The sequence below is a fragment of the Myxococcus sp. CA033 genome (genome assembly GCF_013336625.1).
In the GTDB taxonomy this organism is placed as follows: Bacteria; Myxococcota; Myxococcia; order Myxococcales; family Myxococcaceae; genus Myxococcus; species Myxococcus llanfairpwllgwyngyllgogerychwyrndrobwllllantysiliogogogochensis.
This window is the reverse complement of record NZ_JABUMU010000014.1, coordinates 1-115,343: the sequence shown is the minus strand read 5'-3', so window position 1 is coordinate 115,343 and position 115,343 is coordinate 1. Positions and strand designations below refer to the sequence as shown.

General features: G+C 68.1%; 80 protein-coding genes and 1 pseudogene (1 of these 81 running past the window's edge). 48 read left to right on the top strand and 33 right to left on the bottom strand.

The genetic code is table 11. The features are described from left to right. The 4 genes from HUA78_RS28150 to HUA78_RS28135 all read left to right on the top strand — a co-directional run. Positions 1-920, top strand: partial view of a UvrB/UvrC motif-containing protein gene (locus HUA78_RS28150; RefSeq protein WP_174457660.1) — the 3' portion only. The gene continues 145 nt to the left of window position 1, outside the view; only the last 920 of its 1,065 coding nucleotides appear in the window; its start codon lies beyond the left edge, outside the window; its stop codon occupies positions 918-920. 150 nt (positions 921-1,070) lie between these two features. Beyond that, a complete protein-coding gene (locus HUA78_RS28145; protein ID WP_174457661.1) occupies positions 1,071-1,355 on the top strand; it encodes a hypothetical protein in 285 nt (94 codons plus the stop codon). A gap of 150 nt (positions 1,356-1,505) precedes the next feature. Then, positions 1,506-2,900: an ammonium transporter gene (locus tag HUA78_RS28140; RefSeq protein ID WP_174463147.1), complete on the top strand. Its 1,395-nt coding sequence runs from the start codon at positions 1,506-1,508 to the stop codon at positions 2,898-2,900. A 205-nt stretch (positions 2,901-3,105) separates the two neighbouring features. Beyond that, complete coding sequence (locus HUA78_RS28135; RefSeq protein ID WP_174477554.1) at positions 3,106-5,646, top strand: hypothetical protein; 2,541 nt, start codon at positions 3,106-3,108, stop codon at positions 5,644-5,646. A gap of 5 nt (positions 5,647-5,651) precedes the next feature. Here HUA78_RS28135 and HUA78_RS28130 read toward each other — a convergent pair whose 3' ends face one another. Beyond that, positions 5,652-7,100: a hypothetical protein gene (locus HUA78_RS28130; RefSeq protein WP_174477553.1), complete on the bottom strand. Its 1,449-nt coding sequence runs from the start codon at positions 7,098-7,100 to the stop codon at positions 5,652-5,654. A 160-nt stretch (positions 7,101-7,260) separates the two neighbouring features. Here HUA78_RS28130 and HUA78_RS28125 point away from each other — a divergent pair, with 160 nt between their 5' ends. Then, on the top strand, positions 7,261-8,295 hold the full coding sequence (locus HUA78_RS28125; RefSeq protein ID WP_174466234.1) for a hypothetical protein: 1,035 nt from the start codon (positions 7,261-7,263) through the stop codon (positions 8,293-8,295). Between the two features lies 1 nt (position 8,296). On the opposite strand, the gene HUA78_RS28120 is transcribed toward HUA78_RS28125, so the two are convergent. Next, the gene (locus HUA78_RS28120; RefSeq protein WP_141646738.1) at positions 8,297-8,974 is read right to left on the bottom strand and encodes a GNAT family N-acetyltransferase; all 678 of its coding nucleotides are present in this window, start codon (positions 8,972-8,974) and stop codon (positions 8,297-8,299) included. Between the two features lie 162 nt (positions 8,975-9,136). Between HUA78_RS28120 and HUA78_RS28115 the strand changes: the two genes are divergently transcribed. The 8 genes from HUA78_RS28115 to HUA78_RS28080 all read left to right on the top strand — a co-directional run bounded on the left by HUA78_RS28115 (position 9,137) and on the right by HUA78_RS28080 (position 19,675). Then, positions 9,137-11,155, top strand: a complete 2,019-nt coding sequence (locus tag HUA78_RS28115; RefSeq protein ID WP_174477552.1) for a serine/threonine-protein kinase — start codon at positions 9,137-9,139, stop codon at positions 11,153-11,155. Between the two features lie 42 nt (positions 11,156-11,197). Further along, entirely contained in the window at positions 11,198-12,019 is an 822-nt protein-coding gene (locus tag HUA78_RS28110) for a hypothetical protein (protein ID WP_371745675.1), read from the top strand. 16 nt (positions 12,020-12,035) lie between these two features. Beyond that, positions 12,036-12,857, top strand: coding sequence for a hypothetical protein (locus tag HUA78_RS28105; RefSeq protein WP_174457668.1), 822 nt, complete (start codon positions 12,036-12,038; stop codon positions 12,855-12,857). Positions 12,858-13,008: 151 nt separating this feature from the next. Beyond that, positions 13,009-13,476, top strand: a complete 468-nt coding sequence (locus HUA78_RS28100; protein WP_174477550.1) for a nucleoside deaminase — start codon at positions 13,009-13,011, stop codon at positions 13,474-13,476. A gap of 60 nt (positions 13,477-13,536) precedes the next feature. Beyond that, complete coding sequence (locus HUA78_RS28095; protein WP_174477549.1) at positions 13,537-14,853, top strand: hypothetical protein; 1,317 nt, start codon at positions 13,537-13,539, stop codon at positions 14,851-14,853. A gap of 73 nt (positions 14,854-14,926) precedes the next feature. After that, the gene (locus tag HUA78_RS28090; RefSeq protein WP_174477548.1) at positions 14,927-15,862 is read left to right on the top strand and encodes a vWA domain-containing protein; all 936 of its coding nucleotides are present in this window, start codon (positions 14,927-14,929) and stop codon (positions 15,860-15,862) included. Beyond that, positions 15,862-16,830, top strand: a complete 969-nt coding sequence (locus tag HUA78_RS28085) for a vWA domain-containing protein (RefSeq protein WP_174477547.1) — start codon at positions 15,862-15,864, stop codon at positions 16,828-16,830. Before HUA78_RS28090 ends, HUA78_RS28085 begins: the two co-directional genes overlap by 1 nt. Positions 16,831-16,855: 25 nt before the next feature. Next, positions 16,856-19,675 (top strand): heavy metal translocating P-type ATPase, encoded by a 2,820-nt coding sequence (locus tag HUA78_RS28080; protein WP_174477546.1) that lies wholly within the window; start codon positions 16,856-16,858, stop codon positions 19,673-19,675. 866 nt (positions 19,676-20,541) lie between these two features. Here HUA78_RS28080 and HUA78_RS28075 read toward each other — a convergent pair. From HUA78_RS28075 to HUA78_RS28065, 4 genes and pseudogenes are all read right to left on the bottom strand, one after another. Beyond that, positions 20,542-27,795 (bottom strand): RHS repeat-associated core domain-containing protein, encoded by a 7,254-nt coding sequence (locus HUA78_RS28075; protein WP_174477545.1) that lies wholly within the window; start codon positions 27,793-27,795, stop codon positions 20,542-20,544. Beyond that, entirely contained in the window at positions 27,792-28,052 is a 261-nt protein-coding gene (locus HUA78_RS45985) for a hypothetical protein (RefSeq protein WP_217442622.1), read from the bottom strand. Before HUA78_RS45985 ends, HUA78_RS28075 begins: the two co-directional genes overlap by 4 nt. Before the next feature lie 1,510 nt (positions 28,053-29,562). After that, a pseudogene (locus HUA78_RS28070) lies at positions 29,563-29,730 on the bottom strand (transposase domain-containing protein); the annotation flags it as partial. After that, positions 29,669-30,262: an Ig-like domain-containing protein gene (locus HUA78_RS28065; protein ID WP_217442636.1), complete on the bottom strand. Its 594-nt coding sequence runs from the start codon at positions 30,260-30,262 to the stop codon at positions 29,669-29,671. The gene HUA78_RS28065 and the pseudogene HUA78_RS28070, both read right to left, overlap by 62 nt. Before the next feature lie 944 nt (positions 30,263-31,206). Here HUA78_RS28065 and HUA78_RS28060 point away from each other — a divergent pair. Together HUA78_RS28060 and HUA78_RS28055 are read left to right on the top strand one after the other, a co-directional pair. Then, positions 31,207-32,820, top strand: a complete 1,614-nt coding sequence (locus HUA78_RS28060; protein ID WP_174477544.1) for a DUF4041 domain-containing protein — start codon at positions 31,207-31,209, stop codon at positions 32,818-32,820. A 292-nt stretch (positions 32,821-33,112) separates the two neighbouring features. Then, the gene (locus tag HUA78_RS28055) at positions 33,113-34,525 is read left to right on the top strand and encodes an L-serine ammonia-lyase (RefSeq protein WP_141641385.1); all 1,413 of its coding nucleotides are present in this window, start codon (positions 33,113-33,115) and stop codon (positions 34,523-34,525) included. Between the two features lie 78 nt (positions 34,526-34,603). Here the strand turns inward: HUA78_RS28055 and HUA78_RS28050 are convergent, their stop codons facing one another. Next, complete coding sequence (locus HUA78_RS28050) at positions 34,604-35,614, bottom strand: class I SAM-dependent methyltransferase (RefSeq protein ID WP_174477543.1); 1,011 nt, start codon at positions 35,612-35,614, stop codon at positions 34,604-34,606. A 195-nt stretch (positions 35,615-35,809) separates the two neighbouring features. On the opposite strand from HUA78_RS28050, the gene HUA78_RS28045 reads away from it, so the two are divergent. The 5 genes from HUA78_RS28045 (at position 35,810) to HUA78_RS28025 (ending at position 40,726) form a co-directional block, all read left to right on the top strand. Then, a complete protein-coding gene (locus HUA78_RS28045; protein WP_174477542.1) occupies positions 35,810-37,021 on the top strand; it encodes a tetratricopeptide repeat protein in 1,212 nt (403 codons plus the stop codon). A 61-nt stretch (positions 37,022-37,082) separates the two neighbouring features. After that, positions 37,083-38,207 (top strand): HupE/UreJ family protein, encoded by a 1,125-nt coding sequence (locus HUA78_RS28040; RefSeq protein ID WP_174477541.1) that lies wholly within the window; start codon positions 37,083-37,085, stop codon positions 38,205-38,207. Positions 38,208-38,310: 103 nt separating this feature from the next. Then, positions 38,311-39,837 carry a DUF4331 domain-containing protein gene (locus HUA78_RS28035; RefSeq protein ID WP_174477540.1) on the top strand — a complete coding sequence of 509 codons (1,527 nt, stop codon included), beginning with the start codon at positions 38,311-38,313 and terminating at the stop codon, positions 39,835-39,837. Positions 39,838-39,841: 4 nt separating this feature from the next. Beyond that, positions 39,842-40,144 (top strand): hypothetical protein, encoded by a 303-nt coding sequence (locus HUA78_RS28030; protein WP_174477505.1) that lies wholly within the window; start codon positions 39,842-39,844, stop codon positions 40,142-40,144. Positions 40,145-40,297: 153 nt separating this feature from the next. Beyond that, the gene (locus tag HUA78_RS28025; RefSeq protein WP_254623937.1) at positions 40,298-40,726 is read left to right on the top strand and encodes a carbonic anhydrase family protein; all 429 of its coding nucleotides are present in this window, start codon (positions 40,298-40,300) and stop codon (positions 40,724-40,726) included. A 67-nt stretch (positions 40,727-40,793) separates the two neighbouring features. Here HUA78_RS28025 and HUA78_RS28020 read toward each other — a convergent pair whose 3' ends face one another. Next, positions 40,794-42,308, bottom strand: a complete 1,515-nt coding sequence (locus HUA78_RS28020) for a TcdA/TcdB catalytic glycosyltransferase domain-containing protein (RefSeq protein ID WP_174464030.1) — start codon at positions 42,306-42,308, stop codon at positions 40,794-40,796. Positions 42,309-43,103: 795 nt separating this feature from the next. Between HUA78_RS28020 and HUA78_RS28015 the strand changes: the two genes are divergently transcribed. From HUA78_RS28015 to HUA78_RS28000, 4 genes are all read left to right on the top strand, one after another. Beyond that, positions 43,104-43,430 carry a hypothetical protein gene (locus HUA78_RS28015; protein WP_174464029.1) on the top strand — a complete coding sequence of 109 codons (327 nt, stop codon included), beginning with the start codon at positions 43,104-43,106 and terminating at the stop codon, positions 43,428-43,430. Positions 43,431-43,615: 185 nt separating this feature from the next. Beyond that, positions 43,616-47,002, top strand: a complete 3,387-nt coding sequence (locus tag HUA78_RS28010) for a DUF4082 domain-containing protein (protein ID WP_174477539.1) — start codon at positions 43,616-43,618, stop codon at positions 47,000-47,002. A 206-nt stretch (positions 47,003-47,208) separates the two neighbouring features. After that, positions 47,209-47,877 carry an SRPBCC family protein gene (locus tag HUA78_RS28005; RefSeq protein WP_174477538.1) on the top strand — a complete coding sequence of 223 codons (669 nt, stop codon included), beginning with the start codon at positions 47,209-47,211 and terminating at the stop codon, positions 47,875-47,877. A 245-nt stretch (positions 47,878-48,122) separates the two neighbouring features. Next, entirely contained in the window at positions 48,123-50,261 is a 2,139-nt protein-coding gene (locus HUA78_RS28000) for a catalase (protein WP_174477537.1), read from the top strand. A gap of 2 nt (positions 50,262-50,263) precedes the next feature. On the opposite strand, the gene HUA78_RS46705 is transcribed toward HUA78_RS28000, so the two are convergent. The 8 genes from HUA78_RS46705 to HUA78_RS27960 form a co-directional block, all read right to left on the bottom strand. After that, on the bottom strand, positions 50,264-51,862 hold the full coding sequence (locus HUA78_RS46705) for a hypothetical protein (protein ID WP_254623936.1): 1,599 nt from the start codon (positions 51,860-51,862) through the stop codon (positions 50,264-50,266). A gap of 47 nt (positions 51,863-51,909) precedes the next feature. Beyond that, positions 51,910-54,222 (bottom strand): penicillin-binding protein 1C, encoded by a 2,313-nt coding sequence (gene pbpC / locus HUA78_RS27990; RefSeq protein WP_217442621.1) that lies wholly within the window; start codon positions 54,220-54,222, stop codon positions 51,910-51,912. Continuing rightward, the gene (locus HUA78_RS27985; RefSeq protein ID WP_174477536.1) at positions 54,219-60,182 is read right to left on the bottom strand and encodes an alpha-2-macroglobulin; all 5,964 of its coding nucleotides are present in this window, start codon (positions 60,180-60,182) and stop codon (positions 54,219-54,221) included. The genes pbpC and HUA78_RS27985 overlap by 4 nt, the downstream gene beginning before the upstream one ends. A 240-nt stretch (positions 60,183-60,422) precedes the next feature. Continuing rightward, positions 60,423-61,790, bottom strand: a complete 1,368-nt coding sequence (locus tag HUA78_RS27980) for a serine/threonine-protein kinase (protein WP_174477535.1) — start codon at positions 61,788-61,790, stop codon at positions 60,423-60,425. 75 nt (positions 61,791-61,865) lie between these two features. Continuing rightward, a complete protein-coding gene (locus HUA78_RS27975; RefSeq protein WP_141641400.1) occupies positions 61,866-62,348 on the bottom strand; it encodes a GNAT family N-acetyltransferase in 483 nt (160 codons plus the stop codon). A gap of 59 nt (positions 62,349-62,407) precedes the next feature. Beyond that, positions 62,408-63,367: a hypothetical protein gene (locus HUA78_RS27970; protein ID WP_174477534.1), complete on the bottom strand. Its 960-nt coding sequence runs from the start codon at positions 63,365-63,367 to the stop codon at positions 62,408-62,410. Between the two features lie 21 nt (positions 63,368-63,388). Further along, positions 63,389-67,360 (bottom strand): annexin, encoded by a 3,972-nt coding sequence (locus HUA78_RS27965; RefSeq protein ID WP_174477533.1) that lies wholly within the window; start codon positions 67,358-67,360, stop codon positions 63,389-63,391. A gap of 164 nt (positions 67,361-67,524) precedes the next feature. Continuing rightward, positions 67,525-68,343 (bottom strand): hypothetical protein, encoded by an 819-nt coding sequence (locus HUA78_RS27960; RefSeq protein ID WP_174477532.1) that lies wholly within the window; start codon positions 68,341-68,343, stop codon positions 67,525-67,527. 284 nt (positions 68,344-68,627) lie between these two features. Between HUA78_RS27960 and HUA78_RS27955 the strand changes: the two genes are divergently transcribed. From HUA78_RS27955 to HUA78_RS27940, 4 genes are all read left to right on the top strand, one after another. Continuing rightward, positions 68,628-70,889 carry a family 2 encapsulin nanocompartment cargo protein terpene cyclase gene (locus HUA78_RS27955; protein WP_174477531.1) on the top strand — a complete coding sequence of 754 codons (2,262 nt, stop codon included), beginning with the start codon at positions 68,628-68,630 and terminating at the stop codon, positions 70,887-70,889. A gap of 59 nt (positions 70,890-70,948) precedes the next feature. Beyond that, entirely contained in the window at positions 70,949-72,358 is a 1,410-nt protein-coding gene (locus tag HUA78_RS27950; protein WP_141641405.1) for a family 2B encapsulin nanocompartment shell protein, read from the top strand. Positions 72,359-72,373: 15 nt separating this feature from the next. After that, positions 72,374-73,777, top strand: a complete 1,404-nt coding sequence (locus HUA78_RS27945; protein ID WP_174477530.1) for a family 2B encapsulin nanocompartment shell protein — start codon at positions 72,374-72,376, stop codon at positions 73,775-73,777. 443 nt (positions 73,778-74,220) lie between these two features. Further along, the gene (locus HUA78_RS27940) at positions 74,221-75,936 is read left to right on the top strand and encodes an alpha/beta fold hydrolase (protein ID WP_174477529.1); all 1,716 of its coding nucleotides are present in this window, start codon (positions 74,221-74,223) and stop codon (positions 75,934-75,936) included. Between the two features lie 81 nt (positions 75,937-76,017). Here the strand turns inward: HUA78_RS27940 and HUA78_RS27935 are convergent, their stop codons facing one another. The 3 genes from HUA78_RS27935 to HUA78_RS45980 all read right to left on the bottom strand — a co-directional run bounded on the left by HUA78_RS27935 (position 76,018) and on the right by HUA78_RS45980 (position 77,703). Further along, on the bottom strand, positions 76,018-76,902 hold the full coding sequence (locus HUA78_RS27935) for an SRPBCC domain-containing protein (protein WP_174464018.1): 885 nt from the start codon (positions 76,900-76,902) through the stop codon (positions 76,018-76,020). Next, entirely contained in the window at positions 76,899-77,333 is a 435-nt protein-coding gene (locus HUA78_RS27930) for a helix-turn-helix transcriptional regulator (RefSeq protein ID WP_174464017.1), read from the bottom strand. The genes HUA78_RS27935 and HUA78_RS27930 overlap by 4 nt, the downstream gene beginning before the upstream one ends. Before the next feature lie 136 nt (positions 77,334-77,469). Further along, a complete protein-coding gene (locus HUA78_RS45980; protein ID WP_217442620.1) occupies positions 77,470-77,703 on the bottom strand; it encodes a hypothetical protein in 234 nt (77 codons plus the stop codon). Between the two features lie 296 nt (positions 77,704-77,999). Here HUA78_RS45980 and HUA78_RS27920 point away from each other — a divergent pair, with 296 nt between their 5' ends. Next, entirely contained in the window at positions 78,000-78,929 is a 930-nt protein-coding gene (locus HUA78_RS27920; protein WP_174477528.1) for a VCBS repeat-containing protein, read from the top strand. Between the two features lie 143 nt (positions 78,930-79,072). Here HUA78_RS27920 and HUA78_RS27915 read toward each other — a convergent pair whose 3' ends face one another. The 3 genes from HUA78_RS27915 to HUA78_RS27905 are packed head-to-tail and all read right to left on the bottom strand — an operon-like array spanning position 79,073 to position 83,435. Then, a complete protein-coding gene (locus HUA78_RS27915; protein WP_174477527.1) occupies positions 79,073-80,785 on the bottom strand; it encodes a sodium:solute symporter in 1,713 nt (570 codons plus the stop codon). Next, complete coding sequence (locus HUA78_RS27910) at positions 80,782-80,940, bottom strand: hypothetical protein (RefSeq protein ID WP_174457688.1); 159 nt, start codon at positions 80,938-80,940, stop codon at positions 80,782-80,784. The genes HUA78_RS27915 and HUA78_RS27910 overlap by 4 nt, the downstream gene beginning before the upstream one ends. 8 nt (positions 80,941-80,948) lie before the next feature. Then, the gene (locus HUA78_RS27905; RefSeq protein WP_174464494.1) at positions 80,949-83,435 is read right to left on the bottom strand and encodes a PIG-L family deacetylase; all 2,487 of its coding nucleotides are present in this window, start codon (positions 83,433-83,435) and stop codon (positions 80,949-80,951) included. 144 nt (positions 83,436-83,579) lie between these two features. Here HUA78_RS27905 and bshC point away from each other — a divergent pair, with 144 nt between their 5' ends. From bshC to bshA, 3 genes are read left to right on the top strand one after another with little or no spacing between them, the layout of a single operon-like run. After that, positions 83,580-85,205 carry a bacillithiol biosynthesis cysteine-adding enzyme BshC gene (gene bshC, locus HUA78_RS27900; RefSeq protein WP_174477526.1) on the top strand — a complete coding sequence of 542 codons (1,626 nt, stop codon included), beginning with the start codon at positions 83,580-83,582 and terminating at the stop codon, positions 85,203-85,205. Further along, positions 85,202-86,008 carry a bacillithiol biosynthesis deacetylase BshB1 gene (gene bshB1, locus HUA78_RS27895; RefSeq protein WP_174457717.1) on the top strand — a complete coding sequence of 269 codons (807 nt, stop codon included), beginning with the start codon at positions 85,202-85,204 and terminating at the stop codon, positions 86,006-86,008. Before bshC ends, bshB1 begins: the two co-directional genes overlap by 4 nt. Continuing rightward, entirely contained in the window at positions 86,005-87,168 is a 1,164-nt protein-coding gene (gene bshA / locus HUA78_RS27890; RefSeq protein ID WP_174477525.1) for an N-acetyl-alpha-D-glucosaminyl L-malate synthase BshA, read from the top strand. The genes bshB1 and bshA overlap by 4 nt, the downstream gene beginning before the upstream one ends. Positions 87,169-87,193: 25 nt before the next feature. Here bshA and HUA78_RS27885 read toward each other — a convergent pair whose 3' ends face one another. Continuing rightward, positions 87,194-88,039 (bottom strand): DUF2911 domain-containing protein, encoded by an 846-nt coding sequence (locus tag HUA78_RS27885; protein WP_174457719.1) that lies wholly within the window; start codon positions 88,037-88,039, stop codon positions 87,194-87,196. A 170-nt stretch (positions 88,040-88,209) separates the two neighbouring features. Here HUA78_RS27885 and HUA78_RS27880 point away from each other — a divergent pair, with 170 nt between their 5' ends. From HUA78_RS27880 to HUA78_RS27870, 3 genes are all read left to right on the top strand, one after another. Further along, a complete protein-coding gene (locus tag HUA78_RS27880) occupies positions 88,210-89,499 on the top strand; it encodes an AAA family ATPase (RefSeq protein WP_174477524.1) in 1,290 nt (429 codons plus the stop codon). Between the two features lie 170 nt (positions 89,500-89,669). Continuing rightward, the gene (locus HUA78_RS27875; protein ID WP_174477523.1) at positions 89,670-90,389 is read left to right on the top strand and encodes a DUF1775 domain-containing protein; all 720 of its coding nucleotides are present in this window, start codon (positions 89,670-89,672) and stop codon (positions 90,387-90,389) included. Between the two features lie 16 nt (positions 90,390-90,405). Beyond that, positions 90,406-90,600 carry a hypothetical protein gene (locus HUA78_RS27870; RefSeq protein ID WP_141641419.1) on the top strand — a complete coding sequence of 65 codons (195 nt, stop codon included), beginning with the start codon at positions 90,406-90,408 and terminating at the stop codon, positions 90,598-90,600. A gap of 79 nt (positions 90,601-90,679) precedes the next feature. Here the strand turns inward: HUA78_RS27870 and HUA78_RS27865 are convergent, their stop codons facing one another. Together HUA78_RS27865 and HUA78_RS27860 are read right to left on the bottom strand one after the other, a co-directional pair. Next, positions 90,680-91,339, bottom strand: a complete 660-nt coding sequence (locus HUA78_RS27865; protein ID WP_174477522.1) for an SCO family protein — start codon at positions 91,337-91,339, stop codon at positions 90,680-90,682. Between the two features lies 1 nt (position 91,340). Beyond that, entirely contained in the window at positions 91,341-92,102 is a 762-nt protein-coding gene (locus HUA78_RS27860) for a hypothetical protein (protein ID WP_174477521.1), read from the bottom strand. Between the two features lie 114 nt (positions 92,103-92,216). Between HUA78_RS27860 and HUA78_RS27855 the strand changes: the two genes are divergently transcribed. Then, positions 92,217-92,645: a hypothetical protein gene (locus HUA78_RS27855; protein WP_174477520.1), complete on the top strand. Its 429-nt coding sequence runs from the start codon at positions 92,217-92,219 to the stop codon at positions 92,643-92,645. Between the two features lie 26 nt (positions 92,646-92,671). On the opposite strand, the gene HUA78_RS27850 is transcribed toward HUA78_RS27855, so the two are convergent. After that, positions 92,672-93,829, bottom strand: a complete 1,158-nt coding sequence (locus HUA78_RS27850; RefSeq protein WP_174457725.1) for an NAD(P)/FAD-dependent oxidoreductase — start codon at positions 93,827-93,829, stop codon at positions 92,672-92,674. 30 nt (positions 93,830-93,859) lie between these two features. On the opposite strand from HUA78_RS27850, the gene HUA78_RS27845 reads away from it, so the two are divergent. Further along, entirely contained in the window at positions 93,860-94,315 is a 456-nt protein-coding gene (locus tag HUA78_RS27845; RefSeq protein WP_174477519.1) for a MarR family winged helix-turn-helix transcriptional regulator, read from the top strand. Positions 94,316-94,393: 78 nt separating this feature from the next. On the opposite strand, the gene HUA78_RS27840 is transcribed toward HUA78_RS27845, so the two are convergent. Beyond that, positions 94,394-95,341, bottom strand: coding sequence for a hypothetical protein (locus HUA78_RS27840; RefSeq protein WP_141641425.1), 948 nt, complete (start codon positions 95,339-95,341; stop codon positions 94,394-94,396). A gap of 139 nt (positions 95,342-95,480) precedes the next feature. Here HUA78_RS27840 and HUA78_RS27835 point away from each other — a divergent pair, with 139 nt between their 5' ends. The 3 genes from HUA78_RS27835 (at position 95,481) to HUA78_RS27825 (ending at position 99,217) form a co-directional block, all read left to right on the top strand. Next, positions 95,481-96,827 carry a thioredoxin family protein gene (locus HUA78_RS27835; protein WP_174477518.1) on the top strand — a complete coding sequence of 449 codons (1,347 nt, stop codon included), beginning with the start codon at positions 95,481-95,483 and terminating at the stop codon, positions 96,825-96,827. Between the two features lie 221 nt (positions 96,828-97,048). Further along, on the top strand, positions 97,049-98,044 hold the full coding sequence (locus HUA78_RS27830) for a bifunctional helix-turn-helix transcriptional regulator/GNAT family N-acetyltransferase (protein ID WP_174477517.1): 996 nt from the start codon (positions 97,049-97,051) through the stop codon (positions 98,042-98,044). A 138-nt stretch (positions 98,045-98,182) separates the two neighbouring features. Continuing rightward, positions 98,183-99,217 carry a hypothetical protein gene (locus HUA78_RS27825; RefSeq protein WP_217442619.1) on the top strand — a complete coding sequence of 345 codons (1,035 nt, stop codon included), beginning with the start codon at positions 98,183-98,185 and terminating at the stop codon, positions 99,215-99,217. Between the two features lie 134 nt (positions 99,218-99,351). Here HUA78_RS27825 and HUA78_RS27820 read toward each other — a convergent pair whose 3' ends face one another. Next, complete coding sequence (locus HUA78_RS27820) at positions 99,352-100,695, bottom strand: sigma 54-interacting transcriptional regulator (RefSeq protein ID WP_174464005.1); 1,344 nt, start codon at positions 100,693-100,695, stop codon at positions 99,352-99,354. A gap of 142 nt (positions 100,696-100,837) precedes the next feature. Between HUA78_RS27820 and HUA78_RS27815 the strand changes: the two genes are divergently transcribed. From HUA78_RS27815 to HUA78_RS27805, 3 genes are all read left to right on the top strand, one after another. Beyond that, a complete protein-coding gene (locus tag HUA78_RS27815; RefSeq protein ID WP_174464505.1) occupies positions 100,838-102,760 on the top strand; it encodes an SPFH domain-containing protein in 1,923 nt (640 codons plus the stop codon). A 7-nt stretch (positions 102,761-102,767) separates the two neighbouring features. Continuing rightward, entirely contained in the window at positions 102,768-103,625 is an 858-nt protein-coding gene (locus HUA78_RS27810; RefSeq protein WP_174477516.1) for a hypothetical protein, read from the top strand. A 122-nt stretch (positions 103,626-103,747) separates the two neighbouring features. Then, positions 103,748-104,260: a hypothetical protein gene (locus HUA78_RS27805; protein ID WP_217442618.1), complete on the top strand. Its 513-nt coding sequence runs from the start codon at positions 103,748-103,750 to the stop codon at positions 104,258-104,260. 72 nt (positions 104,261-104,332) lie between these two features. Here HUA78_RS27805 and HUA78_RS27800 read toward each other — a convergent pair whose 3' ends face one another. Continuing rightward, entirely contained in the window at positions 104,333-105,976 is a 1,644-nt protein-coding gene (locus tag HUA78_RS27800) for an LVIVD repeat-containing protein (RefSeq protein ID WP_174477515.1), read from the bottom strand. A gap of 196 nt (positions 105,977-106,172) precedes the next feature. Then, positions 106,173-106,667, bottom strand: coding sequence for a hypothetical protein (locus HUA78_RS27795; RefSeq protein ID WP_174477514.1), 495 nt, complete (start codon positions 106,665-106,667; stop codon positions 106,173-106,175). A 571-nt stretch (positions 106,668-107,238) separates the two neighbouring features. Between HUA78_RS27795 and HUA78_RS27790 the strand changes: the two genes are divergently transcribed. From HUA78_RS27790 to HUA78_RS27770, 5 genes are all read left to right on the top strand, one after another. Then, entirely contained in the window at positions 107,239-107,583 is a 345-nt protein-coding gene (locus HUA78_RS27790) for a hypothetical protein (RefSeq protein ID WP_174477513.1), read from the top strand. A 139-nt stretch (positions 107,584-107,722) separates the two neighbouring features. Then, positions 107,723-109,588, top strand: coding sequence for an Ig-like domain-containing protein (locus tag HUA78_RS27785; RefSeq protein ID WP_174477512.1), 1,866 nt, complete (start codon positions 107,723-107,725; stop codon positions 109,586-109,588). A 145-nt stretch (positions 109,589-109,733) separates the two neighbouring features. Continuing rightward, on the top strand, positions 109,734-109,898 hold the full coding sequence (locus HUA78_RS27780) for a hypothetical protein (protein WP_174477511.1): 165 nt from the start codon (positions 109,734-109,736) through the stop codon (positions 109,896-109,898). Positions 109,899-110,719: 821 nt separating this feature from the next. Further along, entirely contained in the window at positions 110,720-112,168 is a 1,449-nt protein-coding gene (locus tag HUA78_RS47570; RefSeq protein WP_174477510.1) for a M57 family metalloprotease, read from the top strand. Between the two features lie 375 nt (positions 112,169-112,543). Then, the gene (locus HUA78_RS27770) at positions 112,544-113,017 is read left to right on the top strand and encodes an Imm52 family immunity protein (RefSeq protein WP_371745674.1); all 474 of its coding nucleotides are present in this window, start codon (positions 112,544-112,546) and stop codon (positions 113,015-113,017) included. Positions 113,018-113,038: 21 nt separating this feature from the next. On the opposite strand, the gene HUA78_RS27765 is transcribed toward HUA78_RS27770, so the two are convergent. From HUA78_RS27765 to HUA78_RS27755, 3 genes are all read right to left on the bottom strand, one after another. Beyond that, positions 113,039-113,488, bottom strand: coding sequence for a YfhO family protein (locus HUA78_RS27765; RefSeq protein ID WP_174477508.1), 450 nt, complete (start codon positions 113,486-113,488; stop codon positions 113,039-113,041). Between the two features lie 15 nt (positions 113,489-113,503). After that, positions 113,504-114,544: an IS630 family transposase gene (locus HUA78_RS27760; RefSeq protein ID WP_254623934.1), complete on the bottom strand. Its 1,041-nt coding sequence runs from the start codon at positions 114,542-114,544 to the stop codon at positions 113,504-113,506. A 40-nt stretch (positions 114,545-114,584) separates the two neighbouring features. After that, on the bottom strand, positions 114,585-115,343 hold a 759-nt coding region (locus HUA78_RS27755), incomplete at its 5' end, for a hypothetical protein (RefSeq protein WP_174477507.1).

Genomic DNA, 115,343 nt, shown 5'->3' with positions numbered 1-115,343 from the left:
TTCGCGCGGAGCCCGGCGACAAGGCGGCGGACATCATCGCCCACGCGCATCAGGTGGAGTGGGAGCACACGCCCAGCGAGTTCGCCGCGCTGCTGCGCGAGCTGCGCCTCATCAAGTTCCACCGCCCCCTCTACAACGTGGAGCACAAGCGAGACCGGGGACACTGTTTCCTCCACCTCACCAAGGAGGCCGTGCCCCGCCTGCACGTCGTGGGGCGCGTCACCGGCGCGAGCGGCGACTACTACGGCCCCTTCCAGGGCCAGGGCGCGGTCTCCGACGTGGTGCGCGCGGTGAATGACCTGCTCGAGCTGAGAGACTGCGCGGCGGACACACCGATGCGACTGGCCAACCAGGGCCAGCTCTTCCCGCTGAAGCAGGAGCCCCTGTGCATGCGCGGCCAGCTCTCCCGCTGCCTCGCGCCCTGTGCCGGCGGCTGCACCCATGCCGAGTACGACGCCCGCATCGCCCAGGCCCGGGCCTTCCTGGAAGGCACCTCCGACGTCCCGCTCACCCTGCTGCACGAGCGCATGGCCCTGGCCGCCCGACGTCTGCAGTTCGAGTACGCCGCGGAGCTGAGAGACCGCGCGGAGCGCCTGAAGAACCTCCGCGAGTGGATGGTCTCCCTGGGCCGGACGATGAAGCGGCTGTCCTTCGTGTACACGGTGCCGGGCCACGCCGGAGAGGACCGCGTCTACGTCCTGCGCCGGGGCAGCGTGCGCGACGAGCGGCCCGCGCCGCGAACCCCCGAGGAGCGCGAAGCCCTGGAGGCCCGCGTCCGGGAAATCTTCGAGCGCCCCGAGCCCGAGACGCTCGGCCTGCGCGCCCACGAAGCCCAGGAGGTGATGCTCATCGCCCGCTGGTTCCACCTCCACCCCGACGAGTTCGACCAGGCCACCGAGGCGCCACCGACGCACACGTGAGCCAGGCGCGCGCGCCCGGTTCGTATGTCTGCGTAGGACTCCACGCGGGGACGAGGCCAGCCGCCTCGGCGGGTATGTCTCACCTCGAGTGACGAGCGCGCGTCAGGGCCAACGGGTATGACTGCGCCACTTCCTTCAAAGGGGGAGACAATGAAAGCCAGGCTCTCGATAGCCACCCTCGTGGCCGGCCTGCTGGCGTCGTCGGCCGCATGGGCCGCCGTCACCGTGCGCTATTACAACCGCGACTCGCGCGACTACACCTGGACGGCGGTGTGCAGCGGCGTGAAGACCTCCGTCTCGTTCGGCAAGAGCCAGACGGCCTCCGTCACCATCCAGGGCTCGAGGCCCTGCACCATCCAGACAGACGGGGGCAACGTCGTCCTCAAGGGCGGCGAGGACCTGGACATCAAGGGTGGCCGCATCATCGTGAAGTAGATGACCCTACATCCCGCCCAGATTCATGAATTTTAAGCCCAATTCTATCGATTTTTAGCTGTATCCGACGGGATTTAAGACTCCGGTCCGTTGAATCTGGCCCACGCCGGCCTCATACTGCATTGCGTCAGTCTTCCTTGGGGTGACGCGATGAAGAAGTGGTTGGCACTGGCCCTGCTGGTGGGAGTGGGCGTGGCGGGCATGTTGGTGACGCCGGCGGCGCAGGTGAAGCAAGGGGGGCCCATCAACCCAGCGGACACGGCGTGGATTCTCACCGCGACGGCGCTGGTGCTGTTGATGACGCCGGGCCTGTCCTTCTTCTACGGCGGCATGGTGCGGCTGAAGAACGTCGTGTCCACGCTGCTGCAGAGCTACATCGCCATGGCGGTCATCAGCCTGCTCTGGGTGGTGGTGGGCTTCAGCCTCTGCTTCGGCGACAGCATCCACGGCATCATCGGCGACCCGCGCACCTTCTTCATGTTCAGCGGCGTCGGTGGAGAGACGCACCCGGACCTGGCGCCCACGATTCCCCTGATGCTGTTCGCGCTGTTCCAGCTCAAGTTCGCCATCATCACCCCGGCGCTCATCACTGGCGCCTTCGCGGAGCGGGTGCGCTTCAAGGCGTACGTGCTCTTCATGGTGCTCTTCACGCTGGTCATCTACGCGCCGCTGGCGCACTGGACGTGGCACCCGAAGGGCTTCCTGCGTGAGTGGGGAGTGCTGGACTTCGCGGGCGGCACGGTGGTGCACATGTCCGCGGGCTTCGCGGCGCTGGCGGGCGCGCTGGTGCTGGGCCGCCGGCAGGTCCATCTGGAGAACGCGTCGCACACGCCGGCGAATCTGCCCTTCGTGATGTTGGGCACGGGCATGTTGTGGTTCGGCTGGTTCGGCTTCAACGCGGGCTCGGCGCTGTCGGCCTCGTCGCTGGCGACGCTGGCCTTCGCCACCACGAACACGGCGTCCGCGGCGGCGATGCTGGGCTGGATTGCCTTCGACTGGCTGCGCGGCCGCAAGCCGAGCGCCATGGGCGCGTGCGTGGGCGCGGTGGTGGGCCTGGTCGCGGTGACGCCTGCCGCAGGCTTCATCACCGTGGGGCAGAGCATCATGGTGGGCCTGGTCGCAAGCTTCGTGAGCAACGCGGCGGTGCACCTCAAGAGCCGCACGTCCATCGACGACACGCTGGACGTCTTCCCCTGTCACGGCCTGGGTGGCGTGGTGGGCATGGTGCTCACCGGCGTGCTGGCCAAGGATGTGGGGCTGCTCTACGGCGAGACGAAGACGTTCTTCATGCACATGCTGGCGCTCGCGCTGGTGTCTGCCTTCTCCTTCATCGGCTCCTACCTGCTCTACAAGCTGGTGGACCGCATCGTGCCCCTGCGCGTCACCCGCGAGGCGGAGGAGCAGGGCCTGGATTTGAGCCAGCACGGCGAGACGATGGGCGAGTCGACCATCGCCCCCGCGCCGCGCGCCGCCCCGAGCGAAGCGCCGTCCGCGCCTCCGGCGACCGCGACGACGCAGGGCTCCACGGAGCCGCTGCCCGCTTGAGCGGAGCAAGCGCGCGAGCCCGCGCGCCGCGACTGTTGACCACCGGGTGCGTGGGGGTGAGTGCCTCCCCTTCGCACCCGGGTATCCGTACGGTGTCCGACGCTCCCGGCACATCCCCGGGGATTGCGCGCGGGCGCGCCTCCTAGGCTCCCCTCATCGCGAGCGCCCACGTGAGGCACTGCGCCGCGAGTCCCGGGGGGACACCATGCGCCACGGTATCGCGGTCCATGCCGCACAGGCCCTGCTGCTCGTGGGTCTGCTGACGCATCCGAGCGACGCTCGGGCCTCCGGGCCGCCGACGCGCGAGGAGTACTTCCGCTACGTGCCCCTGGCCTACCCGCGCATCGTCCGGCAGACGACGGCCAGCGAGGCGCTCTCGCTCTACGGCGACACGGCGGACCCGTCCTACCGCGACGAGACGCCGCGCGACGGCATGGACGACAACCGGTTCCGGGTGCTGCAGGCGCTGGCGGTGCGCTTCGCGCCCATCCTGGTGAAGAACACGTACACCTTTCCCATGGACCACAAGGCCTTCCGAGATTTGCCCGGCGGCCTGTTGTTGAACCTGGACACGTGGGATTTGGCGAAGCCGGGCTCGGTGTTGATGCGCAGCGACTCCATCAACTTCTCCTCACTCGGCCATCCCTGTCCCGAGGACGGCGCACCCGAAGTCGCGCTCCAGACGGAGCAGTCCGGACGGGATGCGCGCGACGACTGCCGCCTCATCGCGCTGCTGCGGGAGTTCCACCCGGACCACCCCACCATTCCCCGCCTGCGACAGGACGCGGTGGCCGCCGAGCAGGCGCCCTTCACCGTGATGTACTTCGACTTCCCGGGCTTCAACCCCTCGACGTGGCATGAGGCGTACGCGAGCCCCACGCCGGATGAGATTGCGCGCCGCTACCAGGGCACGGAGAAGGTCTACGCGCATCCGTTCCTCTCGGAGGTGCGCGACGCGAAGCACGGCCTGCGCGGCTACGAGCTGCTCATCCAGTACTGGTTCTTCTATCCCTTCAACGCCGGGGGCAACAATCACGAGGGCGACTGGGAGCACGTGAGCGCCGTCATCTCGCCGCTGTCCGCCGTGGAGCGCCCGCTCACCGAGGACGAAATGCGGCGCATCCTCGCGGGCGGCTGGGCCGCCGACGGCCCGGACCCCCTGGTCCTCAAGCGCACTGAGTACTTCTTCCACCGCAACTCCATGGTCTTCGACTTCGCGAGCCCCAACGCGTACCTGCCGCGCAAGCAGTGGGAGGAGCTGGTGGACCTGCGGGGCGAGGACCGACCCGGCGAGAAGAAGCTGCTGGCGCGGGTGCGCAGCTACGTCTGGGCGGACGAGAAGGAGACCCGCATCAACACGCACCCCATCGGGTACATCGGCGCGGACTCGAAGGGCCTGGAGCAGTTGCTCGCCTCCCCCGGCCCGCACGCTCGCGAGTCACACGCCACGTATCCGCTGCCCGGCGTCTTCAAGGACGTAGGCCCCGCGGGTTCCACGGAAGCGGTGCCCAAGCACTTCGACCACCAGGAGTACCTGTCGGACCCGAAGCGGCCGCTGCCCGAGGATGTGGTGCGCTACGACATGGCGGAGCGCATCGACCTGGTGCCGGACTGGGAGCGCGTCTACGACCTGGCCATCGACGACCCGTCGGTGCGCCGCGAGTGGTCCTGGCTCATCCTGCCGCTGCGCTGGGGCTACCCCTCCGCCGCCTCGCCACTGGCGGGCATCGTCGCGCACTCGGACATGGGCAACCTGTCCATCACCGGCCCCGCCTTCAGCGAGGGTTGGAACCGGCCCGCGCCCAACGCGGGCTTCATCCGCTACGCGCCCGGAGAGCTGCCCTGGTTCTTCCCCCTGGACGTGCAGGACAACTTCTCCAACAACCTGGGCTTCCTCAACGGCCCGGTGGCCATCCTCATCAGCCTGCCGCCGTTCGACTTCCTCTACCGGGTGGTGGGCCTGCCCATCCGCGCGCTGGTGGAGAAACACGAGCCCGTCTACACGCCACAGAAACAACTGCCCCGGCGACGCGCGAGCGTGGAGGCGGGCATCAGCATCGGGCTGCTCGACGAGGACTTCGCCGCGCTGCTGCTCAATGACCGGCAGCTCGCCGAGTGGGGGCCGCAGTTGCTCGCGCTGGACCCGACCATCAGTGAGCAGCCGTCCCGGTTCATCCAGCCGGTGGTGGACACGGCCATCTCCCCCACGCTGAAGGTGAGCTTCTATCTGGGGGACCGCTTCACGTCGGAGAACACGCTGCTGCACTCGCGCAGCGACGTGGGCATCGACGTGCCACTCGCGGGTGAGGAGACCCTGTTCCGGCTCCGCGCGAAGCTGAACCTGTGGGAGTACGCGGGCAGCATCCGCTACAACATCCTGCCCGGCGGCTTCCAGCCGTACGTCAAGGTCGGCTACGGACTGACGTGGTATCGGCTGGAGGAAGGCAACATCAACGGCGTGGGGATGGCCAATCCCAACTCGTACTGGATTCGCCTGCCCGGCTTCTTCCGCAACCTGTGGCCCAACACGCTGCACCTGGGCACGGGTCTGGACGTCATCCTCGTGAGGGGCTTCTTCCCCGGGCTGCGCGGCCTCGATGGCGGCCTGCGCGCCGGCTACGTGCTCTCCCGTCACGAGCTGGGCATCCGGGACCTCACCACGCCAGGCTCACTGGAGGGCGCGGTCAGCGAGCCCGTACACGTCTACCGCAACACCTTCGAGCTGCTCGGCACGCTGAGCTTCTGACGGCGCTACCGGGCCCCGCCCTCGTCCACCATGGGCACCTCCAGGTCCGACCTGGGTCGCGCCTCGTCCTCTTCCCGCTCACCACCGCCGAGGCCCAGGGTGAGGCCGACGACGAGCGTGGCGTGGAAGACGTGAATCGCCTGCGACTCGCTCGGAGGCGGCAGGCCCGTCAGCGCGAGCAGGTCGGAGAAGCGCCGCGTCGTCTGACGGCCCCACGCCAGGTCCGTGCCCACGGTGACGCGCGAGTGCCGCACGGGGAAGTAGACGCCTGTGGCCACGTGGTACAGGTCGCTCGTCCCCAGCAGCGTGCTGGTGTTGGGCAGGTCGATGGCGGCGCTGAAGTCCGTGTGGACGCTCAGGTAGACGCGCAGCTTGTCGCCCACGCGGTGCTCCGCGCCCAGCGCCGCGTTGACCACCGGCTCCAGGCCATAGAAGACGTCGCTGCTCAGCACGCGCTCGGGGCCCTCCACGGGGATGGGGTCGCTGTCGAGGATGCGGAACACCGGCACGCGCGCGAAGACCTCCACCGCCGCATGCAAGGTGGTGCCACCGAGCACCCGACTGCCGCCGAGCCCCACGGACAGCGGACTGCGAAAGCGCGCGGGCGTGCCTGGTTGGAAGTTGGAGACCCGCGCGGGCCCCTCCAGGGGCAGGCCCTGCTGACTCAGCGCGCGCTCGAGCCCGACCTCACCGGTGCCGTAGATGCCGAGACTGGGCGTCGTCACCGTCAGGCCCATCGCCCACCGCTCCTCCTGGTAGCTCACGCCGATTTTCGCCAGCAGGCGCAGGTGCTGGAGTCGATAGGTTCGGCTCACCGTCGCGAGCAGCTCGCGCCCGTCATCGCCGGACCCCTGGGAGATGGCCAGGAAGTCCGCGTGCTGCTGCCGGCCCGCGAGGAACGGGGTGATGCCCACGCCCAGGGACTTGCTCAGCGGATACGCCCAGCTCACGCCGGCCCACAGCTCCTTCACGCCGTGCTCCAGCCGCACGTCGGAGGACAACTGCGAGAGGCCTTGAACTCCGACGAGGTCGGTGCCGGTGAAGTCCTCCCGCCGCGTCAGCAGCGTCTCGAAGCCCTGCCGGGTGAGGAGCGCATAACCCATGCGCGCGCGGCCCAGCCCGTGGAAGCGCAGCGGGCCCGCGATGAAGGCGGGCAGCGCGTCGAAGCGCGAAGTCGTCAGGTCCTTCCCCGGCCCCAGGCCGTTGACGAGCGACAGGCGTGAGAACTCGAAGACGCTGCCCGTCAGCTCCAGCTCCAGCGTGCCCACCAGCACGAGGGCGCCGGGGTTGTAATAGACGGCGCTGATGTCCGCGGGGTCTCCGAGCAGCGCGCCGCCAAGCAGCCACGCCCGGTTGCCGAACTGACGCGTCCAGTAGTGCGCATCCTGGGCCCACGCGCTCCCCGCGACGAGCCAGGCCACGAGCAGCAGCCATCCGCGCCACGGCGTCCTCATCAGCCCTTGTCCCGGTCCACCCCCGAAGGGGGGCAAGGGGCGCGAGCATGAGGTCCACACCCCGTCCGTCCCATGCGACTCCAGTCGCAACCCCGTGTCGTCCAGCCCCCTTCGCCCTGGGGCCGTGCAATCGAATGCCGGCTCGGACGAAAAGAGGGCCATGAAGACTTCTGGACGACCTGGCACCGCGCTTCCCAGGGCCTTCGCGCTCGCCACCCTGCTCGTGGCGGCCTCCGCCTCCGCGTCCATCATCCGAGGCGTGGGCTACCGTGAGCTCGCCATGAAGGACCCGGTGAACGGCGGGCCCCTGCGGGGCGTGGTGCTCTATCCCTCCACGAAAGCCTCCAAGCCCTTCCCGGTGGACCTGCTCCAGCTCGACGCGGGCAAGGACCTGCCGCCCATCCCCGGACGTCATCCGCTGGTGCTCATCTCGCACGGCCACATGGGCACGCGCTGGGGACACAGCGACCTGGCCTCGGCGCTCGCGCGCAAGGGCTTCGTCGTCGCGTCACTGGACCACGCGGGCAACACGCACAACGACGGCGCCCGCTCGGGCACGGACGAGGTGTTCCTGGGACGCGCGTTGCAGGTGCGCACGCTCCTGGACTCGGTGCTCACGGACGCGGTGATGGGCCCGCTCGTGGACCCATCACGCGTGGGCGCCATGGGCTTCTCGCTGGGCGGCTACACCGTGCTCCTGCTCGGGGGCGCGTCACCGGACTTCGGCAAGCTTGGGCCCTATTGCGAAGACGCCGCGCACGCCAGGAGTGTCCTGTGCACCGAGATGAAGGCGGTGCGCGCGGTCCGCCCCGAGCTGCGCGGCGGCACGCGGGAGCCTCGCATCCGCTCCCTCTTCGTCATGGCGCCCGTGGGCGTCTTCTTCGACGAGGCCGGACTCAAGGACGTGAAGGTGCCCGTCCGGTTGTACGCGGCGGAGCAGGACGAGGTGCTCGACGGGGTCGCCCAGGCCCTCCGCGTTCGCGACGCGCTGCCCCAGCAGCCCGAGTACACACAGGTGCCCAAGGCCGGGCACTTCGTGTTCCTCGCGCCGTGCCGGGCGGAGATGGCGAAGCACACCCCGGAGATTTGCGTGGACCCTCCGGGGGTGGACCGCGTGAAGCTGCACCGCGAACTCAGCCAGGACGCCGTGCGCTTCTTCAGTCGCACGCTGACGCCCCCCGCGAAGTCGCCGTGACTCAGCTTCCCTTCTTCGCCGCGGGAGCGCGGCCCTTGCGCGCGCCACCTCGCGCCGCGGGGGTCTCCGGCATGGGGCCGGTGTTCGGAGAGGTGGCCTCGCCCTCGGTCGCCTTCGGCCGGCGCTTGATGCGACGCGGCGGCAGCAGCTCCGGCTCTCCCGGCACCTTCTGCGCGAGGAAGATGGCGGCGTCGAGCTTGTAGAACGTCCTCGCCCGGTACCACGCCAGCGCGGCCTCGTTGTTCTCCGCCACCTCCAGCACCAGGTGGGTACAGCCGCGCGTGCGGGCCAGATGCTGGAGCTGATCCAGCATGAAGCTGCCCACTCCGCGCCCCTGGTATTCCGGGTGCACCGCGAGCTCCTCCACGAAGAGGGGCCGCATGCCGCGCTTCTCGAACCAGCGGGGGTTCACCCAGTTGTCGTCGCCCGTGGCCTCGAAGGCGCACTCGGAATAGCCGACGATTTCGCCGTCGACCTCATAGAGCAGCTGCTCTATCCACTCGGAGGTGTAGACCTCCATGAAGCGGCGCTTGGAGCGGGGGCGCTGGTATTCCACCGTCTCGCGGTTGACGTCGCGGAAGACGAGCTTGAGGAACTCCCAGGTCCGGTTGAGGTCCCGGCGATGGATGCGGCGGACGCGGACCTCGAGCAAGTCCTTGGGGGGCGCGACTTTCGTCATACAGGCTGCTTCCTTAGCAGGCTGGCGGAAAGCCACCAGGGGTTCTCACCGCTCAAGACAGCCTCCGTCCGGAATCCCGCCTCGGAAAGGTTGCCTCATGGTGGGGTGGGAGGATGGAATGGGGTGGAACACCCCTGAGAATCCCGTGCGAGCCACAGCCCCATGAATCGACCGTCCGACGGTGACCTTTCCATCGATACGGTCCTGCGCAACACCTACAAGGTCCTGTCCATCCTGGGGCGCGGAGGAATGGGCTCGGTGTACCTGGCCCAGCACCTGCGCCTTCCGGGCAAACAGGTCGCGGTGAAGGTGCTGCGCGGTGGAGACCACCTCACCGCCGAAATCTTCGCGCGCTTCCGTCGCGAGGCGGAGATCGCCTCCCGGCTGGGCCACCCCAACATCGTCGAGGTGCTCGACTACGACACGCTGGAGGACGGCACGCCGTTCCTGGTGCTGGAGTTCCTGCGCGGAGAGAGTCTCCAGTCGCGGCTTGAGCGCGGGCGGCTGCCGCTGCACGACGTCTACTCCTTCACGCGGCAGATGGGCTCCGCGCTCCAGGCCGCGCACGGGGCGGGCATCGTCCACCGCGACTTGAAGCCCGCCAACGTCTTCCTCGTGCCCACCGACTCCGGGGGCGTGGTGGGCGAGCGGCTCAAGCTGCTCGACTTCGGCATCTCCAAGGTCCTCGACTCCGGCACGGTGCAGACGCAGGAGGCGATGCTCATCGGCACGCCGCAGTACATGTCGCCCGAGCAGGCTCAGGGCCGCAACCGCGAGATTGACGCCCGCACGGACATCTTCGCGATGGGCTGCATCGTCTACGAGATGATGACCGGCACGCCCGCCTTCGGCGCGGGGGGCATCGCGCAGATGATCTTCCGCGTCGTCTACGAGCCGGCGGCCCCGCTCGCCCCGTTGTGTCCGGAGGCCCCCGCCCACGCCATCGCCGCGGTGGACAAGGCCCTGTCCAAGCGCATCGAGGACCGCTACCCGGACATCGCCTCGTTCGTGGAGGACCTCACCGGCAGCCCCCTGCACACGCTCAGCCCGGCCGCGGGCTCCCACGCCTCGCAGCCCCGTCCCACCGGCTCACCGTCCGGCATCGCCCTGCCCTCCGAGGGCCCGCCGTCGCTGTCCAACACGCTGGCGCCTGGCAGCGTCCGCAAGGGCCCCGACACGGGCCGCATGGGCTTCGAGGACACGATGGCGCCGGGCAGCTCCGGGAGCAGGGGCGTCGTCCAGCCCGCCGCGCCCGCGGGAGCCTTCGCCTCGGGAGGCACCGGGCAGATGGGCATCGTCCATGCCTCGGCGCCGGCGGGGGCCTTCGCCTCGGGAGGCACCGGGCAGATGGGCATCGTCCATGCCTCCGCGCCTCAGGCCGCGCCCTTGATGGACCCTCCGGGGTTGGACCCCACGCTCATCTCCCAGCAGGCGCCGTCCGTGCCGCCGCCCGTCGCGCCCCAGAGCTACATCACGCCGTCCCCCACCGTGCAGCCCGGCTCCGTGCAGCCCACGAGCGCCGCCGTGGTCCACTCCGTGGCCGCGCAGTCCTCGCCGGCGCCAAAGAGCCGTGCGCCGGTGGCCGCGCTCATCGTCGCCGCGCTCGTCGCCGTGGCCGGAGGCGGCTGGTGGTTGACCCGGCCCCAGGTGCCCACGCCGACCGGAGGCACCACGCCTCCGCCAGTGCAGCCCGTCGCCACGGGCACCCAGGCCGCCACGGGGACCCAGGCAGCCACCCCGCCTGTCGTCGCCACGGGCACGCAGGGCACCACGGGCACCCCAGTGGCCCCTCCGCCCAACGGGACGCAGACGGGCACGCCGTCGCCGCAAAACCCTCCTCCGGACGACCCGGCCGGTGTGGCGACGAAGAATCCGCCCCCCTCCACGCGTCCTTCCACCCGACCCGAGCCTTCCGAAAAGCTGTCTGACGAGCTGCGGCAGCTTTTGGCGGATGGGGAGCGTGCTTTAAACGGGGGAGACACCGCGGAGGCCATTCGTCTGGCACGAAGCAGCCAGCGGAGGGAACCCAAGGTCATCCCACTGGCGTCCTACTCGCTGCTCACCCGGGCCTTCTGCCGTCAGGGAGATTTGAGCAACGCCAAGGCCCAGTGGCCCAAGGTCTCCCGGCCGGAGCAGCCCCGGGTCCGGAAGTTTTGCAAGCAGCACGACATCGAGTTCTGACACATGGCGCCGTCCGGATGGGACGGGCCCCTGCCTCATGAGGTGAATCGCTTGAGAAACCTGGTCGCGGTATTCGTCACCACGCTGTTGCTGGGGGCTTCCGCAAGCCTCGCGGCGGCCCCCGTCGAGGCCGGCAAGGTCTATTCCGGCGCCGAGGGCGAGGAAGTGGCCGTCGTCCCCCTCACCCCGCGCTCGTCCAAGAAGTTCATCCTGCGCGTGCAGGGCACGGGCTCCGATATCGACGGCAAGGTGCTGCCCTTCGAGCTCAAGGACTGGAGCACCAACAGCAGCGAGCAGCACAACTACACCACCCAGTGGCGCGGCCGGGGCTACACGGTGCTGTACATGCGCAACTCGAACTACGAGCTGTACGTGCCGGGGCGCGGCAAGGAGATTCGCGTCTCCTTCGACGAGAAGCGCACCAAGGCCCTCAAGTCCGAGGAGGTCTACAAGCAGCACCAGAAGCAGCAGGAGGACGGCACGCTGGAGAAGCTGATGGCGTTCGACCGCAAGGGCGAGATGGCGCGCCACGACAAGGACTACGGCGCCGTGCTCCAGGACATGAACAAGGCCTGCGGCACCTCCGTGGCGGCGAACATCGACTGGAGCACCATCACCGACGACCAGCTCAAGGAGCTGAGCATCAGCGGCTACTGTGAGCCCTCGCTCAGCGTCCTGAAGGAGCTGTGTGACGTCTCCAACGTCGCGAAGCAGACCGTGAAGGAGAAGGTGAAGCAGGTGAGCTGCCGCCTGGGGGCGAGCCTGGAGCCGAAGTTCGACGCCCAGCGCCTCATCTGGACCACCTCGAAGGACGCCTCCAATCAGGAGACGTTCGCCAAGAAGTTCTACAAGACGAACCTTTAGTCCAAGAGACCCTGCGATGAACTTCCAGCGTATCGCCGCCGTGGCGGTGTCCTTCGCCTGTAGCGCGTCCCTGGCATCCGAGACCCTCCAGCCCCCCTGGGGCAAGGAGGAGAACCTGGGCCAGAAGATGATCATGGAGTCCACTTCCATCTGCACCGATGGCAAGGGGCACTACGTCGTCGTGGCTCCCGAGGAGGAGCGCGGCGGAGACCAGCTCTACTACGGTGACGGGAAGACCTTCTTCCTGGTGCCGTCCCTGCCGTTCACCTCCGGGACGAGCTTCCTGGAGCCCCGCTTCTTCAACAAGTCGGCCAACCCCAGCTTCCGTGGCCAGGACTGGCGCGTGGTCTCCGAGGTGGAGCTCGACCGCAAGGCGAAGACGTGCGCCGTGCGGTGCGGCGAGAAGAACATTCCCCTCAACCTCATGGAGGCGGTCCCGGGCGCGGAAATCCTGCGCAAGGCCGCCTACGCCCCCAACCCGCAGCAGTTCGCGCCGTACGCGCTCCTGCGCGACACGAAGGGCAACTACTACTTCGTGGACAAGGGCGCGCGCACCACGGACCAGAAGAACTACCGCGTCTTCATCGGCCCGCGTGGCGCGCTCAAGCCGCAGAAGATGACCAACGTCATCTCCGACTCGGAGGGCGAAATCTTCTCCACCAAGAAGGGCGACCTCCGGCTGGTGCTGGACAAGGCGAAGACGTCCGTCTGGATTGAGAACACGAAGAAGTCGCTCGAGCTGCGCCAGGTGCCCGTCGAGGAGAACCTGCCGCTCATCTACAACGACCTGGGTGTGTACGAGGGCATTCGCCTGGGCACTCCCTGCGACGACCAGTAGTCGCTGAACGTGCCCCGGGGGCTGGATTCGCCTCCAGCTTCCCGGGGACACACGGCGCGGGTCGAGGAGCCGACGTCCGTCCTCCCCGTGGAACCGTGGCGAGGTCCCGGGTGCGTCGTTAGGTTGCCGGCCCCGAACCGGAGGCTGGCCCATGCGTCCCGAAGAAACCCGATTCCTTCAGCAGTCCATCGAAGCGGCACGCCGTGCGAGGGCGCGCGGGGACCAGCCCTTCGGCGCGGTGCTGGTGGACGCCCAGGGCCAGGTGCTGCTGGAGGGCGAGAACACGGTGGCGACGCAGCGGGACTGCACGGGCCACGCGGAGTCCAACCTGATGCGGGACGCCACCAGGCGCTTCACGCCAGAGGTCCTCGCGGGTTGCACGATGTACGCGAGCACGGAGCCGTGTGCCATGTGCGCGGGCGCCATCTTCTGGGGCGGCGTGCGACGGGTGGTGTTCTCCCTGTCGTCCGCGGAGTTCGCGAAGCTGGTGGGCACATCCCGAGGCGGGCTCGCCATGTCGTGCCGGGAGGTCTTCGAGCGGGGCAGCAGCCCCACCGAGGTGGAGGGCCCCATCCCCCTGAAGGAAGCGCGCGACGTCCACGCGGGCGCCTGGGACTGACTCGGGGCCCGTGCCGAGCTTGCGTGGTCCGCGCGGTTGCGGGAGCCTGACGCCGCCGCCGTGAACCTGCCCCGCTACTTCATCCCCCACGCCGCCACGCCGCCGGAGCCCGTCCAGTCGGACGCCTCCGAAATCGCGCACGTGGTGGACGCCTTCCGACTGGACTCGAACCACGCCCTGGAGCCGGAGTGGCTGGTGGGCCTGGACGCGCTGGGCGGGGTACACGTCGTTCCCGCGAGCGAGCGAGGCCGCCTGCCCGCTTCCGCGCTCGCGCAGCTCACGCACCACGAAGTCGCCTCCGGACGCACGCCTCGGCGCATCGCCGCGCCGGAGCTGTTCTTCTTCTCCGTGGAGCTCGTCGAGCACCCCGCCGACGCCGAGGGCTTCAACGACCCCGTGTACCTCTACGGGCACCTGTCCGGCCCGTGGCCGGGCACATCACCCCAGCGAGTGCCGGGACAGCTCACGGTGACTCGAGGAGACGTGCTCGCGGGGCTGACGCAGGGCGCGGCCGACGCGTTCCACTACGCGCAGACGATGGAGAGCGCCGCCGCGCCGCGCGGCTACGTGGCGCTCCTGCCGGGAGACCGGCCGGACGTCATCGCCCAGGGCCAGGGGCTGGTGCTCGCGTGGCCCTCGGTGCCTCCGGAGCTCCAGATGGGCAATGCCTCCAACGGCCCCATGGTGGCGCGAATGCTTCACGATGTTCTCACCCAGCTTCAGGAAGATGCCGGAGCGAATCGTGGACCGGAGGCGCTGGCCCGGATGGAGCTGCCCGTGCCCAGCCGCGCCATGGCCATCGCCGAGCTGGAGCTGCGCGGCTACGAGGTGAAGGGTGACGTGGCCATCCTGCGCCGTCAGCACCCGGGCCTGCTCACGCGCATGGCGGAGTGGCTGCGCGCGGAGAAGGTGAAGATTCCGCTGGAGGCCGCGACACCCGCGTTCCTGGAGCTGGCCCGTCAGGCCCTGGCCGCGCTGCCAGGCTGGCCCACGGAAGCGGAGCGCGCGCTTCGCTCACGGGTCCGCTCGGGAGGTGGCTCGCCCCCGGTGTCGGCGCCGCGAGTGACGAGCCCCGTGCCCCAGCGTCCCCTGCCCCCGCGCGCGCCGCCCAAGCCCCCGCGCCCGAGCGACTGGATGCAGGACTTCCTGAACGCGCACGCGGCGGCGCATCCGGAGGCGGCGAAGCCTCGACTCACGCAGGCGAAGCCAGCGGCGCCTCCGCCTGCCGCGAAGCCGGGCACGCCCTCCTGGATGGAGGACTTTGGAGCGAAGCCACGCCCGGCGGCTCCCTCTCCTGGCACTCGGCGTGAGCCGTCCGCCCCCTCGGCGTCCGTGCCCTCGAAGAAGCCCGACTGGATGTCCGACTTCGAGGACTGAGGGCGCCTCGCGCGAGGGCGTGGAACCCCGCCGGAAGGTGATAGCCTCGGCCCCCAACCTGGCAGGGGGAACGATGGGTCACGAGAAGCCGGTCGAGCCGTTTTCGGATCTTCACGTCGAGGAGGGGAAGGTACGTGCGGTGTTGCTGCACGACCCCACCGTCGAGGGCCTGGACGTCGCCATCTACATGGACGCGTCCGGCAGCATGCAGGAGGAGTACAAGTACGAACGTCCCAACCGCTCCTTCCTGGAGTGGCTGCGCGGCGCGCCCCTGAAGGACCCCGCCAACCAGGTGGAGCCGCAGGTGCAGTGGATGCTGGAGTACCTGGCCACCAAGGACCGCAACGGCATGCTCCGCGTCGCCTACTGGGCCAGCGGCGCTTCCGGCAAGGACGTCGAGGTGGTGGGCGAGCTCAAGGGCGTGGACGTCAAGCAGTACAGGTTCCCCGGCGCGAAGAAGCTGGGCAGCCACACCTTCCTGGCTCCGGCGCTGAAGGACTACGTGCGCTACCTCAAGGAGCAGGTGCCGCAGGGCGCTCGCCGCGGCTGCGCGGTCATCGTCACCGACGGACAACTGCATGACGCCGACGAGGTGGAGGCGTTCTCCGCGAGGGTGGCGAAGGACATCGCGGCGGGACGGCTGCCCCGGCTGAACTTCGTGCTCGTCGGCGTGGGTGATGCCATCGACGAGGAGCAGCTCGAGAAGATTGCCCACATGGAGTACCCGGGCGTGGGGCACCTGTGGTGCCACCGCATCGCGAAGGAAATCAACCAGGTCGCTGAGTTGGTGGCGGTGCTGGTGGACGAGAACATGACGGTGGCCGCCGGTGGCACCATCTACGACGACAAGGGCAAGGTGCTGAAGACGTACGAGGGCCGCCTGCCCGCGGTGCTGGAGTTCGACGTGCCCGAGGGCGCGGAGAGCTTCACCCTGGAGGTGAACGGCCAGCGCTTCACCCAGCCGCTGCCGGATGAGGACCACCACGAGGAAGACGAGGACCATCACTGATGGCTGGCCACGAAGTCATCGTGCGTCCGTTCTCGGACGTACATCGGATGGGGAACAAGGTGGTGGCCACGCTGCTGCATGACCCCACGGTGGAGGGGCTGGACGTGGCCCTCTACATGGATGGCTCGGCGAGCATGGAGGACGAGTACGGTCCTCGCGGTGTGCTGGCCAAGCTGGCGCCGGTGAAGAACCTGGTCGAGCCGCAGATGCGGTGGATGCTGGAGTACCTGGCCAGCAAGGACCGCGACGGGCAGGTGCGCGTGGCGTACTGGGCCACCGGGGATGGCAGCCAGTTGGAGGAAGTAGGGCTGCTGTCGGCGGTGCAGGCCAAGGACTTCCGCTTCCCGGGACCGAGGGCCTACGGCAAGGCCACGGTGATGCTGCCGGTGCTGCGCGACTTCGTGGCGCACATGAAGCAGCAGGTGCAGACGGGCGCGCGGCGCGGGCTGGCGGTCATCATCACCGACTCGCAGTTGTCGGACGGCAACGACGTGCGGGCCTACGCGACGCAGGTGGCGAAGGAAATCGCGGCGGGCCGGCTGCCTCGGATGAGCTTCGTCTTCGTCGGCGTGGGCGACCAGGTGGACGAGGAGCAGATGGAGGAGATCTCCCACGAGACGTATCCGGGCGTGGGCCACCTGTGGTGCCACCGCATCGCCGACCGCATGGAGGAGATGGCGGAGCTGGTGGCGGTGCTGGTGGACGAGACGATGACGGTGGCCGCCGGTGGCACTGTCTACGACGAGCAGGGAAAGACGCTGAAGTCGTACGAGGGTCGGCTCCCCGCGGTGCTGGAGTTCGACGTTCCTCCGGAGTGCAAGGCGTTCACCCTGGAAGTCGCCGGGCAGCGCTTCACGCAGCCGATTCCCGAGGAGCATGAGGACGAGGACCACCACGAGGAGGAGGCCGAGCCCGTGCGTGCTCCGACTCCCGCTCCCGCCCGCAAGCACGGCGGACACCGCCACTAGGTTTCAGCTTCAGGAAGAAGACGCCATGTCCGAGCAGAAGAAGACCGATGCCCAGGCCGACCACGTCCACGGACCGGACTGCAAGCATGACCACGGACATGGCCACGGGCCGTCCCTCGCGGCGATGAAGCCGGCCGCCGCGAAGCCCGTGCTGAAGGGATTGAAGATCATCGGCCCCAAGCGCGAGGAGAAGCACGTCCACGGGCCGGGGTGTACGCATGACCACGCCGCGCACGGTGGCGACGCGCATCAGCACGGGAATGACCACACGCACGGTGCCGATGCGCATCAGCACGGTCCAGGGTGCTCACACGACCACGGTCAGGCCGCCGCGCATGAGCACGGAGCCGGGTGCGACCACGACCACGGCGACCACGGGCATCACCACCACCACCCAAAGCCGAAGCGAGTACGACCACCGGGCTACCGCTCGGCGGAAGGCGGAGGAGTCGCGCTCCAGCTCGACCTGGAGGACGCGCTACCGGGCGAGACGGATGACGCGGGCCGCTTCCAGAAGTTGGAAGCCGCGCTCGAGGCGCACCACGGCGTCATCGACGTGCACCTGCGCCGGGACCAGGGCTACGCGGAGGTCTGCCTCCACTACAACCCCGGACTGGTGAACGCGGCGGCGCTGCTCGCGACGGTGAAGCGCACGGGTGAGCAGGTGGCGAAGCGGTACAAGAGCCACACGTGGTTCGTGCGAGGGATGAGTTCAGCCGACTCGGCGACGGCCATCGAGCACGGGCTCGGAAAGTTCCCGGGCGTGCTGTCCGCGAACGTGGCGTATGCCAGTGAGCGACTCGTCGTGGAGTACGACAGCGAGGACATCTCGCTGAAGGGCATCGAGACCGGGGCGAAGAAGCTCGGATACACGCTGGAGGTGCCGAGCCACGGCCATGCGTGTTCGCACCATGCGCACGGAGGCGGCCTGGCGCCGCTCCTGGAGATGCCGCTGGTGGTGGCCTCGGGGGTGCTGCTCGTCGCGGGGTGGCTGATGGAGCGCTTCGCGCCCGTGCCCGCATTGGTACCCACCATCGTGTGGGCGCTGTCCATCCTGAGTGGCGGGTTCTTCGCCATCCGGGGTTCGGTGAAGTCGCTGCTCCAACTGCGCATCGACATCGAGACGATGATGGTGGTGGCCGCGCTGGGAGCGGCGGTGCTGGGTTCCTGGTTCGAGGGAGCATTCCTCCTCTTCCTGTTCAGCGCGGGTCACGCGCTGGAGCACAGGGCAATGGACCGTGCGAGGCGCTCCATCGAGTCGCTCGGTGCGCTGCGGCCCGAGGTGGCCCGGGTGCGCCGGGGTGGCGAGCTGGTGGAAGTGCCCGTCGCGCAGGTGCTCCGTGGCGACCGCGTGGTCGTCCGTCCGGGAGACCGCGTTCCGCTGGACGGCATCATCCGCGAGGGAAAGAGTTCGCTGGAGCAGGCCGCCATCACTGGCGAGTCCATGCCCGTCCCGAAGAAGCCGGGCGACGAGGTGTTCTCCGGAACGGTCAACTGCGAGGCGCTGCTGGAGGTGGAAGTCACGCGACTCTCCTCTGAGTCAGTGCTCGCGCGCGTGGTGGACATGGTGGCCGAGGCCGAGGCCCAGAAGGGTCCGAACCAGCGCTTCGCGCAGCGGCTGGAGCGCACGTTCGCGCCATTGGTGATGATTGGCGCGGTGGTGTTCCCCGTGGTGCTCGTGTTGATGGGGATGCCGCTCAAGGAGGCGATTCTGCGCGCGGTGTCCCTGCTCGTTGCCGCGTCTCCGTGTGCGCTGGCCATCTCCACGCCGTCGGCCGTGTTGTCCGCCGTGGCGGCGGCGGCGCGAGGTGGAGTGCTCATCAAGGGCGGCATCTACCTGGAGCTGCTCGGGAAGGTAAATGCCATGGCCTTCGACAAGACGGGCACGCTCACGGTGGGCAAGCCGAAGCTGCTGAGCACGGCGCCGGTGCAGGGCGTGACGGACGAAGAGTTGCTCGGGACGGCGGCGGCGGTGGAAGCGCTCTCGGCGCATCCGTTGGCGCACGCCGTGGTGGAGGCCGCGTCAGCGAGGGGCATCCAGGCCCCGGCCGGAAGCGACATGGAAGCCATCCACGGCAAGGGTCTGCGCGCGAAGGTAGGTGACGCGCTGGTGGACGTGGGCAGCCTGGCGTTGTTCGAAGGAGACACTGTTCCCGCCGACATCAAGGCGCAGGTGGACCGGCTGGAGGAGGCGGGACAGACGACGATGGTGGTGCGCAAGGCAGGGCGCTACCTCGGAGTGCTTGGGGTTGCGGACACCGTGCGCGCGGGAGCACGGCATGTCATCGAGACGCTCAAGCAGCAGGGCATCACCCGGACGGTGATGCTGTCTGGAGACAATGCGCGGGTGGCGAAGTCCATCGCCGCGCAGGTGGGGCTCGACGAAGCGCGAGCGCCGATGATGCCCGCTGACAAGGTGACAGCGGTCCGGGAGATGGGGCGGCAGGGCTCGGTGGCCATGGTGGGCGACGGAGTCAACGACGCGCCCGCGCTGGCGGCAGCGGCGGTGGGCGTGGCGATGGGTGGAGCGGGCTCGGACGCGGCGCTGGAGACGGCGGATGTGGTGCTGATGAGCGATGACCTGTCCCGTCTGCCCTTCGCATTGGGACTGGCGCGTCAAGCCACGGCGGTGATGAAGCAGAACCTGGTCATCGCGCTGGGCATTAGCGCCGTGCTCATCATCGCGACCCTCTTCGGCTTGACGCAGATCAGCCACGCGGTGGTGTTGCACGAAGGAAGCACGCTGCTCGTCGTCGCCAACGGCCTGCGACTGCTCGCCGTCAGGCCCAAGGTGATGGGCTCAACGCCCTTGCCTTCGATGGGAATCCAGCCCGCGCCCCAGTGAGCCAAAGGAGGCTGGACCCTATCCAGCCTCCTCCGTTCACGATGGCAGTGACTGAAAGCGACCCGCAGGACTCCGGCGATACGGAGCAACAGGCGCACATCCACTACGGAGAGCAACTGCACGGCTTCTTGTTCCTCAGGTACTCAAGGTACTCGTCGCCAGCCTCTCGGATATCCGGATCGTTGTGCGCAGCCGCTTTTGTTGCCAGGTCCGACGTCATGTCTCGGGAACTGGGCTTGAACCACCTCGGTGGCAACTTCACCACATCTCGGACGCCCGAGGATGCGGGTGACGCTCACTCAGCGGTGCTCGGATGCAACCTGGCATGTAGAGACTGCCACGGGCGGCACCCGCTGGGGACGGGGCCGCCCCAGGCGGAACGTGAGCATGCATCCCGTGGCGGGGCAATTCACCACGGGACGCAGTTGGCGCGAGGTGGCCCAGGTTCTACATGTGCCAAGGCTGATACCTGGGCACGGTGAGTTGGAAGGACTCCGCAACGCAGAGTCCGACCTTCTCCTATCGAGCAAACTCCTCTGGAAGCTCCCAAGCAAAAACAGCAACACACTCGGCTTCGCGACTCATCATCACGCGATACCTGCCTTCAGGAAACTCTGCGACATCCCCAGCGGCGAGCTGGGCGACCTGCGTGCCGAATTCAATCTGGCAGTGCCCAGCCAACACGTAGCACGTACCGGCCCGCATTGCGCCAGCGAAATCCTCCCCCGGCGAATACCGATCAACGCTCACCCGATACTTCCTCGCGGGCAAGTGCAGAGCACGCACACTCTCTTCCGAGAGTGGTTTGCTCGAGAGTTCGGACCAGCGTCGCACCGTGAGCTGTTTGGGTTCCATCATGCACCTCATTACGGTTGCGGGAAGGTGATGCCAATCTTGGCGAACGCAGCCCGAGCATACGCCACGCTCTCCTCAGTCGGCATGAAATGGCCGCTTTGGCCGTTGATTCTGAGGCCAAAGTACGTGCGGCCCACAACGGCAATTTCAACCTCGCCTGCGGTAAGAACCGCGCGCCCACCGGAGAGCACTGCGTGCTTGATCTCCACTCCCCGGTAGGTGTGAGGAGCGACGATGAGCTGACCAGACTCCAGCACTACGAACTTTAGCCTCTCATTACTGGCGACAAGCGCTTTGAATCCCCGAGCGCCCGCCTCCATGATGGGGGCCTTCACACGCGCCGCTTCTGCCAACTCCCCCGCGAGTCTATCGGGCATCGTATTTGGGAACAGTCGTCTCGCAATCGACGAGATGTTGTGAACCCACGCGGTGGACTCGCCCACGAAATACGTGTGAGCGTCTTCCACCTCGAAGTTGAAGACCGGCTTGCGCTCCGCGGAGGTCGCGATGGAGACCACGCGCATGCGCTCTCCCATGGCGGATTCAACCTCATCCCCCCACCTGAGCGACTGCGCCTCCGTCCAGCCTCGCCCCACGACGCCGAATGAATGTTCCGCCGTCACCCCGAACTCTTCACGGGTTCCATCGGGTGATTCCAGCGTGACTTCGAGCACGACCATCGCGGGCTTGATGAAGGTTTTCGACACCCGGTGCCAGCCTGGCACCTTCGTCTCCTCATCCCAGGCCCACACCCAGTCTCCCACCGCCACGTCCTCGATGGGCACCAACCCCTTCGCAGCAAGGACCGGTGTGCCCGCGATGAAGCAACCTCCCCGCACGAGGCTCGCGGCGATGCCCGCTTCCGCTTTGACCAGCAGAGGGCGTGTCGCGGCCACGACGACAGGTGCCACCCCCTTGATGACGCCACCTATCACCTTCCCCGCGACAAAGGAGAGCCCCACCTGGGCCACGTCGCTGGCCAGGTCGTCCGTCTTGCCGCGCATCAACGACAGCATCACGTTGAGCGTCGACGTGGCGAGCCCCAAGACAGGTACGTAGGCCCACTTCGTCTCACGCGCCCAGCCCTGCAGGTCGTCCATCTGCTTGTCGCTGAAGGCAAACAAGCCTCGTCCATCCCCCACACAGAACCGGCAGGAGGACTGCACGACACCCGGAGCGACTCCTCCATTCATGTCTGCGCCACCTGCGATGGCTGTGGGGCTGCTGTCTCCGCCATCGGAGCTGTTGCCAACTTCCGTCGCCGCACCGTTTACCGCGCCCGCCGTCGGAGAGATGCAGTCCGACGGATTGGGAGAACCGCAGATGGCCGTCACCTCACCGCCGTCGACGGGGGCCGTCCACATGACGCTCGAGATGGCATCCTCTCCCGAGAAGCCCGACGGGTCGACGTACCGCAGCGGGTTGTTGAAGACGTAGCTGTACCGGTTGAGGCCCTGGCTCGAGAACGGCGCCTGCACCACCGGGTCCGGCGTCAAGAAGCGCCCCACCCTCGGGTCATAGAGCCGGCCCCTCATGTTGACGAGCCCCGCCTCTTCGTCCCACTCATGACTCGTGAAGCCCAGCCGCACGACGCTGGAGGTCGTGGCCGGAGCCAGCGTCGGGTCATCCACGCGGCCCCGCGCGCCGAAGGGCTGGTACTTGCGCTGCTCCAACACAGTGCCGGCCGCGTCCGTCACCGTCTCCACCGAGCCCAGATAGTCATTCAGCAGGTACGAGGTGACGGGCGTGGCTCCACTGCTCGAGGCCAGCGTCACCTGCGCCACCGCACGCCCCTCCGCCAGCACCAGGAAGACGTGCGAGTCCACGCCCGCCTCCCGCCGCTTCTCGTAGACACCTCCCAGGTAGAGGGTGGAGTCCCCGTTGCTGTTCTGCTTCAGCGTCCGGCGCTGGGAGGCGTCATAGGTGAAGCTCAGCGTGCCCTGCTGCGTCTGCAGCGTCGCGGGCAGGTTGAAGGACGTGTAACTGATGTTGCGGAAGCGCCCTGTCCCCGCCTCCGCCGCGTTGGTCTGGTTGCCCGCCGCGTCGTAGGTGAAGCTCTCCGACAACGTGCTGAAGTTCGCCGTTGTGCTCACTCCCGTGAGTGCGTGCCGCGGCGCCGTCTGCGCGCCGTACTGGAAGTACAGTTGCTCCGTCTGCGTGCCGTTGCGCACCACCTTCCGGGAGGTGAGGTTGCCCAGGAGGTCGTAGTCGTAGTCGGTGACGGTGTTGTCGCACCGGGCCTGCACCGTCCAACGCTTCAGCCGGTCCAAGCCATCATACTGGAAGGACTCCGACACCTGCTTCAGCGTGTCATGGCGGCTGCGCAGGCTGTTGTTGATGTTGTAGCTGTAGGACAACGACTGGAGGGGGCTGCCCGCCGTCGTCGCGCCCACCCGGGACTCGATGAAGCGCAACCGTCCCCGGTTGTCATACCGGTTCCACGTCGTCAGGACGTTCGCCCCGCGCGCCTCGCTGAGCAGCCGCCCCACCGCGTCGCGCTCCTTCGCGCGCCAGTACTCGGCGCCAGTGGACGCGTCCTTCACCGCCAGGGGGTAACCCGTCGCCGTGTACTCCTGCTTCGCCGTCAGCCGGGTGCCTCCAGGGCCCGCCGGGTACCAGAGGGTGTCCGGGCGGCCGACGCTGTCGTAGCTCTGGTCCAGGAGGTACGTCGCACCGCCCAGGGTGAGCGACTCCTGGATGGGTCGGCTCAGCGAGTCATACGTATACGCCGACACCACGTCATCCGCCGTCGTCGTCGCGCTGCGCTCATTCACCGCCTGCGCCAGTCCGCCAATGCCATACGGCGTGGTGTCCCAGACGAAGCGCGTCTGCCCATCCGCGTTGCTGACGAGCACCTCCCGGCCGAGCCTGTCGTACCCGAACGTCGTCAGCCGGGCTCCCGCGTCCGTCTCCTCGCGCACGTCGCCGAAGGCATTGTACGCCGTGACGAGCGGCCCAAGCTTGGGCTCCATCAGCCTCGTGCGGCGCCCCAGGACGTCGTACTCCATGGAGGTGACGCCGCCACTGTCGTCCCGCACCGACTCCAGCAGTCCGAACGGGCCATAAGAGTAGAAGGTCGACACCATCGTGGCGGTGGCCCGAGACTCTTGATCCACCACCACCAGCGGCTGGCCCAACGGTGAGTAGAGGATGGCCCACCAGTTACTCAACTCGTCGAAGTGGTACATCCCGCGACCCTGGTAGGTCCACTCCTCGAAAGAGCCGTCCGGCCCGGTCGCCTTCAGCGGTCGTCCCAGGTTGTCGTAGGTGAAGGTGGTGACCTTCGCAGGCTCGCCTTCAAAGCGCGGTTGCGTGGTGCGGGCAGGGCGACCGAAGAAGTCGTACTCCGTGGTGGCGTACGTCCAACGTCCGTCTGCCGCCTGGGTGCTGACGGAAATCGGTCGCTCCCACCTGTCCAGCCGCTGGACGACGGTGGGGCTTCCAGCGCGCTGCACCGTCACGAGGGTGTCCAACCCCACGAGAGCATAACCCACCAACACGGATGGGCCAGCCGAAGCCCCGCCTTCACGATAGGGCGCCGCCTCGATGCGCAGCCGGCCGAAGCCGTCATAAGCGCGGCGCGTCCTCACACCATTGGCATCCTCGGTGAGCGCCACCACCCCCAGCGCCGGGTGATAGGCCGTGTCGCTCCGGTGGCCCTCCGCGTTGATTACCACGGTGGGGAAGAGCTTCTCGAAGTTGTCGTAGGAGACGCTCTCCTGGCGCGAGGGTGCGGTGCCCCCATGCGTGGCCTCCGCGGACGTCACCTGGCCGGTGGCGTCTCTCGCGTAGGTGACGACGAGTCGCGTGTCCACGCTGCCCTCCGGCTCTGTGATGGTACGCCAGACGAGGTTCGATTCCGGGCAGGGCTCGCTGGCGCAGTACTGGTACGTCCTCGTGCGAGTAGCCTGTTGGCCGTTGGGGAAAAGGTCCGTTGCCGGCGACGTCGACGTGTCCGTTACCCTCCGGGGCAGGCCCAGCACCCAGGTGCTGGGATGGTTCTCCAGCTGGAGGGTGCGTTGCAGCCGCGTGCCCATCGTGTCGGTGGCGCTGACGCGCACGAAGGTGTCCTGCGACGCCACGTTGCCGTAGGTGTCACACTGCTGGTCCAACACCGAGAAGGAGACGGCGCCATAGACGCTGTCCGTCTCGGACACCGTCGTCTTCACCGGACACAAGAAGCGCGTGACGCCCTCGGGCGCGGTGCGTGCTTCCCGAAGGAAGGTGGTGACGCGGCTGTGTGTCCCTAGTTCAAGGGGGGTGCTGACGGTCTCGGACTTGGGCGAGCCGGCATGCAGGTAGAGCGTCCCGGTGCGAGTGACGTTGTCATACACCGTCGTCGTCGTCGCATTCGTCGATGTGTCCGTGACGACGCGACGGCCGAAGCCCAGCCAGCCCCGGCCTCGCAGGTCCGTCCTTCCCTCCGCATAGCTGACGTCGTACCGACGGGTAGACGGTCCAGGCCCGTTGTCCTGTCCGCTGTCAGTCACGTACGAACCGACGACCCACATTCCGCGCGTGCCGCAGTACTGCGGATAGGTGCAGGTGCCGGGCGTGTACCGCCCCGCGTCCTGCAGCGCACGCAGCGGGGCGTGCTCGAAGCGGACGAACTTGCCATTCCCGTCGACGACCTCGTGCAGCAGGTCCGGCTTGCCTCCCTGCCGCAGATGCACCACCAGGTTCGAGGTGCTGGGCTCGACCTGGACGATGTCCTGCAACCCATCGCCGTTGATGTCGCCGACTCGCGTCAGCTTCTGTCCCCAACCCGAGCCCTCCGCTCCTGCACCGGCGCCTGAAGGTGACTGGGTTCCGTTCCCCGTGTCCCGGCCCACTGCAATGTCGGAGAGAGTCTTGGTCGTGAAGCCCGTGCCCGTCGACAGCAGCACCGTGAGGTGCGCGCGTAAGGTCCCCCGGTCGAGGTAGTACTCGGTGAGCAGCAGGTCCTGCCGCCCATCCATGTTGAAGTCGAGCACGCGCAGGCCGTTGTCGATGAGTCGGCCCATCTCATGCCACTGAGACGGCCCCGGCATGCTGCCAGCGGGGAGGTCGAGAGTCTGGGGCGGCAAGAAGCCATTGCCGGTGTTCACCGCCAGTTTGAGCAGGCGGGGAGCGTCTGCACGTGGTTGTGCCTCCCGGTGCAACGTCAGGGCATCCGCAAGACCGTCACCCGTCACGTCCACCATCCAGAGGTTGAGGTAGTGGTAGGGCTGCGCCAACACGTGGTCCCAGGGCAGAGCGGACAGCGTCGTCGCCACTTCACGCACACTGCCGTCTGAGTTGATGCCCACAGCCGTGTAGTAGTTGGCGAAATAGTCGGGAGTGTTGGACTGGGGCTTGCGCAGCAACAACTCCGACGCACCATCGCCATCCACGTCCACCACGAGGCCCGCGTGCTCCAGTCCAGCGCGGATGCCGAGCGGGGTGTAGGCGGGGAAATTCAACGTGCCAGTAGTGCCCAGCGGGTTGAGACGCCAGGCCCACTCCGCGGGCGTGACCTCGGTTGCGTTGACGTGACGCCAGGAGCGGATGAGGTCCGGCAGGCCATCGGCGTTGAGGTCCGCGGTCTGCAGGCCCGAGGGACGGCGGTTCGCCAGAGTCGTATCGCAGACAGCGTAGGTCTCACTCCCATCGTTGATGGTGGGAATGAAATCGGTGCCGTTGAACCGGTAGAGCTGGTTGTGGCCGCTGATGTTCATGTCGCAGTGGGTGCGTTTGATGGCCAGGATGTCCGTCTTGCCATCCATGTCCATGTCCACGGGGGCCAAATCATCCAGCGTATCGCCCACCCTCGCGGTGGGGAGGTTGACGACCATGGACTCGCCGAACCCCGAGCCGGTGCTTAGCCGCAGGCGCCACTCCGGCTCCGGAAAACCGCCCGAGGGGCCAAAGACAGTGTACCGATAGAGAAGGTCGTCCTTGCCGTCTCCGTTGACGTCCACGAGCTGTATCGTCCAGTAATCGCGGGCAACATAGGGGTGCAAACTGTCGAGCCTGGCGTCATTGTGGATGATGTCCGGGACACCCGTGTTGATAGTCGTAAAGGACTCGGAGCCCATCCCCCAGTGGAAGGTGGTGGGGGACTTGCACACGTTGCGACCGTCGCACTCCGTCAGAGTCTTGAGCAGGCTCCTGCCGGAAACACTCCTCTCACTGCCTTCGCGGTACTTCAATGAATAGGAGCGCCAGCTGACGACGGCGCCCATCTGTGTCTGGGACACGGGCACGTCCGGCGCGAACATCTCGATGCGCTCCAGACGCTTGGAGGTGCGCAGCTTGAATCCCGCGACATAGGACTCATCCACGTCGCCCGGCTCGTAGTTGAACACCACGCTGCGCTGCGGTTGGGCTACGGAAGCATCGGTATGGGAGCCGGTGTAGTCGATGCGCGTCAGCAGGTGCTCGAAGCCCGTCGTATGGGTGCCCTCCTGGGAGTACAGCAGGCGCATGTAGTTACCCTGCCGGTCCTTCACCTCGGAGAGGGCCCAGGCGAAGCGAACCGTTTCGAGGGTGCTGGTGTTGACGCCCGTGGGCGGCGCCTGCTGGGGAATGACGCGAGCACCTTCCAGCCTCGCGGCATACGTGAGGATGCGTCCATTCTTCTGGCGAACCTCGAAGGAGTCCGGAGGGCCGTTGGCGATGATGGAGGAGAGCTTCACCTTGGCGAAAGTGTCGACCTCGGTGCGGTACTCGCTGCCGTTCGCGCCGTACCCCGCCACGCCGGGATTGGTGTGGATGAGTCGGGCGCCATCCAGGCAGAACGCATCCGACGTGGTGAACCTCACCTGCCCCACCACGCCGTCCTGCGCCACCGACTTGCGACACCGGGTGATGCGCGACAGCGTCCCGCTCAGCGTGAAGCCCACGCCCGCCAGGCCCGCGCCCGAACGGCTGTTGTAGCTGAGAGCGAGCTCCGGCTGCATGCCGGCGCGCCCCGGGGGCACCCACAACGGCAGGCTGTAGGAGGCCGCGCCGTCGGCCGTCAGGGAGTAGCTGCCCTCCGTCGCGCCCGGTGTGACGCCGACCTGGGCGTTGGTATCCACCACCGTCCCAGCCGGGGCGATGAGGCGCTCGGTGCCACTGAGCCGGTTGGCCGAGAAGCCCGCCAGCGCTTCTTTTCCGTCTGGGCCCACGGTGGGGCCACATGAGCTGAGGAGATTGACGCCGTACAGGCCGAGGACGAGCAACGAGAGGACACGCTTCATCTGGATGCTCTTTCCGAAGGATTGACTGTCACGAGAGGTGGAGGGCTTCGACAGGCGAGTCATCGCGAGGCCTCCTCGGACTTCAGCTCGTCAAGGTCCCCACCCACGCATTCGCCGGCCCGGCAGTAGGCGCCCCCAAAGCAGGTTCCGCAGCTCATCGACCCACCACAGCCATTGTCGACGTTTCCGCACTCCCTGCCGTCGCAGGCGTTTGCGTCCGCCGAGCAACCGCAGACGTTGGACGTGCCGCCGCCGCCGCAGGTGTTGTAGCCCGTGCAGGTACCGCCGCAGCTATAGGTGCCACCGCAGCCGTTGGACACCAGGCCGCAGTTCTTTCCACTGCAGGCCGTCGCCTGTGCGATGGGGGTGCAACCGCAGACGTTGGGAGTGCCGCCACCGCCGCAGCTCTGGGGACTGGCGCAGCCACCGCAGTTCCACGTGTCACCGCAACCGTTGGGGACCAGGCCGCACTTGCCTTGACAGACGGTTACCTGGGGAGTGGGCGCGCAGGCGCACACGTTGGGGACGCCGCCGGTGCCGCAGGCCTGGCCACTCGGGCAGGCACCACAGTTTATCGTGGCTCCGCAGCCGTCGGACATGAGGCCACAATTCTTGCCTTGCGCCTGACACGTCGTCGGCTCGCAGCACACCTGAGCCACATTCACCTGGCACGCGTCTCCTTCCACGCCCGAGGCGCTCTCGTCGATGGCGCCATCGCAGTCATCGTCCCGTCCATTGCAAATCTCGGCGGCCCCCGAGGCCCCATCCGCGATGCCGTCGTGGTTGTCATCACAACCGTTGCACTCGATTTCGCTTCTCGGGGCTGTGGGCCGACACAGGCCGATGGAGCCATCTTGTTGACAGATGGCATACCCACCCGTGCCACAATTGGAGCAGGGCTTCGCGCTTCCTGGAGCCCAGACGCAGGTGCCTCCCGCAGGGGAGCACGACATCACTCCGCTACAGCCGTTGGGCATGGTGCAAGGCACCCCCGCGACACCTTCGTCCACGGCGCCATCACCATCGTCATCACACGCGTTGCAGAGCTCCGCCCGGTAGGCGGAGCACGACGCGGGCATGAGGTCGAAACCAGAACACAACCGGTAGCCCGTACGCCCACAGACAGTACATGTCTCGGTGGACGCCCCTGAGGATTCGCACTCGCCCAGGTAGAGACCATCACAATAGGCAACGCCCTTGCACACGCCGACCTTGCAATCCCGAGGCGCGGTATCCCCTTCCGCACAAGGGCCCGCTTGGGCTGGAAGGGTGAAGAGTTGCAATGCGATGGCGACCGGCGTCAGCGACTGGCCCCACTTGCGGCCCCTTACGCTGCATGCCATGAAAATGGCAGACAGGAGGCCGAACCCCCAGAAATACAACCCCATGATGTTCCCCTGTTGCGGACACGGCATTGGCTTGGCAACCGTTGTCGCGAATGAGCAATCTGTCTTGAGTCAAAGAACCGGTCAATTGGCGTGTAAGCCAGAGTCTAGTGATTCTCGAACTACTGGCTTCGAAGGCCAGGGGCACCCGCTCCGCGAGCCCCGAATGGCCTTCACACGACGCAACACCGCACATTACGCATGGGTGCCATTTACGCACATTTCGCCCCTCCCTTGAGGCCATGAGCACGACACTCTCCACCGTTCTCATCACACGCTCGAAAGCGTCCATGGCAGCGTGACCCTCCACTGGGTTGGCGACAGCTTCCGCGCGAAGGCCGTAACCGTCCGGGTTTGGCTGTCCTGAGGAAGGACGAGTCCCGCCCCAGGCGAGGGTCAGTGGATGGGTAACGCTCTCGGATGGGCAGCAGGTCCGCTGCGTACTTCAGGAGGTGTTCGCGGCGAGGCGACGACTCCAGGGACCTGGTAAGAGTTCATCCAGGCGGCTCGCTGGGTGGTACTGCACTCGAAGCAAGGCGTCGGGGAGGTACTCACGCGGATTGATGCCGTTCGCCGAGTAAGTGGCGACCAGCGGGTAGAGCCCCTCGAGGTTGCTGATGAGGCGTTCCGGCGCGGAGAAAGGAGATCCGCAGGATGTTCGTATCGGGAAGGACCCGAACCGACGCAAGCCCACTCTCATCCGTGAGGACCGACAGTTGAGAAGCAGGCGCCGTGCCTCCAGACACGGGAAGGAACGTGGGCAGCGAGGGAGCATGCCCCTTGAACGTCACCGACGCCCCCGACACAGGTTCCCCATTCGCGGTCGTCACCCGCACCGTGACGGGCTGGGGAAGCGGCTGCCCGACAACACCCTCTTGGAAGTCCGTGACCGCGAGCTTCTCGATGTGCGCGACCTGACTCACGTCATCGACGGTGAGGCGGGTCTCCCAGACCAGCGCCTTCGATTTCAGTCGCAGGATGCCCTCATGCGGGCCTCCGTCCCACAGCATGAGCCATGCACGAGCGTAGCCTCCACTCATACGCGTCTCGATACCCTCGAGCTGACGCTCGAGTTCCGCCAGCACCTCCACGCGATAGGCGCTCGCGGCCTCGTCTCCGCGGCGAATGGCCTTGAGGGACAGCATGGCCCTCCTCAACTCTTCGCGTGATTGTTCGAGCACGCCGCGGTCAGCATCAGAGGGCCACGGGGAATGCCAGAATCGCTCCCACCAGGGAGACTGAGAGCCAAGAGCATCATGCGCCCTGGTCAGCGTCTCGGAGAGCTCAGCCTGGGCAACGTCTCGCCGCGACTCCCAGATGGCACGTGCGTCTTCATAGGCTCGCGTCCGATCCTCGCCCAGCGACGCGACTTCGCTCCAGGGAGGCGGGCTGCCCTGCGCCACGGGCGCATCCGACTCTCGTGGTGAATAGACATCCAACCACTCCGGAGCCGGTTCTTCTGCTCGCGCCGTCATCACCCCCAGCAGCAACAGCCCTACGAATACCCATCGGCTCGGCATCATCGAGTCCCCCTGCACAGCTCTCAGTCGCAATTTTCCACCCAAATCACTGACATCCAGATTTCACACACACCAAGACCAGGAAGGCCCACGCGTACCGCAAGCAAGGCCCTGCCCTGGGGCAATCAAAGTCAGGTCAGAGAAGTGCGTCGCACTCCAAGCTGACGACTCCTTTGCAATTGGCTTTCCAGGGAAACAGCGACATGTCGGCCCCGCCCCCACACGACATGAGGAGCCCAGCCCGTCGACGCGGCCGGCCCACACCACCTCAGTGTGATTCCATCCAGAGCGCGGGAGCCACGGAGGGCAGGCACCACGCCAGCGTCCCGAAGCACGGACAACCGTCTACCGGGGGGGACGGTTGTCCACTCCCCGTGGCCCTGGCCCTCTCGCCCCGGCTCAGGCGAGCGCTCCCACTCCTCGTGGGAGGACGCCAGCCCAGCGATAGGTGATGCAGGGACGACGGAATACCCCCTGGGGGTGATACCCCGGTAAACCTCCCCAGGCGCACAGTGGTCCTCCTCCGCGCCGCCGTCCGACGGCGGGGACACTTCACGGGGGAGACTTCCATGCAGCCTGCCGTCCTGGCCCTGGCGATTTCGAGCCTGCTGTTGACGGGACTCCTGGTCCGCACTGCCCTCCAGCTCCGAGCCGTCCGGGCCCGATTCAAGCCCGTGCTCGACGTGGAGGCCGAGCGACAGCGTGTCCTCTCCTCCCTGGAACGCACCAAGGCCGAGTCCGAACACATGCTCGCCACCGAGCGCAACCGCGTCGCCTCCGAGCTGGCCCGGGAGCGCGACCTCGCGGACGCCGCCATCCGGGGCGCGAAGGCAGACCTGGAGCAGGTCAGGGCGTCGACGGACCATGCCATCCGCCTCGAACGAACCCGCGTCGCCTCGGAACTCACCCAGGCCCGCGAACAAGCCCAGACCGAACTCACCCGTGCTCGCGAGCAAGGCCGCACGGAACTCGCTCGCGCCAGGGAACAGGCCGACGTGGCCGTCCGGGAAGTCGAGGCCCGACGCAATCAAGCCCGCGAGGAACAGGCCCGCCTCGAACCCCTCATCGTCAAGCTGCGCGCCGAGCTCCGCCCCCTCGAAGAAGAGACCATCCTCCGCTCCTACGGGTTCTACAAACCCATCTACAACCTCTCCTCCTCGGAGAAGTACGAACACCGCCTCGACACCCTCCGCGAACGACAGAAGGCCATGCTCAAGAACAAGCAAGCCGCCTCCTGCAAGATTGAATGGACGGTCAACGGCAGCAAGGCCGAGGGCAAGAAGCAAACGGAGCGCACCCTCAAGCTGATGCTCCGCGCCTTCAACGGCGAGGCGGACGCCTGCGTGGCCAAGGTGACGTACAAGAACATCAAGGCCATGGAGGCCCGCATCCAGAAGTCCGCCGAGGCCATCAGCGGCCTCACCGAGATTCAGCAGTGCTTCATCTCCACCGACTACGTCGAGCTGAAGCTGGAGGAGCTGCGCCTCGCCCACGAATACGAAGAGAAGCGCCAGGAGGAGAAGGAAGAACAACGCCGCATCCGCGAGCAGATGCGCGAGGAAGAGACCGCGCAGCGAGAACTCGAACGCGCCAAGCTGGAGGCCGAGCGCGAGGCCCAGCGTGACGAAGAAGCCCTGCGCAAGGCCCGCGGGGAGCTGGAACGCAGCAAAGGCGCCGAGCAATCCAAGCTCCTCGAACGCATCGCCGAACTGGAACGCCGCGTCGCCGAGGACCAGGAGCGCCAACGCGCCATCTCCCAGGCCCAACTCACTCGCACCGGCCACGTCTACGTCATCTCCAACATCGGCTCCTTCGGAGAGGACATCTACAAGGTCGGCATGACGAGACGACTCGTGCCCCAGGACCGCATCGACGAACTGGGCGATGCCTCCGTCCCCTTCGAGTTCGACGTCCACGCCATCATCCGCACACCCGACGCACCGTCGCTCGAAGCCGCGCTGCACCGCACCTTCTCCCACCGCCGCGTCAACCGCATCAACGAGCGCAAGGAGTTCTTCCGCGTCACGCTCGACGAGGTGGCCAAGGCCGTGCGCGAACACCACGGCGAGTTCGAGCTGACCCGCATCGCCGAGGCCGCCGAGTACCGCAAGTCGCTCGCCCTCGCCGAAGGGGCGCGCCACGACAGCCCCACCTCGCTCCGCCCCGAGCGCGCCGTCGCCTGAGCCGCCACCTCTTCACCCCGCACCAGGCGCTCCCACCTTCAACCCGACTCGCGCGCCTTCGCCCCACGCATTCCAGTCTCCGAAGAGAAGAACACCCTGGCACTCACGACGCAGTGCGTTCTCGTTGGCGTCCCGCGGCACGGCTCGCGCATTCCACCCGACGTGCTCGCTCGGCACCTCACCGAGCTTCAGCTCCTTGGCACGCAAAGAAGTCCTGCCCTTCACATGGAGCAGGAACGTCACGCCCCGAGGCGCTGGGACAAAAGTGGAAACGTGGCATGTTGCGCCCGCGATGGCCGTCAGCGTTTTCGACCTCTTCAAGATTGGTATCGGTCCCTCGAGCTCCCACACGGTGGGGCCCATGCGAGCCGCGCGCACGTTCGTGCTGCGACTGGCGGAGCATGGCCACCTGGAGAAGCTCACGCGCCTGAAGGTGGAGCTGTTCGGCTCGCTCGGCGCCACGGGCAAGGGCCACGGCAGCGACAAGGCGGTGGTGCTCGGCCTGCGCGGGGACACGCCGGAGGCCGTGGACGTGGAGGCCATTCCCGCCATCGTCACGCGCTGGCGCACCGAGGGCCGCATCAGCGTGCTCGGCCAGCGGGACATCGTCTTCAAGGACGGCGAGCACCTGGTGATGCACCGCCGCCGCAGCCTCCCCTTCCACCCCAACGGGATGCGCTTCTCCGCGTCCGGCGCGGACGGCGTGGAGCTGGACGCGTGCGTCTACTACTCCGTGGGCGGCGGCTTCGTCGTCGATGAGTCCGCGGCCACCGGCCAGGACCCGCTGCGCAAGGACACCACGCCCCTGCCCTTCCCCTTCCAGTCCGCGGCGACGCTGCTGGAGTTGTGCGAGCGGGAGCGCATGCCCATCAGCGCCCTGATGATGGCGAACGAGAAGACGCTGCGCTCCGAGCAGGACATCCGCAGCGGGCTCTTGCGCATCTGGGACGTCATGCAGGCGTGCGTGCGCCGGGGCTGCGCGTCCAGCGGCATCCTCCCGGGCGGCCTCAAGGTGGAGCGCCGCGCGGCGGCCATGTACCAGCGCCTGCTCAGTCGCCCCGAGGCCGGCCTCACCAACCCGCTCACCGTGCTCGACTGGGTGAACCTCTACGCGCTCGCCGTCAACGAGGAGAACGCCGCCGGAGGCCGCGTCGTCACCGCGCCCACCAACGGCGCGGCCGGCATCATCCCCGCCGTGCTGCACTACTACTGGCGCTTCTGGCCCGGCGCGAACGAGGACGGCGTGGTGCGCTTCCTCCTCACGGCCGGCGCCATCGGCGTGCTCTACAAGGAGAACGCCTCCATCAGCGGCGCCGAGGTCGGCTGCCAGGGCGAGGTGGGCAGCGCGTGCTCCATGGCCGCCGGCGCGCTCACCGAGGTGCTCGGGGGCACGCCGCTCCAGGTGGAGAACGCCGCCGAAATCGCGATGGAGCACAACCTGGGCCTCACCTGCGACCCCATTGGTGGCCTGGTGCAGGTGCCCTGCATCGAGCGCAACGCCATGGCGTCCGTGAAGGCCATCAACGCCTCGCGCATGGCGCTCTCCGGCGACGGACGCCACTTCGTCAGCCTGGACAAGGTCATCCGGACGATGCGCGACACCGGCCGCGACATGAAGGACAAGTACAAGGAGACCGCGCGCGGCGGGCTCGCCGTCAACGTGCTCGAGGTCGCGAACCTCAGCGTCGGCCTGCCGGAGTGCTGAGCGGAGCCCGGGGGCCGGGACAAGCCCGCCCCCATGGGTAGACTCGCCGAGCTGTCCCTGTTCGAGTAGCGCGGGCCCTCAGCCCGCGCCCAGCGGCAGGTCCCACCGCCGGGCGAGCCGCGCCTGCTCCTCCGGCGTGCGCAGGTCCGTGGCGGGCAACGCCACTCCGGGCCGGTGCAGGACATACAGGTTCCAGAGGCCCTGGAGGCCCAAGGCCTGGATGTCCGCGTACATCCGCTGCTCCAGCGCCGGGGCGAGAACGAAGCCGGCGGACTCGAACTGGCGACGCCACCATGCGAACGACGCAATCGTGACGTGCCCTTCCAGCGGTCGGCCCCACTCGTCGCGCGCCAGGTCCTCTTCCGGCACCGGGCCCAGGTAGTCGGGCCCGAGCGACCGGTAGTGCTCCAGCCGCTCCGGCCGCACCTTCCCGTCGAACCAGCCATCCGGTCCCGTGCCACAGGGGCCGAAGGACGGCGCCGTCACCACCAGGAAGCCCCGCGTCACGCGGTGCAGCTCCGAAATCGCGTGCGGCACCATGGAGGGAGGCAGGTGCTCCAGCGTCTCGAAGGCGGACACGAGCTCGAACTGTCCGTCGTCGAAAGGCAGGCGCTGGGACAGGTCTCCGAGTGACAGGTGCGGCTTCACGTCCCACGGAGCGTGGTGGATGGCGAAGTCGCTGAAGTCACTGCCCTTGGTGTCCCACCCCAGCTCGCGCAGCGCCTGCACCGTGAAACCCAGCGCGCAGCCCACGTCCAGCGAGGTGCGCACGTCGAAGTGATTCCACAAAAGATAGGCCGCCTTGTTGGCGTGGCTGGAGTCGCGGCGGTAGTGCTCGTAGCCGCTGTTGCCCTCGCGGTCCAAGGGGTTGCGTCCGGCGCCGTAATAGCTGGCCCCGTACATGTCCTTGCTCCCCTGCGCCAGGAGCAGCGACAGCTCGAAGCTCAGCAGCTCCAGTCCACTGCGCAGCGGCGGCACGTGCGCGACGCCCACCGACACAAGTCGCCGCGCCTCCAACGCCAACCGCCGCCGCACCCGGGCGGGCAGTCGCTGGAGGCCGTCTTTCGCGAGGAGGGATGAGAGTTTCAAGGACACGACTCCGGCAGGCAGAAGACCCCGCCCTTATGACACAGGAGCGAGGGGTCGGGTCATCACTCCGCGAGCGGAGGCGCGAGCCCCTGTCGTGGCGATGGGGGGCTCACCCCTCATCCTCCGGGCCGCCCCGACACCGCGCCGATATTCGACGCGAAATCCACGCGCCTCACGGGGCCGTACGGATGGGCAATGCCCCCCGTCACACGCTCCCTTCGCGGCGTCCTCGGCGTCGTGCTCGCACTGGCCTGTGGTTGCAATCGTGGCACAGGCGCCGCGTCCGCGCCCTTCACGCCCGACAACGACACGGAGGTCCTGGAGCAGGTGCCCGCCCGAGCGACCGACGCCCGCGCCCGCGAGCGTGCCGCGTTGCGACAGGAGCTGGACCGCCAACCCCGACAGTTGGAGCTCGCCGTCCGCCTGGCCCGGTTGGAGTTGAAGGAGGGGCGAGCCCGGGGCGACCCACGACACCTTGGGCGGGCCCAGGCCGCGCTCGCGCCCTGGTGGGACGAGGCCGAGCCTCCCCATGAGGTCCGCCTGCTGCGCGCCACCCTGCGACAGAGCCGCCACGAGTTCGACGCGGCCCTGCGAGATTTGGAAGCCGCCGTCCGGGAGGACCCTCGGGACGCCCAGGCGTGGCTGACGCGCGCCGTGGTGCTGGGTGTCCGGGGTCACCATGCGGAGGCGGAGAAGAGCTGCGCGCCGCTGGACACGCTCGCGGGTGCTCTCACCGCCGCCGTGTGTCGCGCGCAGGTGGACAGCGTCGCCGGACATTCGCGGCGAGCCTATGCGCGGCTCTCGGAGGCGATGTCTCGGCGCGGGGGTATGGGCAGTCCCGAGGAGCAGGCCTGGGCGCTGTCCACCCTGGGCGAGGCCGCTGCCCGCGCGGGGGATTCGGCACGGGCGGAGCTTCTCTACACACAGGCGCTCGCGGCCGACCCGGATGACGCCTACACCCGCGCGGCGCTCGCGGACCTGCTGCTGGACCTGAACCGGCCGGGTGATGCGTCGCGGCTGATGAAGGACCACGCGACGGACGACGGCCACCTCCTGCGCCGCGTGCTGGCGGAGACGGCCCTGGGTTCCGCGCAAGCCCCCGCGCTCGCCCAGGAGCTGGCGGAGCGGTACGCGGCCAGCCGGCTGCGCGGTGACACGCTGCACGCACGCGAGGAAGCCCGCTTCGCACTGCACGTGGAGAAGGACGCGCGCAAGGCGCTGTCGCTCGCCCAGGCCAACTGGGAGGCGCAGCGAGAGCCCTGGGACGTGCGCGTCCTCCTCGAGTCCGCGCTGGCCGCCGGAGCACCCGAGGCGGCGCGCCCCGCCCTCACCTTCCTCGATGCCTCCTCCTTCGAGGACCCGGGACTGCTCGCGCTGGCCGAGCGGCTGAAGAAAGCCGCGCCATGAACAGCTCCCGCGAAGCGCCGAGCCTCCTTGCCCTGGCCGCACGGCCCAAGAAGACCGCGCCATGAACCGCATCCTCGCCCTGCTCGTCCTGCTGCCCTCCATCGCCCTGGCCCACAAGCCCAGCGACAGCTACCTGCACCTCGAACGCGCCGCGCACGGCTTCAACGGCCGGTGGGACGTGGCGCTCAGGGACCTGGACACGGTGCTGGGCCTCGACTCCAACGGAGACGGCGCGCTCGCCTGGGGCGAGGTGCGCACCCGCCAGGAGGACATCGTCCGTCATGTCCTGTCACGGCTGTCGCTGGGCACGGCCGGCACGCCCTGCCCCACCACCACTGAGGGAGACCTTCGAGTCGCGCGTCACTCGGACGGGGCCTACGCGGTGCTCGACTTCCGCGCGGCCTGCCCCGTCGAACCCTCGATGCTGACGCTCGACTACACCCTCCTGTTCGACCGCGACCCGCAGCACCGGGGCGTCGTCCAGGTCACAGGTGAGCAGGGACAGGGCACGCGCATCCTGTCCGCGTCACGCCACGCGGTGGAGATTCCCCTCGCGAGGCTGTCCGCCTGGAGCCACTTCGGCGACATGGTCCACTCCGGGGTCGAGCACATCTGGGCGGGCCTGGACCACCTGCTGTTCCTGCTGGCGCTGCTGCTGCCCTCCGTCCTGAGGCGCTCACCGACGGGCGGATGGGAGCCCGTGGACAGGTTCGGCCCCGCGCTGCGCGACGTCGTGAAGGTGGTGTCGGCGTTCACCGTGGCCCACTCACTCACGTTGAGCGTCGCCGCGCTCGGGCTCGTGTCCCTGCCCTCCCGACTCGTCGAGTCCGCCATCGCGGTGAGCGTCATCTTCGCGGCGGCCAACAATGTCTTTCCTCGGGTTCGAGGCACCCGCTGGGCCGTGGCCTTCGCGCTGGGCCTGCTGCATGGCTTCGGCTTCGCGTCGGTGCTCGCCGACCTGGGCCTGCCCGCCGGGGGACTCGCCACGACGCTCCTGGGCTTCAACGTGGGCGTGGAGCTGGGGCAGCTCGCCTGCGTCGCCGTCTTCCTCCCCGTCGCCTTCCTGCTGCGCGGCGCGTCCATGTATCGCCGCGCGATACTCGTCGGGGGCTCGGCGGCCATCGGCCTCATCGCCTGCGTGTGGCTCGCGGAGCGAGCGCTGGACCTGAGCGTCCTTCCGCTCTGACCCATCCAATCACGTCGCATCCCCGTATTGCATTCACCACCGGATGTCCGGCGCAGCCCCTGGCCCGTCGGTGGGATTTGCCCCCAACGTTGTGGAGACACGCATGCAAAGACGACAACTCGCGAGCGCACTGGCGCTCGCGGCGGCACTGCTCGTACCGACCGCCCACGCCTCCAGTCATCGTGAAGCCCCCTTCATCACCCGGATACCCAAGGTCGACGCCACCGATTTCTACATGTTCCGCAGCTATGAGCCGGGTCGTGAGGACTTCGTCACGCTCATCGCCAACTACCTGCCCCTGCAGGACGCGTACGGCGGCCCCAACTACTTCTCGTTGGACCCGGATGCCCTCTACGAAATCCTCGTCGACAACAACGGGGATGCCATCGAGGACATCACCTTCCAGTTCCGGTTCACCAACAACCTGAACGGCCCCAATGGCATCACCCTGGATGTGGGCAACAACGGCAGCATGAAGAGCGTGTCGGTGCCCTTCACCAACCTGGGCGCCATCACCACCGCGGACCGGAGCGCGCAGAACGTCCAGGAGAACTACACCGTCAAGGTCGCCCGAGGCCCTCGCCGCGCGGCGGCCGGACAGGACGTGACGAACACCGCGGGCCACGCCACCCTCTTCCCGAAGCCGGCGGACTACGTGGGCACCAAGTCGCTAGGCAACGCCGCCACGTACGAGACCTACGCCCGCCAGCACATCCACAACGTCAACATCCCCGGCTGCACCGGCACCGCGAAGCTGTTCGTGGGCCAGCGCCGCGAGCCCTTCGCGGTGAACCTGGGGCCCGTGTTCGACCTGGTGAACGCTCCAGCCTCGGTCATCACCAACCCGGGCGCGCGCAACGCCGTCCCCAACCCGCTGGCGAAGAAGAACATCACCACGCTGGCGCTCGAGGTCCCCATCTCCTGCCTCAAGGCGGGCACCCAGGACGTCATCGGCGGATGGACGGCGGCCAGCGTCCGTCAGGCCCGCGCCATCAACCCTACCGCCACGTACACCGCGCCCTCGCGTGAGGGTGGAGCATGGACGCAGGTGAGCCGCCTGGGCATGCCGCTGGTCAACGAGGTCGTCATCGGCATCAAGGACAAGGACCGCTTCAACGCCAGCGAGCCGAAGGACGACGCCCAGTTCGCCGACTACGTCACCCACCCCACGTTGCCCGCCATCCTGGAGAAGCTCTTCGGCGACCAGGGCGTGAAGGCCCCCACCGTCTTCCCTCGCGCGGACCTGGTGGCCGCCTTCCTCACGGGTGTGACCAGCGTCAACGCGAACGGCTCCACCGCGGAGATGCAGCGGCTCAACACCGCCCTGCCCGCCACGGCGAAGGCGGGCCAGAACAACCTGGGCGCCGCCGCCTGCTTCGTCAATGGTCAGCTCACCCTGGCCAATCCAGGGTGTGACCCGGCGGGCTTCCCCAATGGCCGCCGACCCGGCGATGACGTGGTGGACGTGGCGCTGCGCGTGTCCATGGGTTACCTGCTCGCGAACGACACGCAGGCCCCCTCGCGCAACCTCCCGCTCCACGACGCCGTGCTCCAGGATGCCTCGCAGTTCGACGCCGTCTTCCCCTATCTCACCACGCCGCAGGCGGGTGCCAACGGCGACGGGACGTGAGCCCATGAGCACGCTCCGAGCAATGAGCTGCGTGCTGCTCCTGGGGGCCGCGCTGGCCTACACGGGATGCAGCGACGACGACGATGACCGTCGCCCTTTTCCGCCGCACCCCGATGCAGGCGCGGATGCGGGGACGGACGCGGGCACGGATGCGGGGACGGACGCGGGCGTGGAGTTCACCGCCTTCGTGAGGGACCTGGTCCTCAACGAGACCTCGGACACCACGACGCCCGTGAAGCTCGACGACAAGACCTTCGTGGACAACGCGCCCACCGACGCGTTCGCCCCGGCGTTCTTCCAGCACTAATCACACACACGCCACCGTAACTGAGAGTGCCTGGGTCGCGGACACACCCCTGTGTGTCCGCGACCCTTTTTCGTTTCATTGCGACCCCTGAGAAAATGCGAGACATTTCCCAAAGGGGCCAATCACGGCACGACGCCCTGTGAGCCTCACGTCATGAACACCCCCAGCGAGCACACCAAGGATGGCGTGAGCTACCCGCTGGAAGTCCACCTGGTGCACACCGACGCCCAGGGAACTCCGAAGGTGGTCGTGGGCGTGCTCATCGAGGAGGGATTCGTGAACGCGGCGCTGTTCACCGCCTTCCGACACCTGCCCCGACACGAGGGGGAGGAGAGCGCGCCGGCCGGTGCGCTCGTCAACGCCACCGCGCTCCTGCCCTCCAACCGGGCGTTCTTCCAGTACGCGGGTTCGCTCACCACGCCCCCCTGCAGCGAGGGACTCCAGTGGTTCGTGATGAAGCACCCCATCCAGATGTCCGACACGCAGATTGGCGCGTTCGAGCGCCTGCCGCACATCAACCCGAACAACCACCCCGTGCAGCCGCTGAATGGCCGCACCGTCGGCGCGCAGTCCGGCCACTAGCCGCGGGGGATTGAGGAGGCCGGGACCCATGACGAGCCACATGGGTCCCTTGGAGCTGCCCGAAGGGTCAGAGGCGTATCAGCGTGACGGGCTTCCTGCCCTCGACAAGGCCCTTCTGCTTGCCCACCTCGGCGACCCTCCAGCGGACAGAGCCCCAGACGATCAGCTCGTCTACCTTGAGCGTCAAGGGCAACGGGGTGTCTATCTTGTGATTCGTGTGAAGGTCATTCAGCATGCCCTTGAGCGCGCCCCCCCTGGGGATGCCCGGGAAGTGCAGGAAGTGGAAGGGCTCACGCTCCGGGGCCTTGAGTACCCTCGCGGACACCACCTGGAGATTCGCCACATCGCAATCACTCACGCGCGCGGCGGCCGTCACGCATTCGACATGGGCCATGGGGAAGGTCGCATTCGCCGCGACCCATTGCCAGAACGGGACGTGTTCGCGCACGTCGTCCCGCCAGACCTCGGCCACACGATCAAAAGGAGAGGATGCGCTGGCGGAAGCGCCCGACGACGAGGCCGACGCTTTCGGTCCCGGTGCCTTGGATGGCTCCAGGGAGGCGCAGAGACGGGAGATGCACTCGTCCGGCAACTGCTCCCAGGGAGTGTGATTGGCACACAGCCAGAGGAGGTCTCGCACCATGTTGGGCCCGGTCAGGTCGAGCGTGGAGCCCGTGGTGTGGTCCATCCAATAGCCCGCGAGCCGATGGTCGGGATCGAGCGCAAACGCCTCCCGTGGGGCCCTCCCCCCAATGATTCGATAGGCCAGACGAATGGTCTGTCGCATGGCATCGATGAGCAAACTGCGGGGAGCCGCCGCCACGATGCAGTTGCTGAGATAGAGGCTCTTGCCGGCGTAGGCCGGGGTCGTGGCGATCCGCTCGCGGCCGGGCCACCTGGCGGCGGACGCCGCGCCCTCGCGGTCCGGGGTGATTCCGACCAGGGCGCACGCGGGATCGACCTCGAGTCTTCCGAACGCGGAGAGCAGGTCGATGTCGACATCCATGTAGACCCCGCCGTAGTTGTAGAGCACCTCGTAGCGGAGGATGTCGGACGCCGAGGCCGCGAACATTCCGCGCAGGGTCAGCTCCTGGTCATAGGCATCCATGTTGAGGAAGTGCATGCCCGTCAGGAACTCGTGTGAGCGGAGGTTGCAGAGTCTGAATCGCCCGGGGTGCGCGCGCTCCAGCGCACGCAGGGGCTCCAGGTCATCGGCCGCTTCGTCGATGAGGTCCCTGGCCAGGGCGAGCTTCTCGTCCGGAGCCATCCCTTTCGAGAGGACTCGCAGGTTGTGCAGGTCACGCCCAGGGCGGACCGTCCCACGCACGTGCAGGGGGTCATGCGCGGCACTGAGATCGTATTGCGCGCGCGCCTTGGGGTATTTCTTGAGAATCTTGCGCACGTGCATGTTGAAGACGTGCGCGTCATCCCACCAGATCCACACCTGATGGTCTGGCGTGGCCTGGGTCTTCTCCAGCCAGCTCGTGATTCCCTTGAGGGTCTTCGTCGCCGCGATAGAGCCTCCGCCGGCCCAGGTCCCGTGGATGATATTGGGAATGAGGCTGAGCCCGGGCCTCCTCACCGGCGCGGAGGGTGACGGACCCGCTGGCCCCGAAGGTCCCGGCGGTTTCAGTGGGGCGAAGGGAACAGGCAGCATGAGGGGCGGCGGGACGAAATGCAGGGGCGCGGGAGGGGGTGGTCCCCCCCCATCCCCCCCATCATCCCCATCCCCCGAGCTCATCAGTTTCGCCGCGCGCTCGATGCGCGTCCTGTAATCAGGATCCTCGACGAGCGGCTCTCCGCACCCACACTTCGTCCCGATATTGCTGGAGGTATAGCTGCTCTCACAGTTCGAGCAGTACGCCGACATCTCCTCGTTGCACCCGGAACACTTGAGGACGGGATTGTGCCTGCTGGTGTTCCGACCACAGGTGCGACAATGGTAGCCACTCATGTTTGTCCTGGCGGGTCGCTCGCGATTCGACACGGTGCGGGAGGCGACACGAGAGCGCTCCGCGTGGCCGTCCACTGTCGGACGACTGCAAGGCGGACGCCATGGCCACTGTTTCAGAGGGAAGTCGAGCCTCTGTGGCGACAGCGCACGAGGAACGCGCGAAGCCGCGTCCTCACGGAACGAAGCGGCGTCTCGTGGGAACGCACCCTCCGGAGGGCGGTCCCAGGGGAGACGCTGTAAACTCTCGGGCGAATGAACGGACCGTTCTCCATGCGCGTCGCGCAGTCAGTCCAGCTCAAGGCCAGCCCAGAGAAAATCGACGAGCGCCTGACTGCCTGGGTTGGCTCCTTCAGGCTGCCACCGTCTCCGGGCGAGCACAGGGGCCCTCAGTGGTATTCGGGACAGTGGCGCGGTCCTCGCCTCTTGATTCAGAGACAAAGCCCGGTGTGGGAGCCCTCGGCCGCGGTGTGGCGCCCGGTGTACCACGTCGAGTCCGAGCTGGAGCGCGTGTCCGAGCGTGACATCCAGGTGATGACCCGACTGGCGTGGCACCCCCGAATCATCGTCACCCTCCTGGGGCTGGCGGGGGCGACGCTCGCGGTCCATCGATTCACGTCCGGGGCACCCCATTTCTGGGGGCTTATGGCCCTGCTGGGTGTCGGCGTGAGCCTGCGCTGGTTCCTGGCGGCAAGGAGTGTGCGGCGCGAGTCGCGGGTCCTGAGGCACGCGCTGAAGATGATGGACAGCTGAAGACAGCGAGGAGGAATCCCCGGGGAGAGACCTCCGCGCGTGGTGCACGAGGAAAAATCGAGCAAGACGGCAACAGCGAGTGAGACCTTCACTCACGGGATTGTCGGTGTCAGAGACAGACAGCAAGATGCCGCGGTTTTCCGCGCCCCCTCTGTCTCGTCGTGCCCCCCCAAGGAGAAGTCCGAATGACACCGTCGAAGTCGCGACCCCACCAGGTCACGAGCACGTCACGCATCCATGCGCTGGCGCTGCTCGCGACCGTCCTGCTCGTACTCCCCACCGCCGCGCGCGCGCAGACGACGTACACGCTGTTCGCCCCCGCCTCCGCGCCCGCCGTCCCCTCCGTCACCAATGACTTCGCCGCCGTGGAGCTCGGCGTGAAGTTCCAGTCAGACATCGAGGGAGACATCCTCGGCATCCGCTTCTACAAGGGCACCGCCAACACCGGCACCCACGTGGGAAGTCTCTGGAGCGCCGCCGGCGTGCGCCTCGCCTTCGCCACCTTCACCGGTGAGACGGCCTCCGGCTGGCAGCAGGTGACGTTCTCCACGCCCGTGCGCATCAGCGCCGGCACCACGTACATCGCCTCGTACCACGCGCCCGGCGGAGCCTACGGCTTCACCAGCGGAGGCCTGGCGTCGGCCGTGGACTCTCCTCCCCTGCACGCGCTCGCGAGCGGCACCAGCGGCGGCAACGGCGTCTTCACCTACGGCGCCGCGGGCTCCTTCCCGACGAGCAGCTTCGGCAGCTCCAACTACTGGGTGGACGTCGTCTTCCGCCCCGCCGCCCCCGTCACCCTGTGGCCCTCCACCGCCACGCCCGCCGTCGCCTCCGTCACCAATGACGCCCTCCCGGTGGAGCTGGGCGTGAAGTTCAAGACGAACGTGAGTGGCAACGTGCTGGGCGTGCGCTTCTACAAGGGCGCCGCCAACACCGGCACCCACGTGGGCAGCCTCTGGAGCGCCAACGGGCAGCGCCTGGCCTTCGCCACCTTCACCGCCGAGACGGCCACCGGCTGGCAGCAGGTGACGTTCTCCACCCCCGTCGCCATCGCCGCCAACACCACCTACATCGCCTCGTACCACGCCCCTGTCGGCTCGTACGCGTTCGACAACGGCGGCCTCGCCAGCGGCCAGGACACCCCGCCCCTCTTCGCGCTGCCCGGCAGCACCAGCGGCGGCAACGGCGTCTACACCTACGGCGCCGCGGGCTCCTTCCCCGTCAACAGCTTCGGCAACTCCAACTACTGGGTGGACGTCGTCTTCCAGGCCACCGGCGCGCAGCCCCCGACGCAGCCCCCGGGCAACACCTTCCGTCTCTTCGCCGCCACGGCCACCCCTGGCACCGCCACCGCCAATGACACCGCCGCCATCGAAGTGGGCGTGAAGTTCCGCGCGGACGTGGACGGACAGGTGAAGGGCGTGCGCTTCTACAAGGGCAGCGGCAACAACGGCACCCACGTGGGCAACCTGTGGAGCGCCGCCGGCGCGCCCCTGGCCTCCGCCACCTTCACCAACGAGACGGCCGCGGGCTGGCAGGAGGTGACGTTCTCCACCCCTGTCGCCATCACCGCCGGCACCACCTACGTGGCGTCGTACTTCGCGCCGCTCGGTGGCTACTCGTTCGACAACAACGGCCTCACCGCCGGCGTGGACGCCCCTCCGCTGCACGCCCTGCCCGGCGCCACGACGGCCGGCGGCAACGGCGTCTTCGTCTATGGCTCCACGTCCACGTTCCCCAACGGCAGCTACCAGAACTCCAACTACTGGGTGGACGTCGTCTTCGAGTCCAACGGGCCGCCGCCCCGTCCGGGCGTCCACGGCGCGGGCCCGGTGCTCGTGGCTACCGCCCCCGGCAACCCCTTCACCGACTACCTGCGCGAAATCCTGGAGGCCGAGGGCATCGCCGCCTTCGCCACCACCGACGCCGGCAACATCGGCGTCTCCGTCTCCCTCAATGACTACAAGGTGCTGGTGCTCGGCGAGCAGACGCTGAGCGCGGCCCAGGTGACGCTCGTCACCAACTGGGTCACCGCCGGTGGCAGCCTCGTCGCCCTGCGGCCCGCGGCGAACCTCCAGTCCCTGCTCGGCCTCAATGCCTCTCAAGGCACGCAGGCCAATGGCTACATCCTGGTCAACGCCACCCAGGCGCCGGGCACGGGCATCACCGCGGAGACGATGCAGTACCACGGCCTCGCCGACCTGCGGACCGTGGTGGCTGGCACGCGCACCGTCGCCACGCTGTACGCGGATGCCACCAACGCGACGGCGTACACCGCCGTCAGCCAGCGCACCGTGGGCACCGGCACCGCCACCGCCTTCATGTATGACCTGGCGAAGTCCGTCATCTACACCCGCCAGGGCAACCCCGCCTGGCAGGGACAGAACCGGGACGGCTCCTCCATTGGTCCGGGCGCGCGCGCCAGCGACATGTTCTACGGCAACGCGTCCTTCGACCCGCAGCTGGACTGGGTGAACCTGGGCAAGGTCCAGATTCCCCAGGCGGACGAGCAGCAGCGCCTGCTCGCCAACGTGCTGCACCAGACGAGCACCACGCCGCTGCCGCGCCTCTGGTACTTCCCCCGCTCCAAGAAGGCCGTCGTGGTGATGACGGGCGATGGACACCCGGGCGGCGCCTCCACCCAGCGCTGGAACCAGTACCTCGCCGACAGCACGTCCGGGTGCAGCGTGGACGACTGGGAGTGCATCCGCGGCACCATCTACGACTACGTGGGCGGACTGAGCACCACCCAGGCCAACGGCTACGTGGCGCAGGGCTTCGAGTACGCGCTGCACATCAACACCGGCTGCGCGGACTACACGGCCAACACCCTGAACCCGAACTTCTTCACCCCGCAGCTGGCGAGCTTCGCGTCCGCCTTCCCCGCCGTCCCCGCGCCCGTCACCAATCGCACGCACTGCATCGCGTTCAGCGACTGGTCCACCCAGCCCAAGGTGTCGCGCCTGCACGGCATCCGCATGGACACCAACTACTACTACTGGCCGGAATACTGGGTGCAGGACCGCCCGGGCATGTTCACCGGCTCCGGCCTGGCCATGCGCTTCGCGGACCTGGACGGCACCCCGCTGGACGTCTACCAGCTCGCCACGCAGATGACGGACGAGTCCGGTCAGTCCTATCCGCTGCACATCGACACGCTGCTGGCCAACGCGCTGGGCACCAAAGGCTACTACGGCGCCTTCAACGCCAACATGCACGTCGACTCGCAGCCGTCGGCCGGCTCCTCCGGCTCGGCCGCCATCATCGCATCCGCCAAGCGTGAAGGCGTGCCGGTCATCACCGCGAAGCAACTGCTGGAGTGGCTCGATGCCCGCGAGGCCACCCAGGTGTCCTCCCTGGCCTTCACCGGCACGGTGCTCACCTTCAACGTGACGAGCCCCGCGCGCAACCTGTCCCTCATGGTCCCCACCCGCACCACGACGGGCCGCACGCTGCTGTCCGTCACCCGCGCGGGCTCCGCCGTGACGACGGTGACGCGCACCATCAAGGGCGTGGACTTCGCCTTCGTCGACGGCGCCCTGGCCGGCACCTACACCGCCACCTACAACTGAGTCACTCGCGCCCCCACCAGGCGCGTCATCGTGCGGGGCCCGACGCAGTGCATGCGCGTCGGGCCCCGTTTCATTTCACCTCCGATGAAACCTGGGAGGTCCTGTCTTTGACATGGGGTGCCTTGTGTCGGATGGCCCGCAGCCTCTATGACGCGCCACCGGTCAGGCGCCCTGCTGGCCGCCCCCGAACAAGGACTCCACACCCCATGCTCAAGAAGATTCTCATTGGCCTCGCCGCCCTGCTGCTCCTCCTGGCGGGCATCATCGCCACGCGCCCCTCGGAGTTCACCGTGCAGCGCACGGCGACGCTGCCGGCGAGCCCGGACATCGTCTTCGCGCAGGTGAATGACTTCCACCTGTGGGCCGCGTGGTCTCCGTGGGAGCGGTTGGACCCGAACATGACGCGGACGCACTCCGGCGCGGCGTCGGGCGTTGGCGCCATCTATGGGTGGACGGGCAATGACGACGTGGGCGAGGGTCGGATGACCATCGAGGAGAGCAAGCTCAACGAACTGGCCCGCATCAAGCTGGAGTTCATCAAGCCCTTCGCCGCCACCAGCATCACCACCTTCGCCTTCAAGCCCGTGGAGGGCGGCACCGAGGTCGTCTGGAGCATGACGGGCACCAACGGCTTCATCGCCAAGGCGATGTGCATGGTCATGGACATGGACGCGATGGTGGGCAAGGACTTCGAGTCGGGCTTCGCGAATCTCAAGACGGTGGTGGAGGCGGAGACGAAGAAGCGCGCCGAGGCCGAGGCCGCGCGCGTGGCCGCCGCGAAGGCGGAGGCGGAGAAGGCCGCCGCCGAGCTCGCCGCCGCCGCCGAGGCCGCCGCCGCGGGCACGCAGCCCGTCGTCGCGCAGCCCACGCCGTAGTCGCCTCCCAGCACGACGGCCGTCTTCCCGACGCCCCTGTGTCGTGGTCCCCCCGGGTCCACGCGCGGGGGCGTCTTCGCGTGGGCCGCATGCAGTGTCGACCGCTGACACCTCCGAGGACCCGACCTGGCGGGTGGTGAACGCTCGCGCCCTTCGATGGAGCCTCTCTTTCCCTGGCACACGACGGCGGGCGTAGACCGCGAGCGCGCCAGTTCCCGGCGCGTTTCCTTCCCCTGGGAGCCCTCATGCCGCCGCGCAAGACTCCGTCGAAGCCGAACCCTCCGCCCCCCAGCAAGAACGAGCAACTGGAGGCATACCGCGCACGCCAGGAAGACACGGTGCTGACGACGGACCAGGGCATCCGCATCTCGGACACGGACAACTCGCTGAAGGCGGGCCTGCGCGGCCCCACGCTCCTGGAGGACTTCCACTTCCGCGAGAAGATGACCCGCTTCGACCACGAGCGAATCCCCGAGCGCGCCGTCCACGCGCGCGGCGCGGGCGCCCATGGCTACTTCCAGGTCTACGAATCCCTGGAGCGCTACACCCAGGCGCGCTTCCTCACCGACCCCAGCCTGCGCACGCCCGTCTTCGTGCGCTTCTCCACCGTGGGAGGCTCACGCGGCTCGGCGGACACCGTGCGCGACGTGCGCGGCTTCGCCACCAAGTTCTACACACCCGAGGGCAACTACGACCTGGTGGGCAACAACATGCCCGTCTTCTTCATCCAGGACGGCATCAAGTTCCCTGACTTCGTCCACTCGGTGAAGCCGGAGCCGCACAACGAGATTCCGCAGGCGTCCTCCGCGCACGACTCGCTGTGGGACTTCGTCTCGTTGGTGCCGGAGACGGCGCACATGGTGATGTGGCTCATGTCGGACCGGGCCATCCCGCGCGGCTTCCGGCACATGGAAGGCTTTGGCGTCCACACCTACCGGCTGGTCAACGCCAAGGGCAAGGCCACGCTGGTGAAGTTCCATTGGAAGCCCGTGCTGGGCACGCACTCGCTCGTCTGGGACGAGGCGCAGAAGGTGTCCGGCAAGGACCCGGACTTCCACCGCCGAGACTTGTGGGATGCGATTGAACAGGGGAACTTCCCCGAGTACGAACTGGGCATCCAGCTGGTTCCGGAAGGCGACGAGCTGAAGTATGGCTTTGACCTGCTGGACGCGACGAAGCTCCTGCCCGAGGAACTGGTGCCCGTGCAGAAGGTCGGCAAGCTGGTGCTGGACCGCAACCCGGACAACTTCTTCGCGGAGACGGAGCAGGTGGCCTTCTGCGTGGCCAACATCGTCCCGGGCATCGACTTCACCAATGACCCGCTGCTCCAGGCGCGAATCTTCTCCTACCTGGACACGCAGTTGACGCGCCTGGGCGGTCCCAACTTCGCGGAGCTGCCCATCAACAAGCCCGTCTGCCCGGTGAACAACCACCAGCAGGATGGCTTCGGCCGGCAGACCCTCAACACCAGCCGGGCCAACTACCACCCCAACTCCCTGGGTGGCGGCTGCCCGATGCTGGCCGACCCCAAGTCGGCGTTCGTCCACCGGCAGGAGCGCGTGGAGGGGCACAAGATTCGCGCGCGCAGCGGCAGCTTCGGGGACCACTTCAGCCAGGCCACGCTCTTCTTCAACAGCCTGTCGAAGCCGGAGCGCGAGCACCTCGTCTCCGCGCTCGAGTTCGAGGTGAGCAAGGTGGAGCGCGCGGAGATTCGCGAGCGCGTGGTGAACCAGATTCTGGTGAACATCGACCGGCAGATGGCCGAGCGGGTGGCTCGCGCGGTGGGTGTCGCCCCGCCGAAGCCACCCAAGGCCTCGGACCTGGCGGGCAAGCCCGCGCCCAAGCTGATGAAGGTGTCCCCGGCGCTCAGCATGGAGAACACGCCGCACGACTCCATCAAGACGCGCAAGGTTGCGGTGCTCGTCGCGGATGGCTTCGCGGGCAAGGAGCTGTCCCAGGTGCGCAAGACGCTGGAGGGGCTGGGCGCCCTGGTTGAAATCGTGGGCCCCACGCTCGCCCCGGTCTCCAGCGCGGACGGGAGCAAGGAGACGCCGGTGAAGACGTTCCAGAACACGTCGTCCGTGCTCTTCGACGCCGTCTATGTCCCCGGCGGAGACAAGAGCGTGACGGCGCTGAAGAAGCTGCCGCTCGCGGTGGACTTCGTGCGCGAGGCCTACGTCCACTGCAAGGCGCTGGCGCTGTCCGGCGCGGCCACCACGCTGCTGGACGCGGCGGGTTTGTCGCAGCCCATGGCCAAGGGGCTGGATGACTCGATGGGCGTCGTGCGCAGCGCCAGGAACGAGACGCGAGGCTTCGGGCAGATGTTCGCCAAGGCCATCGCCGCGCACCGGCACTGGGTGCGCGAGGCGCCGCCCCCGGCGTAGCGTCAGCCGGGCGTGCGTCCCACGAAGAGGCCCAGCGCGAAGGCCGCCCCCATGAGGAGCAGCACCAGAATCATGGGGACGCCGCCTCGCGACTGGGCCTTCACGGCCATCGCCGCCTGTCCCGCGCTGGCCTGCTCCTCGGGGACGATGAGGCGGACCTTCATGACCGCCTTGACGAGCACGTCCTCCACGTCATGGAGGAAGCGCTCGTACTCCTCGGGCGCAAGCTCCAGGGGCTCGCCGTGGTGGGACTCGTAGCGCTTCGCCACGCCCTCGAAGCTGCGCAGCTGGGCCTCGCGCTTCGACACGTCCACCCAGCCGCACACGACGGACGGGCCGGAGCCCTTGCGTGGAACCAGGGAGATGGACTGGCGGGCCAGCTTGCCGCCCGCGGTGCTCGGGCCCTCGGGGTCGTCGATGCGCAGCACGCGGTGCGGTCCGCGCCCATACATCTTCTTCGCCAGGGCGTCGCGCAGCTGCTCCGCGAGCAGGGCGGAGTGGTTGGCGAACATCGTCCGCAGCGCGGGGCCCTCCTCCGCGGCGGCGACCACCTTGCCAGCGGCGGGTTCCAGCGGACTGAGGCGCACCACGCCCGCCGTGAGGCCCTGTGAGGGCGGCTTTTCGCCCCCCTTCGACAGCCAGCCCGTTGCCTTCGCGGCGGGGGGAGGCTTTGACGGCGAGGCCCTAAGCATCGGAGGCGCGGGTGGGCGCAGCTCCGTGGCGGGAGCCGCCGGGGATCCACTTCCTCGAATCTCGGTGGCGAAGGGCGGCAGCGCATCGTCGCCCCGACCCTCGCCCGTGGTGAAGAGCTGATATTCCTCGTCGCTGCCGCCATGCACGCCCGTGGCAGAGGTGTCCTCGTCGTCGTCCGCAGCGGAGACCTCGGGTCCCCGTCCGCGCGCGCCCGTGGCGCTCCGCCCGGCGCCTCGCGCTTCGGTGAGGATGGCCTCCTGGCCTCGGCCACCGCCCCGTGCGTCCGACGCGCCACTTGCCGCGCCCCTGCCGGTTCCTCGCGCTTCGGTGAGGATGGACTCCTGGCCTCGGCCCCCCCGCGCCTCCGACGCACCACCCGCATGCGCCCGACTTCCCGCGCGTGCCTCCGTGAGGATGGCTTCCTGGCCCCGGCCCGCCCCTCGCGCTTCCGTCTGAATGACTTCCTGGCCCCGGCCTGCCCCTCGAGCCTCGGCTTCCTGGCCCCGGCCACCCGCGCGTGCTTCCGTCTGAATGACTTCCTGGCCCCGCCCCGCCCCTCGCGCCTCCGTGAGGATGGCTTCCTGGCCCCGGCCCGCCCCTCGCGCCTCCGTCTGAATGACTTCCTGGCCTCGGCCACCCGCGCGCGGCTCGGAGGGGCGCGCTCCCGTGGCACGGCCACCGCGAGCCTCCGCGGACTGGCCCTTGCGCACGTCGGTGATGATTTCTTCCTGCGCGTCGAGGGGGCCGATGCGCGTCTCGGGATGGGGCGGCTCCGGGGGCGCCAGACGCGTCTCCTCCGGGCGGTAGGACGACGGGATGTCCCGCGTCGCGTCCTCATCCTCCTCGGGCGCGATGCGCGTCTCCTCGCTCCGGCCGGGCCCACCGCCCCGCCTCTGTCCGTTCGCCATGGCCACTCCTCGTCCCGCCGAGGATAGCCCGGCCCGCGCCCGTTGGGTCAGCGCACGACGCGAACCCGCAACGTCCTCGCGTCCGAGCGGCCCCGGTCATCCACCGCCCGTACCACGTACGTCCCTGGTTTCGCGTCCCACTGAAGTGGCTCACCCCGCGAGGCCGTGCCCACCAGTTGCTCGTCCACGAACCAGAACACCCGCCGCACGTCCGCGTCCGTCACCGCCGACAGCGGCACCGCGCGCGAGGACTCCGACGACGCCCGCAGGTTGTAGTCCACGCCTTCCTCGGGCGTGGTGATGCGCGGCGCGGTGCCCGTGCTGGCGCTGCGCTCCAGGCCACAGTCCTCGCCCTCCGGAGGCGGCACGCGCCGGGGAAGGCCCGCCTTCTGGAACAGGCGCAGCAGGTCCGACGGCCAGAACTCGAACACCTCCGCGCGGGTGGAGGGCCCCGGTCCACACGCCCTCAGCCCCGAGCGAGCGTCCACCCACACCTCGCGGTGCACGTCACAGGTGTGGATGGGCGAGGTGCCCGGGATGAACCACGTGTCCACCTTGCGCGAGCAGTGCGGCCCCGGCAGCCCCCCGGACAGCGCGCACACGCGCACGCGGCTCACGCCCTCCGGAGGTGTCTGGAGCACGCGGCGCACATCCGCGTCGCGCGAGCGCACCGAGTCCACCAGCTCGAACATCAGCGGCGCGGCGGCCGTCTGTCCCACGAAGGCCGGGTTGGGCTGCCCGTCGAAGTTCCCCACCCATACCGCCACGACATAAGGCCCCACCACGCCCACGCTCCACGCGTCCCGGAACCCGGTGGACGTCCCCGTCTTCCACGCCACGGGCACCGTGTCGCGCGTCCACTCCGAGCGAAAGGACTGTGAGGGCCGATTCGCCGTGGCCAGGGACTCCAGCACCAGGAAGCTGGCCTCCGGGCTCAGCAGCTTCACGCCCTCTTCCACGGGAGCGTCCACCGTCCAGCGCAGCGGGCGCAGGTGGCCGCCATGGCCCAGCATCGCGTACAGCTCCACCAGCTCCGCCATGGTGACTTCAGCGGAGCCCAGCGCCAGGGAGAGGCCATAGTGCTGCTCGTCGCGCAGGTCCGTCACGCCCGCCTTGCGTAGGAAGCCATGCAGGCCGGGGGCGCGCAGCTGCTTCGTCAGCGCCACCGCCGGAACGTTGCGGCTGCGCACCAGCGCCTCCACCGCCGGGAGCGGTCCCGCGAACTCCCCGTCGAAGTTCTCCGGGTCATACCCCCGGAAGCCCAGCGGCGAGTCCTTCAACATGGTGCGTGGGTGCAGCAGGCCCTCGTCGAAGGCCAGCCCGTAGATGAACGGCTTGAGCGCGGAGCCCGGCGAGCGCTTCGCGTGCGTGCCATCCACCTGCCCCTCGATGCGCGCGTCGAAGAAGTCCGCCGAGCCCACCGCCGCGCGCACCTCCATCGACCGCCAGTCCACCAGCATCGCCACCGCGTTGCGGATGCCCATGTCGCGCCGGCGCTCCACGTACTGCCGGACGTGGCGCTCCAGCAACCGTTGCAGGGGCAAATCCAACGTGCTCGTCAGGCTCGTGCCCACGGGGGCCCGCCGCAGCACGCTGCCCACGAAGTGCGGAGCGAGGAAGGGCAGGTCCTCCGGCTGGTGCACCGGGAGCGGCTGGGCCAACAGCGGCCGGCGCTCCGTGTCCTCGGGGTGCTCCACCCGCCAGCGCTCGAAGAGGCGCAGCCGCGCGGCCGTCAGCGCTCCCGAGTCCCGACCCGGGTCCCTGCGCGCGGGGCTCTGCGGAATGACAGCCAGGGTGAGCGACTCGCCCAGGGTCAGCCGGGCCACGTCCCGGCCGAAGTACACGAGGCTGGCCGCGCCCACGCCCTCCACGTTGCGGCCATAGGGCGCCAGGTTGAGGTACGCCTCCAGCAGTTCGTCCTTGGACCAGGTGCATTCCAACTGAAGTGCCCGCAGCATCTGCATGACCTTGCCGCCGGGCGTGCGCGACTCGATGCCATAGCGGATGCGCGCCAGCTGCATGGTGAGCGTGGAGCCGCCCATGCGCCGCCCGCCCGTCAGGTACGTGCTCCACACCGCGCGCCCCAGGGCCACGGGGTTGATGCCCGGGTGCGAGCGGAAGTGCTGGTCCTCGTGGAGCAGCGTGGCCTCCACGAGCGTCGCGGGGATGCGCTCCAGCGGCACCCACAGCCGGTACTTCTCGTCGGGGGACAGGGTGAGGCGCAAGAGCCGGCCTTCGTGGTCGAACACCGCCTGCGAGAAGCCCAGCCCCTCGCGCAGCGGCGGCCGGGGCACCGCGACGTACAGCGCCGCGAGCCCCAGCACCACCCCCAGCAGCTTGCGCCACCCCCGTCGAATCACGGCGCCGTCACCGTCACCTGCGACGCCACCGAGCGAGCCTTGACGCTCCGGTCATACATGCCCTCGGCGAAGGCCGGAGGCATCACGAAGCGGCCCGCGTTGGTTGCCTTGATGCGGTAGATGAACTCCGTGACGGTGGTGCCCGCCGTGCCGTAGAGCACCACTCGGTCCTCGCGCACGTCCACGTACTCGGGGCTGAAGCTGGAGCGATCGCTTCCCACCGGCGGCAGCCACCCACCGGCCACGGGCGCGGGCTCCGGCTCCCGGTAGGAGTTGTCCTGCGACTCGTCCTCGGACCCGCCGCCCTCGTAGGACTCGTCCCCTTCGGAGGAGCTGTCACCCTCGCCATATTCGGAGTCGCCCTCCGACTCGGGCTCGGCCTCGGGTTCGGGCTCGGGAGGCGCGGGCCGCTCCAGCACCACCTCGAAGCCTCCTGGCAGCAGGTCGGTGATGGCGATGTGCGACGTGTTGCCCTGCAGCCCGCGAAGCTTGAGGTGCACCTCCACCTCGCCGCCCAGCGGGACGTCCGTCACCACCTTGCCGTCCAGGCTCCTCAGCTCGCGCTGCACCTCCAGCTTCTCGATGATGGGCGCCGTGGGCACCTGCGCGTCGTAGCCCGCCTGCGTCACCTGGAAGAACAGCGGCGCGCTCGCCCCGCTCTTCACCCGGACGGAGGTGGCCTGCTCGGAGAAGGCGACCTTGGGGAAGAGTCCCTCTGGCACCGTCAGCGGACGCAAGGTGTCCGCCACCTTCTCCAGCAGGGCCACGCCCGCGCGCGACGGAGTGCCCTGCTCACCCAGCGCCTTCGCGTAGGCCTCCAGGCCGAGGATGGCGTACGCGGAGGACAGCGTGTTGAAGCGCTCCTCTCCGAGCGGCTTCGCCAGCGACACCAGCATCGCCCCGGTGATGCTGGGGAGCCGCTCCGGGAAGTGGCGCGATATCAGGTAGAGCACCTGCGCGTCGTAGACGAGCCCGTCGTAGAGCGCCGCGTAGTCGTTCTCCTGGGGAGCGCCGATGAGCACCTTCTTCATCGCGCGTGTGGCCTCCTTCTCCTGCTTGAGCAGCTTGTACGTGGCGCCGACATACGCCGCCGTCAGGTCCACCGGCCACGTCTCCGCGGCGTTCGCTTCAAGCCACTCGCGCAGGACATTCACCGCCGAGCCCTGCACCTTGCCGTTGCGAGTGAGCACGTACTGCGCATAGGCCACGTTGCGCGCCTGGGTGAGGTCCTGCGGCTCTCGCTCCGCCAGCGTGCCCAGCCACGTGAGCCCCCGATTCATCATGTCGACGGGTACCGCGAAGCCGCGCTCCTTCGCCTCGGTGAGGAAGTGCAGCGCGTAGATGCTCGGCAGCACGGGCGCATACGAGTTGGCGGCCCACAAGCCGAAGGCGCCCTCGTCGTTCTGCCGGGTGCGCAGCGTGTGGAGCGCGGCGGCGAAGCTGGCATCGGCCACCTGCGGCCCCTGGCCCAAGAGCTCGCGGCGTCCCTTCAACGTCACCGCCGGGAAGGCGCGGCTGACGAGCTGCTCGGTGCAACCGTAGGGATACTTCTCCAGGTACGCGGACAGGCCGCGCGCCAGGCCCAGCGGCATGGGGGACGCGCTCACCTCCAGCGTGCGGAAGGCGCCGTGCATCTTCCGGGGCACCGCGAGGTCCGCCTCGCCGTCCTTCACGTAGCCGCCCTTCACGGACGTCAGGTAGGGCACAGCCGGACGGACGCTCAGGTCCACGGACTGCCGCCCCTTCTCCTTGCCCAGCGACGAGGTGAAGGTCAGCGTCCCCGAGCCGAGGACGGACTTCGCGCGCACCCGGAACGTGGTGCTCCCCTCTCGGCCCTCATCGATTTTCAGCGTGCGCCGGGCCTCGTCCAGCACCTCCAGGTGCTCGGAGGTCTTCAGCTCCAGCGTCACCTCGCTCCCCTTGCCCGCGCCCTCCACGCTGTTGGCCACCGCCACGCCCACGTTGAACTCGTCCCCGGGGGCGACGAAGGTGGGCACGCTGGGGGTGATGACGAAGGGGCCCCGGATGACGGCGCGGCGCGTGGAAGCACCCACGGACTCCTGGCCCACGGCGACCGCCATCACCCGCAGCTCCCCGTTGAAGCTGTCCGGCACGGGGTAGACGAGCTCGCGCTCCGTCTCGTCGATGTCGACGACGCCGGACCAGTACGCCACCGGCTTGTCCCGCTTGCGCTTGAAGGGGTTGAGGTTCTTGCCGATGGCCGCCATGCCCTCGTCGTCGCCGCCCATGGAGGACACGTCCTTCGACACGGAGAACTCTGGCAGGAGCAGGTCCAGAATCTGACCCGTGCGCACCTCCAGCGCGCGCTTCTTGAAGAAGTGCGCCAGCGGGTCCGGCGTCGAATAGCTCGCCACCTGGAGGATGCCCTCGTCCACCGCGTACACGACGGCGCGGCCCGGCCGGTTGCCCTTGTAGCGGATGCGGTACGGCTCTCCCGGACGCCCCTTCTCCGCGCTGGTCAGCGTCACCTGCAGGACGCGGCTGTCCTTGCTCACGGAGAACGGCACCACGCCGTAGCTCAGCGGACTCATGAAGATTTCCTGCGAGTCCATGGCGCGCACGAAGGTGACGTTGACGTACCCGTTGCCCTCCAGACCCGGCGGGAGGCGAATCTTCTGCACGGTGCTGGTGGCGTCCGCCTTGAACCAGGCCCAGGCGTGGACGCGCTCGCGCTCCAGGGTGATGAGGCCCGCGCCGGTGTACGGCGCCTTGATGTTCAGCTCGATTTCATCCCCCGGCGCGTAGTCCTGACGGGAGAGCTTCACCTCCAGCTCCGCGTTCTTCTCCAGCGTGCGCGTGAGGTTGGCGTGCCCCGCCACCGTGTAGTCCACGCGGCTGAGCTCCGTGCCCTCCCCGTCCTTCACCACCACCACGAAGTCGCCCGGCTGCTCCGTGGACAGCGCGTACTTGAAGCCGGCCTCGCCGATGGTCAGCTCCCGCGTGCGCAGCACGGTGTCGCGCCGCGCGGACTGGTAGGCGTACGTGCCATTGGGCTGCTGCGTGAGGACGGACACCCAGCGCCGCTCGACGAGCTCCGCCTTGAGCCCCTGCACGGCCTTCTTCTTCAGCGTCGGGTCCACCGCGATGAAGTCCACCGAGCGCGCCGAACCCTGGCTCAGGTACGTCAGCCCACCATCCGGCTTGAAGCCGACGAGGTACGGCAGGGGTGACACCAGCACGGAAGCCTCCGAGGACACGCCTCGCCCGCCCTCGGCCTCATAGCCCTCCGCGAGCAGCGACACACGCCACGTGGCCTTCTCGAACTTCTCCAGGCCCAGCTCCAGCTCCACCTCGCCCTCGTCGTTGGTGGTGGAGTCCTCCAGGCGCTCGCTGAAGCTGCGCGTCGCCATCATCGGGTCATGGAAGGTGTAGCCCGGGTACTGACGGAAGCCGGGATACGCAGGGCTGAAAGACAGCTCCGCGGACACTCGCCGGTCCGCCGCGGCGATGCCGAAGAGGTTCTTCAGTGTCACCCGGCCCTTGAGCCCCTGGGGCGGCACCCAGCCTTCGAGCCGGTCGGTTTCGAAGCGCGTGGTGATGCGCATCCGGTCCGGGAGGAACTCCTCCACGCGCACCTGCGTCGAGCCGAGCAGGCTGCCTCGCAGCCCGTCCTTCACCACGTACAGGTTCACCGCGTAGTGGCCCGTGGGAGACGTCTCCTCCGTCGTGTACTGGAGCGACTCCAGTCCGGTGGCGGAGAGGGAGAGCTTCTGCTTGTGCACCTCCAGGCCGCGAGGGTCCGTGACGGAGGCCTCCAGCGGCACGCCCGTGGGCGGCTGGCTCCAATCGGAGGGCTTCACCACCATGGCGACGTGGAAGGTGTCGCCGGGTCGGTACAGGCCCCGGTCCGAGAAGAGGAAGGCCGTCAGGCGCTCCGGCGTGGTGCCGCTCGTCATGCCGCCCACGTCGAAGCGGCTGAAGTTGAGCTGCCGGTCCGAGCGATTGAAGGGCAGGAAGGCGAAGTCCTCGCCCTTGCGCGCCAGATAGGCGATGGGCGTCTGCTCGCGCGTGAAGTCGGTCAGCTTGGGGAAGGCCACGTGGCCGTCCGCATCGGTGGTCGCGCTGAGCACCGGCAGGCCGTTCTTGCCCAGCACGCTCACCGTGACGCCTTCGGCGGGGAGCCCCGCGCCGAGCGACTGCACGAAGAGGTCATGCGAGCCATCCGCGCTGTCCTTCACCACCAGACCCAGGTCCGTCACCAGCAGGAGCCGTGAGTCCTCCTTGCCCGTCGTCCGATTGTGCGCGGCGTCCCAGCTCTGCACCTTGAAGAAGAACAGGCCCCGCCGGGCCGAAGGGTTGTTCGCGGGGGTGAGGTACTCCGTCAAATCGAACGCGGCGTACTGCGCCTTGCCCCGGCCCACGCCTTCCAGCGGGCGCACCACGGAGAAGCTCTCGGTGATGTTCTGCTCGTCGAAGCGGTAGTTGCTGAAGCTGGGGTGCGCGAAGCGGCCCTCTGTCTGACTCACCAGGTGGTTGAGCTGGTCCGGCAGCACGCGGCCCAACTGGAAGCGCAACGCCTGGACGTCGCGTGAGAGGACGGTGACCTTCTTCTCACCCGCGAGGCTGAGCAGCGCGCCCTCGTGGAGGATGCTCACCTCCTCGGGGAAGCGCGGCACGGACTCGGTGCTGTTGAACTCCTCGGCCAGCACGTAGCCGCCGGCGGAGCGGGTGCCCTTCTTGAGCCGGATGTAGAGGTAGCGGCCTACGTCCGCGCGGATGCGGAAGCTGTGCAGCGTGGCGTGCTCCTTGTCCGCGGGCACCGGGTCCAGCGCCAGCTTCTCCGCCTTCGCGAGCAGCTCGTCGCCGATGAGCCGCGCATCGCTCCAGGAATGGTTGGTGCGCGCGGCCTCGTCCGCGGTGGCCGGCCTGTCCTTGGGCAGCACCCAGACCTGGAGGTTCTTTCGCAGCTCCTCCTCGGTGACGCCCGTCGTCAGATTGACGATGAGCACCTGCTCGGGCTCGTAGCGGTCATTGCGCACGAGCGACACGTTGGTGCCCGACACGCGGAAGTAGCTGAACATGCCGGGGATGGTGACCTGCCGCTCCTGTATCCCTTCGGTCCCCTTGCCGCCTCGCGCGGCCTGGACGCCGGACGCCATCCGCAACACCATGGTGGCCTCCTTGTCGGGGATGGGGATGAGGTCCGACTGGAGGTAGGCCTGTCCCTTCAGCTTGTCGTAGGTGACGTTGAACTTGTGCTCTTGGGGACGTGAGCCCAGCAGCCCTTCCTTGGGCACGTCGAAGCGCAGCGAGAGGTTGCGCACGAGCGAAGCCGGGTCCACCGGATGCGAGAAGGCCACCGTGGCCACCACGCGCTTCTCCTTCGGATTGCGCGGGTCCTCGTAGAACTCCATGCTGTTGATGGACGCGGTGAAGGGCTCCGAGCGGAACAGCGTCTCGTAGGACTCGAGCAGGATGTGCTCGGGGAAGAGCGAGCGGTCCAGCGTGACGCGATACTCCTGCCCCACGCCCCAGTCGGCACCCGGAACGAAGGAGAGCGTCCGGTCATTCGACCAGCGCCACGTTCCAGGATGCTCGGGCTTGAGGGTGATGCCCGCCGTCACCGGCTTGCCGATGGCTTCCAGCGGGGCCACCGAGCCGGTGAACCGCACGTGCACCGAGTCCCACCGAGGCGTGCCGTCGTCGAGCGGCGTCAACGAGGGAGACGTGGCGCTGAGCGAGTAGCGCACCGGCTGAGGCCGGCTCTGATACCAGCGATAGCCGGCATCCGCCGCGACGACGAGCAGCCCCAGGGCGACGACCGACAGCGCGATGCGCTTGGGATTGCGGCGGACCCAGCCGAACACGGCGCGCGCGAAACGGGCGAGGGCGTGGCCCAGCACGGCGGCCCAGGTGGGAGGCGTCCAGCGAAGCTCACCGAAGATGCGGCGAGCGAGCCGAGGTCTCGGCGGGGTGGGTTCGGATTCGTTTGAGGACATGGGGTGTCGTGCGGCGGCGGGAGCCAGCTCAACGAAAGAGCAAGCACGGGGCCAGCGCGTCGCGATGTAAGCACGGCGGCCGGGTGAAACTGAAACAGGGGGGCTGTGTACCGAGGACCGCGCGTCCCGTGCGCGAGGAGCCGCGAGTCACCCCCCACGCGCGGCTGGCTGACCGCTCACCCGAGACGAAAATGACTCAGGAGGGAGGGCGTCGGGGTGAGGTGCGCCGGGCCCGCGGCGTCAGTACGAAGGCGAGCCACTTGACGGCGAGCCACTTGACCAGGGCAGCTCGAACCAGCGGCGCTTCTCATGGCCTGCGGGGCTTGCCGGCTGGGATTGCGGTGGGCTGTAGGACGGGCTGCCCCAGTCCGGAAAGTCGACGACCATCACCTCACTGCCTCCTCGGTGCGGCATGAGCCGAATCAGGCCCACCAGCAAGGCCGTCAAGGCCAGTATGGCGAAGACCCAACGCGGGTTGCTCCATTGCGAGGACCCGCGAGTGACCTCTGTCTCCTCATGAGCGGTGACCACCTCGAGTGGGGGCTGAGCACGCTCCTCGGCCTTCTCGACAGTGACGGGTACGGCCACGGCCGCCGAGGCTTCGACGGTGGACTCCACGGGCGGATGCGCACCGCTCCGCTCCCGCCCTTCACCTGACGCCTTCGCTCCCTCGTCCGAGGAGGCCGAAACGACTGGCGTGGAGGGCTCGACCGTCAGTGCCTCGACCGACGCCCGCAGCGAGGAAAGCGCCTCCACCGCCGAGGAGAATCGCGCCGAGCGCTTCGGCGCGAGCAGCCTGCTCAAGAAGACGCGGAGCGGCTCGGAGACCTGGAGGTGCTGCTCGAACGACAGCACCAGTCCCTCGTCGACGAGGTCCGCGGGCTCGCGTCCACTGAGGGCATGGACCAGCGTCGCCCCCAGCGCGTAGAGGTCGCTGGAGGGCTCCACCGTGCCACCGAGCTGCTCGGGCGGCATGTACCCGAACGTCCCCACCAGCGTGGACCCATGTGTCACATCGCGCGACAGGTGACGGGCCGCGCCGAAGTCCACCAGCGCCACGCGTCCATCCGGCCGGAGGATGAGATTCGCCGGCTTCACGTCGCGATGCACCAGCGCGGGCGTGCGCCGATGCAGGGCCGAGAGCGTCTGGAGCACCTGCTCCGCCAACGTCCACGCCTCCGCCTCGTCCAATCGACGGCGCGTGAGGCGCTCGAGCAGCGTCTCCCCTTCGAGTAGCTCCTGCGCGAGGTAGAGGCGTGTCCCCACACCGCTGCCCTCCTTGAAGCTCGCGACGAAGCGCGGAATGTCCGGGTGCTCCAGCGAGCGCAGCACCGTGGCCTCCCGCTCGAAGGCGTCGAGTTGCTCCACCCCGGGCACCAGCGCGAACAGCAGCTCCTTGAGCGCGACACGCGCCCCCTGCCCATCCACGGCCAGGTACACGCGACCATGCGGAGACTGCGAGATGAGCCGCAGGACGCGATATCCGCCCGGCGCCACGGCCGCGCCGCAATGGGCGCAACGAGCACCTTCCAGCATGGCGTCACACACCACACACGCCGCGCCCGCGTCCTCTTCACGAAGCCCTGACTGAGACCGGACACGCTCCACGCCGCACCTCCCGCGAGGGCTCCAGTCTACGGAGCCCTCCGGGACGAATGCGAACCATGGGCCAACCGAATCCCGCTACGTCCGGCTGTACACGTCCGGGTCATGCCGCTCCATGAACCGGTCCGGGCTCTTCAGGGGCGTGAAGCCATACTGGGCATACAGTCCGTGGGCATCTCGCGTAGCCAGCAGAAAGCGCCGCAGCCCCTGGAGGTCCGGATGAGCGAAGACGACCTCCATCAGCCACTTGCCCAGGCCCTTGCCCTGCTGCGTCTCCAGGATGAACACGTCACAGAGATAGGCGAACGACATCCGGTCCGTGACGACACGCGCGTAGCCCACCTGCGCGCCGTCCGCGCCATACAGGCCGAAGACCATCGAGTGACGAATCCCCTTCTCCACCAGCGCGCGCGAAATACCCGGGCTCCAATACGAGCGCGTCAGGTAGCCATGCACCACGTCCACGTCGAGGCGGGCGGAGTCGTCGGAGATGACGAAACCGTCCTGGCGATGAACCACATACACACCGGACACGGCGGGAGACACCGCTTGCTGGGTCATGCGAAACATGTTTCCCAGCCCGAAGCCGCCACGCAAGCCCGGAATGCGGCACGCCGGACTCAGCGCTTCGTCGCGCCCGCTTCCCGGGCCTCCACGACCTTCACCCAGTCGGGTTTCACCGGTGTCGGGCGGTAGTCCTTGTCCAGCCGGACCTCCTTGCCCATTTCAATCGTCCAGCACTCCAGCTCGCGCAACCACAGCTCGTGCAGGTGCGCGCGCGCCCGCTCCGGCTCCATGAAGACATACGCCACGCGCGTCAGCGGCTGCCCGGGCCCTACCGCGCCGTCCAGACGCAGTGAGCACGCGTCCAGCATCTCGCTCGTGGACACGTCGCGGCCGTGGATGACCATGCGCAGCAGCTTGTCCTTCGGCTCGTAGAAGCCGTCGAACGTGTGCTTGCGCTTGTACCCGGACCGGATGATGCCGCCCTCCGCGTTGGCTCCCATGCGCGCATGGCCCGGCTTCGCCTCCGCGAGCGCCGTGGCGGAGTCCGCCTCCAGGTCATGGAACTGGACCAGGGAGACGTCGTCCGGCCCCTTCAACAAGCGCCACGGTCCGAACTCCAGCCAGCGGCGAGACACCAGCCGCGCGTGGCCCTGGCCGCGGAACGCACAGCCCCAGCCGTGAGGGTAGTGCAGGTCATCCAGGATGGGCGCGGCGTACGCCTTGCCGTCGACCTTCCAGTCCGAAAACAGGCTGGCGAACGACGCCAGGAAGAAGGGCAGCGGCGCCAGCTCCGCGAGCACCTGCCGCGCGTCCCTCTCATGCGACCCCGCGACGAGGGCCACGGGGGACTCGACGAGGAGGAAGTTCCAGGAGTCGCCTGCCCAGACGGCCTTCGCGCGCCGCCGGGCCTTCAGCATGCGCGTCTCCAACCAGTCCGCGCCGGGCGACTGGTCCGTGAAGTCCACCGAGAGCGCGCTCGGGGACGTCTTCGGAAGGAGTCGGCTGACCATGGCCCGCACCAGGACTGGCAGGTCAGGACCCGACAGCCCCAGCTTCATCTCCGTCTCCGTCACCCCGCGACCTCCTGGCCCCCGCTACCTCGTGATGCCGAGGGTCTTCTCGAGCTCCGCCTGACTCTGGTTGAGGATACCCCGGTTGTTGGCATCAATCATCAGCGACGTCCCGTCGGCCTTGAAGACCTCCACCTTGAGGTACTGACCGCCGGAGCCGTCGAACATGTCGTGCAGGAACTTGGAGTTGGCCACCACGCCCCGGGGGTCCACGAAGGTCTCCACCACCTGCTCGATGGGCGTGTCCGTCCCGTCGAGCGTCTTGCCGTAGAGCTTGACCAGGTCCATCAACTGCTCCTGCTCGCGCTCACCGAACTTCGTGGAGACGTTCTTCAGCTCGCGCACCGTGCCCGGCTCCAGCACGTCGATGCGGCGGTTGGCCGTGAAGCTGACGCCGAGGTCGGCCGCGGCCTGCTTGCTGACGGTGACCTCCGTGGCGCCGTGGCGGGTGCTCTCGAAGGTGGACTGGTACCAGCGCTGGGCGAGCGCTCCCTTGTCCGCGGGCCCCAGCTCCCGGGTGATGCGCAGCATCTCCGTGTGGCTTGCGGCCACCAGAGCCTGCTCGGGACTCTTGGTGACCTTGAGCGCCTCCGCGTAGGCGGGCGTGGCGCGCAGGCGGGCCGGGTCCGTCATCCGCGTGAGGAGCTGGTCGGTGTACTTGTCCTTCAGCTCGTGGCGCACGGTGCCGAACGACAGGCCCCCGGGCGACTCGCGCAGCAGATTGACCAGCTCCTGCTTGTCCTTGATGAGCCCCTCGGCCTCCAGCGACTTCACCCAGGCGCCGAACGGCGACTTCGGGTTGTTGCCGCCCAGGGCGTCGAACGCCTCCTGGCGCGTGACGTTGGCGGGGAACTTGGGCTCGATGTAGCCGGTGGGCGCATCGGTGAACTCCCCGAAGATGCCCTCGGCCTCCTTGCCGGACGGCTCGTACAGCTTCCGGGGCCCGCTCTCCACCGAGTTGCGCTGCAGGTAGAGCTGGCCGTTCTCGTTCTCCACCCAGAAGTGGTCCTTCGGCAGCCCCTCGGCCTCCGTCGTGGGATAGCCGCGATTGAGCGCCTCCGTCTTCCCCTTGCTGAGCTGCTCCGCCGCGACGTAGCCGCGCGCCGGGGCCAGTGAGCCCACCTGCGCGGCGTGGGTGTCGAGCTGCGCGCGCAGGTCCGCGATTTCGCGCTCCATCACCTCGCGCTGCGCCGCCGTGGGCACCTCGCCGCCGCCGTTGAGCTTCTGCAGCCGCGTGTCGATGCGCTGCTGCACTCCCTCCAGGTCCTTGATGATGGCGTTGAGCTTCTTCACCTCGAGCTGGGACTCGAAGCCCTGGGTGCCGTAGCCCGGCTGCCCCGTGAGCGCCTGATTCACGCGGTCCTTGAGCTGACGGACCTGACCCAGCGGCCCCTCGTACTTCTGGAGCGTGCGGGCCGTCTCCATGTGCGCCTGGATTTGCGCGGGCGTGGCGTCCGGCCCCGCCTCGATTCGCACCCGCCCGTCGCCGTAGCGCACGTGCACAGTGCCGCCGTCCAGCGCCGGGTTCGTCAGCACCGGCACCTCGCGCGGAGTCGTCAGGCGGGCAGCGCCCTGCATCACGCCATCCATGGCCACGCCACCGCCGGCGCCGAACACGGTGCCCACCGTGCCGTCCACCACCGCGCGCTGGCCCACCTGCTGGAGGCCCGGCAGCAGGCCGTTCTTCCACGTCTCGCTCTGGAGGGACTGGTCTGTCGCGCCGCCCAGCGCACCGCCGACGCCGCCCTCCCACGCGCCCTGGATGGCCGTGCTGCGCAGCCGCTGGCCCACCGTCTGCTTCGCGACCTGTTCGACGGTCTCCGTGGCCGCCGTGGCGCCCGCGCCGCCCAGGCCCTTGGGCAGGGGGATGACGGCGGTGCCGCCCTCCACGGCGCCCACCACCGCCTGCTGGGCGACCCCGTCCATGCCCAGCGAGTCGCCCTTGAAGTACGCCTGCGTCGCCACGCGCGTCGTGGCGCCCAGCGCCGCGTAGCCCGCGATGGCCAGCGGCGTCGCCGCGCCACCGGTGGCCACCACCGCCGCCGTCGTCACCACCGCGACGGCCGCCGTGGCCGCCATGTCCGCGGTGCTGTCCTTCGTCTCCTGCAGGTCCTTCACGTCGTCCGTGGCGTACGTGGTGCGCCGCTGCGCCGCGGACGTGTCGCCCGTGGCGATGGCCGTCTCCGCCGCCGTCAGGTTGCGCTCCAGGCGCTCCGAGTCCGACTCGCCCTTGGTGACGTTCTGGATGGTGTCGATGATGCCCAGACCGCCGCTCTGCTCGAACTGCTGCTGCGCCCGCAGGCGGTCCACTTGCTGCTTCGCCGCATCCGGCGCCTTGGGGTCGATGGCCCCCAGGTCATACATCTGGTCGACAATCTCGAACTTGTCGCGCCCGCCCAGCTCCGACGTCAGGTCCGAGCGCAGGTCCCGCTTGTAGAGGTCGCGGTACGCGGCGGTGATGTCATTGATTTGCGCCTTGGACTTGTTGCCCAGCACCTCGCGCAGCGCCACCTCGTCCGTGCCCACGCCGTCCATGGCCCGGTGGAGCTGCTCGGCCGCCGCCTGCGCCTGGCCGAGCTTGTCATCGGCCGCGGGAGGGTTGAGGTAGCGCAGGCCCACCTGCGTGTCCGCGCCGCCCCAGCCCCGGACCTCGGACTCCAGCGAGCGGCCCGTCTGCTTCTGGAACTCCGCCTTGAGGGCGGACATGTCCTCCGGCTTGGTGTTCTTCAGCACGTCGAGGATGGCGCTCTCGTCCGCGCCGAACCAGCCCTGCGTCGCGCTGTTGATTTGCGCGGCGCTGGCGGCGGCCGGGTTGTCCTCCATCAGCCCTCGGGCGCGGGTGTACTCCTCCTTCGACAGCTTCTTCTGAAGCTCCGCCTGGAGCGCCGCGTCCGCGAGCAGGACCTTCTTCTGCTCCGGGGGCAGGTTCTTCAGCGTGTCGAAGACCTTGTCGCTGTCCGCGCCGAAGAAGCCCTGGAGCGCGTCATGCACCTTGGAGCGCGCCGCGCCCGCCTCCAGTTGCGTCACCTGCTCCGGCGTGGTGGCGCGGGTGGTGTCCAGCAGGCTGTTGAGCTGCGTGCGCTGGGCGTCATCCAGGCGCGGGCCCAGCGCCTGCTTCATGAACTCCTCGGGCGTGGAGGCCCGGATGTTCGGATGGTCCTTGCCGTACATCTGCTGGAAGGAGCGGGCGATGGACTGGCGCTCCGCGGGGCTGGCGTCGCGCAGCGTGTTGACGATGGCGTCCTTGTCCCCGAAGAAGCCCGTCTGCTCCTGGATGGCCGCCGCGCCCGCGTTGCCCTTGTTGCCGGACAGGATGTTGTTGACGCGGGTGAGCTCGTCACCGCTCAGCTCGTCGCGCAGGACCAGGTCCAGGTGCTCCTTGTAGTGCTCCCGGAAGGACTGGCGGATGAGCGCGATGTCCCCCGGCGTGCGCTTGTCCAACGTCTTGAAGATGGCAGCCTCGTCCGTGCCCCAGCCGGTGAGGCCACCCTTCGTCGCGCGGTACAGCTCCGTGGCGTCCTTGGCCGCCTGCTCGCGGGTGTAGCCCGGCGTGACGCCCGGAGGGCCCGCGGGCGTCTGGCGTTGCGCCGGAACCTGGGTGGTATTGGCCGGGACGAAGGAGCTGGCGTTGGTGGCCCGGTTGCCCGCATTGCGGGCCGACGTCGCCGCCTGCTGGGCGAACGTCGTGGCCTGCTTCACGGCCTGCTCCGCGCGGGTCAGCTCGGCCTTGGGCGCGTTCTTCTTCTTCGCCTCCGCGAGCGCCGCCTGCGCCTGCCTCAGCGCTTCCTGCGCCTGTTTGGCCGCGGCTTCCGCGCGGGCCTGCGCCTGGGCCGCCTGCGCGGCTTGGGCCCGGGCCGCTTCCGCCGCCGCACGGGCCGCTGCTTCCGCCGCGAGCTGCGCCGCGCGAGCGGCCCGCTCGGCTTCCGCCGCCGCGCTCGAAGCGCCTGAATCCCCTGTACCCGTGGCTCGAGTGGAACCGCCCTCGTTGACTCGCATGCCCCCGACTCCGCGAAAGTCCGCCACGGCGGACATGGACCTACACGAGTCCAGCCCGCAATGCGGGTCCACTCGTCACTCGAAAGAGATTATCCGAGATTCGATGCGAGGAGTTGTGTGAGGCAGGAAGGCGGGTCGCCAAAGCAAGACGTCCCACGTCCCCTTCAGTGGCCCTTCTCCTCCAGGCGCACCTTCACGTCGGTGATGACCTTGAGTCGACGGGGCGGGTCTTCCCTCTCCGAGGACAGGTCTGCCTGGACGCGCATTTCCATCTCACTGCTCGCGGGCCAGAGTCTGTCCAAGCGGAAGACGGTCTCCCCCCTGGTCTGTGAGCGGATCATCATCCGCTCGGAGCTGTCCGAGCGCGTCTGGTATTCGGCCGGCACGGGCTGGTTCTTCGACGTCTGCTGGATGAGGAAGCGCGTCCCCGCCCGGCTTCCCTCCAATGAAAAGAGTTCGAAGCTGCCGGTGCCCTGCGTCCCCACGGGGCCACTGCCATACAGCGGCTGATCCCACCGCGCGCCCAGGCCAATGGCTTCCTGGGGGAAGGGGTTGCCCACGAACTGGAGCGCCTTGGCCAGGTCCTGTAGCTCCCTGCGGCGCTCGGGCTCCAGGTGGGCGGGCAGCTTCAGGTCCAGGGTGTTGCCCCGCCGTCCGGACAGGCCCGCACCGGTGAGGCCCGGGAGGAACGCCAGGCTCTTGCGGACCTCGTCCACGTGCTGCTCGGACGTGCCGGGGTGGACGAGCAGGTCCACCGCGTCGAGCGTGAAGTCATAGCGCGTGTCTCCCTCCGGGGAGACCGACTGGACGTGGATGATGAAGGTCATCCGCGTGGAGGGCGCTGGCGGCGCGCGCCGCGTCGTGCCGCCCGTCTCCACCGTGACGGACGAGGCGTGGATGGCGGAGACGACCTGCTTCGACCCGGGTGCGGGCTTGAGGAGCAACTGCCTGCGCGGCTCGCGGCCCTGCGTGACGAGGAGCATGGCCGTGACGCTAGCCCGGCCCCTTCGCCCGAGCCAAGCCGGCGCGAGCGCAATCACAAGCAACAATTCCACGAACACTTCATTCCCCCATCAACGACTGTCGTTCAATTTCTCTCCCTCCTTGAGAAAACGAGCCAATCATTATCACCCCACCGGGTGCGGACCCACCCTGCCTGAAGACTCAGAATTAACAGTGTTCCATCGATTTTATCTTTTGGTTGAGTAATCCGTGGATTCATCTTTTTGAACACTCTACAAGGCGCCCGTCACAACGAGGGGCACCCATGGCCAAGGCGCGAGACAAACATCCTTTTGTATTGCCAGAGTTCTATGTCCCCTGGCCCGCGCGCCTGAATCCAAACCTCGAAGCAGCCCGGGTGCACTCCAAGGCGTGGGCGCGCGAATTGGGAATCATCGGCGCGCCCAAGGACGGCAGCGCTCCGGAAATCTGGAGCGAGAAGAAGTTCGACGCGATGGACTACGCGCTCTTGTGCGCCTACACCCATCCGGAGGCGCCGAGCCCGGAGCTGGACCTCATCACGGACTGGTACGTCTGGGTCTTCTACTTCGACGACCACTTCCTCGAAATCTACAAGCGTCCGCAGGACCGCGAGGGCTCCAAGGCGTACCTGGACCGGCTTCCCCAGTTCATGCCGGTGGACCTGTCCACGCCCATGCCCAAGCCCACCAACCCGGTGGAGGCGGGCCTGGCCGACTTGTGGATGCGCACGGTGCCCACCAAGTCGGTGGAGTGGCGCAAGCGCTTCTTCGAGAGCACCAAGGCGCTCCTGGACGAGTCCACGTGGGAGCTGGACAACATCAGTGAGCACCGGGTCTCCAACCCGATTGAGTACATCGAGATGCGCCGCAAGGTGGGCGGGGCGCCCTGGTCCGCGGACCTGGTGGAGCACGCCGTGTTCGCGGAAGTCCCGGACCGCATCGCCGCCAGCCGGGCGATGCTCGTGCTGAAGCACTCGTTCGCGGACGCGGTCCACCTGCGCAACGACTTGTTCTCCTACGAGCGGGAGATTCTGGAGGAAGGCGAGCTGTCCAACGGCGTGCTCGTCATGGAGCGCTTCCTGGACATCGACCCACAGGCGGCGGCCAACCTGGTCAACGACGTGCTCACGTCGCGGCTCCAGCAGTTCGAGAACACGGCGGTGACGGAGCTGCCCTCGCTCTTCGCGGAGCACGGCCTCAATCCGGTGGAGCAGGCCAACGTCCTCGTCTACATCCGAGGGCTCCAGGACTGGCAGTCCGGCGGCCACGAGTGGCACCTGCGCTCCAGCCGCTACATGAAGCCCGTCTCGGGCCCCGGCGCCGAGCTGAACCTCCCCTTCCCGGGTCTGGGCACGTCCGCGCTGCGCATCCCCCTGTCGCCCGGCGCGCTGGGCCTCAAGCGATTCAAGAGCTTTGCCCACGTGCCCTACCAGCCGGTGGGCCACCTGGTGCCACCGAAGTTCTACATGCCGTACACCACGGGGCTCAGCCCCCACCTGGACGGCTCGCGCAAGGACTCCAAGGCGTGGGCGCGGCGCATGGGCATGCTGGACGCGCTGCCCGGTCTGCCCGGCGTGTACATCTGGGATGACCACAAGTTCGACGTCGCGGACGTGGCGCTGTGCGGCGCGCTCATCCATCCGGACGCCTCCGTCGCCGAGCTGAACCTGACCGCGGGCTGGCTCGTCTGGGGCACCTACGCGGACGACTACTTCCCGGCCTTCTACGGCTACACCAAGGACATGGCCGGGGCGAAGCTCTTCAACGCCCGGCTGACGGCGTTCATGCCGGATGACCCGGCCACCAGCACGGCGGTCGCGACGAACCCGGTGGAGCGGGGCCTCGCCGACCTGTGGGCGCGCACCGCGGCCAACCTGACGCCGAACGCGCGTAACCTGTTCCGCAAGGCCATCCATGACATGACGGAGAGCTGGCTGTGGGAGCTGGCCAATCAGATACAGAACCGCGTCCCGGACCCGGTCGACTATGTGGAGATGCGCCGCAAGACGTTCGGCTCGGACCTGACCATGAGCCTGTCGCGGCTGGCCCACGGCGACGCGATTCCGGCGGAGATCTTCCACACCCGGCCCATCCGCTCGCTGGAGAACTCGGCGGCCGACTACGCCTGCCTCACCAACGACGTCTTCTCCTATCAGAAGGAGATTGAGTACGAGGGCGAGCTGAACAACGGCGTCCTCGTCGTCCAGCGCTTCCTGGACCTGGCGCCCACCCAGGCAGTGGAGGTCGTCAATGACTTGATGACCGCGCGGATGGAGCAGTTCCAGCACACCGTCGCCACCGAGCTGCCGTCGCTCATCCGCAACTTCAACCTGGACGCGCGGGCTCAGGAGAAGCTCAACCTGTACGTCGTGAAGCTCCAGAACTGGATGGCCGGCGTGCTCATCTGGCACCAGACGGTGGACCGGTACAAGGAGTTCGAGCTGAAGGGCAGCCGCAAGCCCATGCCTCACGTGCACGGCCCCACGGGGCTGGGCACCTCCGCGGCCCGAATCGCCTCGATGTTCAGCGCCCTCCGCCAGTCCTGACTCATTCGTAATCCCAACCTTTTCCCAGTCTCCCCACCTCTGAAAGACAAGGTGCCCTCATGGCGAACTCGATGAAGCCCGGCAACGAAGCAGAGAACCAGCTGTTGAGCCTCGGGACGGCGGCGGCGCGGCAGCTCGCGACGACGACCAAGTCCGTTCCGCAGATGCAGGGCATCTCCTCCCGGTGGCTGCTCAAGCTGCTGCCGTGGGTGCAGGTGTCCGGTGGCGTGTACCGCGTCAACCGCCGCATGACGTACGCGGTGGGCGATGGCCGCGTGACGTTCACCACGGCCGGCGCCAAGGTCCAGGTCATCCCCCAGGAGCTGTGTGAGCTGCCCCTGCTGCGCGGGTTCGACGACGTGGAAGTGCTGCAGGCCCTGGCCAACCGCTTCGAGCAGAAGGAGTTCAAGGCGGGCGAGGTCATCACCGCCAAGGGCCAGGAGGCGGACTCCATCTGCCTTATCGCCCACGGCAAGGTGAACCAGATTGGCGCCGGCAAGTACGGCGACGAGACGGTGATTGGCGTGCTCGCCGACGGCGACCACTACAGCTTCCAGGCGCTGTTGGAGTCGCAGGACTTCTGGACCTTCACGGCGAAGGCCGTCACGGCGTGCACCGTGCTGATGCTCCAGCAGTCCGCGTTCGAGGCGGTGGTCGCCCAGGCGCCCTCGCTCCAGAAGCACATCGAGCAGTTCAAGGCGCGCTCGAAGAAGAAGCAGGACACGTCGGGCCAGGCCGCCATCGAGCTGGCCGCGGGCCACACGGGCGAGCCGGTGCTGCCGGGCACGTACGTGGACTACGAGACGTCGCCGCGCGAGTACGAGCTGAGCGTCGCGCAGACGGTGCTCCAGATTCACAGCCGCGTCGCGGACCTCTTCAACGAGCCGATGAACCAGACGGAGCAGCAGCTGCGTCTGACGGTGGAGGCCCTGAAGGAGCGCAAGGAGCACGAGCTCATCAACAACCGCGACTTCGGCCTGCTGCACAACGCCGACCTGAAGCAGCGCATCCACACCCGCTCCGGCCCCCCGACGCCGGACGACATGGACGAGCTGCTCTCCACCGTGTGGAAGGACCCGTCCTTCTTCCTGGCGCACCCGCGCGCCATCGCCGCCTTCGGCCAGGAGTGCAACCGCCGGGGCATCTACCCCACGAGCGTGGAGCTCAACGGCAACATGGTGCCCGCCTGGCGCGGCATCCCCATCTTCCCGTGCAACAAGATTCCCGTCTCCGACTCCCGCACCAGCTCCATCCTGCTGATGCGCGCGGGAGAGAAGAACCAGGGCGTCGTCGGTCTGCACCAGGCCGGCATCCCGGACGAAATCGAGCCCAGCCTCTCTGTCCGCTTCATGGGCATCAACGAGAAGGCCATCATCAACTACCTGGTCAGCGCGTACTTCTCCGCCGCCGTCCTCATCCCGGACGCGCTGGGCATCCTGGAGAGCGTCGAGATTGGCCGCTCGGAGTAACGAAAGCCCGACGCCATGACGAACCCAAACAATCCAGGCGGCGGAATGGACTCGCAGTTGACGAGCTTGAGCACGGCGGGTGCTCGGCAGCTCGCGACGACGACCAAGACCGTACCGCAGATGCAGGGCATCACCCCCCGGTGGCTGTTGCGCATGCTGCCGTGGGTGGAGGTGACGGGCGGCACGTACCGCGTCAACCGTCGCCTGAGCTATTCGGTGGGAGACGACCGGCTCAACTTCGGCAACGTGGGCGCCCGGGTGGAAGTGCCCGCCCAGGAGCTGCACAAGCTGCCGCTGCTGCGCGGCTTCGAGGGTGACAGCGCGGTGTTCCAGGCCCTGGCGAGCCGCTTCGTCCAGAAGGAGTACAAGGCCGGCGAGTCCATCGTCGAGGCGGGGACTCCCGCCGAGCACGTGTTCCTCCTGGCCCACGGCAAAGCAAAGAAGCTGGGCAAGGGCAAGTACGGGGACGAGCTGGTGCTGGACGTGCTCGCGGACGGCGACCACTTCGGTGACCAGGCGGTGGTGGAGTCGAACGACCAGTGGGGCTTCAGCGTCAAGGCGACCACGGCCTGCACGGTGCTGGCGCTGCCGCAGCAGGTGTTCGAGGACCTCATCAAGCAGTCCCCTGCCCTGCAGGCACACGTCGCGCGGTACAAGGAGCGCCTGAAGAAGCCCCAGGACAAGATGGGGCAGGCGGCGATTCCGATGGCCGCGGGTCACTCCGGTGAGCCGTCACTGCACGGTGGCTACGTGGACTACGAGCTGGCTCCGCGCGAGTACGAGCTGAGCGTGGCGCAGACGGTGCTCCGCGTGCACACCCGTGTCGCGGACCTGTTCAACGGGCCGATGAACCAGACGGAGCAGCAGCTCCGGCTGACGATTGAGGCGCTGAAGGAGCGCAAGGAGCACGAGCTCATCAACAACCGTGACTTCGGTCTGCTCCACAACGCGGACCTGAAGCAGCGCATCCACACGCGCTCCGGCCCTCCGACGCCGGACGACATGGACGAGCTGCTCAGCCGGCGCCGCAAGTCGCGCTTCTTCCTGGCGCACCCGCGCACCATCGCCGCGTTTGGCCGGGAGTGCACCCGTCGCGGGCTGTACCCGACGGTGGTGGACGTGCAGGGCACCAAGGCGATGGCGTGGCGCGGCGTTCCCATCCTGCCGTGCGACAAGATTCCCATCACCGAGCAGCGCACCAGCTCCATCATCGTGATGCGCACCGGTGAGTCGGACCAGGGCGTCATCGGCCTGCACCGCACGGGGCTCCAGGACGAAGTCGAGCCGGGCCTGTCCGTGCGCCGCATGGACATCAGCGAGAAGGCCATCTCGTCCTATCTCGTCAGCACCTACTTCTCCGCGGCGCTCCTGATTCCGGATGCGCTCGGAGTGCTCGAGAACGTCGAGCTGGGCGGCTGAGGTTTCGCCACGGGAGCGGGCTCGCAGGTGGAGCCCGCTCTCGGCAACACGGGGCGTGTCCGGAGTGTCCCGGGATGGGTCCAGGCAGACCAGGAGCCGGCCTGTCCCGAGTCATGGCTGTCCATTCCGGGCTGACGTGTCACGCGGCTTCGCTGACGTGTCCGTGACGCGTCCGTTTTGACTGTCTTCGATTGTTGGCGTGAGGAACATCGCTCCGCCCTGCTCTTGGACAAGTCCATCCCTGTCACGGGTCCAGCGCTTGCAGATCACCGCCCCGCGTGCGGCGTGGCCCTGGCTCGCCGCCGCAGGGAGAGTGACTCCATGACGCAGCCCCACTTCATTCCGCTTCACACCGCCACGCACGCGCTGGCGCGCTCTGTGAGGCGGCTTTGCCGTCGCCATTATTCCGAGGACCTTCGCACCTCCACCCCGGAGGCGACGCGATGAGCCCCGCACATGGCCCACGTGGAGTCCTCCTCGCCGCGCTCCTGCTCGTGGGCACGACGGCCTCGGCGCAGGTGACCTTCGACTGTCAGACGATTCAAGAGCGCGCTCCCGCCACCGGCCTCGGCGCCAATCCGAAGGCCGTGGCCTCCGTGCCGCTCGCCAGACAGCAACAGGGCTACGTCCGCGTGGGCGGAGGGTGCGAGGTGTCGCGCTTCGGCTACGACTCCGCGCACGCCGAGGTCATGGTGCAGAACGCTCCCGACGGGGACTTCGGCTGGCGGTGCAAGGGCGCCGACCCCGCGCTCGTCATCAATCCCGCGTGGGCCAAGGCCTCCGTCACCTTCTGCAAGGCCAGCGCGCCCAACGTCAGCAGCCTGCGCTTGCAGTGCAAGACGCTCAGCTCGAAGACGGGCCCCTCGCGCAACCCGCTCGCGGAGGTGTCCCTCACCCCGCAGCTCGCCACCGAGGGTTATGTCGTCGTCTCCGGCGGCTGTGACTCCTCCCACGCGCTGAACGGCTCCATCCACGCGGAGAACGTCGTCGTCTCCAAGCCCACGGCGAACGGCAAGGGCTGGCGCTGTCAGGCCGCGGACCCGCCGAACCATCCACAGGACGCCACCGTCACCGCGTCACTCGTCGCGTGTCAGCTCGCGGTGGACCCCGCGCAGGCGGCCCTCCTCATCCCGAAGCCCGCGCTGCGCTGCGCGGTGAGCCAGGGCGTGAAGACCACGGGCATGGCCTATCCCCGAGCCCTCGCCGCCGCCACGGGCAAGGTCATCAGTGGTGGCTGCGACCTCTCCTATGCCGGCAATGGCTCCGTGCATGCACAGTTCATGGTGCAGCACGGTCCCCAGGCGGACGGCGCCTGGTCCTGCTGGGGCGCGGACCCGCCGCTCATCAGCAACCCGGGCAGCGCACAGGCCAGCGTGCTGAGCTGCGGCATCACCACCGTCCCCGCCACCACACCGCTTCCCGCGCCGACGCCGACTCCCTCGCCCACTCCGACGGCGCGCAAGAATCCGGTCGTCATCGTCGGCGGCACCCTGGCGAGCGAAATCCTGTACTGGACGCTGGAGAGCCGTTTGGACAGGGATGGCTACCAGCGCTTCTTCTTCGAGCTGCCCAGCGGCGGCTTGATTGACCTGCACGAGAGCGCGCGACAGCTCAAGTTCAAGGTGGCGGACGTGCTGCTCCAGACGGGCGCGAGCAAGGTCCATCTGATTGGCCACAGCCAGGGTGGCGCGGTGGCCCGCGCGTACGTGCGTGACTTCGGCAATGCGTCGGTGGAGAGCATCATCAGCCTGGGCACGCCCCACAAGGGCACCGACGACGACCCGCTGCTCGCCCTGGTGGCGCGCCTGTTGTTCAACTGCACCGGCACCGCGGCGGACCCGCTGCCCTGCAAGCAGATGAAGGCGGGCTCGGCGTTCATCGCGGAGATCAACACGCGCCCGCCGAACGACCCCGTCTACTACACCAACATCAACACCCTGCATGACGTGTTCACCAAGGCGAACTCGAACGGGAAGATGGACAACTGTGACCGGGCGAGCCCTTCGGGCGAGGCGCTGCAGTGCAACGTGACGGTGCAGGACTTCTGCAAGGACAACCTCGTCGAACACGTGGGGCTCGCGTCGAACGGGGTCGTCTACAGCGGCATCCGGCAGGCGCTGGAGCATCGGAAGATAGCGCTCAACTGCACGGAGCTCTGAGGCCCGCTGTCTTCCATCCATCCGCCGCCCGCCCGTGGGAGGTGCCCGCGCGCGGGCGGCGTTCGAGGTTCGCCGACGGACTCAGCTCGCGTCGGTGGCCACCTTGCCGAGGTGGCGCAGGAACCCGGCCCAGCCCTGCTGGTAGTCGCTGCGGTCGACCGGCAGCTCGAAGCGGTCGTGGATGACGGTGACGCGCGTGTGGCGCCCTTCCGCGAGGGGCTCCAGGAGCCACGTCACGCGCGTCATCGGCTTGTCCGGCTCACCCCGCCAGTCGGTCCAATCGGTGACCAGGCGCTCGTTCTCGACCTTCTCGAGGATGCGGGTGGGGCCGCCCGCCACGGACCTGCCCTCGCAGGTGTAGTTCCATCCGTAGGAAATCTCACCGCGCTCCGCGTCGACGCGGGCGGCGCCAAAGAGCCAGCGGTTCATCAGCTCGGGGACGAGCAGGGCTCGGTACACCTTCGCGGGCGGCGCGGCGATTTCAATCGACGCGCGCACCTCGGGGGTATTGCTGCTGAAGTCGGGCAGCGTGAGCTGGATGCCCTCGCGAAGGTGGTCCTTGAGGTTCCCGGTGTGGATGCGCCACAAGTCGTCAATCACGTGACGCGGCTGGCGAAACGGCAGCTGCCCTCGCACGGCGTGGCGAATCACCAGTGAACACGCGTCCGGGCCCTCCCCTGACTGGAGCGTGTAGTTCACCTCGGTCGGGACGCCTTGAATCGTCCAGCTGAACCTGAGCTCGCGGCCGGGCTCGAGCGCCGTCAGGACCTGGTCGCGGCCAGGCTCGCGGGGCGCGCCGAGGGTGGCCTTGCCCCAGAAGCGGTAGGCCCCACCGACGCGCGGCTCGACCTCGGCGTGCTCGGCGAACCAGTGACGAAGCTCGGCCGGGTCGGTCAGTGCGCGGTAGACCCGCTCGGGTGGAGCCGGCAGCTTGAAGGTGAACTCGTGCTCGAACGACGGGCTCATCGGGGTCTCCTCTTCGGGGAACGTGGGGCGCGACGCACCGGGACCTGGGGTGGGCCTGGAGCGTCGTCGTCGGGCATCGACTCGATGAATTGCTTCAGGTCATGGAGCCGCGCGGGCCAGAACACGCGGTAGTCATCGAGCCAATCGCTGATGAGCCGCAGGCGCAGCGGCTCCAGCGTGTAGACGCGCTCGCGTCCCCGGCGCTCCTCGCGGACCATCTCCGCCTGGCGCAGCACGCGCAGGTGGCGCGACACCGCGGGCCGGGTCATCGCGAAGCCCGTGGCGAGGCTCCCCGCGGTCGCTTCGGAGCCCCGCAGGCGGGCCAGCAGCGCCCGCCGGGTGCTGTCGGCGAGCGCGAAGAACACCGCGTCGAGCGTCGTGGACGGCCCCGAAGACGTGGGCAGGTGGGCGTGGGCGGAGCGAGGACTCATATGTCAACGACTCGTTACATATCAGCGCACGCGAAATCGCGGCAAGCAGATTCGAAACGAAGACGTTACGCGTCGTTCGTTCCCCCAAGCGGGGCCACTCGCGGGCGGCGTTCAAGAGTCGTGGACGGCCCCTGCGTCAGGGAAGACAGGTCGTCGTCAGGAGCTTGAGGGGAGCACTTCCGTCCTGGCTCACCATCAGCTCGAGTCTGTCATCGGCGTTGAATTTCCCCGCGACGAGCCCCCTGGGCATCGCCTCCAGGACGACGTCTTGCCTCTCCGCGAGCGAGCCATCGCCCAGACCCATCAACAGGCTGACCCTGTTCGCGGCCGGAATCGTCGCGGCGACATCCAGCTGTGACGTCGGCGACATGCAAGGTGTGCAAGGGAGTACGCAGTGCCGACACATTTCACGGCGGTAACGCAACCGCGAGGAGTTCTCCCGGCGATGGCGACTGACGCATTGAGACACTCCAAACTACAACGGCAGGTATGTGCATGTATTGGCTTCGCGTCAGGAGCATGGGACAAGATGCGCGCCATGACTTCACCCACCGTGCATTCCGCTCAGCGCATCGCCGACCACGCCGGCGGCGCTCAGCATTACCGAGGCCGTGGCCGTGTAGTCACGCCGTTTCCGAAGAGCAGTCACCCGTGGGGGAGCTGAACATGAAGAAGACCGTGCTGACGTTGTGTCTTGCTGGAGGTGTCCTGGGCTGTGGCGCCCCGGAGGGAACGCTCGACGAAGGCGTCGCGCCGGAGGGCACCCAGTCCCAGGCCATCCTCGGCGATGTCGTGAGCTTCAATGGCGACCCGAACTCCGACCTGCTGTGGAGGAACCAGTCCACGGGCAACATGCTCACCTGGATCATGGCCGGCCCCTCCCTGGCCGCCACGGCGGTGATGCCCGCCGTGTCGCCGTCGCTCGTGGTTCAGGCCGCCTCCGATTTCGGCGGACCGACGTCGGACCCGGACCTCGTCTTCCACACGCCCGCGTCGGCCGGCACGGCCATCCGCTTCCTCAACAGCTCCTTCAGCGTGCTCGGCATGGCACCCATCTCGGGCGTCCTCCCGTCGTCGAGCTGGTACGTCGCCGCGTCCGGAGACTTCAACATGGACGGGCAGACGGACCTGGTGCTGCACAACCGCTCCACGGGGCAGTTCTTCTACCAGTACATGTCCGGGCCCACGCCCATCGGCATCTCCACGCCGCTTCCTCGCGCGCTCCCCTGGTACATCGTGGGCGCGGCGGACTTCGACGGAGATGGGAGGACGGACCTGCTCTGGCGCCACCGCACCTCGGGCCAGAATGACATCTGGCGAATGAACAACACCGCCATCATCGGCTCCTTTCCCCTGCCCGTCATGTCCCTGGCCTTCTATGTCGGCGCCACCGCGGACTACACGCGCGATGGAATCCCAGACATCGCCTGGCACAACCCGAGCTCGGGGCAGGTCGTCATCTGGCGGATGGCGGGGATGAGCCTGGGCACGTCCATGACCGTGGGCAGCATGGGCTCGGGCTGCCCGCCGTGGTTCTCACAGGTCACCCCGCCCCCCTCGTCGGGAACCTGCATGTACCTCGTGGGTCCTCGCTAGCCCGGGCGTCGGCGCGCAGGGGCCTCGCTCGGACGTCCCGCGCGAGGCGCCTCCACCAGTTGGGCCCCACTCCGGGCCTCGTCGACGACGCCGGAGAGGTCATCGCTCCAGGGCGGGCCCCTCATGGGGCCCAAGCCCGCGCCCTACACCTCCGCGGCCGGCGCGACCTGCGGCTCGCGAGGCATGACGACCTGGAGCGCCAGGCTCAACGCGACGACGAGCACACAGCCGATGACGTTGAACCAGAGGTAGCCGATGTCGCTGTGCATGAAGAGGCCAATCACCGTGGCCTGGGAGATGACGGCCGCGGTGAAGACCGCGTGTCCCCGCACGTGCTTGAGGAAGAAGGCGACCAGGAAGATGCCCAGCACCGTGCCGTAGAAGATGGAGCCCAGGATGTTCACCGCCTGGATGAGGTTGTCGAGCAGCGACGCGAAGCTCGCGAAGCCCACGGCCACCAGGCCCCAGAACACGGTGAACAGCTTGGAGGCGATGAGGACGTGCCGGTCCGACGCCTCCGGGCGGAACACGCGCCGGTAGAAGTCCACCGTCGTGGTGGCCCCCAGCGCGTTCAGCTCACTGGCGATGGAGCTCATGGCCGCTGACAGGATGACGGCGATGAGCAGCCCGAACAGCCCGCTGGGCAGCCAGCGCTTCACGAAGCTGATGAAGATGTAGTCGGAGTCCTTGGTCTCCGCGCCGGGCAGCGCGCGCGACACCAGGGCCTTGGCCTCCTTGCGAACCGCGCTGGCCTCGCCCGAGGAAGCGCGCAGGGCCTCCCGGACTCCCGCCTGCGTGGCGGCATCACCCGCGTCACCCGCCGCGAGGTAGCGCTCCACCTCCGCGCGCTTGCTGGACTGCACCTGCTCCCACTTCGCCTCCAGCGCCGCGTACTCCCCCGCCTGCGTCGTCGCGCGCATGCGCTCGCCCAGCGTGTCGTTGAAGAGCAGGGGCGGCGTGCTGAACTGGTAGAAGACGAAGACGAGGATGCCGACGAAGAGGATGAGGAACTGCATCGGCAGCTTGAGGACGCCGTTGAACAGCAGTCCCAGCCGGCTCTCGGAGATGGAGCGCCCCGTCAGGTAGCGGCCCACCTGCGACTGGTCCGTGCCGAAGTACGACAGCGCCAGGAAGAAGCCACCGGTGATGCCGGACCAGAAGTTGTAGCGGTCCTGGACGTTGAAGTCGAAGCTCACCACGTTCATCCGGCCGAACGCGCCCGCGACGTCCACGGCGTCGCCGAACGACACGTGCTTGGGCAGCCGCCAGAGGATGACCAGCGCGGCCACCACCATGCCGCCCATCATCACCACCATCTGCTGCTTCTGCGTCTGGCTGACGGCGCTGGAGCCGCCCGTCACCGTGTAGAGGATGACCAGCGCGCCCATCGCGACGACGGTGGGCTCCAGCGGCCAGCCGAGGATGGTGGAGAGGATGATGGCCGGGGCATAGATGGTGATGCCCGCGGCGAGGCCCCGCTGCACCAGGAACAGGAAGGCACCCAACAGGCGCGTCTTCAAGTCGAAGCGAGATTCCAGATACTGGTACGCGGTGATGACGTTCAGCCGGTAGTAGATGGGAACGAAGACCGCGCTGATGAGAATCATCGCGAACGGCAGTCCGAAGTAGAACTGCACGAAGCGCATGCCGTCTTCGTACGCTTGGCCCGGAACGGAGAGGAAGGTGATGGCGCTGGCCTGCGTGGCCATCACCGCGAGACCAATCGTGGGCCACTTCAGCTCGCGCGCGCCGCGCAGGTAGTCCTCGGTGTTCTTCGCGCCCCGGGACTTCCACATCCCCCAGATGACGATGAACGCCGTCGTTCCGACGAGCACCACCCAATCAAGCAAGGTCACGAGTACACCCAGGTGAGCAGCGACGACAGCGCGAGGAACAGGACGAAGGCGCCGAACACCAGCAGATAGACGTTGCGCCACGAGCCCAGGAGCGGCGGCGCGTCATCCAGCTCCGGCCTCTTTTCGGGCGGTGTCTGGGAGGGAGACGGATTCACGGGGGAGCTCATTGCGCGAGGACGTTCGCCAGGAGGCGGTAGGCGCCGGGGACTCCGGCGGGAAGCTGACGGAAGAAGGCCAGGCCCGTGTAGACGAACACGCCCTTGCCATGACGGGTGATGAGCAGCGAGCCGCGCAGGGGCGCTTCGCCCGCGTCGTTCAGTTCGAACACGGGGCGGTAGTGGTCATCCCACTTCGACGCGAAGTAGAGGCCGCGCTCCTGGACCCAGCCGTCGAAGTCCGCGGCCGTGAGCCGGTTGGGTGCGCGCAACAGCGGCTCGTCCTTGGACACGGGCATCATCACCGCCGTCTCGTCCGTCACGCGCTCGCGGCCAATCTCCAGCGGGTACGGCCCGACGAAGGCGGCCAGCGGGCCCACGCGGCTGTTGGTGTTGTACTGCACCACCAGTCGTCCGCCCTGCTTCACGTAGTCGAGCAGCCGCTCACGGTGCACGGCGAGGCGGGGGTTCGCGTTGAACGCGCGCACACCGACGAGGATGGCGTCGAAGCGCTCCAGCTTCTCGGAAGCCAGCCGCTCCTCGGGGAGCACCGTCACCTCGTACCCCACCGCCGCCAGACTCTCCGCCACGCGGTCACCAGGCCCGGGGATGTAGCCCAGGCGCTTCACCTTCGTCGCGAGCGCGAAGGGAATCAGCGTCGCCTCGGAGGGCTGGCGGACCGCCAGGGGCGGCAGGTGCTCGTGGGCCACGTTGCGCACGCGCCATGACTCCGCGCGGCCTCCGCTGTCCACGACGACGCGCAGGCGCGCCTTCTCGGTGGCGCCCTTGGGCGGCGTCACCCGGAACTGGACCGTGCGCTCGTCACCGCGCGAGGTGAGCTGGAACGCATGCTCCACCGGCTCCGAGCGCCAGCCCTGGGGCAGCTCCAGGCGCACCTTGCCCGAGGCCTCCGCGCGCCCCGCGCCCAGCACCACGGAGATGGCCTGCGCCGCGCCGTTGGGGAACATCACCCGGTCGCGCTCCAGCGTCGCGGTGACGGCGGGCACCACCTCGAACGCGCGGTACAGCTCGCCGCGCACCGGGTCCGTCCACACATGCACCACCGGCCGCGTCACGGTGATGCGCCGGCCGCCGACCTCGTACACAAACGTCACCGCCAGCGAGGGGCCGCCCTCGGGCAACCCCGTCAGCGCGCGGTCCGAGTCCTCGAGCGTGAAGAGTCCTCCAGAGATGGGCTTGCGCAGCCAGTACGGCGTGGTGACGGCCGCGTCCTCCGGCAGCGTCACCTTCTTCTCCAGCTTGAAGGGCGTGTGCTCCGCGAGCGCCGCATTCACGGGCACGCTCTCTCCGCCCGGCAGCGTTACGCTCACGAGTCGAAGCGCGGCGGGCGAGCGGTTCAGCGCGAACAGGCTCAGCGTCACCGGAGCGCCCGGCACACCGGCGGCCTCCGGAGCGCGTGCCTCCAGGAACAACCCCGCGCACGCGGCGATGAGAGCCTCCGTCTCGCGCAGCTTGAGCGCCTTCCACGGATGGTCATCAGGCAGCGCGGACAATGCCTCATGCACGCGCAAGAGCGCGGGCACGGTGCGGGAAGGAGCACGCGCATCGAAGCCCTTCACCGCGTCATCCACCGCGCGGGCCACGGCCTCCGTGCCCTTCCATCGGCGCCAGGACAGGTCCAGGCCCTCGAACACGTCCGCCTTCGGACGCGTGCCGTCGAGCGGCGTGAAGTACTCCAGCAGCGGACCGCGCTCGGCCGGGACACCGAAGCCCTGGCTCTTGTGCTGGCTGCGGCTCTCCGCGGAGATTTCTCCCCAGGAGCGACCGAGCAGCGCGTCGTACCCGCCCACGTCCACCTTGAGATAGCCGGACATGTCCGCGTCGGGCTTGAGGCTCCACGTCGAGACGTTGTTCAGCAGCCGGTCCGCCTTCCACGGCTTCACCAGGTCCAGTTGCTCGGGGAAGCGCTTGGGGTCGGCGGCGGCGGTGAAGGCCTCGGCGGCGAGCAGCGCGGACGCGGTGTGGTGTCCGTGGTTGGGAGGCTTCGTGTTGAAGCGCGTGACGATGAGGTCCGGCTGGAAGCGACGGATGGCGAGCACCACGTCGGCCAGCACCGCGTCGTGTCCCCAGATGCGCAGCGCCTCGTCGGCGGACTTCGTGTAGCCGAAGTCCCTCGCGCGGGTGAAGTACTGCTCGGCGCCGTCCACGCGGCGCGCGGCCAGCAGCTCGTACGTGCGGATGAGCCCAAGCAGTTCGTCCTGCTCGGTGCCGATGAGGTTCTGTCCGCCGTCGCCACGCGTGAGCGACAGGTAGCCCGCGCGCAGTCCGCGTTCACCGACCAGCCAGGCGAGAAAGCGCGTGTTCTCGTCGTCCGGGTGGGCCGCGACGTAGAGCACGCTGCCCGTCACACCGAGCCGTCGGAGTCCCGCAGCGATTTCCCCCGCGTGGGGTTGCCGAGGTGCCTGGGCGAAGGCCGAAGTCCCAATTCCAAGACTCATGGCCAGCGTCATGCCAAAGAAGAGCAGGGTTCGCATCCGCGGCGGACCCTACAACAAGGTCTCCACCCACGCGCGCCTGACCTTCATCACCATGACGCGTCCAGCCACGGCCTCACATCGCGTGCGCGTCACGGTCCTTCTCCGTGCCGGCAAGGGAATGACCTGTTATCACCGCGCACCGTGACGCCTTCCTTTCCCACCGCGTGGCTCAAGGGAGACCCACGCGCGCTCGCCTTCCTGCCCGACCGCTTCCGCCATCGCGCCGCGCGCGCGGAGGCCGCGGCCGCATCCGCCTTGCGCCCCATGTCGTCGGCCCTGCTCGACGTCGTGGTCGCCCAGAACGCACGCCTCGCGCCGAGCCCCGCGCGAGAGCGACATCTGGAGGAGCTTGCCCGCCCTAGCACCATCGCCGTGGTGACGGGCCAGCAGATGGGGTTGTTCCTCGGCCCGCTCTTCACGCTCTACAAGGCCGCCGCCGCAATCACCGCCGCGCGCGCGCTTCGGGAAGAAACCGGGCGGCCCTGTGTTCCCGTCTTCTGGCTTCAAACCGAGGACCACGACCTGCCGGAAGTGGACCACTGCTTCGTCGCGAGCCCCCGGGGCTCCGCGAAGCGCGTGGCGTTGGACGTGCCCGAGGCCGCCGCCTCGCGTGCGCCGGTCGCCCACCGCAAGCTCGGCGCGGGTGTCACCCAGGCCCTCGAGGCGCTGCGCGGAGAGCTGGGTGGAGAGCCCCAGGCATCCGAGCACCTGGAGCTGCTCGCGCGCGCCTACCAGCCCGACGCGACGCTCGCGGAGGCGTTCACCCAGGTGCTCGCCGTCCTCTTCGCGGACGAGGGCCTGGTCTTCATCGACCCGAGGGACGCCCGCCTCGCGCCCTTCGCCGCGCCCATCCACCGGCTCGCGATTCAGGACGCCGCCGCCATCTCCACCGCGCTCTCGCGTCGCGTGGAGGCGCTGACGCAGGCGGGCTTCTCCGAGCAGGTCCACATCCGGCCCGGCTCGCCGCTCGGCTTCTACTCACCTGACGGCATCGAGGGCGCGCGCTACCGGCTGGACCCCGCGGGCGCTGACACCTGGAGCCTGGTGGGCCATCCGCGTGGCGCCACCGTGACGACGGGGGAGTTGATGGACTGGCTGGAGCGCGAGCCGCTGCGCTTCACCACCTCCGCGCTCTTGCGTCCGCTCCTCCAGGACACGTGGCTGCCCACGGCGGCCTATGTCGGTGGCCCCGGCGAGGTCTCCTACTTCGCGCAGCTCTCACCGCTCTACGAGCACGCGGGACGGCCCATGCCGCTCGTGGTGCCGCGCGCCCGCTTCCGCGTGCTGGACGACCGCGCCCGCAGACTTCTCCACAAGTTGGGCCTCACGCCGGACGAGGTGGGCGAGCCCCGCGACGCGCTGCTGACGAGGCTCGCCACACGCGACGCGGCGGAGCCCTACGAGCCCGCGGGCACGCTGGAGGCGCGGCTCTTCGGTGCCTTCGCCTCGGAGCTGGACCGACTGGGCGAGTCGATGCTCAAGCTGGACCCTCAGCTGCTCGACGCGCTCAAGCGCACGCGGGGCACCGTGCGCGCCGCCGTGTCCCGCCTCGCGGCCCGCTATGGTCGGGCGCTCGCGCTGCGCGACGAGGTCACCACCGAGCGCGTGGACCGGCTGCGCGCCATGCTCGTCCCGGACGGGGCTCCGCAGGAGCGCATCCACGGCATGGCCTACTACGCCTGTCGCTTCGGCTCCCGGGCCTTCACCCGCCAGGTGCTCGACGCGTGTGTCCCCTTCTCCGGTGACCTGCGGGACCTGACGCCATGAGCACGAGCGGCGCGACGTATGGGCTGGAGGCCCTCGCCTTCGGTCCGCATCCCGACGACGTGGAGCTGTTCTGCGGCGGGCTGATGGCGAAGCTTTCGAGCCTGGGCCACCGCACCGGCATCATCGACTTGTCTCGCGGCGAGAAGAGTTCTCGCGGGACGCTGGAGAGCCGGGCCGCGGAGACAGAGGCCGCCTCGCGCGTGCTGGGCCTGTCCGTGCGGGAGAACCTGGGCCTTCCCGATGGCTGGCTCAGCCCGTGGGCTGGCTTCGAGGCCCCTGAGTCCGAGCGCATCCGCGAGTCCGCCGTGGCCCGCGTGGTGGAAGCGCTGCGCCGCCTGCGGCCGGAGCTGGTCATCGTCCCGTGGGAGGAGGAGCGCCACCCGGACCACGAGGCCGCCAGCGCGCTGGTGACTCGCGCGCTGTTCTTCGCCGGCGTGCGCAAGTTCGAGACCGAGCCGCCCGGCGCCCCGTTCACCCCTCGGCAGGTGCTCTACTACCCCCTGCGCCACCTGGCGGAGCCAAGCTTCGTCGTGGATGTGTCCGCCGTCTATGCGAGCAAGACAGCGGCCGTACGCTGCTACGCGAGTCAGGTGGAACCCCGCCCTGACGCGCCCGCCACGCTGGTGGGCTCGCCGCTGTCGCTCTCCTCACTGGAGGCGCGGGACAGGTTCTATGGCGCCCAGGTGGGTGTCGCCCACGGCGAGCCGTATGTCGTCCGGGAGACGTTGGGGCTCATCGACCCGGTGGAACACTTCCGCCGGAATAGCTTCGAGAAGCCCCTGTTCTTCCCTCACCGCCGATGAGTCCTCCCCTCTCCATCGCCATCACCTGCTTTTCGACCTTCGGGGGCAGCGGCATGGTCGCCACCGGCATCGGCCTGGGCATGGCCGAGCGAGGTCACCGCGTCCACTTCATCGCCCGGGAGCCGCCCGCGCGGCTGGACAGCCTGCCCCGGGGCGTGACGTTCCACGAGGTGACGGAGAGCGACTACCCCGCGCTCCAGCGCTCCGGCACGTACCCCATCGCGCTGGCCTCCAAGATGATTGAGGTGGCCAACACGGAGCGGCTGGACGTGCTGCACGTCCACTACGCGGTGCCGCATGCCACGGCGGCGTGGATGGCGCGCGAGGTGCTGGGAGAGCGGGCGCCGCGCATCGTCACCACCCTGCACGGGACGGACACCACGCTGGTGGGCGTGCATCCCAGCTACCTGCCGATGACGCGCTTCTCCATCCTGCGCAGCGACGCGGTGACGACGCCGTCCGCCTTCCTCCGCGACGCGACGTGGAGCGGCTTCGGGCTGCCGGAGAGCTTCCCCATCGAGGTCATCGCCAACTTCGTGGACACGGAGCGCTATGCCCCCTCGCGGGAGCGCGCGCACCTGCGAGCCCTCTTCCCGGACCTGGGCGAGCACGAGCCCGTCCTCATCCACGTCTCCAACTTCCGTCCCGTCAAGCGCATCACCGACGTGGTGGCCGTCTTCGCGGAGGTCCACCGCCAGTTGCCCTGTCGGTTGGTGATGGTGGGTGACGGACCGGAGCGCGCCCCGGCGGAGCGGATGCTGCGCGAGTTGGGCCTCGCCCATCGCGTGGCCTTCCCGGGCAAGCAGGACCGCTTCATGGAAGTGCTCGCCGCGTCCGACGTCTTCCTGCTCCCCAGCGAACAGGAGAGCTTCGGCCTCGCCGCGCTGGAGGCGCTCAGCTGCGGCGTCCCCGTGGTCGCGAGCGACGTTGGAGGAATTCCAGAAGTCGTCCGCCATGGCGACACGGGGTTCCTGGCTCCGCTGGGCGATGTGCGCGCCATGGCGGGCCACGTGCTCGGCCTGCTGCGTGACGCGGCGCGCTGGAAGGAGTTCTCCGTCCGAGCGCGTGCCGACGTCGTCGAGCGCTTCAGGATGAAGCCGGCCATCGACCGGTATGAGGCGCTCTACCGCCGGCTCGTGAGCGGAGCCCCCCGACGCTGAAGGGGCCCCACTCGCGCCGGGACGACTACTTGTTCTTCCAGTCCGCCAGGGCCTTGGAGACCTGGTTCTTGTAGAAGAAGTTCGGGTCCTTCTCGCCCAGGTCCCACGAAATCTGGGCGGCCTTGCGGGCCTCGGCGAACTTGCCGCTGCGCGCGAGGATGTCCGCGCGAATCCACTGGTTGTACCAGTTGGAGTCGAGGGCCACGGACGCGTCCGCGAGCTTCAGCGCCGCGACGTAGTCCTTGGTCGAGTCCGCCACGTAGCGCGCCGCCTGGGCCTGCTCGCTCGCGCTCGTCTGCCCCGCCTTCTCGATGTTGGCCTTGGCCAGCGTGGCCGTGTCCACCTTGATGGGGACGGAGACGCGCAGCTTCTCCCACTCGAGGTCCAGCGAGGTGCTGTCCTCGGTGGTGTTGCTGAAGACGTACGTCAGCCGCTCACGGCTGGGAATGGCCGCGGTCGTCGCGGCGACGGTGGCCACGTCGTTGGCGGGCGAGTACTGCGCCGCCGAGGAGAACAGCCCCAGCTCCTTGTTCAGCATCACCTTCCAGCCCTTCTGCGAGGGCAGGGTGACGATGGAGTAGGTGCCGGCGGGGACGGCCTTGCCGCCGAACGTCACGTCGTGGCTGAAGGTGATTTTCGTGGCCGAGTTGGCACCCGAGCGCCAGGGCTTGTCCCAGGGAACGAGGTCACCCCAGACCTTCCGGCCCTTCACACCCGGGCTGGAATAGTCGATGGAAACCGAGGTGACACCCACGTCCTGCGCCACCTTGGCGGAGGGGCTGGGAGCGGGCAGCTCGAGTTGGGCGGAGGCGGGCGCGGCGACCAACACCACGAGCGCGGAGAGCAGACATCCGAGGGCAACGTTCTTCATCGTCCTCACATCATCCTTTCTGAACAGAACCTGAGGGGTGCGAAGGCGGGCGGAGTGTATAGACGAGCCCCCCGCTCACCAAACGATTCGGGCGAGCCACCAGACACTCCAGTGACCGAGGTATTCCCGTCGTACCCCGGGAAGACGAAGCTGCCGGGCGAGGATTCCGCATGAAGCTGACCCGGCTCACCGTCCACCACTTCCGGAGCGTGGCTCCCGGCACCGAGCTGACGCCCGGCCCGGCACTCAACCTGGTGCTCGGCGAGAATGGGACCGGGCGGACGACGCTGCTGGAGCTGGTCTCCATCGTCCTCGCCTCCGACTTCGCCAGCCTCATCCATGAGCGCTTCGCGTTGGAGTACGAGCTCGCCTTCCCCGGCATGAAGCTGCACGTCTACGCGCGCAACGACATGCGCGTGCCCGAGCGCACGGAGCCCACCGCGCGGCAGGGCGCGGGGCTGTTGCCCCTGCGTACGCCCACGACCGACTCCGGGCTCCAGCCACTCATCGAGGTGGAGCTACTCCTGTCCTCGCCCTCGGCGCGGCTGGTGATGCGCGCGGACGCGGAGGGCATCGACTGCAAGGTGGACGGCGTGGCCGCGTGGACGCGCACCATGCACTGGTCGCTCCTGGACCGCTCGGTGTGGACGCTGCTGTTCATGACGGCGCAGTACATCGACGCGGGCATGAAGGAGCGTCTCAAGGAGCTCTTGAGGCGGACCTTCCTGCTGGCGCCGCAGCGCTTCGATGAAGCGCTCGGGATGTTCGAGCGCCTGGGCACCATCCGCTACGCCATGGAGGCGCGCGACGGAGAGGTGTTTCCGCTGGGCCTGATGGCCCTGCCCGGCTGGATGCCCGGGTGGCTGAAGGAGCGCGTGGAGCAGGAGCCGCTCCTCGATGCCCTGGAGCTTCGCCACGACGCGCTGGAGCGCTCCTTCCTCTCGCGCTTCGTGAGCCTGGCGGGCCTGGAGTCGGGACGGCTGCGCGTGGAGGTGCTGGAGAAGCGCTCGTTCGACAACGGAGGGCGCGTGGGGTTCGGCGGCTTCGCGTTCCACTTCGTCCGACGCGACGGGCGCGAGCTGCCGCAGGCGGAGCTGGGCTTCGGCCAGAAGCGGCTGCTGTCGCTCTTGTACTACCTGGACGTCAACGAGGACTTCGCCATCCTGGACGAGCCCGCCAATGGCTTGCACCCGCGCTGGGTGGAGGCGGGCCTGCGCGAGCTGGGCGGACGGCAGGTCTTCCTCGCCACGCAGAGCCCGCTGCCGCTGGAGCATCCCGTGTTCGCCTCCGAGGAGGAGCTGCGCGCGGCGCTCATCCACTGCGCACCGGTGCTGCACGAGGGCCGCGAGCACATGGGCTGGGCACATCCGACGCGACAGCTCACCGCGAAGCTCTTCGACGCCCACCGCAGCGGCGCGCGGCCCCTGGGGGCCCTGCTGAGGGAACACGCCGTGTGGTGAACGATGGGGTGCGGCGAATTGTCGCGGCCCACCCTCCGGCTTCCGGATGATTGTCTGGCGCAAGTGATGGGCCTGCCCTGTCGTGCTGCGGCAAATGGCCGCATCGGTGCGCTCGAAGCGGTCTGCTACGCCGAGGTGCTGGCGCAGTCATTCCTTCCTGGAGGCCCCGCTTGAAGCCCTCTCTCAAGACGTTGCTCGCATTCTCGAGCCTGCTGGTCGGCACCGCCGCCCACGCCCACATCGCCGTCTCCGGCACCGGTCCCGCAATCGCTGGCACGTCCTACGAGGCGCAGTTCACCGTGGGGCACGGGTGCAGCGGCGCGGACACCTACCGCATCAAGGTCGCCATCCCCGCGGGCGTCACCTCCGTGCGGCCCCTGGACTCCACCTTCGGCAAGGCCGTGGTGGAGAAGGACGCGAACAACAACGTGACGTCCGTCACGTGGACGCGGGGCTCCACGGCCGAGGTGCTGCCCGCCGACACGCATGCGCACCGGCTGGTACTGCGCGCCCGCATGCCGGATGCGCCCTTCACCACCGTGTACTTCCCCACCACGCAGACGTGCCGGGATGCCCAGGGCGCCGAGACGATTGTGGAGTGGGTGGGCACGTCGGGGGGGCATGACCACGGGGGTGACGCCGGCACCACGCCGCAGGCGGAGCCCGCGCCCTCGCTCTTCGTCTACCCCAAGCGCACGCCGGGCTGGAACAAGTACACCGTGGAGGAGCACGTGCACGACTTCACGGTGTTCAGCGATGCGCAGATTGTCTGGGCAGGCAATCGAGCGTTCAGTCCCAACCCCGTGACGAAGGGCCTCATCGAGTCCGACACGGACACGGACGAACTGACGGAGATTCATCCGGGCACGGAAATCTGGGTCAAGTACTGAGGCGGGAGGACACACCATGACTCGCCATCTGCTTGCATTGGCTGCCGCGTGCGCGCTCTGCGCGTGCTCGGACAGCGGCTCGAAGACGCCCTCGGCCATCACGCCGGATTCAGGAGTGCTGCCCACGCAGGGCCTGACGCAGCCCACGGGCCTGGAGCGGCCTCCCACGGGCCCGGGACTGCCCGCGGACCTCAAGCCCCCGGGCCGCTGAGCACACGACATCCTTCTCCGGGCTCGTGGTGCGGAGCCGAGCCCGGACAGGTGACCCATCTCCCCGCGGCGGGTCTTCATCAATCCGCCGCGTGCACCAGCGCCTCCAGGTCGCGCTGAAGCGACTCCAGCCCGTCGGAGTCATCCACCACGCGGTAGTACCCACGAATGCGCCCGTCCGCGTCCACGAGGACGAAGTGCTCGCCGTGGAAGATGCTGAGGAAGTCGTCGTCACCCGCGTCCGAGTCCCGCCCCATCATCACGCGGAAGCCCTCCAGCACCGTGGCCTCCACGTCCTCCAAGGGCCCCGTCAGCAGGGACCAGTTGCTCGTGTCCAGATGCCGTGTGTTCGCATACGCGGCGAGCCGCTCCGGTGTGTCGTAGCGCGGGTCCACGCTGAACGAGACGAAGCGCACCGACGACAGCCCCGCCTCGCGCGCCTGACGCTGGAGGCGGGCCATCTTCGCCGTGAGCAGCGGACACACCGTGGGGCAGCGCGTGAAGATGAAGTCCGCGACGACGACCGCACCGCGCAGGTCCGCGTCGGAAAACGGGCGTCCCGTCTGGTCCGTCAGGCGAAAGGTCGGCAGGGCCCCGAACCCGGGCAGCCCCCGCGCCCGCAGTCGAGCGCGTGACTCGCGCAGCAACGGGAGCGCGAGCGCCGCGACGAGCGCCAGCACTCCCACGACGAGCAACCCCACCCAGCGACGACGGCGGTGTTCCAAGACAGGCGCGGCCATGTCAGTTCCTCCCCCGCTCGCCCACGCAGCCCACGCCAAGCACATGAGGGTGGTCCATGGGCAGCCCCGCGAGGGCCGGCACCGGGCCGCTCTCGGAGACCTGTCGCGCGTCCGCCACCAGCGCCTCCACCACACGCGGGGATTCGGTCAGGTCGTAGACGCCCCGAAGCCCGCCTGCCTGGTCCACCAGCAACGTGGACCACCTCTGCGACGAGGCACCCTTCATGAGCGCGCCCGCGCTCAGCATCGCCAGCACCTCCGCCTCCCACGAAGTGTCCGCCGCCAGCACGTGCCAGGACGTCCGGTCGCTCCCGCCCGCTTCGCCTTCGACGCGCGCCAGTCCTTCGACCCGAGCGAAAGAAGGGCGTGCCACCACGACGAACCGGAAGGGAATGCGCTCGGCCTCCAGTCCGCGCTCCACCCGGGACAGCCGCGTCACGAGGTGCTGGTGGCTGGACGCGCTCTCCTCTGGGAGGAATTGAAGGACATACGCCCGTCCCCGAAGCTGGCGTGTTCCAAACAGCGCTCCGTCCATGTCCCGAAGCTCGAACCGGGGAAGCTGTCCATGGAGGGGCACGGGGTTGGGAACCCACTCTGTGTCGGCGGGGAGCCAGGACTCCTCCGACAGCACCAGCCTCGCCACCGACAGCATGGCGACACAGAGCGAGAGCAACACGGCGAGACTCGAGACGCCCAGGCACCACCAGGCCCACGAACGCAGCCGGGTGGCACCTCGCGACGGACGCGAAGAGGAAGGACTCATGTCCACACCCTCGCGCAAACGGACCGCGAACACGCTGTGGCAACTTGCCGCGCGCCATGGCGAAGCACACGTCGCTACAAGCTCCCGCGCATCAGGTCCCGCCCTGGAGGGTGAATGAAGAGCGCGATGTTGCTGTGCCTGCTGTTGAGCGCCACACCGACCCCGACGTCGATATCCCCAGCCACGGAGAAGCCCGTCGTCCTGGCGACACCCGTGACATCCGTGACGAGCACCTCGGGGCGCCTGCGAATCGAAGTACTCGCCGACGCAGTCCCCCTGCGCCGAGGCCCTCAACGCCTGCGCATCCGAGTCACCGAAGTCGCCACGGGCAAGCCCATCCCAAGCATGGTGCTGGCCCTCCAACCGTGGATGCCCACCATGGGGCACGGGCTCGACAGCCCCGCGCGAATCACGCTTCAGGGCACGAGCGACTTCGAGGTATCGGAGCTGGACCTCTTCATGCCCGGCGCCTGGGAGCTGCGGCTCACCCTGTCGGGCTCCGTCGAGGACAAGGCAGTGGTCCGCCTCCAGCTCGCACGCTGAAGCTCACGGCCCTGTCGTGTTCACGCTCAGGGATGCGGCGCACCCGCCATCCGCTGAATCGCCTCGAAGTGCTCGAGCGTGTGCGCCAGCGCGTGCTCCGACACGAAGTCGAGTCCTTCCATCGCGCCCGCCGCCGCCTCCGCAGCCCGCGTGAACATGCGCGCTTCATAGGCCGCCACCGTGCGACTCCAGTCGGAGTCCTCGGTGAGCCCCAGTGCCAGCTCCGCCGCATCCAGCATGGCCATGTTCACGCCCTCCCCGGAGAATGGCGGCATGACATGCGCCGCGTCCCCCAGCAGCGTCACGCCCGGCCGGTGCGTCCACCGATGCCCCACCGGGAGCGCGATGATGGGACGCGGGACGATGGTCTCATTGCTCACATCGATGAACCGGAGCAGTGAAGGTGCCCACCCGGTGAACCGCGCCTTGAGCGCCGCGCGGGCACGCTCGGGAGAGGACAGGTCCACCTCGCCGTGTCGGAGCCAGTCCTCGGCCACGCGGAACATCAAGTAGACGCGGACATGCGCGTTGCTGCTGCGCTGCGCGATGAGACCCAGGCAGTCGCCGACCACGGAAACCTTGCCGCGAGGAATGAGCGCCGCGACGTCCGGATGCCGCGCGTCCACGTCGTCGATACTCAGCTCGACGAACATCACCCCGGTGTAGCGAGGCTCCTCGCTCGACACGAGCGGCCGCACCTTGGACCACGCGCCATCCGCGCCCACCACGAGGTCGAACTCACCGAGCGAGCCGTGCTCATTCGCGACGCGATAGCGCCCATCCGACAGGGGTTCCACCGCGCGCACCTTGCTTCCCCACCGAATCGTCTCGGGAGGAAGGCTGTCGAGCAGGAGCGTGCGCAGTTGCTCGCGGTCAATCTCGGGCCGGCCACCACTTGGGTCTCCCCCCAACTGGAAGCGCAGCGTCCCCAGATGGTCATAGAGCGCGTCGCCCTGGTCGTCATAGCGCGCGAGCGCCTTGAACCCCGCCTCGAGCCCTGCATGGCGCAGAGCGACCAGGGCCGAGTCCTCGTGCAAGTCCAGCGAGCCACCCTGCGGACGTGACAGCCGGTGCTCATCCAGCTCGAACACCGTGGAGCCAATGCCCCGAGTCGCCAGAATCCGCGCGAGCGTCAGCCCGCCCGGTCCTCCGCCCACGATTCCAATGCGCTTTCCAGTTTGCATAGGCCCCTAATTAATATTACAAAGGGCCCTATGCAACACGAACGCAAGGCTCGCGCCTGGAACCCGGAATCCACGTCGGCTTATTGGATCAACCGCGCATCACGGCTGCTCATGCGGCTGCATGAGTCACGCTTGCGTCCGCTGGGCCTCGGCATGAGCCAGCTCCCGGTCCTGACGGCGCTCGAGGATGGAGGGACGCTGTCGCAGAAGACGCTCGCGGAGCGGGCGCGCGTCGAGCAGCCGACGATGGCGGAGCTGCTCGCGCGCATGGAGCGCGACGGCGTGGTCCTGCGCGAGCCCAACCCGGAGGACAAGCGAGCAAGCCTCACCTCGCTGACTCCCCAGGCCCGCGCCCGGCTTCCCGAAGCGAAAGCGGCGCTGATGCTCGGAGAGGACGAGGCGACCGCGGGCTTCACGCAGAAGGAGAAGGCACTCCTGCGTGAGCTCCTGCAGCGCGTCGTTCAAAACCTTGAAACAGAGGGTTAGCGCCGGGTCCCGACCGGGACTCCACCGGAGCAGGGCCGTGCCCGGCGTGGCGCTGACCCTCTTCCTGCCGTCAGGACACTAGAAGTTGCCGGCGCGGGCCTCTTCGAAGGGCACGCGGTGCTTCATGTACATCGTGTCCAGCATGTGGTTGCCGATGAGGTTGAGGTTGCCATCGGTGAAGCGGTGCACCACGGCGCCCTTGCCGGCGTCCTTCGCGAACGCGACGGGGTCGAAGCTGCCGCCCAGGCCGGTGAGCGTGGGCACCGCGTCCGCGTTGTTGACGTAGTGCACGTACTTCGGTCCGTCCGGGTACTTGGTGGACGCGGCGCCGAAGGTCTCCACGCTCAGCTTGCCCATCGCCTTCTCGACCTGCGCGGGGGACATGCCGTCCTCGATGCGCAGCCGGCGCTCGACGTCGAACAGCGCGCGAGCGGTGATGAGGCCGCCCTGGCTGTAGCCCATCAGGTGGACGTCGCGTCCCGCCTTCAGCTCGCCGTAGAGGGTGTCCGCCAGCGTGTCCACGGCGGGGTTCTTGCCCTTGTCCAGCTTGTCACCCACGCACTGGGCCAGGTCCGCGACGATTCCCTGCGTCGCGTTGTGGATGCCGATGACGCGCGCATCCGCCTTCTCCGCGATGGCCTTCATCTCGCCGAGCTGGTTGGCCGCCGGCGTCATGATGCCGTTGACGTAGAGGATGGTCTTCGAAGGGTTCGGGTTGTCCCGCGGGGTGACGCCGGGGATGTCCTTGAGCGGCGTGCCCGGCGCGAAGGTCTGCCCCTTGGCGCCCATGAGCTTGCCGTCCTGCGTCCGGTCCGGCTTCGAGTCCCCGCCGAACAGCTTCTTGACCTCGCTCAGGTGCGTGGCCTCGAAGACATCCTTGCCCTGCTCCAGGAAGCGCGGGACTTCCTTCAGCCCGTTCTTCGCGGCCTCCACCAGTCCGCCCAGCGGGTTCTTCAGGGACGCGCGCGAGGTCTGCGTCGAGGCGACAGGCGTGGCAGCGGGACGGTTGCGGTCGATGGGGCTCATGAAGGGCTCCCGCCCATGGGGGTGCTGGGCGTTTCCATCATTTTCTCACAGAGCCCGCACGAAGTTGCGTCGCAGGTGGGAACCCGGCCGGTTTCGGGAATGTCTGGGGCGACATCCCCGCGACATCCCTGGAGAAACCATGACGATGAGACCTGTCCTCGGTGTCCTGCTCCTGCTCTGGGGCTGCGCCTCCAGCAGTCCTTCGACGCAGCGCGCCAATTCCAAATCAGGGCCCGCATTCATCGAGAATGATTGGGAAAGGGCGCTTCGGGAGGCGCGGGAGAAGCAGCGGCCCCTCTTCGTGGAGACCTGGGCGCCCTGGTGCCAGTCGTGTCGTTCGATGCGCTCGACGGTACTGACCTCACCCGCCCTGGGGGAACAGGAGGGCCGCTTCGTCTGGCTCGCCATCGACACGGATGCCCCGGCCAATGAGGCCTTCCTCCAGCGCTATCCGGTGGATACGTGGCCCACCGTGCTCATCCTGGAGCCGGAACAGGGCGCGGTCCTCGTGCGCTCGCTGGGCGGAGTGTCCGTGCCCCAGTTGCTCGGGTTGCTCGCGCAGGGAGAGCAGGCCTTCCAGCGGGGGCGCGCGGGCGGGGAGGAGCTGGCCAGAGCGGACGGGCTCGCGCTCACCGGCCACCACGCGGAGGCAGCGGCGGCCTACCAGCAGGCCGTGGCGCACTGGACGCCCGAGGACTCGCGCCGGGCCAGCGCCGTGGTTTCGTGGCTCAAGTCGCTCACCGCCATGGGCGACGCGGTCTCCTGCATGCGCGTGGCGGCCCAGGAGCTTGGGCACCTGCCCCGCGTGGATGACCGCACCCGGGTGCTGTACGTGGGCATGGGCTGCGCGCTGGATGCGAAGACGGATGAGGCTCGAGCGCTGCGCGAACAACTCGCCCAGGAGGCGGCTCGGGCCCGTGAGGCGCCCGAAGGCACGCTGACGCCAGCGCTGCGCTCCTCGCTCTACGAGGTGGGCTGCGAGGTCCACGAGGCGTCGGGAGACGAGGCGAGCATGCGCGAGCTGGCGGAGACGTGGTGGCGTTTCCTGGAGGAGCAGGCCACACGCGCGCGCAGCGCCGAGGAGCGGGCCGCGCTCGACTCGCATCGGGTGATGGCGGTCGCGCTGCTGGCTCGCCCGGAGGCAGCCCTCTCGCGATTGGAGCGCAGTGAGCGGGAGCTGCCGGAGGACTACAACCCGCCCGCGCGGCTCGCCACGCTGCACCTGATGGCGGGACAGCACGAGCGGGCCCTCGCCGCCAGTGAGCGTGCGTTGTCACTCGCCAAGGGCGCCTCGCGGGGCACGGTCCTCGCGGGACAGGCGCGAATCCTCAGCGCGAGCGGCAAGCGTGCCCAGGCGGAAGCACTGCTGACGCAGGCCCTAAGCGAGCTGGAACAAGCGTCCGTTCCCAAGAACCACCTGCAGCGCCAGGTCCTCGAGCGGGTCCTCTCGCAGCTGCGCGCGGAAGGCGGCCCTCCGTCACCGTGAGCGATGGACGGGTGACGCACAGGGCCTGAGGTGCATCTGCCTCAGGCTGGGCGCGCGGTGGACGTTTTCCGCGGGGTGTTGGCTGTCCACGCGACGGAGCCTCGACACGGACATTGGGTGCCGCTGGACGACGAGGTGCACGTCGTCTCGCTGGAAAGTCCATTGCGCTCCAGCCGATTCATAGCTAGATATATAGCGCGCTATGAATGTGGAGGTGCGACATGGAAGTGGATCTTCTTGCGGGACTTGGCGTGGGCTTTCTGGGCAGCCGTCTCAAGCGACTCGCCGAGCGGATGCAGGCCGACGCGGCTGAAGTGGCCCGCTCGTTGGACCTGCCAGTCCAGCCAGCCCAGATGTCGATGTTGATGACACTCCGCCTGCACGGCCCGATGACGGTGGGCGAACTGGCCGAACGGTTGCGGGTGGCCCAACCCACGGTGACTCGCGCGCTCGGAACCCTGGAAGACTTCGTTGAAGTGCGGCGCTCGCCGGACGACCAGCGCGCGAAGCGACTGGCGCTGACAGAAAAGGGCGAGGCCCTGATGGTCCGCGTCCAGACGCAGTTGTTGCCGCGCATCGAGCCCGCCGCGGCTTCACTGGTCGAGGGGTTGTCGGGCGACTTCATGCAGGGCCTGACCCGGGTGGAGGCACGGCTGGCGGAGTCCTCGTTGCTGAGCCGGAGCGAAGCCGCCGGTCCGCCCGCGATGTGGGCGCGCGACTTCTCCGACGACCTGGCCGAGGCCTTCCATCGAATCAACGCCGAATGGATTCAGGACATGTTCACCCTCGAGGCGAACGACATCGCCCTCCTGTCGAAGCCGCGGGAGCTGATCCTCGACAAGGGGGGCGTGGTGCTGTTCGCCGAGACACCACGGCTGGGCGTGGTCGGGACGTGTGCCCTGATGGTGTCCAAGGACGGTTGGGTCGAGTTGACCAAGATGGGTGTCTTGAAGAGCGCCCGGGGCCTGAAGGTCGGCGAGTTCCTGCTCGCGAAGACCCTGCAGCGGGCCTCCAGCCTGGGGTTCGACAAGGTCTACCTGTTGACCAACAAGAAGTGCGCTCCAGCCATCCACCTCTACAAGAAGCTTGGCTTCGTGCACGACGCGGAGATCATGCGGCTGTTCGGGGCGCGCTACGCGAGATGTGACGTGGCGATGTCATACAGGCCGAGGGGTGACCTGAAGCCCCTGCCTCCGTCTTCACAGCGGGAGTCATGACCGAGTGGCGGTTCCCGAACGTCGACCTGACCATTCACATGTTTCGCCAGCCCGGCGGCGCCTGAGCTGGCTTCGACACGCGCGCAACCTTGATTCGGCTACCTCGTCACGAGATGCTCCCAGCAGATTTTCCCCGCGATGGAGTTCATCATGACGAGCCTGGCAGCGCTTCCCACGGATCAAAAGAAGATCAACTGTGTCTGGATTGGGAACGGACTGATCAGCTGCCAGTCGGCGTTCAACATCCTCAGTTGGATATCGTGTGGCTGGACGGTCACCATCTACAAGCACCCTGCCCCGCAGGGGAATGCCGCCGTGAGCGCGATCTTCCACGAGGATGCCCGTTCCGCGCTCGAGTCCCCCAAGGTCACCGAGGAGACCCTCTCCGTGGTTTCCCTCACGGACGCTCTCGAAGCCGCGACCACGGTCATGCCAACCACCCGGGCACTCCTGCGTCGGTGGATTGGTGACATCGGCGTCGGCTACACCAGCTACGCCATCGGAGACCTGACCAAGTCATTTATCGCAGGCACTCGCGTGGGCATCGTGCTCGACCTGAAAATCGGCCCCAGCCAATGGGTCCATGATTATCCGTCAAAGCCATTCACCGAAACCTTCATCAGCTTCTCCCGAACGGGTGCTTTTGATGTGGAGAACCAGTGCCTGGGCAGCCTCAACCTTGAAGTTTCAAACGAGTACGGCCAAATCTTCGACCTGAGCGCGAGCGGCCTGGAAAACGCCACCTTCGACCAGCAAACCAATGCAGAGGCGGTTTTCGGCTCCATCACGAGCAAGCACCAACTCGCGTTCAATAATTTGAAACGCAAGCGGAAGGGTACGGACGTGAAGACAACGGACAGTACCAAATGGGAGTTCTTCGAGATTGGCAGCAACAAGAACTCAGGTCCGTTTCGCGTCTACCAGAAGCCGGGTTACTTCAACTGGAAACAGGGAGAGTACCCGGAGCAGAAGAAGGAGAATCTGGTGCTTGTCGCCGATGAACTGAAGCGCGACCACGGCACCATGCAGAACACGCGCGTACCCGCTCCATTCAAGCACGACAGCAACTTCTACCTTCAATACATCCAACCCCTGGCCCATGAATCCATCAAGGACCTCAGAACGACGATTGAGAAGATCGACAAGGAGATCCAAGAGGGCAAGAAGCTATAGCCTCATGTCGAGCGGACAGGTCCCCGACGCACAGGGCCCACCAGCCACGGCGAACACCTCGATTCGAGTGAGGGTCGCCGTTCGGCCAGTTCGGCGCGGTCTGGCTGTCGGGGCGGGGCATCCGACCTCAAGGCTCACTTGCCGCCGCGAACCGTCACGCCGAGCCGTTTCATCATCGTGCGCACCGTGCCCCCGGGGTCCTTCGCCGTGCCACGGCCGACTTCACCCAACAGGCGCGCGGCCTCCGAGGCATTGCCGCTGGCGCGCCGCAACGCGGCTTTGAGGGCCATGCGCTCCAGTCGCTCGATTTCGGCGCGCAGGTTCATCGTCCCCAGCGTCACCCGGCGCTCGACCTCGTGCTCGGACACCAGCGCGGAGCTGCTCGCGCGCTCGCGCTGCCACAACCGCCGCGGCAGATCCGACACGAGCAGTTCGTCCCCGGCGCGCTTGGCCACCAGCGCGCCGTAGATGACGTTGCGCAGTTCGCGGACGTTGCCGGGCCACGGATAGGCGCGCAGCACGTCGAGCGTCTCGGGTGTCGCGCTCCGGACGCGCGGACTGTCCGGCGCCGGCTCCTCGACGGCGTAGTAGCGCTCCATCCAGTGCAGCACGAGTGGCGCCACGTCCTCCTGCCGCTCGCGCAAGGGGGGCAGGTGAATCTGCACCGTGGCGAGGCGCTCGTAGAGGTCCTCGCCGAACAGGCCGCGCTCGATGAGTTGTCGCAGGTCCCGGTTGGTCGCCGCGAGGATGCGGAAGTCCACCTTGCGCCACGCGTTCTCTCCCAGTCGCGAGATGACCCGGTCCTCCAACACGCGCAACAGCTTCGACTGGAGCGCATGCGGCGTGTCGTCAATCTCGTCCAGCAGCACCGTGCCGCCCTCGGCCGCGGACACCAGTCCGTCATACCCATGGACCGCGCCGGAGAAGGCGCCCTTCGCGTAACCGAAGAGCTCGCCCTCCATGAGTTCATTGGGGATGGCCGCGCAGTTGATGGGCACGAACGTGTGCGAGCGCCGCTCGGACCACTCGTGGATGAGCCGTGCGGCGACCTCCTTGCCCGTCCCCGTCTCTCCGGTGAGCAACACCGGCATCGAGGTGCGAGCGGCCTGGGCGAGCTGGGCGAGCAGCGCCTTCGCCGCCGCGCTGTGCGCGATGAGCGTCCCGGGCACCTTCGGCGCCGGAGCCTCGATGAGGCTCTCCTCCAGCCGCCGCAGCAGCCGCGCCTCCCAGCCGCTCGTTCCCTTCCAGAACACGTCCATGGCCCCCTGCTCCACCGCGAGCCGGAGCGCGTCGACGGGGACGGCCCTTTCACACAGCCACAACCACCGCCCCGTCTTCGGCGCGCTCGCGAGCCGAGGCTGCGCGGAGCACACCACCGTCACCCGGGGCTCGGCTCCTCCGAGTCGCCAGCCCGCATCATTCAAATGCTGGAGCAGGGCTCGTCCTGGAGCAGGACCTTTCCAGAGGAGTTTTCGCATTCCACGATTCAAACATGGAAGGGGCATGATTTGAATCAGGTGTCGGTCACGCGACTCCAGGAGTTCCAGCCACTTGGCCCTGGCAGGGCGCATGCACTGAGGGGGGCACCCGCATTCCCGCGGGCCGTGGGAGAAGGGCCTCATGGAATACAACGTGGTTCTGGTCGGGGTCGCGCTGCTGCTGGGTATCGGGCTGGTGCTCGTGCTCAGCGGCTTGCAGGTGATCGGCGAGAACGAGTCGGGGTTGGTCATCAAGAAATACGGCGCGCCGCTGCCGCCCGGAAGGCTGGTCGCGCTGGAGGGCGAGGCAGGCTACCAGGCGCAACTGCTCCCGCCGGGGTGGCACTTCGGCTACCCGTTCTGGCGCTTCAAGGTGACGCACGTCCCGGTGGTCGTGGTGCGGCAGGGACACATCGCGCTCGTCGTCGCGAACGGCGGCGCGCCGATTCCGGCCGGAAACATCCTCGGTCGCGAGGTGGGCTGCGACGACTTCCAGGACGCGCGTGCGTTCCTCGACGATGGCGGGCAGAAGGGCCGCCAGCTCGCCTTCCTCACCGCGGGCACCTATCGCATCAACCCCGCGCTGTTCACCGTCATCACCCCGGAGAACGCGGAGGAGTTCGACATGTCCGCCGAGGACCTGGAGGTCTTCAACATGGGCCTGGACAAGGTGGGCATCGTGACGACGTTGGACGGCCGCCCCATTCCGGCAGGGGACCTGGCGGGCGCGCCGGTGGACGGACATGACTCGTTCCAGAGCGCGCAGCGCTTCCTGGACGAGGGGGGCTGCCGAGGCCTGCAAGAGCAGGTGCTGCTGTCGGGCTCGTGGAACCTCAACCCGTGGTTCGTGCGGGTGGAGCAGACGCCGATGACGGAGGTCCCCATCGGCTACGTGGGCGTCGTGGTCAGCTACGTGGGACGCGAGCACCTGGACGTGTCGGGAGACGAATTCACCCATGGAGACCTCGTCGAGCGCGGGCGCAAGGGTGTGTGGATTGAGCCGCTGCTGCCCGGCAAGCACCCGCTCAACACGCGGGTGATGAAGGTGGAGTTGGTGCCCACGACGAACATCGTCCTCAACTGGGCCCAGCGGACCGAGCAGCACAAGTACGACGAGAAGCTCAGCCCCATCACCGTGCGCTCGATGGATGGGTTCAGCTTCACGCTCGATGTGTCGCAGATCATCCACATCAGCATGAAGCAGGCGCCGCGCGTGATTTCCCGCGTGGGCTCCATGCAGAATCTGGTCGACCATGTACTTCAGCCCACGGTGGCCAACTACTTCCGCAACTCCGCGCAGCAGGTGTCGGTGCTGGAGTTCCTGTCCGCGCGCACGGACCGCCAGCGAGAAGCGTATGAGGCCATCCGCGGCGCGTTGGGCGCGTATGACGTCGAGTGCATCGATACGCTCATCGGCGACATCCAGCCGCCCGCGGAGCTGATGAAGACGCAGACGGACCGGAAGATCGCCGAGGAGCTCCAGCGCACCTACGAGGTGCAGCGCGAGGCGCAGGTCCGGCGCCGCGAGCTGGAGCGCGCGACGTCGGTGGCGAACATGCAGGGCGAGGTGGTGCGCAGCGAGCAGATGGTCGCCATCAGCGAGAAGGGTGCGCTCGCCGTGGAGGAGACGGCCAAGGGCGAGGCCGCCCGCACGCGGCTGCAAGCGGAGGCGGAGGCCCACGGCATGAGGCAGCGCGCGGAGGCGGAGGCCCACGGCATGAGGCAGCGAGCGGAGGCGGAGGCGACGGCGAAGCGACTGCACGGCGGCGCGGAGGCCGAGGCGACGCGGCTCGTGGGCGAGGCGAAGGCGGAGGCGTATCGGACCGGCGTGACGGCGCTCGGTGCCCAGGCGTTCACCGCGGTGCAGTTGGCCACGGTGCTTGCGCAGCACGGGGTCAAGCTCGTCCCGGAAATCGCGTTGGGTCAGGAGGGAGCGGGAGGGCAGGGGCTGCTGGGTGCGCTGATGGCGCGGGTGCTCCAGAGCGGGGCCACGCCGCAGGTGCCGCAGCGGCCTTCGAAGCCGCCGCAGGCCAACGGCATGGTGCACGGCCCCAAGGAGGCGTGAAGTCCTGATGGCGAAGGCCGCGCACCCACGGAAGGACGCGGGTGCGCGGAGGGTGTCGAGCGTGGGAGGGCTATTGGCCGAAGCGGCGAGACAAGAACTGCTGCGGGCGCTCCGGGCGCTCCCTCAAGGCGCCGGGCCCGCCGCGTTGCGCGGCCTCGCCACGCTCCTCGAAGCCGCGGTCGAGGTGGAGGAGGAGGTCGACCCGTGCATCGCGGACGAGCTCATCCGGGTCCTGGGCCCGGTGATGGGGGAGGATACGCCGGTCACCGTCGCGGAGGCGGCGGCGGTCGCGACCGGAAGTGATGCGAAGGTCCTCGTCGCCATGCTGACGGGACTTCGCGGAGCCCTCTCGGAGCTGCGTGCGCTGAAGGTGGGGCTCACCGGGGAGTGCGTTGGCGCGCTGTCACGGGCGGAGCTGCTGCTCCAGCAGACGCCAGCCACCGCGACCCGGCTGGCGTTGGAGAGCGCCATGGCGGGGGCGCGCACGAAGCTCGCGAGCGAGCTCTCCCGGCTCCATGCGCCTGTTCCCATCACGTCAGCGGAGGTGCTTCCCATCGCACGCTGGGTGCTGGGAGACGGACCTCCGCCCGCGGGCGCGGCGGTGCTGGAGCTGGCGCGGCGCCTGGATGACTTCTGTCATCGCGCGCCATTGACGCCCCTCGACCTCGAGGAACTCCGAGTGCTCGCACGGAAGGCGGATGCGGAGCGCGAGTCACCTGGATGGCCCTGGGTGCTGGAACGACTGCGCACGGTCAGACCGCGATTGATGCCGCGGCGAGTGCTGCCCCCTCTCTATCGGTCCCTGGCTGGGGCCCAGGTGGAGGTCACCCAGGGAGCGTTGTCGCTCGAGGACCTGTTGCGGTGACTCTGGAGCGCCGCCCCACCGCCATTCGGACCCGCCTTGTCCGAATGAGGGCCGATTCCACCCTATATGCCTCCTACCGTGCGCCTCGCCCTCCCCCTTCGGGGAATGACACAGGAGTGAACGTGAACAAGGAGCAAGCAGTGGTGCAGAAGGACGTCGTGCCGGCCCGGGACGGAGCACGTGCCTTCGATTTCTGGGTCGGCCGGTGGGACATCCACAATCGACGCCTGCGCGAGCGGCTCAAGGGCTCCACCGAGTGGATCGAGTTCAAGGCCACGAGCGTGGCCCGCCCGCTTCTGGGCGGAATGGGAATCGAGGACGAGTACCGCACCGACTACTGGAGCGGATTCATCGGCTCCGCGTTCCAGTTCTTCAATCCGGAAACGAAGCAGTGGTCCATCTACTGGGTGGACAACCGCCGCGGCGCCCTTGAGCCGCCCGTGGTCGGCTCGTTCACGGACGACGTTGGCATCTTCGAGGGCGTGGACACCTTCGAGGGTCAGCCCATCCGCGTCCGCTACACCTGGTCGCGCGTCACCACGGCGAAGCCGCGCTGGGAGCAGGCGTTCTCCTCGGACGGCGGGAACACGTGGGAGACGAACTGGGTCATGGATTTCTCCCGGGCCGATGGCTAGGGCCTGAGAATACGAACTCCAGAAGCGGGCGTCCCCCTTACGCCCAGCTCCCGGAGTCCGCGTGGACGAGGGCTACGGCTGGGCGAGCTCGTTGAAGATGAGCAGGCCGCGCGAGGAGTCCGCCGCGTACACGTACCCGTCGCCGGGCACGCGAATGCCGAGCAGCCCCTCGAAGGGGCTCTCGGTGCGGTAGGGGTCCGCCTCGCGGAAGGTGTTGTAGTGGGCCACCTGCCGGGGGCGCGTGGGATTGGACACATCCAGCACACGCACGCCGTCCTGGTACCAGGCGATGTAGAGGAGATTGTCGCGCAGGAGGAGGTTGTGGATGGAGGTGAAGGGCCGGTGGGTGCGGAACTCGCCAATCTTCACGATGCGCTCCGGACGGGTGACGTCGAGCACGCGCAGATGGGCGTACTGGAACTCTCCGCCCTCGAAGGCGATGGTCCGCCCGGCGAAGGTTCCCACCGCGCTGTGGTGCGCGAAGGTGAAGTCCGGACGGATGTACCCACCCAGCTCGCGGACATGGTCCAGGTCGGTGACGTCCACGACGAAGTAGCCGCGGAAGGCATCACTGACATAGAGGCGGTTCTCGTACACGAAGGTGTCGTGGGGACCGCCCAGGAGGGCCGCGTCGGGCAGCGCGATGACCGTCAGCAGACGCGGCGACAGCGGCTCCGAGATGTCATGCACGAAGGTGCCGGTGCCAGGCGCCATCGAGTAGAGCCGGTCTCCATCAACAAGCACCGTGTGTGTCCCCGTGCCTCCCGTGGTGAGGCCACGGATGAACAGGGGCTCGGCGGGCTGGGAGATGTCGTAGACGAGCGTCCCCGAGGTGTTGCTGGCGATATACAGGGCATCACCCTTGGCCCAGACCCCGTTCCAGGTGTTGTCCCCGGGGAGGGAGAGGGTCTTCTTGAGGACGGGCGCGCGCGGGTTGCTGACGTCGAAGATGGAAAGGCCGCCCGTGCGGACCTGCTTGGGAATCGAGACGACGTAGGCGTGCCCCTTGGTGACGTAGAGGTCCAGGGGGTGGCCCAGGGGAGTGTAACCCTCGGAGAGCAACTCCAGGCCACCGGAGGACTCGGGCTCTCCTCCCCACCTGGAGACTCGATGCGCCTCGAAGGTTCCCGACCGGATGAGCCGCGCCCGGTAGCAGTAGGCGAAGCACCCGGTGATGATGTCGGTCTCCTTCTGCTCGCAGCCCGCCAGGGTGATGGCGGCCGTCGAAGCAGTAGCGAAGCCACGCACGAAGAAGCGCCCAGGTCCCGTGTCCCTCAGTGGCAAGGGCACATAGAACATGTTGCCGCCATCCTCCGTGAAGTGGACGCCCCCCACCTCGATGACGGCGTTGCCCCCGTCCGGAACGGGCCGTGCGTCCCGGAGCGGGTACAAGTAGATGGACCCGGCCTCCACCTCGGACAGCGAGCCGAGATTGCACTGGGAGAGGTCGAAGCGGGACAGCTCCTCGCACGTCGTGGCACCCGCGTCCCGGGTATCGAAGGTGCACGGCGCGAAGGGTCCCGTGTCCAGGATGTCTCCGCGCTCTTCGAGCTCGGTATAGGTGCCATCCCAGACCACGGGTCCCGCGTCGGGGAGCCCCGCATCAGGCGACCCGGAGTCGGAGGAGTCCGGGTCGGGTGAGTCCTCACAGCCAGAGAGACACACGGACATCAACAGCAACCCGGTGGACAGCAGGACCCGAAGGGACATCGCCATGTGGAACCTCCTGGAAGGCCACCATGAAGGGGCATGGGTGCCATTCCGGAGGAGACGACGCTGCCGCGCGTTTTCCCTCAGGCCTTCGATGAAACCCCATCCGCTGGTGGCACTGCCCGCGTGCCCAGAAGCCAGCGGAGGGTGACGCCCGAGGCCCTCAGGCGTTCGGGCATCACCCTCCCTCAAGCGGCGCCTCTCACTGGCAGTTCGGAGGTCCCATGCAGGAGAAGGTCAGCGTCACGTCCGCGTTGGCCTCCTCCGGCGTCGCGAAGCACTCGCCCCTCTCCTCCACGGCGTTGCAGACGCCCCGGGGGCACTGAGCCGCCGCGTTCTCGCGGGCATCCCGGCTCGCCGAGAGATAGGCCCCAGCGCACCGCGGGTGGACTCCGTACCCTGCGACCACGCGTCGCTCGGGCTGACACGTGCAAGCGGTGACCGAGGGACAGTAGGTCCGCGTGCCATCGCACTCCACCCATCCTCCGTTGTCCACCCCGGAGGTACAGACACCGCTCGCGGAGCCGCAGGACACCGTGGTGTTCGTGCACTGCTGCGTCACCTGACACGACAGCTCCGCTTCGCGGTTCTCCAAAGTGAGGCCGTCGCCGCCCGGCGACTCAGCGCCACAGGCCGACAGCGTCGTCGCCACCAGGAATGCGGCACAAACCAGGCGCACATCGAATTGCATTCGCATGCCAATACCCCCGTCGTCGTCATTCAATGCGTCAATGTCACACAGCCATCACACGGCCCATGGATTCGCGAGGCATCGCCACGACGCGCAAGCCCCGGCGCCCGAATCCACATGGGAATGCGAGATACCACCCACAACGACACCGGGCCGCATCCGCATCACCTTGTGAATCGAGAGCGACGGGAGTCTGCACTTGCGTGCCTGGGCAGGGCAATCCCTGAATTCTGGGTTGCACATTCTCGAAGCCCCCTGAGCGCATGGAGGCCGTCCTCACGGCCAGGTCCCAAGGTCCCCGGGGCCGCCGCCCCGGAAGCGAATCCCCCGCAGGTGGAGGGCCCCATCGACAACGAGGGAAGGAGGACCGCGCACCGCATTGCCTGCAACGAGAAGTTCTGTCTGTCGAAGAGCTCCGACGAACGCCTTGCATGCGAGCACCTGAATTGCCTGAACGACTCCCTGGTCGCCTCCGAGTGATGAGCGGAAGCTCGCGAAGCTGCCCGGACTCGGTGCGACGGAGGTTGTGGCGCTGGGGGATGCTCGACTGGGGTCCCTCGCACGAGAGGTCGATGTCGTGCTCGACTTCATCTGGGGGGAAAGTACGCCACAGGCCATGGACATGGTTGTCAGAGCACGTGCGGACCGAGAGCGACCGCTTGCATGGGTCGAAATCGGCTCGGTCGCAGGGCAGACCGCCGCCATTCCGGCGGCCCTCTTGCGTGCTTCGCGTCTCCAGTTGATCGGCAGTGGGCTTGGGTCGGTGCCAGGTCGCGATATCGTCAAGGAACTGCCGGCGCTCGTGAAAGAGATTGCGCGCGGTACGTTTCACCTCGATGTGAAGGCGATGCCTCTCTCCAACGTGGAGCGAGCGTGGACCGAAGCAACGCACACGAACGAGCGCATCGTCCTGACTCCATGAGGGCTGTCTCAGCTCTCGAAGGACGCGTCTACGGCTCGGAGGCGAGAAAACAGGGCCGGGTGCGGGGTCGGCGTCACAAACCGCTCCAGGTCTCCCTGTTGGCTTCGGGGCGGACGTGATGCCCCGCCGGAGAATCCCGATGCCAGCAGTCCTCGTCATGCCCGTGCTCGGCGCGAGTACGCGCCCTCGTCATCCACGCTCGTCTGCGCTGTGCTTCCTGTTGCTGCTCCTGGCGCTGGCGGCGTCCTCGTCCGCCCAGGCGGCCTCCCTGCCCTGGCACAGCGTGCTGGCACTACCGCTCGCGCAGTGTCCTCCCACCGCGGCGCCGGTGCCCTTCGACTGGGCGCCTCGCGGCGAAATCGCCACGACCACGCCACAGTTCGGCTGGACCGCCGTTCCGGGAGCCACCTCGTACACGCTCTACGTGCTCGACGCGGCGGAGAACTTCGTCGTCCATCAGACGAACATCCCGCAGAACACCTTCACGCCCACGACCCCTCTGCCCGAGCGAGTCCCGCTCCGGTGGAAGGTGAAGGCGGAGAGTTCCTGCGGCCCGGGGCCCTATTCGGAGTCCCTGAACTTCATCGTCTTCACGACGCCGCCGTGTCCTCCGTACTCCGCGCCAGTCGGACACTTCCCCCACGGCGAAATCACCAACCCCCGGCCCACCTTCTCGTGGACCGCCGTGCGCGGGGCCACGTCGTACACGCTCTATGTGTTCGACCCCGCGGAGAACCAGGTCATCCGGAAGACCGACCTGACGCAGACGTCCTTCACCCCCACGAGCGACCTGCCCGGGGGCATTCAGTTGCGGTGGAAGGTGAAGGCGGAGAGCCCCTGCGGCCCGGGGCCCTACTCCCCGGACCTCTTCTTCCGGGTACCGGGTCCTCCGCCGCCGCCCTCGGTGCGGATTGTCTCGCCCGCGGATGAGAGCACCGTGACGGCGTCGCAGAGTGTGCAGGTGCAGGTCAGCTCCGACACGAGCTTCGTCGAGTTCTACGTCGACGGCGTCTACCTGGCGACCCAGAGCGGTGGCGGGACGGCCTACAACTTCCCGTGGAATCCGGCCGTCAACCCGCTGCCCGCGCCGAACCACGCGATGCAGCTCGGCTATTACTTCGCGGACGGCCGCTACGGGAACTTCAAATCGGAGGTGTCCGGCTACACGAACCTCTATTACGCGTGGGCGCGGCGTGGGTACGAGCCGAACACCGACGCCGCGGATTCGGTGTGGCTGCCGCTGATGCAGAGCGCCGTGGCATCCGCCGCCGCAGAGGGCTGGAACATCCAGCTCAACCTCAACCTCCAGGAGACGACGCCGGGCCGTGTCACGCCGCTGGACGCGGTGCTCAACCTGATGGCGCCGCACTGGAATCGCGTGGCGCGCATCGAGCTGGCCTCGGGGCCTGACTGGAGCCGTGCCGAACTGGAGGGGCGAATCCTCGACCTGAGGTCGAGGCTGAACTCACGGGGGCTCGCCACGCGCCCCATGGGCGTCATCTACAGCATCGACCAGGCGCGCACGCTCGATGCCGTCTTCGCCACTGGCCTGGACTTCGTGACCATTGAAGCCTTCCTCGACGGACCGGGCCACCCCATCAGTCAGGGCAACATCGGGTACCTCTACGACCGCGTCTCCCAGGCGAAGGCGCACGTGCCGACGAGCAAGCAGCTCGTCCTGGTGATTCAGTCCGACACCCGCAACGGCACCTGGACGAACCTCGACAACCTGCGCGACTTGCAGCTCACGCCCTACTACCACCTGGCCGCCAACGACCCTCGCGTCGTCGCGCTCACCCTGTACACGTACGGCCGGCCCCAGGGCGCGCGAGAGAACCCCGTGCTGAAGCCCTCGCACATGCGCATCGCGGAGAAGCTGTTCGGCACCTCCATCCCCGGCTCGAAGTGCGGGCGGAGGACGCTGACGGCCGCCGCCTACAACGCGCTGGGCCAGGGCCGGCTCCATAACGTGGAGGTCACTGTCGCGGGCCCGGGCTGCCCGTGAAGCAAGTGCCCGGAATGACCTGGGGCCGTGCTCGCGCGGGAGCGCGGCCCCAGGTGTCGTCCGGCGGTCCTTCCGCGACGGATGCCTGGCAACACGCCCAACGGTTCCGGCGAGATTCACGGCTTTCCGAGGAGGAGCGTTGCGCATGCATGCCCGTCTCGCCCGTCCGTCGTGTCTCCGGGTCCTCCCGCTGGTGCTCTCGGCCTGTGGTCCGGAGGCTACCGCGCCGTCCGTGGAAGCACCCGTCGCGTCCCCCGTGGCATCCACCGAGCAGCCCGCACTGACGGGCTCGAGTGCCGGCAGCGAATAGGCGGGATAGAAGCCATGTTGCGGGTGAGCGCTGGAGCGGAGGAGCCGAGGAGTGCCGCTGACGGGGGCCTGAAGTTGCCCCGCGGAACCGGGGCAACTTCACCGGTGGCGCACCACCCTCCACAACTGCTCCACTTCTGCTTGCGCGGGCGGCGGCAACAGCGCGAAGCGCACGCCGCCTTCCTACGGAACGAAAACGCCGTCCGGCACCAGTGAGTGGAAGTGAGGCGTCACTTGCAATGCCGAGCAAACCATACCAGTGACGCCAGTCGTTGGCCGTATACTTGAACGCGCGGTGCCGCGCGCGCTGGGTACAACCCTCACAGATGCCCTGCTCCGTCTCACAACGGGGGCCCTCGGCGTCCGTCAACTCCTCCGGCGCGCCACCGCACGCCGCCAACATGCCTCCCTATGTCAGACCAATGACCAGGGACTTCACCTTCACGGGTGATTGTCCTTGGGTGTCCGCCGACGAGATGACCGGCCATGGAAGGCAGTGGGCGCGGATGGCCCCATGGAAATTTTCCGTCTTGGTGGCTCTGTCTGCTTGAGCTGGCTTCAACAGAGCAGGCGACGAAAGCTCCTCAAGTGGGGTGTCCGCTCCCCGCCCGACAACAGCACGACATTCCCTATCGTAGCGAGCAAAGACGAGCGAGAGGTATACCCGTGCCTTGGCGTACCCCTCAACTCGCATTTTCTTGTTTGGTTACTTTTCAGGTGCCTTCGGCTTTGGCCTGAAGGATGCTCAATGACAGGTGCGCAGTCGAGTTTGGGCCCCAAGTGGCCAGCGCATCTCCATCGACGAGCATTCAAGGGACACTCATGTTCAAGAAGGCAGCGGTTGTTGCTGTGACTTGCGGCGCATTGCTGGCGGGCTGCGGCACGGAACCGAAGGCGGAGCACCAGGAGATCCTCTCCAACCTCATCAACGCCGGGTTTCCGGCCGACGACATCCAGGTCGTCGACGGTGCCGTGTACGTGGGCCGCGACGCCCACGTGACCCTGGAGGCGTCCCGCGAGATGCTCCAGGCCTCCGCGGGGAGCGAGGAGCAGTACCGCACGAGCAACCTCGTCGGCATGGGCGTGACGAAGATCTGCGTCAACCCCAGTGCCAGCTTCAATAGTTATCCCAATTTGAGTCAGGGCCTGAATCTGGCCATTGCCAACTACAATGAGCGGGGTCTGCGCATCACCTTTGTGCGTGGACCGAGCTCTGGCTGCACCGCGAACATCACCGCGCGCACCATAGCGGGCGTCGGCGGCCTTGCGGGATTTCCCTCGGGCGGCCTGCCCTACGGGATTATCAACATCGGCATCGGCCTGAACAGCTACAGCGTGGCCATGAACGAGCACGTCATCACGCATGAACTGGGCCATACGATCGGCTTCCGCCACACGGACTATTACAACCGCGCCATCAGCTGTGGTCCCGACGGTGACGATAACGAGGGCGCCGGGAGCGATGGCGCCATCCACCTCCCCGGGACGCCGACCACGGCGACCGTGGGCGGGTCGATCATGAACGCCTGTGGCGGCCCGACCGAGGGCGGCGAGTGGACCAACTCCGACATCGCCGCGCTGAATCACCTCTACGGGTACCGCCGGGTGGGTCCTGGAGCAGCAAGGATGGTGCCTGCCGGCGGGTTCACTTCTGATTACTGGTCAGACTCGGCCACGCGCTTCCTGCCGGGTGACTTCAACGCAGACGGCAGGGCGGACTTCATCGCCATCCATGCAAACGGCGTGACCTATGGCAACACCTTCCTCTCGAACGGTGATGGCACCTTCAGGCGAGTGGTCTCCGGCGGGTTCTCCTCTGACTACTGGTCGGATGGGGCCACGCGCTTCCTGCCGGGTGACTTCAACGCAGACGGCAAGGTGGACTTCATCGCCATCCATGCAAACAGCGTGACCTTCGCCAACACCTTCCTCTCGAACGGTGACGGCACCTTCAGGCGAGTGGCCTCCGGCGGGTTCTCCTCTGACTACTGGTCGGATTCGGCCACGCGCTTCCTGCCGGGCGACTTCGATGGCGACGGCAAGGTGGACTTCATCGCCATCCATCCGGCCGGCAGTACCGAGGCAAACACCCTCCTCTCGAACGGTGACGGCACCTTCAGGCGCCTGGCGTCTGGCGGGTTCACGGCTGACTACTGGGCGGAATCGTCCACGCACTTCCTGCCGGGCAACTTCAATGGCGACGGCAAGATGGACTTCATCGCAATCCACGCTGACGGTGTTACCTACGCCAACACGTTCCTGATGTACTGACGCGTCGCCAACTGGCGCGCTGGGCAGGCTGCGGGCGGCCCAAGCCCGCTCTTCCGTCCACACCTGCCCTGCTTGAAATGACCGAGAGTGCCTGGGGGCGGCGAACGCACTTGCATCCTGCCCCTGGGCCCCGTCCACGGACGTCTGTCCCTGACCACCGAGTGCGGCCACCGCGTCATGGAGCATTGGTCACGAACCTCATCGCCACCCGGTCAATCCCCGGAGCGTGTGTGTAGTTGGTTCGGAGAGGGTTCGGGGAAGGAAGGTTCCTTGGGGCATCAGGCAGCGACAGTGCCTGGGGTTGATTTGAGCAGGGACATATCGAGATAGCAGCGGTCGTCCTAGACTCCGGCGACTTCCAGGGCGACAGCCGCGATGAGGCGCAGCGCACTGGTACGGTCCGGAAACCACCGGCATCCTCATCGCGTGCGGTGGCTCCTCCGAATGGACGGAAACCGTTGTGTTTACACGTTGCCAAGCAAAGGCCCGAGCTTGGAGCGGATCCTCTCGGCATCCGCGCTAGCAGCTCTCATGCGACAGACGGCTGACGTTTGGGAGCCGGATTGGGGAGTGGCCATCTCGGGGCCACATCGAGACGCCCTGAGGCCACGGCGTCCCAAGGGGACTCCGTATGGTGGGTGGGTCACGTACCTCGCGCAACATCGGGGCACGTTGCCACCACTACCCGCCCCCATGCGCATCGAGCCCGTGGCGGACAAGGGCACCCTCATCATCCTCACGCCCGAGCGCTTCACGGCCAGCAACCCAGAACATGTGGCGTTGACTGAGCAGGTGCGTGAACTGCTGGACCGGGCAGGGCTGTTGAAGCCGACCCATGCCCAGCCATAGAAGCAACGCCATCTCACTGCTTCAGCGAACGCGCCGCGCAACGCCAAGCAAGCACAGCGTGAGCAGCGTCCCGAAGCCGACGAGGAGGCCCGCGCGAAGCCCTGGCGTCCGGTAGAGCATCTCCACCCGGTGCTGGCCCGCTGGCACCGCCACCGCGCGAACCGCGACGTTCGCGGGAAGGATGGGCACCTCGCTCCCGTCGACCATCGCCGTCCATCCCGGCTGAAAGGCATCATTCACGACGAGCACCGCCGCCTCGGAAGCCTCCACGTCCACGATGAGCTTCTCGGGCGACGGACGCTCCACCTTCACCGTGCCTGTCAGCCCCGCCGACGCCTCAGGCAGCGGCTCCGCGCACTCCACGATGGCGGTGTCGCGCGGTGGAAGCTGGGGGCCAGGAGGAGCCCCAGCGCCTGCTCCATCCCCTCCACGCAGCGAGGCCGCGCCAGCAACACCTAAACCAGAGTTCATGATTCTCGAACGGCCTCAGACGGCACGCCTGAGGTCGGCTCGGCGCAGGGATGGACTGGCAGAGCGTTGAGCGTTGCGAGCAGCGAGGTAGGCATGCACCCGCACCATGAGCCGGGCCATGGTGCGGCAGCGATGATTGCGGGTGACATTGGCGTGCAGGTCCAGCCATACCCGCTCGATGCGGTTGCCCTCGGGGCAGTAAGGCGGAAGGAAGTGGAGCACGATGCGCCCGCCGAGTTGCGCGAGGGCACGGCGAGTCTTCTTGCTGGTGTGGACCGCGGCGTTGTCCAGCACGAGGTGGATGCGGCGAGCCCGTCGGTACTGGCTCGCAAGGCGCCAGAGCAACTGAATGAAGAGGGTGCTGGCCTTGGACCTGCCCTCCACCCACGTCAGCTTCCCCGTCCGGACATTCAGCGCTCCAGCCACGAAGCGCTTCTGGTTGTTGCCGGGCGTCACGACTACCCGGCGCTGCCCGGGCAGACACCAGTCGCGCCCCACCTTGGGATTGAGGTGGATGTCCACCTCGTCCACGTGGAGCACGGGCTCCTCGGGGGGCTTGTGCGCCTCCATGCATTTCAGCACATAGAGCCTCCGGCGCCGCTTCCACGCGGGCCAGGGACACTGGACGATGGGCTTTGCCGCCTTGAGGCGGGCGCCGAGCGAGGCGAGTGTGCGGCCCATGGTCGCCACGGACACACGAGGCATCCCCCGGCGCTGCAGCTCCACACACAGCAGCTCCCTCGTCCAGGTGGGCCGGCACCAGCCCCAGTCCTCGGGCGTGCCGGCCAACACTCGCTCCAGCCTCTGCCTGAATTGGCCGTCTACCTTGGGATGGCCGTTGCCCGCCCGTCTGTCTCGGAGGGCTTCGCGCCCAGCTTCCCGGTAGCGGCGCACCGCGCACACGACGGTGGAGGTGGCACAGCCCAGCGCCCGGGCTGCGGCATTGCAGGAGTCCCCTCGTCCCACGGCCGCCACCGCCATGCACCGCCGCATGGTGAGCGGGCAGCCACTCCTCTCCGCCCACCGAAGCAGCGCCTGGCGCTGCTTCCTCTTCAACCACTGCCTACCTTTGCCCTCGGGCAGGGCCTTCTCGCTCTCAGGTCTTCTGCGCACACAGAGCCGAACGAGAGGTGCCCCTGCTCCCTCTTCCCGCCTCCTCCGCGCCCGCCTGCTCCCCAGCCTGATCGCGAATCACGAACTCTGGTTTAGGCACCGCCTCTGGATGCACCACCAGCTTCGTCTCGAACAAGGGGTCCTCGGCCACGACCCGGGCCGACGGAGGGAGCACCAGCTCCCCCCCGCCCCACGCGCTGTGCACGGAGAACGGCGTGGCGAGCCGGGGCGCGACCTGGCCGAGCCAGTGCGCCAGGTCCTCCCGCAGTCGCCGCACCCGCACGTTCTCCCCTGGCATGTAGCCGTTCGCGCTCTCGATGCCCCACAGCGTCGTCGTGTCCGGAAGCATCCCCGTCAGGAACGCGAGACTCATCTTCCCGTGGTAGTCGAGCCCCGGCACACTCCGCTCAGGGCCTACGCTGCGGACCGAGGTGACCACTCGCACCGGCTCACCCGGCGGCACCGACTGTCGAACGTGCTCGGCGAAAGGCGGCGGCGTCTCGAGCAGCTCCGCGGGCGCGAGCACATACAGCGGCTCGTGCGCCCACATCAAGGCGCCGAACTCGAGCGCCACCAGCAGCCCTCCGCTCAGCCGCCGCGCGCCCTCGAATCGAACCAGGGCCGCGCATGAGAGCGCGAGCACCGCGGTCATCGCTCCCGTCCACACGACGTTGCCGGACAAGCCGCCCACCACCGCAGAAGGCACCTCCGGCCAGCGGGGCAACAACCAGCTCCGGGTCCA

What these genes read in the sequence shown, in the direction of transcription:
- HUA78_RS28145 (WP_174457661.1), top strand. Translation starts at nt 1,071, where the DNA reads ATGAAAGCCAGGCTCTCGATAGCCACCCTCGTGGCCGGCCTGCTGGCG.
- HUA78_RS28140 (WP_174463147.1), top strand. Translation starts at nt 1,506, where the DNA reads ATGAAGAAGTGGTTGGCACTGGCCCTGCTGGTGGGAGTGGGCGTGGCG.
- HUA78_RS28135 (WP_174477554.1), top strand. Translation starts at nt 3,106, where the DNA reads ATGCGCCACGGTATCGCGGTCCATGCCGCACAGGCCCTGCTGCTCGTG.
- HUA78_RS28130 (WP_174477553.1), bottom strand. Translation starts at nt 7,100, where the DNA reads ATGAGGACGCCGTGGCGCGGATGGCTGCTGCTCGTGGCCTGGCTCGTC.
- HUA78_RS28125 (WP_174466234.1), top strand. Translation starts at nt 7,261, where the DNA reads ATGAAGACTTCTGGACGACCTGGCACCGCGCTTCCCAGGGCCTTCGCG.
- HUA78_RS28120 (WP_141646738.1), bottom strand. Translation starts at nt 8,974, where the DNA reads ATGACGAAAGTCGCGCCCCCCAAGGACTTGCTCGAGGTCCGCGTCCGC.
- HUA78_RS28115 (WP_174477552.1), top strand. Translation starts at nt 9,137, where the DNA reads ATGAATCGACCGTCCGACGGTGACCTTTCCATCGATACGGTCCTGCGC.
- HUA78_RS28105 (WP_174457668.1), top strand. Translation starts at nt 12,036, where the DNA reads ATGAACTTCCAGCGTATCGCCGCCGTGGCGGTGTCCTTCGCCTGTAGC.
- HUA78_RS28100 (WP_174477550.1), top strand. Translation starts at nt 13,009, where the DNA reads ATGCGTCCCGAAGAAACCCGATTCCTTCAGCAGTCCATCGAAGCGGCA.
- HUA78_RS28090 (WP_174477548.1), top strand. Translation starts at nt 14,927, where the DNA reads ATGGGTCACGAGAAGCCGGTCGAGCCGTTTTCGGATCTTCACGTCGAG.
- HUA78_RS28085 (WP_174477547.1), top strand. Translation starts at nt 15,862, where the DNA reads ATGGCTGGCCACGAAGTCATCGTGCGTCCGTTCTCGGACGTACATCGG.
- HUA78_RS28080 (WP_174477546.1), top strand. Translation starts at nt 16,856, where the DNA reads ATGTCCGAGCAGAAGAAGACCGATGCCCAGGCCGACCACGTCCACGGA.
- HUA78_RS28075 (WP_174477545.1), bottom strand. Translation starts at nt 27,795, where the DNA reads ATGACTCGCCTGTCGAAGCCCTCCACCTCTCGTGACAGTCAATCCTTC.
- HUA78_RS28065 (WP_217442636.1), bottom strand. Translation starts at nt 30,262, where the DNA reads ATGCTGTCCCTCAAGGCCATTCGCCGCGGAGACGAGGCCGCGAGCGCC.
- HUA78_RS28060 (WP_174477544.1), top strand. Translation starts at nt 31,207, where the DNA reads ATGCAGCCTGCCGTCCTGGCCCTGGCGATTTCGAGCCTGCTGTTGACG.
- HUA78_RS28055 (WP_141641385.1), top strand. Translation starts at nt 33,113, where the DNA reads ATGGCCGTCAGCGTTTTCGACCTCTTCAAGATTGGTATCGGTCCCTCG.
- HUA78_RS28045 (WP_174477542.1), top strand. Translation starts at nt 35,810, where the DNA reads ATGCCCCCCGTCACACGCTCCCTTCGCGGCGTCCTCGGCGTCGTGCTC.
- HUA78_RS28040 (WP_174477541.1), top strand. Translation starts at nt 37,083, where the DNA reads ATGAACCGCATCCTCGCCCTGCTCGTCCTGCTGCCCTCCATCGCCCTG.
- HUA78_RS28035 (WP_174477540.1), top strand. Translation starts at nt 38,311, where the DNA reads ATGCAAAGACGACAACTCGCGAGCGCACTGGCGCTCGCGGCGGCACTG.
- HUA78_RS28030 (WP_174477505.1), top strand. Translation starts at nt 39,842, where the DNA reads ATGAGCACGCTCCGAGCAATGAGCTGCGTGCTGCTCCTGGGGGCCGCG.
- HUA78_RS28025 (WP_254623937.1), top strand. Translation starts at nt 40,298, where the DNA reads ATGAACACCCCCAGCGAGCACACCAAGGATGGCGTGAGCTACCCGCTG.
- HUA78_RS28010 (WP_174477539.1), top strand. Translation starts at nt 43,616, where the DNA reads ATGACACCGTCGAAGTCGCGACCCCACCAGGTCACGAGCACGTCACGC.
- HUA78_RS28005 (WP_174477538.1), top strand. Translation starts at nt 47,209, where the DNA reads ATGCTCAAGAAGATTCTCATTGGCCTCGCCGCCCTGCTGCTCCTCCTG.
- HUA78_RS28000 (WP_174477537.1), top strand. Translation starts at nt 48,123, where the DNA reads ATGCCGCCGCGCAAGACTCCGTCGAAGCCGAACCCTCCGCCCCCCAGC.
- HUA78_RS46705 (WP_254623936.1), bottom strand. Translation starts at nt 51,862, where the DNA reads ATGGCGAACGGACAGAGGCGGGGCGGTGGGCCCGGCCGGAGCGAGGAG.
- HUA78_RS27985 (WP_174477536.1), bottom strand. Translation starts at nt 60,182, where the DNA reads ATGTCCTCAAACGAATCCGAACCCACCCCGCCGAGACCTCGGCTCGCT.
- HUA78_RS27975 (WP_141641400.1), bottom strand. Translation starts at nt 62,348, where the DNA reads ATGACCCAGCAAGCGGTGTCTCCCGCCGTGTCCGGTGTGTATGTGGTT.
- HUA78_RS27965 (WP_174477533.1), bottom strand. Translation starts at nt 67,360, where the DNA reads ATGCGAGTCAACGAGGGCGGTTCCACTCGAGCCACGGGTACAGGGGAT.
- HUA78_RS27960 (WP_174477532.1), bottom strand. Translation starts at nt 68,343, where the DNA reads ATGCTCCTCGTCACGCAGGGCCGCGAGCCGCGCAGGCAGTTGCTCCTC.
- HUA78_RS27955 (WP_174477531.1), top strand. Translation starts at nt 68,628, where the DNA reads ATGGCCAAGGCGCGAGACAAACATCCTTTTGTATTGCCAGAGTTCTAT.
- HUA78_RS27950 (WP_141641405.1), top strand. Translation starts at nt 70,949, where the DNA reads ATGGCGAACTCGATGAAGCCCGGCAACGAAGCAGAGAACCAGCTGTTG.
- HUA78_RS27945 (WP_174477530.1), top strand. Translation starts at nt 72,374, where the DNA reads ATGACGAACCCAAACAATCCAGGCGGCGGAATGGACTCGCAGTTGACG.
- HUA78_RS27940 (WP_174477529.1), top strand. Translation starts at nt 74,221, where the DNA reads ATGAGCCCCGCACATGGCCCACGTGGAGTCCTCCTCGCCGCGCTCCTG.
- HUA78_RS27935 (WP_174464018.1), bottom strand. Translation starts at nt 76,902, where the DNA reads ATGAGCCCGTCGTTCGAGCACGAGTTCACCTTCAAGCTGCCGGCTCCA.
- HUA78_RS27930 (WP_174464017.1), bottom strand. Translation starts at nt 77,333, where the DNA reads ATGAGTCCTCGCTCCGCCCACGCCCACCTGCCCACGTCTTCGGGGCCG.
- HUA78_RS45980 (WP_217442620.1), bottom strand. Translation starts at nt 77,703, where the DNA reads ATGTCGCCGACGTCACAGCTGGATGTCGCCGCGACGATTCCGGCCGCG.
- HUA78_RS27920 (WP_174477528.1), top strand. Translation starts at nt 78,000, where the DNA reads ATGAAGAAGACCGTGCTGACGTTGTGTCTTGCTGGAGGTGTCCTGGGC.
- HUA78_RS27905 (WP_174464494.1), bottom strand. Translation starts at nt 83,435, where the DNA reads ATGCGAACCCTGCTCTTCTTTGGCATGACGCTGGCCATGAGTCTTGGA.
- bshB1 (WP_174457717.1), top strand. Translation starts at nt 85,202, where the DNA reads ATGAGCACGAGCGGCGCGACGTATGGGCTGGAGGCCCTCGCCTTCGGT.
- bshA (WP_174477525.1), top strand. Translation starts at nt 86,005, where the DNA reads ATGAGTCCTCCCCTCTCCATCGCCATCACCTGCTTTTCGACCTTCGGG.
- HUA78_RS27885 (WP_174457719.1), bottom strand. Translation starts at nt 88,039, where the DNA reads ATGAAGAACGTTGCCCTCGGATGTCTGCTCTCCGCGCTCGTGGTGTTG.
- HUA78_RS27880 (WP_174477524.1), top strand. Translation starts at nt 88,210, where the DNA reads ATGAAGCTGACCCGGCTCACCGTCCACCACTTCCGGAGCGTGGCTCCC.
- HUA78_RS27870 (WP_141641419.1), top strand. Translation starts at nt 90,406, where the DNA reads ATGACTCGCCATCTGCTTGCATTGGCTGCCGCGTGCGCGCTCTGCGCG.
- HUA78_RS27865 (WP_174477522.1), bottom strand. Translation starts at nt 91,339, where the DNA reads ATGGCCGCGCCTGTCTTGGAACACCGCCGTCGTCGCTGGGTGGGGTTG.
- HUA78_RS27860 (WP_174477521.1), bottom strand. Translation starts at nt 92,102, where the DNA reads ATGAGTCCTTCCTCTTCGCGTCCGTCGCGAGGTGCCACCCGGCTGCGT.
- HUA78_RS27855 (WP_174477520.1), top strand. Translation starts at nt 92,217, where the DNA reads ATGAAGAGCGCGATGTTGCTGTGCCTGCTGTTGAGCGCCACACCGACC.
- HUA78_RS27850 (WP_174457725.1), bottom strand. Translation starts at nt 93,829, where the DNA reads ATGCAAACTGGAAAGCGCATTGGAATCGTGGGCGGAGGACCGGGCGGG.
- HUA78_RS27845 (WP_174477519.1), top strand. Translation starts at nt 93,860, where the DNA reads ATGCAACACGAACGCAAGGCTCGCGCCTGGAACCCGGAATCCACGTCG.
- HUA78_RS27840 (WP_141641425.1), bottom strand. Translation starts at nt 95,341, where the DNA reads ATGAGCCCCATCGACCGCAACCGTCCCGCTGCCACGCCTGTCGCCTCG.
- HUA78_RS27835 (WP_174477518.1), top strand. Translation starts at nt 95,481, where the DNA reads ATGACGATGAGACCTGTCCTCGGTGTCCTGCTCCTGCTCTGGGGCTGC.
- HUA78_RS27830 (WP_174477517.1), top strand. Translation starts at nt 97,049, where the DNA reads ATGGAAGTGGATCTTCTTGCGGGACTTGGCGTGGGCTTTCTGGGCAGC.
- HUA78_RS27825 (WP_217442619.1), top strand. Translation starts at nt 98,183, where the DNA reads ATGGAGTTCATCATGACGAGCCTGGCAGCGCTTCCCACGGATCAAAAG.
- HUA78_RS27820 (WP_174464005.1), bottom strand. Translation starts at nt 100,695, where the DNA reads ATGCGAAAACTCCTCTGGAAAGGTCCTGCTCCAGGACGAGCCCTGCTC.
- HUA78_RS27815 (WP_174464505.1), top strand. Translation starts at nt 100,838, where the DNA reads ATGGAATACAACGTGGTTCTGGTCGGGGTCGCGCTGCTGCTGGGTATC.
- HUA78_RS27810 (WP_174477516.1), top strand. Translation starts at nt 102,768, where the DNA reads ATGGCGAAGGCCGCGCACCCACGGAAGGACGCGGGTGCGCGGAGGGTG.
- HUA78_RS27800 (WP_174477515.1), bottom strand. Translation starts at nt 105,976, where the DNA reads ATGGCGATGTCCCTTCGGGTCCTGCTGTCCACCGGGTTGCTGTTGATG.
- HUA78_RS27795 (WP_174477514.1), bottom strand. Translation starts at nt 106,667, where the DNA reads ATGCGAATGCAATTCGATGTGCGCCTGGTTTGTGCCGCATTCCTGGTG.
- HUA78_RS27785 (WP_174477512.1), top strand. Translation starts at nt 107,723, where the DNA reads ATGCCAGCAGTCCTCGTCATGCCCGTGCTCGGCGCGAGTACGCGCCCT.
- HUA78_RS27780 (WP_174477511.1), top strand. Translation starts at nt 109,734, where the DNA reads ATGCATGCCCGTCTCGCCCGTCCGTCGTGTCTCCGGGTCCTCCCGCTG.
- HUA78_RS47570 (WP_174477510.1), top strand. Translation starts at nt 110,720, where the DNA reads ATGTTCAAGAAGGCAGCGGTTGTTGCTGTGACTTGCGGCGCATTGCTG.
- HUA78_RS27770 (WP_371745674.1), top strand. Translation starts at nt 112,544, where the DNA reads ATGAGGCGCAGCGCACTGGTACGGTCCGGAAACCACCGGCATCCTCAT.
- HUA78_RS27765 (WP_174477508.1), bottom strand. Translation starts at nt 113,488, where the DNA reads ATGAACTCTGGTTTAGGTGTTGCTGGCGCGGCCTCGCTGCGTGGAGGG.